This is a genomic window from Streptomyces venezuelae (assembly GCF_008642375.1).
In the GTDB taxonomy this organism is placed as follows: Bacteria; Actinomycetota; Actinomycetes; order Streptomycetales; family Streptomycetaceae; genus Streptomyces; species Streptomyces venezuelae_G.
This window is the reverse complement of record NZ_CP029194.1, coordinates 5,047,336-5,160,326: the sequence shown is the minus strand read 5'-3', so window position 1 is coordinate 5,160,326 and position 112,991 is coordinate 5,047,336. Positions and strand designations below refer to the sequence as shown.

The following is a 112,991-nucleotide window of genomic DNA, read 5'->3' as shown; positions in this document are numbered from 1 at the left end:
GGTGAAGCAGACGACCTCGCAGCGGCCGACGCCGCCGGAGAGGGAGGGGAAGCGGTTCTCGAAGACCACCACCTCGTAGTCCGCGGCGGGGATCTCGCTCTCGTGGCCGTCCCGGCCGGGGCAGAGCGGGCAGGCGTCGGCCGGCGGCTGGTAGGTGCGGGCCTGCCGGTGCGAGGCGACGGCGACGGGGTCGCCGGTGAGCTCGTCGTACCGGATCTCGGAGCGGGAGACGACGGGGGTGAGGGGGCGCGGGTCGACGGCGTCGCGGACGGCGTCGTCGCGGGAGTCGTAGTAGATGAGCTCGCGCCCGTCGGCGAGCGTGGTGACGGTCTTCTTCACGGGGGTGCCCTCCGGGCGGGATCAAACAGAACCACCCACAAAGAACCACATCCAAACATCGCCGTCAATGCCGAAGCCCGCCCGCACACCCGGACGACCGCCCGTCGGACGCTCGCCCGTCCGTGCGCACGGACAAGTGATCGAAGGATTACGGGAGAGTGCCCCGCTGGATCGGCACCGCCCGGTCGAGCAGCCCCGTCCGGGCCGCGAGCGCCGCCGCCTCCAGACGCGAACCGACGCCCAGCTTCATCAGGACCCGCTGCACATGCGTCCGCGCCGTGCTCGGTGCGATCCGCATCCCCGCCGCGATCAGCCGGGTGTCCTCCCCCTCGGCGACCCGGACGAGGACCTCCACCTCCCGCTGCGTCAGCAGCCGCAGCAGCCGCTGCCCCTCGTCGTCCTGCCGCACCGACGGGTTGAGCAGCTCCGCGAACGCCGACTGGAGCAGCTGCGGCGCCACCGCCGACTCCCCCGCCCGGGCCTTCACCAGCGCGCGCTCGACGCCCTCGATGCGCTCGTCGTGCCGGACGTACCCCGAGGCCCCGGCCGCGAAGGCCGCCGCGATCCCCCGCGGCGACGGCACCGGCCCCAGCACCACCACGGCCATCTGCGGCCGCTCCCGCTTGATGCGGGCGACCACGTCGAAGGTGCCGGGCTCGGCCGGGGCCGCCGTGCCCAGCAGGCACACCTCAGGCGCCCGGGCCACCACGAGCTCCGCCGCCCCCGCCACCGGCGCCGCCGCCGCGAGCACCCGGTGCCCGCGCAGCTTCAGCGCCGAGGCCAGGGCCTCGGCGAGCAGTCGGTGGTCGTCGACCACCACGAGGCGTACGCCCATCCCGGTCATCCCCCATCCTCCGGGCCCGCCGACACCCGGCACGGCCCGCTCGACCTCGAATTCCTCACCAGCCCGCGTACCACGCAAACGGCCCGGCGCATCGGTGTGAACCGATGCGCCGGGCCGCGCGGCGAGTCCTCGGAGGTGTCAGCGGGTGCTGTACGACACCGCCAGAGGCTCCTTGTCTGCCGGCGATGCCGACGCCCGCGGCTTGGAGAGAATCATGGCGGACATGAACACCCTTCCGTCGCGGTACAGGATCTCCGAGTAGTCCGGCGAGAAGGAGTTCTCGATGTCGTTGACCGTGGCGTCCGCCGGGTTCTCGAGGAGCAGCGTCTCCTTCATGGTGACGCCGTCGATCGAGACGATCCGCCCGCCCTTGTCGTAGGGCGGGGCCTTGTAGGCGATGAGGCTGCCGCCGTCCATGCGGAGCGGGACCAGCGTGTACTTGTCCCCCGCGTCCGCCTTCTCCGGCGCCGTCCGCCCCGTGGCCAGGTCGAAGGCGATGACCTCGTTGGTCTCGTCGCCGTACTCGCCGCTGGCGCCCTCGTGCTCCTCGGTCGGCACGTACAGGCGGTTGTTGCCGACGAGGACCTTCGTGCAGGACTCGACCTTCGTCGAGCGGCAGCGGCCCGCGTACTGCTCGGCGTCCGCCGTGATCTTCGCCTTCAGCTTGCCGGTCTTCTCGTCCAGGGAGAAGAAGTCCGAGATGCCGCTGCCGTCACCGGCGCTGTCGCCGACGTCGGCCGCGACGACCAGCGGCTTGGTGGAGATGATCGACGCGTACTTCACGCCCGTCGGCATCTTGTACTGCGAGAGCGGCGCGCCCGTCATCGGGTTGAGGTTCTGGATCAGCACGTACTGGGTGTCGTACGGACCGCACTTGCGGACCGCGACGAGACCAGCGCCGCCGCCGTAGCCCAGGTCGAAGCAGTCCTGGTCGTTGGCCTGCGGCTTCCAGCGGGGGTTGCCGTTGGCGATGTCGAAGGCCGCGCCCCCGTCGTTGCCGCCGGCCGCGACCGTCGTCCCGCTGACCGTGACCTCGCTGAACCGGGCCTTCTGGTCACCGGCGGAACCACCGGTGACCGAGGTGGACCAGATCAGCTTGCCGGTGTCGAGGTCGACCACGCCGACCTCGGTGCACTGCTGGTAGTAGCGCGGCGGGACCCGCTTGGCGGCCTCGAAGAGGATCGGCAGCTTGTTGTCGGCGGTCACGTGACGCGAGGTGCCGCAGATCTGGCCGGTCAGCGGCAGCGTCCAGACGGGCGTGCCCTTGGTGAGGTCGTGGGCGACGAGCGAGTTCACGCCCGTCTTCACGTACGCCTTGTCGGTGACCCACGAGCCGGAGACGTCGGTGACGTCCGGGACCCCGGGCTTGGGCAGCTGGAAGGTCAGCTTCGCCTGGGTCTGGGCCGGCGGCTTCTCGCTGCCGCCCCCGCCGGTCCCCTGGGACCCGCCGCCGGAACCGCCCTGCGAGCCGCCCTGCGAGGCGCCCGCCGAGCTCAGCGGCTGTTCGTTCTTGCCGTCGCCGCTCTCCGAGTTGGCGTACCAGATGCCGGTGCCGACGATCAGGACGACGGCGACGGCCGCCGCGATCACGATCTGGAGCTGCACCGACAGCTTCTTGCCACCGCCCGCCACGGCCGGGACCGGAGCGGTCTGGTAGCCGCCGTAGGGCTGTCCCCCTGGGCCCTGCGGCCCGGGAGGTGCCCCCAGCGGCTGCGCGGGGTAGCCGTACGGCGGCTGGACCGGCTGCTGGTACTGCTGCTGCGGAGCCGTCGGGTAGCCGTACGGGGGCTGCTGCGGAGCCGTAGGCGGCTGCTGGGGGTAGCCGTAACCCGCGTCAGGCTGCGGCGGCTGTCCCCCCGGGCCCTGCGGCCCGGGAGGTGCCCCCAGCGGGTAGCCGTAACCCGGCTCGGGCTGTGACTGCGGCGGCTGCTGGGGATAGCCGTAACCCGGCTGCTGTCCCCCTGGGCCCTGCGGCCCGGGAGGTGCCCCCAGCGGGGGCGTGGGCGCGCCGAAGCCGCCCTGGGGATCCGGGGGCTGGTTCGGCGGGGGCGGGGGTGGCTGCGTCATCGGTCCGAATCCCTCACTTGCTGAACGCCATCATCGTCTTGACCTGCTTCTCTTCCTTGTCGTTCGACGCGGAGACGCGTCCGCTCGTCACGACGAAGGTGCCGCTGCCGTAGGCGTATCCCGGGTCGTAGAAGTTGTTCTCGATCTCGGAGGTCGAGGCCGGGTGCTGAAGCACGATCTTCGGTGCTCCGCCGGTCGGCGCGATGGTCGCGACGGCGCCGCCCTTGTCGTACGACGGGTCGACGTAGACCAGGACCTGACCGCCGTCCATGCGCAGCGGGATCATCTGCTGCTCACCCGGCGCCTTGGAACGCCACTTGGGCTTGCCGGTCTTCAGGTCGAAGGCGACGACCTCGTTGGGCTTGCCGTACGAGGTCTCGGTGGCCATGTAGAAGGTGTTCGCGTCGGCGGCGACTCCGGTGCAGCCCTGGAGGTTCTTGCCGAAGATGACGAAGCTGCCGCCGCAGGACGGGGCGAACTTGTCCTTGCCGCCCTGGATCTGCGAGCGGAGCTTGCCCTTGGCGTCGAGCGCGAAGATGGTCCACTTCTTCTGCTCGCGCTGGGTGGCGGAGACGACCAGCGGGTCGACCGAGTAGACCTTGTCGACCTCCCAGTTCGCCTCCAGCTGGAAGGTGTACTTGGGCTTGCCGGTGGCCGGGTTGACCTCGCCGACCGCGTGGATCTTCTTCGTGGTGCTGCCCGAGGGGCAGTCCATCGCGGCGATCAGCTTGCTGCCGCCCGCGTAGGCGAAGGGCTTGCAGCCGGAGGCGGGGCTCTTGAAGAGCTGCTTGCCGTCGGTGAGGGAGAAGCCGTAGGCGGTGCTGGAACCGGCCGCGGTGACCGTGTTGCCGCTGATGGCCAGGGTGTTGTCGGAGAAGGCGAAGAGACCGGTCGGCTTGGGGACGGACTTCTTCCAGCCCACCTTGCCGGTCTTCAGGTTCACCTGCTGGAGCCCGAGGCACTTGGCGCCGTCCTTGGCGCTGTCGTTGTGCCCGAAGACCATGACACCGCCGGTGGAGGGGGCCGGCGGGGCCGCGCAGAGCTCGAACGGCACGTCGACGTGCCACTTCAGGGAGCCGTCCTTCAGGCTGTAGCCGTCGATGCTCTTGTACATCGCCTTGACGACGACGTCGCCGACGATCCACGGGCCGAGGACGTCGGCGCCGTTGCGGGGCAGGTCGACGTTGTTCTTCAGCAGCCAGTCGACCTTCGCCTCGCCGGGCTTGCGGCCGGCGTTGAGGTCGTCGTCGCCACCGCGGCCGTCGCCCGAACCGTCGCCCTCGTCCACCGACTCGGTCGGCTTGGGGGCGGCGGACTCCGACGTGGACGCCGAGGCGGTCGCCGTCGGCTGGGCGATCGGGTCCTTCTCGTCGTCCCCGGCGCCGACGACCGCCCAGGTCGTGACGGCGGCGACCAGGACGGCCACCGCGGCCACGCCCGCGACGACACCGGTGCGGCCCTTGAGGCCGCCGCCGGAGGCGGGCGGGGTGGGGGCGCCCTGGTACATGGGCTGCGACGGGTAACCGCCGCCGTACGGGCCGGGCTGCGGCTGCCCGTACGGACCGGGCTGCTGCGGCTGCTGGCCGTACGGACCGGGCGCCTGCTGCGGGTAGCCGTAGGGGCCGGGCTGCGGCTGGCCGTACGGACCGGGCTGGGAGGGCTGGCCGGGCTGGCCCGGCTGCTGCGGATATCCGTAACCGGGCTGCTGCTGCTGCGGCTGCGGCTGGCCGTACGGACCGGGCACGCCGGCTTGCGGGGCCTGCGGCGGCACCGGCGGAGCCTGCGGCGGGACGGGCGGGACGGGCGGCATGCCCTGGCCGGGGACCTGGTTCGGATCCTGAGGGGCTCCGAAGCCCCCCGGCGGCTGGTTGCTGGGCGGCTGGGTCATCAGCGGTTCCCCCTTGACGTGAGCGACTTTTCTTTCTACCACTCACGCGACGGCGCAAAAGCGACCGGTCCGCCCCTTGTACCCAAGGGAGGACCGGCCCGTGATGCCCTTGTTATGCGTCCTGTCGTGCTTCCGGTTATGCGTCCTCGGCCAGTTCGAGCCAGCGCATCTCCAACTCCTCGCGCTCCCCGGACAGTTCCCGGAGCTCCGCGTCGAGCTTCGCCACCAGCTCGAAATCGGTCGCGTTGTCGGCGATCTTCGCGTGCAGCTTCGCCTCCTTCTCGGAGACCTTGTCGAGCTGTCGCTCGACCTTCTGGAGCTCCTTCTTCGCGGCGCGCGCGTCGGCGGCGGAGACGCCCGGCTTCTGCGGCGCGGCCGCGGCGGCGGGCGTCGGGACGGCCGCCTCGATCATCTTCCGGCGGCGCTCCAGGTACTCGTCGATGCCGCGCGGCAGCATCCGCAGGGTCTTGTCGCCGAGCAGCGCGAGCGTCTTGTCGGTGGTGCGCTCGATGAAGAACCGGTCGTGGGAGATGACGACCATGGAGCCCGGCCAGCCGTCGAGGAGGTCCTCCAGCTGCGTCAGCGTCTCGATGTCGAGGTCGTTGGTGGGCTCGTCGAGGAAGAGGACGTTCGGCTCGTCCATCAGCAGGCGCAGCAGCTGGAGGCGGCGGCGCTCACCGCCGGAGAGGTCGCCGACCGGCGTCCACTGCTTCTCCTTGGAGAAGCCGAACTGCTCGCAGAGCTGGCCGGCCGTCATCTCGCGGCCCTTGCCGAGGTCGACGCGGTCGCGGATCTGCTGCACGGCCTCCAGGACGCGCAGGGTGCCCGGGAGTTCGGTGACGTCCTGGGAGAGGTAGGCGAGCCGGACGGTCTTGCCGACGACGATCTTCCCCGCGGCGGGCTGGGTCTCGCCCTGGGTGACGGCCGCGTCGGCGAGCGCGCGCAGGAGTGAGGTCTTGCCCGCGCCGTTGACGCCGACGAGACCGATGCGGTCGCCGGGGCCCAGCTGCCAGGTGAGGTGCTTGAGCAGCTCCTTGGGACCGGCGGTGACGCTCACGTCCTCCAGGTCGAAGACCGTCTTGCCGAGGCGGGCGTTGGCGAACTTCATCAGCTCGCTGGTGTCGCGCGGCGGCGGCACGTCGGCGATCAGCTCGTTGGCGGCCTCGATGCGGTAGCGCGGCTTGGAGGTACGGGCGGGGGCACCGCGCCGCAGCCAGGCCAGCTCCTTGCGCATCAGGTTCTGCCGCTTCGTCTCCTCCGTGGCCGCGATGCGCTCGCGCTCGGCGCGGGCGAAGACGTAGTCGGAGTAACCGCCCTCGTACTCGTGCACGTCACCGCGCTGCACGTCCCACATGCGGGTGCAGACCTGGTCGAGGAACCAGCGGTCGTGGGTGACGCAGACGAGCGCCGAGCGGCGCTCCTGGAGGTGCTTGGCGAGCCACGAGATGCCCTCGACGTCGAGGTGGTTGGTGGGCTCGTCGAGGACGATCAGGTCCTGGTCGTCGATGAGGAGCTTGGCGAGCGCGATCCGTCGCCGCTCACCGCCGGAGAGCGGGCCGATGACGGTGTCGAGGCCCTGCTCGAAGCCGGGCAGGTCGAGCCCGCCGAAGAGCCCGGTGAGCACGTCCCGGATCTTGGCGCTGCCGGCCCACTCGTGGTCGGCCATGACGCCGATGACCTCGTGCCGGATGGTGGCCTTCGGGTCGAGCGAGTCGTGCTGCGTGAGCACCCCGAGCCGCAGCCCGCCGCTGTGCGTGACACGCCCGGTGTCGGCCTCCTCCAGCTTCGCGAGCATCCGGATGAGCGTGGTCTTCCCGTCGCCGTTGCGCCCGACCACCCCGATCCGGTCCCCTTCGGAGACACCGAGCGAGACCCCGTCGAGCAGGGCACGGGTGCCGTACACCTTGCTGACAGCCTCGACATTGACCAGGTTGACGGCCACGTTGACTCCTGTACGGGGGATAGATCGACGTCCCAGAGTACGTTGCCGCGTACGCCCCGGCCGACGGGTGGCATCAGCAGTAGCATAAGGGGCATGAGCGAGCCCACTCAGAAGTACTCGATCAGCATGCCGCGGGACATCGCCGAGGCCGCCCGCGCCCGCAGCGGACCCTCGGGACTCTCGGCCTATGTCGCGGCGGCGGTCGCCCGGCAGATGGAGCGGGACGATCTCAACGAACTCATCGCGGTGGCCGAGGCCGAACACGGACCCGTCTCGGACGAGGAGGTCCAGGCACGGCGCGAGCAGCTGCGCCGCGCTCGCGAGGAGCAGGCAGGCACGGAGCCGACCGGGGCGAGTGCTGCGTGACGCGCCCCGAGGCCACCCCCGGCGGCACACTGGTCCTCGACAGCGAGGGACTGGCCAAGGCCGTGCTGCGTGACCGCGAGGTCACCGCTTGGCTCGCACTGGCCCGCGCGGACGACCTGCGCGTCGTGACGAGCGCCGCCACCCTGGTGGAGGTGATGCACCCGCGCATCAACCGCGCGGCCCTGGAATGGACCCTGTCCCGCCTGACCGTCGAGCCCGTGACGGAGACCGTCGGCCGCCGGGCGTCCGCCCTGCTGGCCGAGAACGGGCTGCACGGCCACAAGTGCGCCATCGACGCGATGGTCGCCGCGACAGCGCTCGCGGCACCCGGCCCCGCCACGGTGCTCACCTCGGACCCGGAGGACCTCAGGGTCCTCTGCGGACGCCGGGCCACCGTCATCGCGATCTGATCCGCCCCGCCGAGCCGGCCATTGTCCGACACCCCAGCCACGGCGTCTCACGTTTCGCCGCCGAGGTGTCACTTTCCGCGTTCGCCGTGCAAATTCGGGCTCCTGCCCGTCACCGCAACCGGAACGGGGAACGAAATGACCGCACGAATCATGAGGGCGGCTGTCCACCTCCGACTCAGCCGCGACCGCGAAGGCAGCACGTCCATCGCTTCGCAGCGCGAGGACTGCCGCTCCTTGTGCCGATCGCACGGCTGGCCCGTCGTGGCCGAGGAGGTAGACCTGGACACGTCCGGCTCACGCCCCGTCGGCGGGCGCCCGGGGCTGAGGAAACTCCTGGACGATCCGCACCGGTTCGATGTGCTCGTCATCGCGCAGGCCGACCGGCTCTCACGCTCGGTCGTCGTCGCTCTCGACCTGCGAGGTCTCTCTCGGCATCCGGCCCGATGCATGCGTCGGGCAGCTCCGGTCGGAGATCGAGGAGCTGGCCGGTCGGCTCGCAGGGATGCGTGGACCGGCGGCGGACGCGGTACAGAGAGAGCTCGAATCCCGATCGTCTCTCCTCGAACAAATCCGATCGGCCCCCGACGAGCGGCGGACATGGGCCCCGACCGGCACGTCCGTCCTCGAGGAATGGGATTCCCGGGACACCGACGGAAGGCGACGGATTCTCCTCGGTCTCGGCGTACGTGTCGCCGTGCGCCCGGCACACAACCAGCGGCGCTGGAATCCTGGCAGGCTACTCATCTCATCCGGCGGCTGAGTACTCCGACTCCCGGCGCCACTTCCGCCAGGCACGCACGGCACCTCGGCAGGCACCGAGGAGCATGAGGACGTAGGCCGCGAAGGCCGCCCACCTCCAGAAGCCGCCCCAGGGCGGAGTCAGAACCATCAGAACGCCGAGGCCGGCGAAGAGCACGACCTGGCCGCACTCGTCCAGCATCTTCAGCAACGGCCGATGTCTCGCCGTCGTCGACTTCCACCACCGCAACGCCTTCACGCCATGCTTCCGGGCTCGTCCGAACAGGACGGGCCCAAGGTGACAGGCGGAGGTGACCGGAAGGTGTCGGGCCGACGGTCAGACAGACGGGAGGACGACCGCGCCCGGTGCCGGGGACGTCGCCGCGCGGGCCGTGCGGCAGGTGCCCGAGGCGGTCAGGGCCGCGGCCACGGATTCCGCCGTCTCCGCGTCCTTCACCAGGAACGCCGTCGTCGGGCCGGAGCCGGAGACCAGGGCCGCCAGCGCGCCCGCGTCCGTGCCGGCCGTCAGGGTCGCCGCGAGCGACGGGCGCAGGGAGAGGGCCGGCGCCTGGAGGTCGTTGGCGAGGGCACCCGCGAGGGCGGTGGTGTCGCCGGTGCGCAGGGCGTCCAGGAGGACCGGGGAGGCCGTCGGCTCCGGGACGTCGATGCCCTCGGTGAGACGGTCGAACTCGCCGTACACCGCCGGGGTCGACAGCCCGCCGTCGGCGACGGCGAACACCCAGTGGAAGGCCCCGCCGACCGGGAGTTCCGTGAGCTGCTCGCCCCGGCCGGTGCCGAGCGCCGCCCCGCCGACCAGGCTGAAGGGCACGTCGGAGCCCAGTTCGGCGCAGATGTCGAGGAGCGTCTCGCGCGGGGTGTTCAGGCCCCAGAGCGCGTCGCAGGCGAGGAGCGCGCCCGCGCCGTCCGCGCTGCCGCCGGCCATGCCGCCGGCGACCGGGATGTCCTTGGCGATGTGCAGGTGCACGTCCGGGGAGATGCCGTGCCGGGCGGCGAGCAGCTCGGCGGCGCGCGCGGCGAGGTTCGTGCGGTCCAGCGGCACCTTGTCGGCGTCGGGGCCCTCGCAGGTGACCGTCAGCCCGGCGGCCGGGGTGGCGGTCACCTCGTCGTACAGGGAGACGGCGAGGAAGACGTTGGCCAGGTCGTGGAAGCCGTCGGGGCGGGCCGCGCCGACGGCCAGCTGGACGTTGACCTTGGCGGGGACCCGTACGGTCACGGCAGCGCTCATGCCTTCGCCTCCGCGATCCTCGCGAACTCCTCGACCGTCAGGGCCTCGCCGCGCGCCTGCGGCGAGATCCCGGCCTTGACCAGGGCCTCCTCGGCCGCCGCGGGGGATCCCGCCCAGGTCGCGAGGGCCGCGCGGAGCGTCTTGCGGCGCTGGGCGAAGGCCGCGTCGACGACCGCGAAGACCTCCTGGCGGGAGGCGGTGGTCGCGAGCGGCTCGGCGCGGCGGACCAGGGAGACGAGACCGGAGTCGACGTTCGGCGCGGGCCAGAAGACGTTGCGGCCGATGGAGCCGGCGCGCTTGACCTCCGCGTACCAGTTCGCCTTGACCGACGGGACGCCGTAGACCTTGTTGCCGGGCTTGGCGGCGAGCCGGTCGGCGACCTCGGCCTGGACCATGACGAGGGTCCGCTCGATGGTCGGGAACCGCTCCAGCATGTGGAGCAGGACCGGCACGGCGACGTTGTACGGGAGGTTGGCGACGAGCGCGGTCGGCGCCGGGCCCGGCAGCTCCTGGACGTGCATCGCGTCGGAGTGGACGAGCGCGAAGCGGTCGGCGCGGGCCGGCATGCGGGCCTGGATCGTGGCGGGCAGCGCGGCGGCGAGCACGTCGTCGATCTCGACGGCCGTCACCCGGTCCGCGGCCTCCAGGAGGGCCAGGGTGAGGGAGCCGAGTCCGGGCCCCACCTCCACGACGACGTCGTCGGGCCGCACCTCGGCCGTGCGGACGATCCGCCGGACGGTGTTGGCGTCGATGACGAAGTTCTGGCCCTTCTGCTTCGTGGGGCGCACGCCGAGGGCGGCGGCCAGCTCACGGATGTCGGCGGGGCCGAGGAGGGCGTCGGGGCTTTCGGGGCCGGTGGTGGTGCTCACCGGTACAGCCTACGGGGCCCCGGTGGGGCAGCCCTACGACTCACCCCGTCTCACCCGTGGGGCCGGTCCGAGGCTCACCCCTGGGGCCCCGGAACGGGCCGGCCGCACGCTCACCCGTGCAGCCGCCTGCCGCAGTGGGGCCACGGACTGGCTCCGCGCTGCACGTACAGCTTCTTCGCGCGGAAGGTCTGCTCGGCGGCGGGCGCGTTCTGGGCGACTCCGCTGCCGCCGAGGGAGCGCCAGGTGCCGGGGTCGAACTGGTAGAGCCCGCCGTATGTCCCGGAGGGGTCGACGGCGTTCGGGCGGCCGCCGGACTCGCAGGCGGCGAGGGCGGCCCAGTCGAGGCCGTCGGCCCCGGCGACGGAGGCGGGGAGGGCCTTGGTGCCGATCCGCACCTTGCGGCTGACGGGTTCGCGGACGATCTCCTCGCCGGTCCTGCGGGGCTTCTGCCGGACGCCGTTGACCGTGCGCAGGCTGTACGTGACCCGGCGGACGCCGGTGACGCCCTGCCGTTCGACGACCTCGTTGCCGGCGAAGAGCTCGGGGTCGCGGATCTTCTCGACGGCGTACGGGATGGTCTCCTCGCGGACCTGCCGGGAGCCGGTGATGCGCAGCACGGTGACGGTCTGGCCGTCGCGGGGGAAGGAGTCGGCCGCGACGGAGGTGGTGTCCTCGCCGGAGAGGGTGATCCCGGCCTCGGCGAGGGCCTCGCGGATGGTGGCGGCGTTCGTCCGGACGACGCGCTCGCGGCCGTCGGCGAGGAAGGTGACCGCCCGCTCGGTGCGGACGTCGAGGGCGAGGCCCTGACGGGTGATGGGGGCCGCGCGGGAGACCGAGAGGTACGCGCCCTCCGCGCGGACGCCGAGCTGGCGCAGGGCCCCCTCGACGGTCCTGGCGGTGGTCCAGATCGTGTGGCGCCGCCCGTCGAGGGTGAGGGCGACCGGCCGCCCGTACCGGACGACGACCTCGTCGCCGTTGGCCAGGGCCTCGCCGGGGGCGGGGGCGACGATGTCGTGGGAGCCGACGGTCAGGCCCTCGTGGGCGAGGAGCTCGTCGACGTCGTCGGCGAAGGTGTGGAGGGTGCGCGGGACGCCGTCGACGGAGAGCCGGACGGCCTTGTCGTTGGCGACGAAGGCGCTGGTGCCGCCGGCGAGGAAGGCGACGACGAGGGCCTGCGGGACGAGCCGGCGCAGACCGTCGCGGGGGGAGCCGGAGGCCTTGCGGCGGCGGGTGGCGCGCCGGGCTCCGGTGCGGGAGCCCCCTTGGCCGGGGACGCCGCCGGGACCGGTTCCGGTGCCGGTCCCGGTGCCGGTTCCGGTGCCGGGGATGACGAGCGGCGCCGCTTGGGTGGGCTGCTCGTGGACGGGCAGGGTCGCCGCTCGCCGTCCGGCTCGGTGACTGCCCTGGGAAGTACTCACGAGGCCGGGACATTAGCCCCGGCCCCGGTCACTCTCCCGAACTATCCGGCTACGACACGTAACCGTTATGGATCGGTGATCTCAATAGTCGAAGGCGCGGGCCGTGTTGACGGCGATCGCCTCGGCGAGGTCGTTCTCCCCGATCCCGCGCACGGCCGCCATCGCCCGGACGGTGACGGGGATGAGGTACGGGGCGTTGGGGCGGCCCCGGTAGGGCGCGGGGGTGAGGTAGGGGGCGTCGGTCTCGACGAGGACGAGCTCCAGCGGGGCGACGGCGAGCGCGTCCCGCAGGGGCTGGGCGTTCTTGAAGGTGACGTTGCCGGCGAAGGACATGTAGTAGCCCTTGGCGGCGCAGATCTCGGCCATGGCGGCGTCGCCGGAGTAGCAGTGGAAGACGGTCCGCTCGGGGGCGCCCTCCTCGTCGAGGACGCGCAGGACGTCGGCGTGGGCCTCGCGGTCGTGGATGACGAGCGCCTTGCCGTGCCGCTTGGCGATCTCGATGTGGGCGCGGAAGGAACGCTCCTGCGCGGCCATGCCCTCGGGGCCCGTACGGAAGAAGTCGAGGCCGGTCTCGCCGACGCCGAGGACGTGCGGCAGGGCGGCGAGGCGGTCGATCTCGGCGAGCGCGTCGTCGAGGGCGGCGTCCCCGCCGCCCTCGCGGGCACCCTGCCGGGACCAGCCGTCGGGGTCGCCGAGGACGATCCTGGGCGCCTCGTTCGGGTGCAGGGCGACGGCCGCGTGCACGTTCGCGTGGGCGGCGGCGGTCTCGGCGGCCCACTGGGAACCCTTCACGTCGCAGCCGACCTGGACGACGGTGGTCACGCCGACGGCGGCGGCCTTGACCAGTGCCTCCTCGACGGTCCCGGACTGCATGTCCAGGTGGGTGTGCGAGTCCGCGACCTCCACGAGGAGCGGCTCGGGCAGCGGGGGCGGGGCGTCCTTGGCACTCATGGCCCCGATCGTACGAGGGCCACGAGTGCCGGCGCGCAGGGAGCCTTCGGTGCTGTTCGGGACTACTCGTGCTTACGGAAGGGATGCAGGAGGTCGGAGAGGTGCCGGTGGTGCGGCACCGGCGGGGTCTCCGGTCCCTCGGTGTCCTCGGTCAGTTCCTGTCCGATCGGCCCGGCCATCGAGACGGGCTTGGTCGCCTTCGCTCCGTGCTGGTGCTTCTCCGTCGCGGCGATCAGGTCGAGCACCGACGACACCTGCCCCGCGCGCATGATCCGGACGACGTGACCGCCGCAGTTCATGCAGGTGGGGTTGGACAGCGGGGAAGGGACCCGCTCCCCGTCGGCCTTGTAGACGACGAATTCCTGGCCGGCGGCGTCGACGTGGTGCTCGATGTCGTACGCCTGCTCCCAGCCGTATCCACAGCGCATGCAGGCGAAGGCGTACGCCTCATGGGCGACGGATATGCCGGTGCCGGTGATCTCGCTCATGCCAGCTCCTCTCCACTGATCAGTGGACGCCTTTTCGGGCCGGAGCGCATCAGCAGGAGACGAACCATGGAAGGCTTTTGGCTCTCCCCTTGCCTAGCGCCCTGCGAAGAGTCCCGGCACCGGGTTCGGCTTTGCCTTTCAGGTTAGTCCTTTACGTTTACGAGGACCCTTCCAGTCAGCCCTTTGCCGCGTTCTTTGCCGCCACGACCGCATCGAACACCTCGCGCTTGGGCAGCCCCGCCTCGGCCGCGACCGCGGCGATCGCCTCCTTGCGGCGCTCCCCCGCCTCCTCGCGCACCTGCACCCTGCGCACCAGCTCCTCGGCGTCGAGTTCGGCGGGGCCGGTCTCGGGGGCTCCCTCGACGACGACGGTGATCTCGCCGCGTACGCCCTCGGCGGCCCAGGCCGCCAGCTCGGCGAGCGGGCCGCGCTTGACCTCCTCGTACGTCTTGGTCAGCTCGCGGCAGACGGCGGCTCGGCGCTCGGCGCCGAAGACCTCGGCCATCGCGGCGAGCGTGTCGTCGAGCCGGTGCGGGGCCTCGAAGTAGACGAGGGTGCGGCGCTCGTCCGCGACCTCGCGGAGCCGGCCCAGGCGCTCCCCCGCCTTCCTGGGGAGGAAGCCCTCGAAGCAGAAGCGGTCCACGGGCAGCCCGGAGAGGGCGAGCGCGGTGAGCACGGCGGACGGGCCCGGGACGGCCGTGACCTTGATGTCCTGCTCGACGGCGGCGGCGACGAGCCGGTAGCCGGGGTCCGAGACGGACGGCATGCCCGCGTCCGTCACGAGCAGCACACGGGCACCGCCCACGAGCGCCTCGACGAGCTCGGGCGTGCGGGCGGACTCGTTGCCCTCGAAGTACGAGACGACCCGTCCCGAGGTGTGGATGCCGAGGGCCCGGGTCAGGCCGCGCAGCCTCCGGGTGTCCTCGGCGGCCACGATGTCCGCGTTCTCCAGTTCGGTGGCGAGTCGGGGCGGAGCGTCCGCGATGTCACCGATGGGGGTCCCTGCGAGTACCAGCATTCCTGTCACACGGGACATCCTCCCAGCCCGGACAGGCGACGCGCACAGGCGCGTTCCCTACGATGGCGCGGTGACCAGTACCGCACCCGAGGCCCTGGAGGGCCAGCACCCCATGGCGGCGCCCGTGGCAGAGCCCTCTTCGTGGCAGCAGAGGCTGCGGCGCTTCGGCTACGCGCCCCGCGCCGAAAATGCCGCTCCCATCGGGCTGCGGGAGCGGCTCGACCCCCCGTACGCCCGTCCGTCGGCGCGCGTGTGGTCGCTCTTCGGCATCGGGCCCGGCCCGGCCGAACGGCTGTGGCGGCTGATGGCCTGGGGCGGTCCGCTCCTGGTCACGGCGGTCGCGGGCGTGCTGAGGTTCTGGAACCTGGGCAAGCCGCACGCGGTGATATTCGACGAGACGTACTACGCCAAGGACTCCTGGGCCCTGATCAACCAGGGGTACGAGGGTGCCTGGCCGAAGGACATCGACAAGACGATCCTGACGGACCCGGGCGCGGTGCTCGTGCCGACGGACCCCGGCTATGTCGTCCACCCCCCGATGGGCAAATGGGTCATCGGCGTCGGCGAGAAGCTCTTCGGCTTCGAGCCCTTCGGCTGGCGCTTCATGGTGGCGCTGCTGGGCACGCTGTCGGTCCTGATGCTGTGCCGGATCGGCCGCCGTCTCTTCCGCTCCACCTTCCTGGGCTGTCTGGCGGGCCTGCTGCTCGCCGTCGACGGCCTGCACTTCGTGATGAGCCGCACCGCGCTCCTCGACCAGGTGCTGATGTTCTTCGTGCTCGCCTCCTTCGGCTGCCTGGTCGTCGACCGCGACCGCAACCGGAAACGGCTCGCGGCGGCGCTCCCCGAGGACGCGGAGGGGGTGCTGCGGCCCGACGCGGAGGTCGCGGAGACGCTGCGCATGGGGTGGCGGCCGTGGCGGATCGCGGCCGGTGTGATGCTGGGCCTCGCGGCGGCGACCAAGTGGAACGGCCTGTACGTCATGGTGGCGTTCGGCCTCATGACGGTCCTGTGGGACGTGGCCGGCCGACGCACGGGCGGCGCCGTCCGCCCGTACCTCTCGGTGATCAAGAAGGACCTGCTCCCGGCGTTCGTGTCGGTGGTACCGGTGGCGATCGCCACGTACCTGGTGACCTGGACGGGCTGGATCGTCTCCGACAAGGGCTACTTCCGCGGCTGGGCGGCCCAGCAGGACAAGCTCGACGGCGGCGGGGCCTGGGGGTGGATGCCGCAGTGGTGGCGCAGCCTCTGGCACTACGAGTCCGAGGTGTACAACTTCCACGTCGGCCTGACCTCGCCGCACACGTACGAGTCGAACCCCTGGTCCTGGATCGTCCTCGGCCGCCCCGTCTCGTACTTCTACGAGTCCCCGGCCCCCGGCACCAACGGCTGCCCGGCCACCGCCAAGGAGAAGTGCGCCCAGGAGGTCCTGGCCCTCGGCACCCCGCTCCTGTGGTGGGCGGCCTGCTTCGCCATCCTGTACGTGCTGTGGCGCTGGGCCTTCCGCCGCGACTGGCGCGCGGGCGCGATCGCCTGCGCGGTCGCGGCGGGCTGGGTCCCCTGGTTCCTCTACCAGGAACGCACGATCTTCCTCTTCTACGCGGTCGTCTTCGTGCCTTTCCTGTGTCTGGCGGTGGCCATGATGCTGGGCGCGATCGTCGGCCCACGCGGATCGTCGGAAAGGCGCCGGACGTTCGGCGCGGTGGCGGCGGGCTGTCTGGTGCTGCTGATCCTCTGGAACTTCATCTATTTCTGGCCCATCTACACCGGCACTCCCATTCCGATAGACGAATGGCGGGGCCGGATGTGGCTCGACACGTGGATCTAGCAGGGGAATGACAGAGAGGGCGCGACCACTGGTCGCGCCCTCTTGGTTGTTCTCGGTGACTGTCGGTGGGCCCCTGCGACTCCTGGACGGCCCACAGACGGCCGCAGCCGTCGCAGGCGGCCGGCAAACCGGTCTACTTGACCTTCTTCGGCTTCTTCGGCTTGTCCACATGGTCCTTGAGGACCACTTGTCCGGTGTCGCTCACGGCCGAGGCCGCCTCGATGGCTGCTGGTGCGGCAAGGGCTCCGCAGAGGGCGAAGGCCCCTGCTGCGGTGGCCGCGCGCCGACGCATCACGGCTTGCATAGGAATCACCGATCCGGCTGGAGGACCTCGTTCCCATCATCCGCCGACTGCGAGAGGCGGTCAAAGGGAACCCTCGTCCGGTCCCCCCTCCCGGCATTCCGGCGCCCTCCGCGCTGCCCGTTCGGCCCCTCGACTCTGCCCCCGCCTCTGCCCCGCGCGCCCCGGAGCGGGGGCCCGCCCCCCGGGTATCCAGGAAGCCCAGGCCGCGACCAGGAGTGAGGTAGCCGTGCGGAGCCCGAGCGACGGTAGGACGAGCAACGACGGAGAGCGGGACCGGGCGCCGGACGGCAAGGCGGTCGCGCGGCGGGTGCCGGAGCCCTCCGCGGCGGGGCCGGACCGCCGGCTTCCGCCGCCCGGCGCGGGCAACGCGGCGACCGTCCAGATGCTCCGGCAGGCCGGCCACCCCTGGGCCCAGGAGCAGCACCGGCACGGCGCCGGCTGCGGCCACGGGCAGCAGGCGGAGCCGGTGCAGCGCTCCGCCGTCCACGACGTCCTGCGCACCCCGGGGCGTTCGCTGGACGAGGCCACCCGCACCGACATGGAGGCCCGGCTCGGCGCGGACTTCTCCGACGTCCGCGTCCACGACGACTCCGCCGCCCGGGCCTCCGCCGCCGAGGTCGGCGCCCGCGCCTACACCTCCGGCAGCCATGTCGTCATCGGCGCCGGCGGAGCCGACAAGCACACCCTCGCGCACGAGCTGACCCACGTCATCCAGCAGCGCCAAGGGCCCGTCGCGGGCGCCGACAACGGGTCCGGGCTCCGCGTGAGCGACCCGTCCGACCGCTTCGAGCGGGAGGCCGAGGCCACCGCGAACCGGGTGATGGCGGCCGCCCGCCCCGAGGCGGCGCACGCCGTACAGCGTCGCGGGGCGACTGCTGCTCCCGTGGCGTCGGAGACGTCGACGGGCCTGCCGTCCGTACAGCGGATCGCGTACCCCGCCGATCCCGACGAGATGCTCACCCAGCGCTATTGGGAGGAGCAGGCGGGAGGGAAGAAGCAGCTGCAGAACGCCAAGAAGAACATGAAGAACGTCGGGAAGCCTTCGCCGCGGTCCCTCGATGCCATCGTCGGGGGAATCGCCAGCGCCCTGCTCCTGCAGCTGGACGCCAAGCCCGCGACATCCGGGTCCATGAAGCTCTACCGGGGCATGAGCAGCGGAGAGGCGGACAGGGTGCTGGCATGGGCCCAGGGGGCGGAGGGCGTCCAGAGCAAGAAGGACGAGGCCGAGGCCTGGATCAGGGCGAACCCCGCGGCGAAGGCCGGCGACTGGCACGATTCGCAGAACCAGTACATTCCCGTCGGCACTCACCTGGGCGACCAGAAGCAGGCTCACCACTACATGGAAGCCGGCAGCAGGATGCTCGAGTTCACGCTCAAGCCGGGAGCCCACGAGCTGCTCTTCAACCCGCTGTACACCGCGCTGGCGCCCCAGGGGGACGCGCCGATGTACATCAACCACGCGTATCCCCCGGGGAGCGACGACCCCAAGCGCGTGGCGGCGACCGGAAACGAGGGCACCCTCGGCGGCTACATCGGGATCAAGGCCGAGCAGCACGGCTACTTCAGCGTCAATCCCGGCAAGTCCTCGCAGCGGAAGGGCGAGTGGCAGCAGACCCCCGGTCACCTCCTTTTCCAGCTGTTCCTCCAGGAGGTACGGGAGGTGCCCAGCGGATACGACGCGGCGGCTCTGCCGAGTACACGACAGCCCAAGTGACGGATGTGCCGATAGTTGCTCGACACACCGAAGGGACGCTGCTTGACTGGACGGTCACCTGGGGAGGGGAGGCGCAGTCATGCGCAGTGGAGCCAAGACCGCGATAGTCGGGGGCGTGTTCCTCGTCGTGGCGGGCGGGGTCGGATACGGGGGCCTCAACCTCTACAACGGGATCACGGGCGGCAACACGTCCCCCGAGACCCGCGCCGGCGCCGCGCCGAGGACCGGGCCCGTCACCGGTGACGAAGTGACTTCCACCGCACGGGAGTTCCTCGCGGCCTGGGCCGCCGGGGAGCCGGAGAAGGCCGGGCAGCTGACGAACGACCCGGTCACGGCGGAGCCGGCCGTGGCGGCCTACCGTGACGGCGCGAGCATCTCGGAGGCCGAGATCACGCCGGGGACGCCGGTCGGGACGACGGTGCCGTTCACGGTGAAGGCGACGATCACGTACAAGGACGTGTCGAAGCCCTGGTCGTACGCCTCCGAACTGACCGTCGTCCGGGGCCAGACGACGGGCCGGCCGCTGGTGAAGTGGGCGCCGTCCGTGCTCCACCCGAAGCTGCTCGGCGCCGACGCCACGATCCGTACGGGCGTCGCGAAGGCCGCGTCCGTGAAGGCCGTCGACCGCAACGGCGTCGAGCTGACGGCGGAGAAGTACCCCTCGCTCGCGCCGGTCCTGGCCGAACTGCGCAAGCGGTACGGGGCGAAGGCGGGCGGCTCGTCCGGCATCGAGACGTGGATCGACTCGGGCAGCGAGTCCGGGACCGACATCCCCCTCCTCGTCCTGTCGAAGGGCAAGGCGGGGACGCTGAAGACCACCATCGACGCGGGCGTGCAGGCGGCGGCCGAGAAGGCGGTCAAGGCGTACGGCAAGGCCTCGGTGGCGGCGATCGAGCCGTCCACGGGCGCGATACGGGCGGTGGCCAACAACCCGGCCACCGAGTTCAACACGGCCCTCGAGGGGCAGCAGGCGCCCGGCTCGACGATGAAGATCGTCTCGGCGGCGATGATGCTGCAGAACGGCGTGGTGGCCGGGCCCGACAGCAAGGTCGAGTGTCCTCCGGACGTGCTGTCGCGCGGCCAGACCTTCGAGAACCTCGACCGGTTCAGCATCCCGAACGCCACCCTCGCCAAGGCGTTCCGCCGCTCCTGCAACACCGCCTTCATCAAGGCGATCAGCGTCCTCAGCGACAAGAAGATCGCGGACACCGCCCTCGGCGACACCGCCCGCGACTCCTTCGGCATCGGCCAGGTCTGGGAGGTGGGCGTCCGGGCGGCGGACGGCAGCGTCCCCGAGTCCGCGGGGAACGAGACCTCGGCCTCGTACATCGGCCAGGGCAGGATCCAGATGAGCGCACTGAACGTCGCCTCGCTCTCCGCGACCGTGAAGAACGGCGGCTTCCTCCAGCCGTACCTGGTGGCGCAGGAGCTCGACAGCCGGGAGTTCGCCAAGGCCGAGCCGCTCTCGCGCGGGGTCGCCGCGGCGCTGCGGCGGATGATGAACGAGACGGCGACGGCCTCGGACGGCACCGCTGTCGACTCGATGTCGGGGGTCGCCTCCCCCAAGGGTGCGAAGACCGGCTCCGCCGAGGTCGACGGCCAGGGCAAGTCCAACAGCTGGTTCACCGGCTACTCCGGCGACCTCGCGGCGGCGGCGGTCGTCCAGAGCGGCGGCCACGGCAGTGACGCGGCCGGGCCGGTGGTCGCGAGGGTCCTGAAGGCCGGCTGACCGCCGGCGCCCGGAACCCGGTCGCATGGCCCGTACAGCTACCGCTAGCGTGCGGGCCATGACCACTGACGTACACCCTCAGTTCGCCGCCGCTCTCCAGGAGTTGGGCCTCGACGTCGAGGTCCGCCGCTTCCCGGACGAGACCCGCACCGCGCAGCAGGCCGCCGAGGCCATCGGCTGCCGGGTCGCCGAGATCGTGAAGTCGCTGATCTTCGCCGCCGACGGGGTGCCGGTCCTCGTCCTGATGGACGGCGCCTCGCGGGTGGACGTCGAGCGGGTACGGGAGGAGCTGGGCGCCGGGAAGGTGACGCGGGCCGACGCGAAGGTGGTCAGGGAGACGACGGGGTACGCGATCGGGGGCGTCCCGCCCTTCGGGCACCGCACCCGGACCCGGGTCCTCGCGGACCGGGGCGTCCTCGGCCACGAGGTGGTGTGGGCGGCGGCGGGCACCCCGCACACGGTCTTCGCCCTCGACCCGAAGACCCTGGTCGCCCAGGCCGGCGCCACCCTCGTGGACGTACGCGAGGCCTCGGCGTGACGCCTCTCGTCACCCTCGCGGTCCTCGTGGCGGCCGTCACGCACGCGAGCTGGAACGCGATCGCCCACCACATCAAGGAGCAGTTGCTCTCCTTCACGCTGATATCCGGCGGCGGGGCGCTGCTCGGCCTGGTCACGGCCGTCTTCGTGCCGCTCCCTGCGGCCGGCGCCTGGCCGTACCTGATCGCCTCGGCGGTCCTCCACATCGGCTACTACGCCTTGCTCATGCGCTCGTTCACGCTGGGCGACTTCGGGCAGATGTACCCGATCGCCCGCGGTACGGCCCCGCTCGTCGTGACCGTCCTCGCGGCGGTCTTCCTCCACGAGGTGCCGGGCGGCTGGCAGTTGCTCGGGGTGGCGGTGGCCTGCGCGGGCCTGACGGGACTCGCCCTGTGGGGCATCCGGGGCAAGGGCGCCGCCCGCCCGCAGTGGCCGGCGCTGGCCGCCGCGGGCGCGACGGGCCTGTCGATCGCGCTCTACACGGTGGTCGACGGCGTCGGCGTCCGGGCCTCCGGCACCCCGCTCGGCTACATCGCGTGGCTGATGATCCTCCAGGGCCTCGTGATCCCCGCGTACGCCCTGTGGCGGCGCCGGTCGGCCCTCCTCCCCCAGCTCCGGCCGCACGCGGCCCGGGGTCTGCTGGGCGCGGCGCTCTCGGTGTCGGCGTACGCCCTCGTCCTGTGGGCCCAGACGAAGGCCCCACTGGCCCCGATCGCCGCGCTCCGCGAGTCCTCGATCATCGTGGGCGCCGCGATCGGCGCGCTCTTCTTCAAGGAACGCTTCGGCGGCCCGAGGATCGCGGCGGCGGGCCTGATGGTCCTCGGCATCGGCCTGATGCTCCAGGCGGGCTGAGGGAGTCGCGACGAGACGGGCAGGCCCCCTCGGCTCAGGCCCCCTTCGGCTCAGGCCCCCCTCGGCTCAGGCGCCGTCGGCTCAGGCGCCGTCGCAGGAGGCTCGGAAGAAGTCCGTTCTGATGCGGCGGAAGCCGGTGTGGCCGGTCTCCTCGGCGTGGGCCAGGCACCAGACGGCGGGCCCGCGCCCGTCGTCCGCCGGGCCCGAACCGTCGTGGCAGGTGGTGCACTCGGCCTCGGTGATCAGGCCGCTCCCGGACCGGTCGGACCGTAACGCCCAGAGTTTCGGCCGCCGAGCCCCCCGGTGGTACGGCCCGGCCACCCGACCGGCCGCGATTCCCTCACGACGCATCCGACTCCCCCTCCACGGCAAGCTCCGCCCACACCAGCTTTCCCGGTCCGAGGCGGTCGCAGACACGCCAGTTGCCGGAGCGGGCGGCGACGGGTGGACCTCGCTGTGCAGTGTGCCGTGGGGCGCTCGAGCGCCGCGGCGCTTCCCGTCAGTCCGCCGGGGCCGGGGGGACCACCCGGGGCGTCTCCGCGGCCGGCCGGGGCGTCGGGGGCTGGTCGGGGGCCGGGCGGTCGGTGCCGGTGGCCGGGGGGCGGGCGGGCTGCACCGGGGCGGGGTCCAGGCGGATCTCGGGGCGCAGGGCCAGGAGGCACACCGCCGCCACGGCCGCGGCCACGGCGAGCGCGGCGAGGCCCCGGCCGTACAGACCGCGGACGGACCGGGCACGGCCGCGCGGTGGCGGCTCCCGGCGCAGGTCGTGGTGGGTGACCTGGGCCGCGCGGGCCGTCAGGGCCGCTCTGAGGCGGGCCTCGGTGGTGGCGTGGCGGTCTTCGGTGGGCGGGGTGGCCATCAGGACGCCTCCAGTCTCTTCTCCAGGGCGTCCAGGGCGCGGCTCGCCGTGGACTTCACCGTGCCGCGCGACAGGCCGAGCGTCCGCGCGATCTGCTCCTCGGTCAGCTCCGACCAGTAGCGCAGGACCAGTACCTCACGCTGGCGGACGGTGAGTCGGGCCAGTGCGTCGAGAACGGCGCGGTGTTCCTCCGCGAGGAGGAGGCCCTCGTCCACCGGCGGGCCCGCCGGCTGGTGGGGCGGGGTGTAGCCGCGGGCCGTGCGGCGGCGGCGGAGGACCGAGCGGGCCGCGTTGACCACGGCGGTGTGCAGGTACGCCCCCGGGTCCCGGAGGCCGTCCAGCGAGGTGCCGTACGCGCGGCACACGGCCGCGAACGCGTCCTGGACGACGTCCTCGGCGGTGTGCAGGTCGTCGACCAGGAAGAGCGCGAGCCGCACCATGTCGAGCCGTCGCGCCCGGTACAGCTCGGTCAGGCCGGGCGGCCGCTCGTCGGCGTAGGGCGACGTCCGGGGGCGGGGGCGGAGTTCCCGTACCACCGCGAGGTGCTCGGTACCGGACACACGGGCGAGCAGGCGGGACCACCAGGGTGGCGCCGCGTGTATCGCGTATTGCATGGGCCTCGCTCGATCCGTTGCGGGAGGGGAAGGAGGCGGGCCGGCCCTGTGGAGGGCCGGCCCGCCCTGACTCCGGGCTCCGTGTTACTTCCCGGCGCCCGCCGGGCCCGGGGCGATCACGCGGGGCGCGTTCTCGGCCGAGGCGGGAGCGGGGGCGGGCGTCTGCTCGGCCGCCGGTGCGGGCTTCGCGGCGGCCGGAGCCGGAACCGGCGCCGGCGTCGGCTTCACGGCAGGGGCCGTGGCCGGGGCGGGGGCGGGCCGGGCCGTGCCCGGCTTGACCGCCGGGGCCGGACGCGCCGTGCCCGTGCCCGGCTTCACCACGGCGGGCTTCGGCGCCGGCTGCGGGGCCGCCTCTTCGGCCGGGACGGCCTTGGGCGCCGCGGGCTTCGGCTGCTCGCCCGAGTCGGCGACGGCCTGGGCGGTGAAGGCGCCGCCCAGGAGCAGCGCGGCGCCGGTGACGGCGCCCAGGATCCGGCGACGGCGAGTGGTGCGGTTCATGGGGCTCTCCAGGTGAGGAGGTGGGACAGGACGTGAAGGGCGCCTTCAACCCACCAGACGTGTGGCACCTCCCGGGGTTGCGTCTCCGGTCCGGAAAGTTCCGCCGCCGCCCTCCTCAGTCCGCCAGGACCTCCGCGAAGTGCGTGTTCACCGCCAGCAGGCCGCCGTCGACCCGCAGGACCGTGCCCGTGATCCAGGACGCGTCCCGCGAGGCGAGGAACGCGACGGCGGCGGCCACGTCCTCCGGCGTGCCGACGCGGCCCAGCGGGTAGACCCGGTCCGCCAGGAGGGCGAGGTCGGCCTCCCGGCCCACCCAGCCCGTCGTCGCGATCGTCCCCGGGTTGATCTGGTTGACGCGGACACCGCGCGGCGCCGCGTCGCCCGCCAGCGTCCGGGTCAGCGAGGTGAGGCCCGCCTTGGCCGCGCTGTAGGCGTGGCTGCCGAAGTCCGCCTCGGCGTTGACCGAGCCGATCATGACGATCGCCCCGCGCCCGTCGGCCGCCGCGAGGTGCGGCAGCGCCGCCCGGGAGCAGCGGACCGCGCCCATCAGCGTCACGTCGAGCTGGCCCGCCCAGCCCCCGTCCGGCTCGTCCTCGAAGCGGTCGCGGTCGGGGGCGACGGGGGCGAGGGCGTTGTTGACGAGGACGTCGAGGCCGCCGAAGGTCTCCACCGCGTACGCGACGGCCGCCTCCACCGAGTCCCGGTCGCCGACGTCGCAGCGCAGGGCCACCGCCCCGGGCAGCTCGGCGGCGGTCCGCGCGGCCTCGTCCTCGTCGATGTCCGTGACCAGCACCCGCGCGCCCTCGGCCGCGAGCCGTCGCGCGGTGGCCGCGCCGATGCCGCGCGCCGCGCCCGTGATCAGTACCGCGTATTCGTCGAAACGTGCCGGGAGTTCACCGCGTCGAAGTTCCATGGGGCGGTTCCTACCCCTCAGGTCATACGGCCGCAACATTCCCTTCACGAAAAGCGGACTCCTGACAATTCGGCCACGACCGAAAGGCTTTGACATGCCCCCGTCGCAAATACCACGATCGGTTCCGACCGATGATCACTTGGACTCAGGGGGAACAATGTCTTCGTCGTACGCGTCCGGAGTAGAGGAAATATGCGAGTCCCTTTCCTCCCGGAGCTTTGACCTCCGCTCCGGCGAGAAGGTCAAGGAGCTTCTCCTCCAGCGGTCCGAGACCGCGCTCGACGACCTGGAGGCCTTCCGCGAGAGCTGGGGCCGGATGCCGCTCGACGGCTACATGGCGGACGGCGGGCGCTACCGCCGCCGCCGGCACGCCACGCTCAGCGCGCCCCGCGCCGGCAACGACTACCGCGTCGAGGCCCACCAGCCGCACTACCAGGGGCTCGACTACAACACCCTCAACGGCGGCGTCGCCCGCCACTACGAGCCCTTCGAGGACGCGTCGCTGCACGGCGCCACGATGAACAGCCTGGTCACCCTGGGCTGCGACATCTTCGGCCGGCTCGCCCCGTACTCCGCGTGGCACATCGAGGCCCACCAGTTCCGCATCGAGGTCGACGGCGAGGAGGTCGGTCTGCCGACGCCCGAGGGCGTCCACCGCGACGGCGTCACCTTCGTCCTGATGGCGATGATCGGCCGCTCCAACGCCACCGGCGGCGAGAGCACCGTCTTCAACCTGGACAAGCAGCCGGTGGAGAAGTTCGAGCTCACCGACCCCCTCGACCTGGCGCTCGTCAACGACGAGCGGGTCTACCACGGCGTCTCGCCGATCGAGCGGATCGATTCCTCGGTCCCGGCCTCGCGCGACGTGCTGGTCGTGACCTACCGTCACAAGCCCTGATGTACGGCGGGGGTGAGGGGGCGCCGGCCGCGGCGAGTCCGCCACGGCCGGCCCCCCGCACCCCCACCGCCGCGTGAACGAGTGAGAAGAAGACGGGAAAACGGGTCAGCAAATGGGTCAGCTCATCGCCGTGGCGGTCATCACAGTTCTGGCTGTCATCAGCCCCGGAGCGGACTTCGCGATGACCGTCCGCAACAGTTACCTGTACGGGCGCACCGCGGGCGTTCTCGCCGCCGTCGGAATTGCCCTCGGTGTTCTCGTCCACGTCACCTACACGATGCTGGGCGTGGGACTTCTGGTTTCCCGGAGTCCGATGCTTTTCACCGCGATGAAACTGATCGGCGCCGCGTATCTCGTGTACATCGGGTACAAGACGTTCGTCACCAAGACCCAGGTGGACATCGATCTGTCGGGCGACGGCGGCCTTTCGAAGGCGGGCGCGCTGCGCACCGGATTCCTGACGAACGCGCTCAACCCGAAGACGATGCTGTTCGTGCTGAGCACGTACACCCAGGTCGTCAGCGCCGACACCCCCGTCTTCCAGCAGGTCGGCTACGGCCTCTTCATGTCGTTCGCCCACCTGGTCTGGTTCGCCCTGGCCGCGCTCCTCTTCTCCAACCAGAGCCTGCGGGCCCGCCTGCTGCAGCGTCAGAGCGTGCTCAACAAGGTCATCGGCACCGTGCTCGTCGGTCTGGGGATGGTGCTCGCGCTGACGCCCACCATGGCGTGACGCGCGGGCGTCAGTCGGTCGAGACGCGCTCCAGGCGCGGCTCCGCGATCGAGCAGTAGTCCGCGCTGGAGAGGGCGATCGAGCGGTCGAGCCGGGCGGCGTTGAAGTAGAACTCCTCGTGCGTCAGGAGGTCCGGGTCGACGAAGAGCTCCAGGCGCTCGTCGAAGGAGAACGGCAGGATCGTGCCGCTCTCCGAGCCCGCGAGCTCCTCCGCGATCTCGGGGGACGCGAAGGACACGTAGGTGCCGCCGTACAGCGCCTTCACGGCCGCGAGGTCGATCCGCCGGTCACCGGGGACGACGACCAGCGCGAACCGCTTCTCCTTCTTGCCGATCTTGACCATCGCGATGATGCACTTGGCCGCCTGGGCGAGTTCGTGCCCCCGCAGGGCGCTGACCGCCTCGGTGGCACCCTCGGGCGCGTGCTCGATCACCCGGTAGGCGGCACCGCGCTCGTCGAGCAGGGCGACCAGCTTCTCGTACGTTTCCTGGGACATGCGTTCTCTCCTGTTGCAACCTGTGTACGTGTACGGCGAGTTGACCCTACTGCCCGGTCACCGGACCGCCGGCGCCCCGCGCGTGTGGTCCAGATGCCTCAGCAGCACCGCGCCCGGGCGGTCCAGTTCGTAGAGCACGCGCACGCCCGCCCTGTGCCGGCGCACCACGCCCGCGGCCACCAGCGCCGTGAGGTGCTGGGAGACGGTGCTCGGGGCGAGGCCGAGGGCCGTCGCGAGGTCCGAGGTGGTCGTGGGCGTCACGAGGGCCCGGACGACACCGGCCCGGCTGCGGCCGAGGAGGATCTCCAGCCGGTCGCCGCGCACGGGCGCGTCGGCGCGCCGCTCGGCCGGCGCTTCCCCGACGAGGGCGGCGGACCCTTCGACCGGGTAGGACAGGGCGGCCTCGGAGCCGTCCGGGGCCGAGGTGAAGAAGGGTGCGCCCCGGCCGAACAGCAGGGGTACGAGGACGAGTCGGGAGACGCCCGACACGGCCATCACGCCGGGCACCGCGACCCCGCCGGGCACCGCGATCCCGCCCACCGCGTCCAGCACCGCCTCCGGCCCCTCGGTGGCGAGCGTGCGGGCGCGGCGCAGGACGTCCTCCTCCGTCGCCGCCCGCAGGGCCGCCGCGTACGGGGCCAGCGCGGTCTGCCAGTACCGCGGCAGGAAGGCGCGGAGCTCGGCGACGCGCGCCGCGGGGTCCGCGTACAGCGGGCGGACCTCGGCGGGCACGCCCTGCGGGAAGCGCTGTTCGAGCTCGGCGCGGACCCGGGACGGGCAGACCGTCGCCAGGGTCGCGAGCTCCTCGCTCAGGTCCGGTCCGTCCTCGGCCGGGACGGCGAGGAGGAACGGCGGAAGGCTCCCGCCGCCGGTCCGGAAGAGGTGGACGAGCCAGCCCGGGATGGTCACCTCGGAGCGGCTCAGCGAACGGCGTGCGGCCTTGGCCCAGTGCGCGTACGGCCAGGGCACGAGGCCCCGGTGCGCGGCGAGCAGCCCGATGCTGCCGTAGATCTCCCAGAGGCGGCTGCTCGCGATCCGCAGCGCCACGCGGTCGGTCGGCGCCGCGGCCCGCACCGGGTGTTGCGCCGTTCTCGGTGTTCGTGTCGTTCCGAAGGTTCTCGCCGGTCGCGACGGTCGCGACGGAATCCCGCTCACCCCTGCCCCCCGTGCCCGCCCATTGGTCAGTGGGCTCGCACACGGTACTGGCCTGGCGCCCCCGGACCCGCCGGTCAACGGCGCAGAATGTCAGGTCAGTTCAAGAAGGGGCAGAGCCAGGTCAAGAAGGTTCAAAGTGGGGGTCAGGTCAGGTCCACGACCGACCGCACGGCCCGGACCAGCGCCTGGGCCCGCGGGTCGGCCGTGACCGTCTTCCGCATGCCGTTGGTGACGTACCCGAAGGCGATCCCGGACTCCGGGTCGGCGAAGCCGAGGGAGCCGCCGCGGCCGGGGTGGCCGAAGGAGGACGGGCCGAGGAGCGGGGAGGCCGGTCCGTGCAGCATGTGGCCGAGCCCGAAGCGGGTGCCGACGAGCAGCACCCGGTCCGCTCCCGCCGACTCCTCCGTACGGGCCAGGGTGAGCGTCGCCGGGGCGAAGAGGCGGTCGGCGCCGTCCACGGGGCCGAGGGTCGCGGCGTAGAAGCGGGCGAGCGCGCGGGCGGTGGCGACACCCGCCGAGCCGGGCAGTTCCGCGGCCCGGTAGACGGGGTCGTTCTCGTCGGGCTGGGGCTCGATGACCCCGAAGGCGCGCCGGGTGAGGGAGTCCGGGTCCTTGTAGGCCTCGCTGACGGAGCGCTTGGGGCGGAGCTTGAGCGCGCCGCCGCCGGGCGGGTCGATCTCCTCGACGGGGCCGAGGCGGCCGACCCGGTGGGCCTCCGCGTCCGGCAGCCCGATCCACAGGTCGAGGCCGAGGGGGCCGGTGATCTCCTCGGCGACCCAGCGGCCGATGGTGCGCCCGGTGACGCGGTGGACGAGGCCGGAGAGCAGCCAGCTGAAGGTGTGGGCGTGGTAGCCGTGGGCGGTGCCGGGCTCCCAGACGGGGGCCTGCGCGGCTATCGCGCCAGTGGCCGTCGGGAGGTCGATCGCCTCGGCGAGGGTGAGGGGGCGGTCCAGGACGGGGACCCCGGCCCGGTGCGCGAGGAGCTGCCGTACGGTCACGCGGTCCTTGCCGGCCGCCTTGAACTCCGGCCAGTACGTGGCGACGGGGGCGTCCAGGTCGAGCAGGCCGCGCTGGTGCAGGAGCAGGGGGACGGCGGCGGCGACACCCTTCGTGGCCGAGCGGACCACCTGCGCCGTCGACCCGGTCCACGGGGCCGTGCCGTCCACGTCTCGGGCACCCGCCCACAGGTCGACGACCTTGACCCCGTCGCGGTGGACGGCGACGGCCGCCCCGCGCTCGCCGCGCTGCTCGAAATTGCGCAGGAACGCGTCCCTGACCGGCTCCCAGCCCGCCGCCACCGTGCCCTGGACGTCCACCCGACCCACTCTCCCTTTCGTACGACCGGCTCCCATGGTGCAACGCCTGCCGGGAAAGGTGGATTCCGGGGGTGGGCCCGGGGGTCAGGCCACCGAGCTCGGTACAAAGCCGAACGGCAGCTCCAGGCGGTGCCGGGCCATCAGCTCCGTGTCCGCGAGGATCTCGCCGGTCCGCCCGTCGGCGGCGATGACGCCCTCGCTGAGGATCACCGCGCGCGGGCAGAGTTCCAGGGCGTACGGCAGGTCGTGGGTGACCATGAGGACGGTGACGTCCAGGGAGCGGAGGATGTCGGCGAGCTCGCGGCGCGAGGCCGGGTCCAGGTTGGAGGACGGCTCGTCGAGGACGAGGATCTCCGGCTCCATGGCGAGGACGGTGGCCACGGCGACCCGGCGGCGCTGCCCGAAGGAGAGGTGGTGCGGCGGCCGGTCCGCGTACTCGGCCATGCCGACCCGGTCGAGGGCCTTCCGCACGACGGCCTCCAGCTCGGCGCCCCGGACGCCCGCCGCCGCCGGTCCGAAGGCCACGTCCTCGCGGACGGTCGGCATGAAGAGCTGGTCGTCGGGGTCCTGGAAGACGATGCCGACCTTGCGCCGGATCTCGGCGAGGTGCTTCTTCCCGACCGGGAGCCCGGCGACGGTGACCGTGCCCGCGCCGCCGGTGAGGATGCCGTTGAGGTGGAGGACGAGGGTGGTCTTCCCGGCGCCGTTGGGGCCGAGGAGGGCGACCCGCTCGCCGCGCCCGACGGTCAGGTCCACGCCGAAGAGGGCCTGGTGGCCGTCGGGGTACGCGTACGCGAGACCGGACACCTCAAGGGAGGGGGGAAAGGTCATGAGGTCGTCCATCCGAGGAGGCAGATCAGGAGTGCGGTGAGGGGCAGGGCGGCGGCGTACGTCCACTGGGCGCGGGTGGCGGTCACGTCGTCGAGGACCGGCATGGTGCCCGTGTAGCCGCGGCTGACCATGGCGAGGTGGACCCGCTCCCCGCGCTCGTACGAGCGGATGAAGAGCGCGCCCGCGGACTTCGCGAGGATGCCCCAGTGGCGGACGCCCCGCGCCTCGAAGCCGCGCGAGCGGCGGGCGACGGACATGCGGCGCATCTCGTCGGAGATGACGTCGCCGTACCGGATCATGAACGAGGCGATCTGGACGAGCATCGGGGGGAGCTTCAGCCGCTGGAGGCCGAGGAGCAGGGCGCGGAGCTCCGTGGTGGAGGCGAGGAGCACGGAGGCGGCGACGCCGAGGGTGCCCTTGGCGAGGACGTTCCAGGCGCCCCACAGGCCGGGGACGCTCAACGACACCCCGAGGACGGTGGTCTGCTCGCCGGGCACGACGAAGGGCATGAGGAACGCGAACGCGACGAACGGCACCTCGATGAGCAGTCGCTTCAGCAGAAAGCCGGCCGGGACGCGGGCCTTCGCCGCCACGACCGCGAGGAGCAGGGCGTAGCCGGCGAAGGCCCAGACGGCTTCGCGGGGCGTCGAGACGACGACCACGACGAAGCCGAGGACGGCGGCGAGCTTGGTGTGCGGGGGCAGCTCGTGCACCGGCGAGTGCGCGTGCCGGTAGAGCTTGTGGGCTCCCCCGTGGCCTCCGGCACGGGAGGTACCCCCACCGGTTCCCATGTCAGACCGCACCCACGTCAGGCCGCCGCGGCTTCCTGGCTCGTGCGGCGGCGGCGGACCACCCAGAAGGCGCCCGTGCCGACGGCGAGGGTCACGCCGACGCCGATGACGCCGGCCAGGCCGCCGGAGAGGCGGGCGTTGTCGACGTCCTTGATGCCGTAGTCGGCGAGCGGCGAGTCCGCGGCGGCGTGCTCCTCGGCCTTGGCGTCGAAGCCCTTGTCGGCGGCGACCTTCTCCAGGCCGTCGGGGCTGGCGGAGGCGTAGAAGGAGACGAAGCCGGCGAGGACGAGCGCGGTGACGACGCCGCCGATCCACAGCTTCTTCGGGGAGCCCGCGGGGGCGGCCGCGGGAGTGGCCGCCGGGGTGGCCGCGTCGACCAGCTCGCCGCCGACCCGGAGCTTGAGCGGGGCGGTCAGGCCCCGGGCGCCGAAGATCAGGTCGGGGCGGACGGCGATGACCGCGCCGACGGTCAGCATGGTGATGACCCCCTCGCCGATGCCGATGAGGAAGTGCACGCCGACCATGGCCGTCATGACCTTGGAGATCGGTACGTCGGTGGTGCCGCCGATCGCGTAGAGCAGGGTGAAGGCGGCGGCCGACGCCGGTACGGAGACGAGCGCGGCGACGAAGGAGGCCGCGGTCACCGAGCGGCGGGTGCGCGGCAGGACGAGGACGAGGCCGCGGAAGAGCGCGTACGCGACGACGACCGTGACGACGCCCATGACGGTGATGTTCACGCCGAGGGCGGTGAGGCCTCCGTCGGCGAAGAGGATGCCCTGCATCAGCAGGACGACGGCGACGCACAGGACACCGGTCCAGGGGCCGACGAGTATCGCGGCGAGCGCGCCGCCGAGCAGGTGTCCGCTGGTCCCGGTGGCGACCGGGAAGTTCAGCATCTGCACGGCGAAGATGAAGGCCGCGACGAGACCCGCGAGCGGCGCGGTGCGTTCGTCGAGCTCGCGGCGGGCCCCGCGCAGGCTCACGGCGACGGCGCCGGCGGCGGCGACGCCGGCCACGGCCGACACGGGGGCATTGATGAATCCGTCAGGTACATGCACGCCCCGAATGATGAGCTTCCTGCGAACCAGTTGCAAGAGCGCATGGGTCACAGATCACAGCGTGGACGGCGCATGCCCCGCGCGCACGCGGGGAAGAAGTGACACATTGGCTTATAGAAGGACAAAACGTGAGGAGCGCGTGATGGCCGCGGTAGACGAGCACACAGACGATCACGCAGTCGACGACCACGCCAGGGGACGGATCATCAGCGACGCCCCGCTCTCCCGGCCCGTGCCCGTGACCCTCCGCTACGACGCCGACTTCTCCCCCGCGACCGTCCGCTTCGGCTTCCCCGGCGACGTCGAATGGTCCTTCCCGCGCACGCTCCTGGAGACCGGACTGCGCACGCCCACCCGCCGCGGCGACATCGAGGTGTGGCCCTGCGGCCGGGTGCAGACGGTGGTCGAGTTCCACCGGGACGACGGGGTCCAGGTCGTCCAGTTCGACACGGCCGCCCTGCTCCGCTTCCTCCGGCACACGTACGCCGCCAGTACGTCGATGACGACACACTGACGGCGTACGTACGAATCGGGCCCGGGGATCAGGCCTTGACGAGGTCCGGCTTCGCGGGCGTGCCCTCACTCGTCGACGCGGCGAGACCCTCGCCCTCCACGTCCACGCTCGGCAGGACCCGGTCCAGCCACTTCGGCAGCCACCAGGCCTTGTGGCCGAGGAGCGCGAGCACGGCCGGGACGATCGCCATGCGGACCACGAAGGCGTCGAAGAGGACCGCGACGGCCAGGCCGAAGCCGATCATCTTGATCATCTGGTCGTCCATGCCGATGAAGCCGGCGAAGACCGCGATCATGATGACCGCCGCGGCGACGACCACCCGGGCGCTGTGCCGGAAGCCGGTCACGATCGCCTCGCCGGGCCGCTCGCCGTGCACGTACGCCTCCCGCATCCGGGTCACGAGGAAGACCTCGTAGTCCATCGCGAGACCGAAGACGACACCCACCATGAAGATCGGCATCATCGACATGATCGGGCCGGTCTGCTCGACCCCGAAGAGGCCGCCGAGCCAGCCCCACTGGAAGACCGCGACGACCGCGCCGAGGGCCGCGACGACCGAGAGCAGGAAGCCGAGGGCCGCCTTGAGCGGCACCAGGACCGACCGGAAGACCACCGTCAGGAGCAGGAAGGCGAGGCCGACGACGAGTGCCAGGTAGGGCACGAGCGCGTCGTTCATCTTCTGCGAGAAGTCGATGTTCATCGCGGTGGCGCCGGTGACGAGGACCTCGTCACCGGTGGACTCCCGGATGTCGTGGACCAGGTCCTCGGTGGCGACCGAGGACGGGCGGTCCTTCGGGACCACCGTGATCATCGCGGCGTCGCCGGCCTTGTTCGGGGTCGCCGGGGTGACGGCGGCCCAGCCTTCGAGGCCCTTGATCGTGGAGACCGCCTTCTCGGCGGTGGCCTTGTCGCCGTCGACGACGACGAGCAGCGGGCCGTTGAAACCGGGGCCGAAGCCGTCCGACAGCGCGTCGTACGCCCGGCGCTCGGTGGTGGAGGTGGGCTTGGCGCCGTCGTCCGGCAGGCCCATCTCCAGGGAGGCGGCGGGCACGGCGATCGCGCCGAGGCCGATGACGCCGACGAGCAGCACCATCAGGGGGCGGCGGATGACGAACCGGGCCCAGCGGGTACCGCCGTTGGGCTTGTCGCTCTCCTTCGCGGTGCCCGTGCGCTGCTTGCGGCCGACGACCTTGTCGCCGGCGAAGCCGAGCATCGCGGGGATGAGGGTGAGGCCGACGAGGACGGCGATGACGACCGTGCCGGCGGCGGCGAAGCCCATCTTCGTCAGCATCGGGATGTTGACGACGGCCAGGCCGACCAGGGCGATGACGACGGTGAGTCCGGCGAAGACGACCGCCGAGCCCGCCGTGCCGACCGCGTGGCCCGCCGCGTCCTCCTTCTCGCGCCCGTCGGCGAGCTCCGCGCGGTAGCGGGAGACGATGAAGAGGGCGTAGTCGATGCCGACCGCGAGGCCGATCATCATCGCGAGGGTCGAGGTGGTGGAGCCCAGGTCGAGGACGTTGGCGAGGGCGGCTATCGAGGAGACGCCGATGCCGACGCCGACGAGGGCGGTGAGCAGCGGGAGTCCGGCGGCGACCAGCGAGCCGAAGGTGATGACGAGCACGATGCCGGCGATGACGATGCCGATGGCCTCGCTGACGCCCTGCTCGGGCATGCTCTGGAGGGCGTCACCGCCGACCTCGACGGTCAGGCCCTTGCCCTGCGCGCTGTGGCCGGCCTGGGTGAGGGCCTTCTTGCTCTCGTCGGTCAGCTCCATCCCGCTGACCTTGTAGGAGACGGAGACGTAGGCGGTGGAGCCGTCCTGCGAGACGGCCTTCACCGCGTACGGGTCGGTGACCGAGACGATCTGGTCCGAGCCGGCCTTCAGCGCGGCGACGGTCTCCCCGACGACGGCCTTGTGGGCCGGGTCGGTCATCTTCTGGCCCTCGGGGGCCTTGAAGACGACGCGGGCCGTGGCCCCGTCGGCGTTGGCGCCCGGGAAGCGCTCTTCGAGCAGGTCGAAGGCGCGCTGGGCCTCGGTGCCGGGGATCGAGAAGGAACTGGACGTGGGGGCGGGCGCGGTGGCGGCGCCGATACCGGCGACCGCCAGGAGCGCCACCCAGAGGAGGGCGACGAGCCGTCGGCGCCGGAAGGCGGAACGGCCCAGCTTGTAGAGGAACGTGGCCACGGGGGCGTACTCCCATTGTGGGGCGGGACAGGACATGGGGAGCCGGCCCGACGGCGTGAGCGGTTCGACGTCAGGTGGAGAAAGGGTCCAGCGGTACTGCGGGGAGGATCAGACGCCGAGTGAGGGGAGCACGACGGCGTCGAAGTACGCGCTGAGGAAGGCGCGGTCGACCGGTTGGTCCTCGATCATCGGGCGGGCGATGAACGCGCCGATCAGCATGTGCGGGACGAGCTTGAGCGCCGGGTTGCCGGCGTCGACCTCGCCCCTGCGGACCGCTCGCCGGAGCACCTCGTCGAGGCTGTTCATCTCGGGTTCGATGAGCAGCTCGCGCAGGGCCCGGTGCAGTTCGGGGTTGGCGTGGGCGGCATGGGCGAGACCCCGCATCAGCGCGGCGTCCTTGTCCATCTGGCAGTCGTCGGTCTGGGCGAGCATCGCCTCGATGTCGCCGCGCAGCGAGCCGGTGTCGATCCCGGTGACGTCGACCGGCTTGTTCCCGCGCAGCGCCCGGGCGACCAGCTCCGGCTTGCTCCCCCACTGGCGGTAGAGGGTGGCCTTGCTGGAGTGGGTGCGGGCGGCCACGGCGTCCATGGTGAGGGCGTCGTAGCCGACCTCACGGAGGAGGTCGAGCACGGCCGCGTACAACTCGGACTCCCGCTCGGGAGTGAGCCTGCTGCGTGCCATGGTCCGGCCTCCGGGTTCCGCCGATGCGAACGAAACGGTTTCGTACACCACAGAGACTACTCCCCCGCCTCAGCGAAACGAAACCGTTTCGTACGTGTCCCGGGCCACAGTGCGCCCCGCAGTCCGGATGTACGTACGAGTTGCCGCACCCCCTCCGCGCGGAAAGCATGTACAGGTGAGTGACGACGTCGCGTATCTCCGGTTTCCGCACCTCCACGACGACCTGCTGTGCTTCGCGGCCGAGGACGATCTCTGGATCGCGCCCCTCGTCCCCGAGGGCCATCGCCCCGGCCGGGCCTGGCGGCTGACCGTCGACCGCACCCGGGTGGGCCACCCGCGCTTCTCGCCGGACGGCCGCCACATCGCGTACACGAACTGGCGCAGCCTCGACCCGGAGATCCATCTCGTCCCGATCGACGGCGGCTCGGCCCGGCGCCTCACCTACTGGGGCTCCACCGACACCCGGGTCTGCGGCTGGACCCCGCCGGACCCCGACCGGGACGGCCGCTCCGACATCCTCGCCGTCTCCTCGCACGGGCAGCCCTTCTCGTACTACTCCTGGGCCTACACCGTCCCCACCGACGGCTCCCCCGGCCTCCGCATGCCGTGGGGCCCGGTCTCCGACATCGCCGTCACCGACGACCCCGTCGTCTGCGGGCACCCCACCGGCAACGGCGGCGACCGCCGCACCCTCCTCCTCACCGGAAAGCCGCCGCACGAGCCGGCTTCCTGGAAGCGGTACCTCGGCGGCGCCACCGGACGCCTCTGGCTGCACGGCGAGCGGCTGCTGCCCGACATCGGCGGCCACCTGGACTGCGCGATGGCCGTCGACGGCCGGATCGCCTTCCTCTCCGACCACGAGGGCATCGGCAACCTCTACTCCTGCCTGCCCGACGGCACCGACCTGCGCCGCCACACCGACCACGACGCCTTCTACGCCCGGCACGCCTCCACCGACGGCCGCCGGGTCGTCTACCAGTGCGCGGGCGAGCTGTGGATCGTCGAGACGCTCACCGCCGACTCCCGCCCCCGGAAGCTGGAGGTCCGGCTCGGCGGGCAGCGCGTCGGCCGCCGCCACTACCAGGTGCCCGCCGCCCACCACGTCGACTCGGTCTCCGTCGACGAGACCGGCCGGGCCAGCGCCGTCTCCGTCCGCGGCAGCCTGTACTGGCTCACGCACCGCGACGGCCCGGCCCGCACGATCATCGACACCCCCGGCGTCCGCGTCCGGCTCCCCGAGATGCTCGGCAGCGGCGGCCAGGTCGCCTACGTCACCGACGCCGAGGGCGAGGACGCCGTCGAGATCGCCTACCTCCCGCGCGCCAGCGGCGACCGGCCGCCGCGCCGGCTCGCCTCGGGCCGGCTCGGCCGGGTCGAGGAGCTCATCTCCGACCCGGACGGCGAGCGGCTCGCGATCGCCTCCCACGACGGACGGCTCCTCCTCATCACCGTGTCCGAGGAAGCGGCCGCCGCCGCGGGCACCGAGGGCTCCGGGGACGGGTCCGGGGAGGACTCCACGGAAAGCTCCGCCGGGGGCTCCGCGGAAGGCTCCGGCTCCGGGGAGGCCGAGGTCACCGAGCTGATCCGGTCCGTCAACGGGCCCGTCCGCGACCTCGCCTTCTCCCCCGACGGCACCTGGCTCACCTGGTCCCACCCCGGCATCGGCCGCTCCCTGCGCTCCATCAAGATGGCCCGCATCTCCGGACCCGGCGCCCGGACCGTCGTCGACGTCACCAACGGCCGCTTCGAGGACGAGAACCCCGTCTTCACCCGGGACGGCCGCTACCTCGCCTTCCTCTCCTGGCGGGGCTTCGACCCGGTGTACGACGTCCACACCGGCGACCTCTCCTTCCCGCTCGGCTGCCGCCCCTACCTCGTACCGCTCTCCTCCGCGACGCCCTCCCCCTTCGCGCTGCTGCCCGACGGGCGCCCGGCGGCCGGCGGCCTCGACCCCGCCGACGACGAGACGGACACCGGCGACGGCACGGTCACCGTCGAGATCGAGGGGCTCCCCGACCGGGTCACCCCCATCCCGGTCGCCGCCTCCAAGTACTCCGCGCTGCACCCCGTCAGCGGCGGCGGCCTGGTCTGGCTGCGCTGGCCCATCTCGGGCGCGCTCGGCGAGACCTTCGCCAACCCGGCCGACACCTCCGGCCGCCCCTCGCTCGAGCACTTCACCATCACCAAGGCCCGCAAGACCGAACTCGCCAAGGACCTCGACTGGTTCGCGGTCAGCGGCGACGGCACCCGGCTCGTGGTCGCCGACGAGGGCGAGCTGCGGGCCGTGCCCGCCACCGAGTCCGGGGACGGCGACTCCACCGTCTACCTGGACCTGCGGCGCATCCTCCACGAGGTCGACCCGGGCGCCGAGTGGCGCCAGGCCTTCGACGAGGCCGGCCGGATCGTCCGCGCCTACTTCTGGGAGCCCGGCATGGGCGGCGTCGACTGGCCGGCCGTCCTCGACCAGTACCGGCCTCTCGTCGAACGGGTCTCCTCCCCCGACGAGTTCGCCGACCTGCTCCGCGAGGTCGTCGGCGAACTGGGCACCTCGCACGCCTACGTCACCCCCGCCCGCCGCAACGAGGGCCCGCCGCACTACCAGCGGCCCATGGGCCTGCTCGGCGCCAACCTCGTGCCCCGGGAGGCCGGCTGGACGGTGAAGCGGATCCTGCCCGGCGAGTCCTCCGACTCCAAGGCCCGCTCCCCGCTCGCCGGCACCGGCATCCGCGAGGGTGCCGTCCTCACCCACGTCGACGGCCGACCCGTCGACCCGGTCGCCGGCCCGTACCCGCTGTTCTCCGGCACCGGCGGCACCACCGTCGAGCTGACCTTCACCCCCGCCGAGGGCGAGGGCCGCTCCCGCCGCGTCGCCGTCGTCCCGCTCGTCGACGAACGGCCGCTGCGCTACCAGGACTGGGTCGCCAAACGCCGGGCCGTGGTCCGGGAGCTCAGCGGCGGCCGCTGCGGCTACCTCCACATCCCCGACATGGGCGGCTCCGGCTGGGCGCAGTTCAACCGCGACCTGCGCATGGAGGTCTCGCGACCCGCGCTCATCGTCGACGTCCGCGGCAACGCCGGCGGCAACATCAGTGAGCTGGTCATAGAGAAGCTCACCCGCAGGATCCTCGGCTGGGACCTCACCCGGAACGCCCAGCCCGTCTCGTACGCCTCGAACGCCCCGCGCGGCCCCGTCGTCGCCCTCGCCGACGAGGCCACCTCCTCCGACGGCGACATGATCACCGCCGCCTTCAAGCTGCTCGGCCTCGGGCCCGTCGTCGGCCAGCGCACCTGGGGCGGGGTCGTCGGCATGACGGGCCGCCACCGGCTCGGCGACGGCACCCAGATCACGGTCCCGATGAACGCGGCCTGGTTCCCCGAGTACGGCTGGTCCCTGGAGAACCACGGCGTCGAACCCGACCTCGCGGTCCTGCGCACCCCCCTCGACTGGGCCGAGGGCCGGCACGCCCAGCTCGACGACGCCGTGCACGTCGCCCTCTCGCTCCTCGACGAGACCCCGGCGGCCAGCCCTCCGGGCTACGAGGCGGTCCCCGACCGCTCCCGCCCGAAACTGCCGCCGCGGCCGGAGGCATAGGGAAGGGGCCTGGGGAAGGGCCCGGGGAAGGGGCCTACGCGCGGGCCGCGCCGAGGTCCAGTTCGTACGAGGTGCCCGGCTCGCCGTCCAGCGTCACGCTCCCGACCGCGCCGAAACCGACCCGCCCGAGCACGGTCCTCGACCCGGCGTTGTCGAGGGTCGTGGCGGCGGTCAGCCGCGTCAGCCCGTACGCCTCCCGTGCCAGCCGGCACAGCTCGCGCACCCCGGCCGTCGCCACACCCCGCCCGGCCGCCTTCTCGGCGACCCGGTAGCCGAGCTCGGCCGCCCCGTCCGCGGCGTCCACGAGGTTGAAGCGGCCGAGCACCTCCCCGTCCTCCGCCACCAGGACGTGGAAGTGGATCGCACCGGTCTCCTGCTCGTCGAGGAGCGCCCGGTGCCGGTCCTCGAACTCCTCGAAGAACGCGTCCCCGCGGTCGGGCACGGAGGCGGCGAAGTAGGCACGGTTGTCCCGCTCGAACGCGAGCAGGGCGGGCGCGTGGTCGGGGCGCAGTCGCTGCAGTTCAGGCATGGGGGCACGGTATGCGCTCGCCTGGGATAGGGCGCCCTAATATCCTGCGGCCCGGGGCCGGTCACGGCGGAAACCCGCCGGGCGGAGCACGCCGTCCAGGATGCAGAAGATGCAGAACAGGAACCCGCATGCCCGATCGATCACCGACCGGCCAGACCCTCATCCAGTCCGTCCAGCGCGCCGTCCACCTCCTGCGCGCCCTCAACCACCGGGGCGGCGGCGCCAGCGCCAAACAGCTCGCGCGCGACACCGACCTGCCGCTTCCCACCGCGTACCACCTGCTGCGCACCCTCTGCCACGAGGGCCTGGTGACCAAGGACCGCCACGGGTACGCGCTCGCGGACCCGGACGGCCTCGCCGTCCCACAGTCCTCCGCGCCCGAGAGCCTGCCCACCCAGGAGTGGGCCGACCGACTCAGTCTGGAACTCGACGCCGCCGTCTACTTCGTCGTCTACCGCGAGGGCGAGATCCGGGTCACGACCGCCTCCCGCAACCCCGACTGCCCGCCCGTCACCGAGTGGGCCGACTTCCGCCTCACCGGCCACGCGCACGCCGCCGGCCAGGTGCTGCTCGCCCAGCTCGGCGACGAGGAGCGCGCCGACCACCTCGACCGGCACCCCGCGACCCCGCTCACCCGGCACACCGTGGCCGGCCGCACCGCCATCGAGCGGCGCCTCGCCTCCCAGCGGCGCGGAACGCCCTTCCTGGAGTACGAGGAGTACGCCCTCGGCTCCGTCTGCGCCGCCGTCCCCATCACGGTCGGCTCCTCGGCCGCCGCCCTGGCACTGTCGCTCCCGTCCGCCCGGACGGCCGACCTCAAGCCGCTCGCGCGCCGCCTCCAGGACCGCGCCGAGAGCGTCCTCCTCGACCGGACCTTCTCGATCACCCCGAGCGTGCCCAGCCCGCCCCGCACCTCCCCGGGAACGCGTGAAGGCGCACCCGGCGTCCCGGGTGCGCCTTCGCGGAGCGGGCGTCAGGCGTCGTAGTCCTGGTCGAACCGGTCCTGGGCCTCCTGCTGGGCCCGGCGCGTCTCGGCCTCGGAGCGGTCACGGCCCTGGGAGGCGCGCTCGGACGCCTCGTCCCTCGCCTTGCCCATGGCCTGCTTGGCCTGCCTGGCCTGCTCCTGGAGCTGCTCCGGCTTGTCGCTGAACTGGTCTCGCTTACCCATGAAGGTTCACTCCTAGAAGGGTGTGAGGGAGACCCCGGGGCGTCGCGCCCCTGGGGTCGCGACCAGCCTTGCACGGGCGAACATTCCACGCATTTCGATCAGATACGCCCTGTCACCGACGGGCTGTGCCTCCCGCGCGCGCCTGCTCGTCGGCCGCGCCGCCCGCACCCACGAGCCCCTTGGAGACGGAGCCGAGACGGGGCTCGAAGCGCCGCATCTCCCGCTGCCCGACTGTCGCGATCATCCCGGGGAGATAGCCCCGGACCGACTGCATCCCGCGCAGCCACCACTGCGCGTACACGTGGGAGGAGCGCCGCTCGATGCCCGCGACGATCCGGTCGACGGCCGGGCCGAGGGGGTACGTGCGGTTCGCGGGCCACGGCAGCCGGGAGCGGAGCTCGCGCATCACGTCGTCCTGGTCGGCGCCCCGCACCATGTCGGTGTCGGTCCAGGACAGATAGCCGACGCCGACCCGCACGCCCTTGTAGGCGACCTCGGCGCGCAGGCTGTGCGCGAAGGCCTCGACGCCCGACTTGGAGGCGCAGTACGCCGTCATCATCGGGGCCGGGGTGAGCGCCGCGAGCGAGGCGATCTGGAGGAAGTACCCACGGGACTCCATGAGGACGGGCAGGAACGCCCGGCCCGTCACGGCGCCGCCGATCAGGTTGACCTCGATGACCCGCCGCCAGGCGTCGGGGTCGGACTCGACGAAGGGACCGCCCGCCGCGACACCGGCGTTGGCGACGACGATGTCGACCTTGCCGAACCGCTCCTTGACCTCGGCCGCGACCTTCGCCATGGCCTCGTGGTCGGTGACGTCGGCGTGCCACCAGTCGGCCTCGGTGTGCAGCCGTCCCGCGACCTCCTTGAGCTGCTCGGGCTCCAGGCCGACGAGCGCGATCTTCGCGCCGCGCGCGGAGAGCTTGCGGGCGAGGAGTTCACCGACGCCCCGTGCCCCTCCGGTGACGACCGCGACCTGTCCTTCCAGGCTCACCCTGCTCATGCCTGCTCCTTCTGCTTCTCCTGGTCCCCGGACTTCACGCCCAGGTACGTGAGGGTCAGTTCGCGGATCTGCGCGGTGACGGCCTCGGGGGCCTCCACCGGCGTCATGTGGCCCATGCCGGCCAGCTGGACGAGGCCCGTGCAGTGCGGCAGCGCGTCCGCCATCGCGCGGGAGTGGACGGCCGGGGTGAGCCGGTCGGCGGTGCCGACGAGGACGGCCACCGGCAGCCGCAGCTCCCGCAGTCCGGCTTCGAGGTCGAGGCCGGCGAGGACCTGCGACCAGCCGTAGCGGGCCCCGCGCGGGCAGGCGTGCACGATCCGGGCGCAGGCCTCGACGCGGTCGGGCGCCGAGCCCGGTCCCATCGTCGCGTACTTGAGGACCTTCTTCGAGACGGCGTTGACCGGGCCGAGCGGCGCCTTCGCGCCGAGGACGGCCCTGGTCAGCCGGCTGCGCAGACCGCCGGGCCTGAGCGGTACGACGGTGGCCTCGGCGGTCAGCCGGGAGGGCCCGGTGGAGCAGAGGAGGACGGCGGCGGCGTGCTGCCGGAAGCCGGGGCGTCCGGCGGCGGCCATGAGCGTCATGCCGCCCATGGAGTGGCCGGCGAGGACGGCCCGCTCGCCGGGGCCGAGGGTGGCCGCGAGCACCGCCTCCAGGTCGTCGGCGAGCGCCGTCGTGGAGTAGCCGCCGGGAGCGGGCACGGGGGACCTTCCGTGGCCGCGCTGGTCGTAGGCGATGACCCGGTGGTCGGCGGCGAGCGCCCGGATCTGCTCGGCCCAGAAGGCGGTCGAGCAGGTCCAGCCGTGGGCGAGGACGACCGCGGGCGCGCCCTCGGGGCCGTACACCTCGACGTGGATGGCGGAGCCGTCGGCGGAGAGGGCGGTGACCTCGCGGGGCGTGGGCAGCGACATGAGGTGTGAGCTCACTGGGCGGTCTCCTTCTTGCGGGAGGCGGCGCGGCTCTTCGCCGCCGGGGCGGGCTCCGCCGCGCGGACCACCTCGTACTCGGAGAGGTCGACCTGCCGGGTCTCCTTGCGGAACTCGCCCGTCGTGCCCGGCCACAGCGTGGTGTTGCGGCCGTTGGCGTCGAGGTACCAGCTCTCGCAGCCGCCCGCCTTCCAGACGGTCCGCTCCATCCGGGCCTGGACCTTGCGGTTCCAGACGCCGACGGCGGAGGGGCGGACGGCGAGGGCGGCGCGCCCGCCGCGCCCGGAGGAGGTGAGGAGGGTGAGCTGGCGCAGGTAGTCGGCCATGTAGTTCAGCTGGGACTCGATCATCAGGATCATCGAGGAGTTCCCGAGGCCGGTGTTGGGGCCGATGACGGTCATGAAGTTGGGGAAGCCGGCGGCGGTGGCGCCGCGCAGCGCCTCCATGCCGCCCTTCCAGGTCTCGGCGAGGGTCTTCCCCTCGGCGCCGACGACCCGCTCGGCGATGGGCATGTCGGTGACGTGGAAGCCGGTGCCGAAGACGATCGCGTCGACCTCGGTCTCGGTGCCGTCGGCGGCGACGACGGTCGAGCCGCGGACCTCGCGCAGTCCGGAGGCGACGACGTCGACGTTGGGCTGGGCGACCGCCGGGTAGTACGTGCTGGAGAGCAGGATGCGCTTGCAGCCGATGCGGTACGAGGGCGTCAGCTTGGCCCGCAGCGCCGGGTCCTTGACGGCCTTGGCGATGTTGGCCTTGGCGAGCTTCTCGATGAGTCCGAGTTCGTTCGGGTGCTTGGTGAAGGCGCCGACCTGGAGTTCGCGGATGCCCCAGAGCAGGCCGCGGCGGAGGGTGCCGGTGACGGGCACGGCGCGGTGCAGCCACCGCTCGGGGCCGCTGATCGCCCGGTCCATGCGGCGCATGACCCACGGGGGCGTGCGCTGGAAGAGCGTCAGCTTCCCGACCAGGGGCTGGATCGCGGGCACGATCTGGATGGCGGAGGCGCCGGTGCCGATCATGGCGACGCGCTTGCCGGTGAGGTCGTAGTCGTGGTCCCAGCGGGCGGAGTGGAAGACCTTGCCGGGAAAGTCGGCGAGCCCGGGGATGTCGGGGATCTTGGGGTCGGAGAGCGGCCCGGTGGCGGAGACGACGACGTCGGCACTGAAGCGGCCACGGCCGGTCTCGATCTCCCAGCGCAGCGCCTCGGCGTCCCACTCCATCCGCAGCACCTCGTGGCCGAGGCGCAGGTGGGGGCGGATCCCGAAGGTGTCCGTGACATGCTCCAGATAGGCGCGGATGTGGCGCTGTCCGGAGAAGGTCCGCGGCCAGTCGGGATTGGGCGCGAAGGAGAAGGAGTAGAGGTGCGAGGGCACGTCGCAGGCACAGCCGGGGTAGCTGTTGTCGCGCCATGTGCCGCCCACGGAGTCGGCCCGCTCCAGGACGACGAAGTCGGTGATTCCCTCGCGACGCAGCCGGACGGCGGCGCCGAGGCCACCGAATCCCGATCCGATCACCGCCACCCGTACGTGCTCGTGCTTCGCCATGCCGCCTCCCGCGCGCCCAGCAGATCACGCCAGCAATCACTGGCACAGTCGGGACTGTAGAGCAGCTCCAAACCGAGCGGTAGGGGTACGGCGAGGGAAAGTTACCGGCGGTACAACATAGGCTGGCGTGCGTGGAAGAAGGATCAGTCGAAGGACCGGGCCCCGGCGGCGTACGCGAGTACCGCATGGAGGAGCTGGCGACGGCCGCCGGCATCACCGTGCGCACCCTCCGCTTCTACCGCGAGCGCGGACTGATCCCGCCGCCCCGCCGCGAGGGCCGGATCGCCTGGTACGACGAGCACCACCTCGCCCGGCTGCGCACCATCGCCGCCCTCCTGGAGCGCGGCCACACCCTCAACGGCATCGCCGACCTGACCAGCGCCTTCGAGAGCGGCCGGAACGTCCGCGAGATGCTCGCGCTCGGCTCCCCCACCGAGGAGGAGCCCGTCCGCCTCACCCCCGAGGAGCTCGCCGACCACTTCGCCGGCGAGGTCACCCCCGAGAACCTCGCGGCCGCCCTCGACCTCGGCTACCTCGTCACGGACGGCGAGGAGATCATCCACATCAGCCGCCGCCTGCTCGACGTCTCCGCCGCCCTCGTCCGGGAGGGCGTCCCGCTCGCCGAGGTCCTCGAGGCCGGCGCCCGCGTCCGCGAACACGCCGACGCCCTCGCGGAGCTCTTCACCGACCTGCTGCGCGCCCACGCCGCCGAGGACGACGTCCGGCGCCTGCGCCCGCTCGCGAAGAGCGTCGTCGAGGCGGAGCTGTCGATGGCGCTCGACAGGCGCCTGCGCGACACCCCCTGACGTTTCCCGCACGGCATCCCGAGCGGGAAAGTCGGAGGGGGAAGCCCCTAGAGCTCGTAGACCGCGGTCACGGGGGCGTGGTCGCTCCACCGCTCGGCGTGGGTGGCGGCGCGCTCGACGTAGGCCTTGACGGCCTTGGCGGCGAGGCCGGGGGTGGCGACCTGGTAGTCGATGCGCCAGCCGCTGTCGTTGTCGAAGGCGCGGCCGCGGTAGGACCACCAGGAGTAGGGCCCCTCCTGCTCGGGATGGAGGGCCCGCACGACGTCCACGTACCCGCCGTCGCCGTCCTCGAAGACGCGCCCGAGCCACTCCCGCTCCTCGGGCAGGAAGCCGGCGTTCTTCTTGTTGGCCTTCCAGTTCTTGAGGTCGGCCTCGCGGTGGGCGATGTTCCAGTCGCCACAGACGACGACTTCGCGCCCGTCGGCGGCGGCCCGGGTCCTGAGCTCCTTCAGATAGGGCAGGAACTCGCCCATGAACCGGTACTTCTCGTCCTGGCGCTCGGTGCCGACCTCGCCGGAGGGCAGGTAGAGGCTGGCGACGGTCACGCCGGGCAGGTCGGCCTCGATGTACCGCCCGCTGACGTCGAACTCGCTCGACCCGAAGCCGACACGCACGGCGTCGGGCTCGCGGCGGGTGTAGAGGGAGACTCCGGCGCGGCCCTTGGCGGCGGCGGGCGCGTGGGCGGTGAACCAGCCCTCGGGGCTGCGCACCTCCTCCGGCAGCTGCGCCTCCTCGGCACGCACCTCCTGCAGGCAGACGGCGTCGGCGGAGGTGCCGGCCAGCCACTCGACGAAGCCCTTCTTGGCGGCGGCGCGGAGACCATTGACATTGACGGACGTGACAGTGAGCATCCCGGGAGAATACCGACACCTCAGCTCTGCATACATGTACGATATTTCGCATGAACATCCAGCCCACGCCCTTCGACCACCCCGACGCCGTCAAACTCAACGACGCGGTGCAGCTCGAATACGCCGCCCGCTACGGCGACGAGGGCGACGTCACACCGCTGGACGCCGCGATGTTCGTCCCCCCGCTCGGCCTGTACCTCCTCGCCTACGACGAGCAGGGCCGCCCGGTCGCCACGGGCGGCTGGCGCACCCAGGACCGGAACGACGAGGGCTACGCGGACGGCGACGCCGAACTGAAGCGCATGTACGTGGTCCCCGAGGCCCGCGGCCTGGGCCTGGCCCGCCGCGTCCTCGCCACCCTCGAATCCGACGCCCGCGCGGCCGGCCGCATCCGCATGGTCCTGGAGACGGGCACGGCCCAGCCGGAGGCCATAGCCCTCTACACCTCCAGCGGCTACGAACCCTGCACGAAGTTCGGCCACTACCGCGACTACCCCAACAGCCGCTGCTTCGCGAAGCCGCTGGCCTGACGCGCCGTCGCGCGCGCCCGTTCAGAGCCGGAGCCGGTCCTCCAGGGGCCGCCCTCGCCCCGGATTCAAGCCGACCACTCTCACCGGCCGACCGCGGACACCGGCCGACCGCCATCGTCCGCGGAGTGTGCCGCCAGGGCGCGGGAGATCGAGACCAGGAGGTCACGGTCCTCCCGCTCCGCCGAGCACACGGCGACCATCGCGGGCACGCATCGCTCCGCCGAGGGCGACGACTCACGGGCGCGGGCTTCGGCCGCCGCCACGTACATGGCCGCGAGCCCGATGGCTACGGCTTCGCGTTCCGGCGCCCCGGCCCCCTTCGCCCGCCGGTAGGACTGCTCGCGGATCTCGTCCGTGCAGTAGGCACACAGGTCGAGCATCCAGTCGTGGATGGCGGTCATCCGGTAGAGCAGGACCTGTTCGGGTCCGGCGTACCAGGGCGGGGAGGGGAACGCCCCGTTCCCGGCGGTGGGCCGCGAGCGGCGGGTCAGTCGCCACAGGGGCCGCAGGGCGCTGACGGCGAGCAGAGGACGCCACACGCGGTCGACCACCCCGGGGCCGTACACCGGCACCAGGAGCCCGAGGCCGACCACCATCCCGCACACCGTCATGAAGGGGGACAGGCTCTCGTTCAGGGCGTCCCAGTCCCGGCCCGCCCAACGGGCGGCGATGGCGGTCAGCTTGAACGAGCCGAAGACGATGTTGCCCACCGCCCCGGTCACCAGGACGAGCAGCCCGATCCACAGGAACCGGTCGACCGTCGTCCTCGCCCCGCGCCCTGCCCTTCCGCCGATCTCCAGCATCCAGTCCCCGCACACGAGGGCCATGGCCACGCCGGCCACGACGTACGCGACCAGGTAGAGCACGAGCATCCCGCTGATGTACGGGGTCGTGGCGTAGTACGTGTCGAAGTTCCGCGGCTGCTCCACCGGGACGTCGCCCAGAGCGAAGAGGACCACCAGCGCCGCGACCACGGCGCAGCAGCCGGTCCACCAGGCCCGCACCTGCCGACGCGTACGGGCCTCGTCCTCCGGTTTCGCCTTCCAGTAGCTCAGCAGCACCAGGGTCACGCACGCGTAGGCGGTCATGACGCAGTGGACGAGGAGGGCCGACAGATTGCTGATGCCGGTGAACCGGTTGACGGCGGTGACGGTGGGCGGGGCGGACAGGATGAAACCCACACAGGGCAGGAACAACAGGGCGTTCACCGTCAGGACCGTCGGGCTGGGCCGGCCGCGCATGAGCCCGGGCAGCCTCGCCAGCAGGGCGGCACCCAACGCGGCGGCGGGAACGTAGTAGTCGACTCCGTCCGGCGCCATCAGCCCGCCAGGGAGGCCCAGATGCGGCCCGCCGCGTCGCCCTGGGACGTGCCGCCGCGCGCGCCGATCAGGAAAGGCCGGAACTTCGCCGCCAGCAGACGGCCGAACTCCTCCGCACGCCGCTCCTCGGCGACGCTGTGGTCGGTGCGCGCCGCGACGTGCGCGCACGCCTCGGCGAGGGTCCACCCGTCCCCGAGCATGCGGGCGGCCGCGGCCCCGCCGGCCGGGCTGCCGGACTTCCCGCAACGGCCCTCCTTGCGATGCCACAACTCGTGCCCGAGGATCACCATCTGATGGAACGGCAGAGTGTTCTTCTCCACCGCGATCACCTCGTGGTCGCCCAGGTCGAGCCAGAGCCCACTGACCGTGTCGGGCGGGAACGGCTCCAGCATCAGCCGGACCTCACGCCCGCCGCTCTCGGTCACGTAGGCGCAGATCGCCCGCAGCAACTCGTGCGGTTCCTGCCCGGCCGGGCGCGCCGTCCCGGCGAACAGATCGTCGCGATGACGCTTCATCTTCCGGGATACGCCTATCGCGCCCCATATGTCTCCCCCCACCCGGACACGCCCCCCAAGCCGGTGCACCGCTCAACGAACTCTTGAACGCGCGTGCGGCACCTGGTCAGTGACTGCCGCTCGGCGTCCGAGACGGACCGCCCCTGAGGACCGGCCCTCGCCCGTCCGCGACAGTATCCACTCACGTGCGCGCTAGCAACTGTGCCGGACCCCCATCGTGCCTGGCCAGAGGCCGTTTTACCGGCGCGGGTGCAGGGCGCGCGGCGGACGACCGCGGGGCGGGGGCGCGGACTGCACGGGGCCGGAACGCCCGGCTGGTGGGCGTCTCAGGCGCCGCCCTCCCTGGCGCGCTCCTCGCGCGAACGGCGGGCGATGGACTCGATGAGCGCGATGATGGGCTGCGCGGTGTCGTCCGGCACATCGGCGAGTGCACGCGCGGCGTAGCCGACGACGCCGAGATCGGCACCGGGGGAACCGGAGGGGCCGGAGTCCCTGAGGCGCTGGATGTCCTCGTCCTGGCGGGCGACGGTGCGCTCCAGCAGGTCCTTGTGGATCAGCTGGAGCACCCGGTCGAGCGCCTCGGCGGGGGGAGCGACCAGGAATTCGATGCTCTCGCCGAAGAAGCGCGCGATGCCGGCCGCGTGATCGAGGTTGGGCGCCTTCCCCGTCTTGATCATCTTGTCGAGCCACTGGGCACTCGTCCCCGCGCCCGCCGCGATCTCCGCCAGCGAGTGGGTGCGCCGCTGGCCGTCGGGGGCGGTCCGGAGCCGGGTGCGGCGCAGGAAGACGATCCGGGCGACCACCCGGCTGTGCCGCTCCTCGACCGGGTCCGCGCCGCCGTCGTCGCTCTGCGGCAACTCGCCGCGCAGCAGCCCCCGCACCTCCTCCTCGGCCAGCCCGGAGGCGTAGGCGAGCCCGCCCTCGCCCTCCACGCGGAGCACGTCCTCGGGCTCGAGCCCGGCCCGCTCGAGCAGGGAGGTGATGCGGCGAGCCGTCCCGGCGGGGTCCGCGGTGAACCTGTCACTCATCCCTGCTCCCCGACTCACTGTACCGGCTCCTCGGCCAAGGCGTACTTGAACGTCAAACTTTAACGACTGCAGCTTGACGTCATCAACCACGGATGAGGGAAATCGGCCCGCTGCACGGCCGGGTACAACGCGACGGGCCCCGTCCCTCATCAGGACGGGACCTGATGAGGGGCGGGGCCGGCGGTACGGGGTGCTACCTGGTCGTGACGGCGGCGAGGTCGGCGGGGCCGGTGAGGGCGCCCGGGACCTCGCGCCAGGAGGCCCAGCCGCCCGTCACGGCTTCGAGGGTGACATTCCGGACCGCGCCGTCGGTTCCGGTGGCGTAGACGTGGACGTTGCCGGCGGCGGAGACGCTGGTGACGCGGGTCAGACCGCTGCCGCCGATCCGGGTCCAGGACGGCTTCCACATCCCGGCGAGGTAGTCGGCGCTCTGGTTGTACAGGGCTCCGTCGGAGCCGACGGCCTGGACCTGGACGGTCTCCCCGACGCGCGCGGCCGCGATGTCCTTGGCGTCGGCGAGGGAGCCGGGGATCTCGCCCCAGACGGTCCAGGTGCCGTTGCGGGTGTCGAGGTCGCGCCCGTAGGCCTTGCCGCCCGCGATCCCGTAGAGGCGGACGAACCGGCCCGCCTTCACACTGGTGAGCCGGGTCAGGCCGGTGACACCGCTCACCGGGGTCCAGGTGTCGTTCCAGCGCCCGGTGTTGTAGTTGCCGACCTGGGTGTGGAGGTCGCCGCCGGAGCCGATGATCTGCACGTACAGGACGTTGTCGATCATGCTGGCGGACACGTCCTTGACGCCGCCCGCGCCGCCGGGGATCTCGTACCAGTCGGCCCAGGTGCCGGTCCGCGGGTCGTACTCACGGTCGTAGACCTTGCCGCCCGCGACACCGACGTAGCGGACGATGGCGCCGTGGGCGACGCCGGTGAGCGAGGTGATCGGCGCGCCGCCGATGTCGTTCCACCGGGCGCCGAAGGCTCCGGTGGCCAGGTTGCCGCTCTGGGCGAACATCGTGCTGCCCGCGGCCGCGCCCAGCGTCACCGCGGATGGCGCGACGGAGACGGCGGCGCTCACGTCCGCGGCGCCGGAGAGGCTGCCCTGGATCTCCTCGAACGCGCTCCAGTCGTCGGTGGCCGCGTTCAGCGCCGCGTTGGTGATCCTTCCACCGGCGCCGACGGCGTAGAGCTCGACGGATTCCCCGGACGGGACGCTGGTGATGCGCGTGAGGTCGGAGCCGCCCACCTTGCGCCACGTCTCGTTCCAGCGGCCGGCGTCGTAGTCGCCGAACTGGGTCCAGATCGCGCCGTCGGAGCCGATGATCTGCACGTGGACGTTGTTGCCGATGGTGCTGGAAGCGATGTCCACGGCGCCGCCGGCGCCGCCCGGGACGGCGCCCCACGCGGTCCACTTGCCGGTCCGGGTGTCGAAGTCGCGGCCGTAGACCTCGCCGCCCCCGATGCCCTGGACCCGAACCGTCGTGCCGGAGACGGCGCTGGTGATGTGGGAGAGCCCGGTGGCCCCGACGGCGGACCAGGTGTCGTTCCAGCGTCCGGCCCGGTAGTCGGCGGCCTGGGCGTACAGGTTGCCCTCCGAGCCGACGATCAGTACGTGGACGGTGTCGCCGACGAGCGCGGCGGTGACGTCCTTGGCGCCCGCGGCGCCGCCCGGGACCTCGCCCCAGCCCGACCACCTGCCGGTACCGGTCTCGAAGTCCTGGCCGTAGACCCGGCCGCCTGCGATGGCGTACGCGCGGATCACGTCGCCGTGGCGGACCGTGCTCACCCGGGAGACGTCAAGCCCGTCCACCTTCCCCCAGGACGACCCGAACTCGCCGTAGCCGAGGTCCCCGGACTGCGACCACATCGTCCCGCCGCCCCCGGCGAGCAGGGTGACCTGACCTCCGTTGCGCGGGGCGACGACCTGGTCGATCCACTGGCCGACGTTGTCGGTGCGGGCGGAGACCGCTCCCGTACGGGTCTCCGTCTCGCCCAGGCAGCCGCCCTGCCAGGAGCGGGAGTTGATGGCGACGAGTTCGCCGGCGGCGTTGAGGAGCGGTCCGCCGGTGTCGCCCTTGCACAGGACGTCGGTGCCCTTGCCGGTGACGGCCAGGGTGGTGGAGGTGCTGGAATCGGTGGTGAAGGTGCCGGTGTGCAGCTTCTCCGGGACCCACTCCGTCTTCGTCCGCCCAAACCCCGCCGCCGTCAGCTCGGCCCCGATCGCCGGAGCGCCGGTGGCCCGCTTGACGGGGGCGATGTCGGTGACGGGGGAGGCCAGGCGGGCCAGGACCAGATCGCGGTCGGCGGCGCTCGCGGAGACCTCCACGATCCGGCGGGTCTGGCCCCCGGCGAAGGTGGCGGTGGTCCGCGCGGCGGGCTCCCCGGCCTTGACGGCCTCACCGGGCGTGGCGGCCAGGCAGGACGCGGCGGTCAGGACCCAGCGCGCGCTCACCAGCGTGGCGGTGCAGGCACGGCTGCCGGGCTCGTCGCCGACGCTCAGCATCGCGGCGTAGGCGTGCGTGCCGGCACCGGATTCGGGGCCCACGAGGGCCTGGGCGGAGCCGGCCGAGACCAGGCTCGCGGCGACGGCGGTGGCGGTGACGAGCAGGCAGGTCATGCGCACCGCTCGGGGGCGGATCTCAGACATGGGGTTTTCCTTCGCGAAGTACGCTCTGCGGTGGCGCGCCGGTGTCCGCCGAGCCGGAGGGCTCCACGGACACCGGGCAACGCGCGTGCCGGGGGATGCCACCCGGAGGTGAGGCGTGGCGGGCGGTCAAGCCGCCCGCCCTGCCGTCACGGGGTCCAGGTGGCGGTGATGGCGAGGCTGCCCGGGGCGGCCGGCAGACCCTGGAGGGGGACCGTGACGGGGGTGTCCCAGGTGCGGTCGGCGTGACGGATGGTGTGCAGCGCCTTGTCGTCGGCCGTGGTGACGGCCAGCTGGAACTCGCCGTTGACGGAGGCCGCGGCCACGGACTTGGCGGTGACGGTGCCGAGGATGGGCTTCAGGTCACCGAGGGGCGACCAGGAGCCGTCGGCATAGCGGATGGCGTGGTACTGGCGGGTGCCGTTGTCGGTGGCGAGGACGATCTGCGCGTCGCCGCCGGTGCCGGCCATGGTGACCCCGGTGACGGGGCCGGTGGAGCCGAGGACGCCGGCGACGTCGCCCCATCCGACCCAGTGGCCGGTGGTGTTGCGGACGGTGTGGTAGGCCTTGCCGCCGCTGACGGCGGTGACCTGGATCTGTCCGCCCGCGCTGGTCACGGCCGCGGTCGTGACCTTGCCGATCGGTCCGGCGACGCCCGCCACGTCACCGAAGCGGGTCCAGTGTCCGGAGGCATTGCGGACGGTGTGGAAGACCTTGCCGTCGGCGACGGCGACGACGTGGAGGTCGTAGCCGATGTTGACGGCGGTCACCTGGGTGAGGTTGGCCAGGGCGCCGGTCTCGCCGAAGACGTAGCCGAACGAGCCCCACGTACCGTCCTCCTTGCGGATGGTGTGGAACAGATCGCCGCTGCCGCTGATGGCCAGGACGTGGGTGTCGCCGTTCATGCCGACGACGGCGGAGGAGCGGATGCCGCCGAGGTTCCCCGCCTTGGACTGGACGTCGGTGAAGCCGGTCCAGGAACCGTCGGGCAGCCGGATGCCCTGGTAGACGCTGTTTCCGGACTGTACGGCGGTGGCCGTCTTCCAGCCGGAGGTCCGCGAACGGTGCTCGTCGATCCACTCGCCCAGGTCGTCGGTGCGGGCGGAGACGGCGCCCGTACGGGTCTCCGTGGCGGGGACTTCGAGGCAGCCGCCCTGCCAGGAGCGGGAGTTGACGCCGACGAGTTCGCCGGCGGCGTTGAGGAGCGGTCCGCCGGTGTCGCCCTTGCACAGGACGTCGGTGCCCTTGCCGGTGACGGCCAGGGTGGTGGAGGTGCTGGAATCGGTGGTGAAGGTGCCGGTGTGCAGCTTCTCCGGGGCCCACTCCGTCTTGGTCCGCCCGAATCCGGCCGCCGTCAGCTCGGCCCCGGTCGCGGGGGCGGTGGTGGCGCGCTTGACGCCCGCGATGCCGGTCGCGGGGGTGGCCAGGCGGGCAAGCACAACGTCGCGGTCGGCGCGCGGGGCGAGCTCGCTGACCTCGACGGTCCTCGCGTCGCCGAGGGTGACGACCGTCTTGAGGGCCGGCTTCCCGGCCGGGACCTCGGCGCCCGGCGTGGCGCCGAAGCAGCTCGCGGCGGTCAGGACCCAGGAGGCGTCGACGAGCGTGCCCGTGCAGCCACGGCTGTTCGTCTCGTCGCCGATGTTCAGCTTCACGGTGTACGCGTGCTGACCGGCCGGGGCCTCGGGACCGTGGAGGGCCACGGCGGGTCCGGCCGACACCAGCCCCGCGGCGAGCGCGGTGGCCGTGGCGAGCAGGCAGGTCATCTGCGCGGTGCGCGGACGGAGGGCATGCATGAGGAACTTCCTTGCGAGTCAGGGGTCGGTGCGCGGGCACGTCGGAGGACGGTGGCACGGGTGGTCGAGCGCAGCCGGAATCCGGCGCGGGCCTCGAAGGTGCGCGAGGCCGTCCCGTCCGGTGTCGACGGCTGTCCTGTCGACGGTCGTCCAGTGGTTCGGGGGTGTGCCGGGGTTACCGGGCTGCGACGATCTGCAGCAGGGTGAAGTCACGGCCCTGGGGGTCGGCGGTCTCGCCGATGTTGTTCCAGGAGTTCTTCTTGAGGTCGTAGGACTGCTCTTCCTCGCCGGTGGCCATGTGGACCTTGACGGCGTAGTCGTTGGCCTTGGCGCCGATGACAGCGGGGATTTCGAGGTCGAGGCGTCCGGTCTTCCCGGTGACCTTGAAGCAGAAGAGGCCGCGTCCGACGGGGTCGGCCTCGTCCATGCCGCGGGCGCGGATCTCGATGAGGCCGGGAGTGCCGCAGGTGGCGAGCGTGATGTGTCCGTCGCCGCTCTTGAGCTTGATGCCGCGTTCCTGGAAGATCCGGGCGGCATCGGGGTACTCGAAGGTCTCCACCGCCAGCGGGGGCAGCGGGGGATCGATGGATACGGCGGGGGCGGGGGTGGCGTTGGCCACGGAGACCCCGCTCTGGACCGCCACACCGAGGGTGATGGCCGTGACGCCCGCGGCGAAGACCGCGGTCGTCCGTGAGAAAAGCTTCATGTCTCTGTTTCCTCGTCATCTATAGGACGTCCGGCGGCGCGTGAGGGCACACGCATGCCCTGCGAACGGAGGTGGTGAGGCAGGCGCGGACCGCACCGCGGGCGGCGCGACGCAGCGTCGAACCGCCTGCGGAACAGGTCACTCGACGGGAGCCGACACACTCCGGCCCCCAAGCCGGATGTGTCCCCCGGGAACCCGTGGCGGCGATCTTCCGAGGGAGACGTTAGCGATCGAACCCCGAGTTATCAATCCTGGATGAGCGACCATCAACGGAGGTTGATTTACGCGGGCTTCGGGCATACGGTCGTGCCAGCCCGGGACGAGGCCGCGCACTGACGCCTCGTCACCGGACCTGTTCCGGGGCACCGCCGGCCCCGACCCACCTCGGTGGACGACCGGCCGCCGACCCGTCGGGCTCGACCCCGACGGCACCCACCTCCGCACAAGGGCCCGCATCACCAGGGGCGTTCACGAACCCACGACCACCCACCCGCACCGACGGGTGCTCGGACGCGCCCGAACCCCAGGGTCACGGCGCGGGTTCGGCCTGCCTCACCACTGACGAGGAAACAGAGACATGAAGCTTTTCTCACGGACGACCGCGGTCTTCGCCGCGGGCGTCACGGCCATCACCCTCGGTGTGGCGGTCCAGAGCGGGGTCTCCGTGGCCAACGCCACCCCCGCCCCCGCCGTATCCATCGATCCCCCGCTGCCCCCGCTGGCGGTGGAGACCTTCGAGTACCCCGATGCCGCCCGGATCTTCCAGGAACGCGGCATCAAGCTCAAGAGCGGCGACGGACACATCACGCTCGCCACCTGCGGCACTCCCGGCCTCATCGAGATCCGCGCCCGCGGCATGGACGAGGCCGACCCCGTCGGACGCGGCCTCTTCTGCTTCAAGGTCACCGGGAAGACCGGACGCCTCGACCTCGAAATCCCCGCTGTCATCGGCGCCAAGGCCAACGACTACGCCGTCAAGGTCCACATGGCCACCGGCGAGGAAGAGCAGTCCTACGACCTCAAGAAGAACTCCTGGAACAACATCGGCGAGACCGCCGACCCCCAGGGCCGTGACTTCACCCTGCTGCAGATCGTCGCAGCCCGGTAACCCCGGCACACCCCCGAACCACTCATTCACGGCACCCAATTGAGACCACGTGGAGTTGTTCCGCATGACTGACAGAAGTCGCTCGAGACGGCGACGCGGTACCGGCATATCAGGGCTCGCCCTGGGCCTGACGCTGAGCCTGCTCGGCTCGACATGGGCCGAATCCGCCGCCGCGGCCGAAGTGGGCCTGCCCACGGACGCGCGCGCACAGGTCCTCGACGCCTGGCACCTCGGCGGCCGCGCGGTACGCGCGGAAGCGGAGGCCGCGCTCGTCGGCGGCGACGAGAACCTCAAGGCCTTCCTCGACACGGGCCTGGTCCGCGCCCGCACCGAGGACGAACGCGTCGCCGTCCTGGCGATGCTCAACTACGCCGGCCCGGGCGTACGGGCGGCGGTCCAGCGCGCGCTCTCCGGTTCGGACGTCGAACTGCACGTCTTCGTGACGGAGGGCTACAAGAACCCCCTGAACGACGACCGCAGGGCCGCGGTGCTCAACATCCTGGGGACCGGTGGGAAGGCGATCACCCGCGAGGCCAACAAGGCGCTCGACGACGGCTCCCCCACGGTCCTCGAAGCCTTCCTCAAGACGGGCCAGCACAAGGCCCGCGAGGAGGACGAGCGCGCCGCGGCCTTCACCATGCTCAACGACGCCGGGCCGAACCTGACCCAGGCCGTCAACCGGGCCCTCGACGGAACCGCGGCCGACATCAGCCGGCTGCTGGAGAAAGACCAGTACCTGGCCCGGGCGCGCGACCAGGAATCGCTGACGATCGGCCAGCTGGTGGAGCAGGCCGAGAGCGCGGGGCGCCGGGCCCGTGAGGCCACGCAGGCGGCCAAGGACGCCTCCGAGCGAGCCGAGGCGGCATCCGCCGAGGCCAAGAAGGCAGCCCTGAAGGCGGCCGCGGAGAGCGCCCAGGCACAGTCCGACTCCGTCAAGGCGTCACGCGCCGCCGGACGCGCGGCCGACGCGGCGCAGGGCGCCGCCGACGCGGCCCGGACGGCGATCTCGGCCTCGCGGACGGCGATCTCCGCCGCCAAGACGGCGGCCTCCGCCGCCCAGGCCGCGGCCGGCGCGGCGGCTGCCGCGTCGAAGGCCTCGGTCCGCGCCCGCGACGCCGCCTCCGCGGCGTCCCAGGACGCCTCCCAGGCCGGCGCCGCCAGCGAGGCCGCCAAGACGGCCCGTGACACGGCGAAGATGGCCCGCAGGGCGGCGGACGCCGCCAAGGCGGCCGCCGACGCGGGTGTCTCGGCCCAGCAGTCGAGCGAGGCCGCGGCGCGCGCCGGGCAGAACGCGGCCGCCTCCGCCGAGGCCGCGGCCGACGCCGCCGCGGCCTCCGGCGTCTCCCAGGCGCAGGCCGATCGCGCCAGGCAGGCCGCGAACCTCGCCCGGTCCGCCGCCAACACCGCGACGCTCGCGGCCGACCGGGCGGGGAAGCTCGCCGCCCGCGCCGCGACCGAGGCACGGGCGGCGGGAGCCGCCGCCAGCAGTGCCGCCGTGCATGCCGACGCCGCCGCGGCGGCCGCCGAGGAGGCGGCCGCCCACGCCGGACAGGCGGTGGACTGGGCCAACAAGGCCACGGCGAACGCCAACGCGGCCATCGCGGCCGCCGAGGACGCCGGCCGAGCGGTGGAGCAGGCCAAGGGGATCGCCCAGCTCGCCCGCGACACCGAGGCCGCCGAGCTCGCCGAGGAGCGCGCGCTGGCCATCGAGGTGGCCAAGGAGTTCAAGGCCGAGGAGAGCCGGTACCTGGCCCTGACCCAGAAGAACCAGGCCCAGGAGCAGTCGACCACCCTGGAGACCAAGGACCTGCTGAACCGGGCGAGCACCGAGCCCGACGAGGCCAAGGCCGCCTCCCTCGGCCGCAAGGCCGCGCTCAACCTGATGGACTCCTCGGGAGTCTGGACGCGCCAGGCGGCGCAGGAGGCACTGACCACCGACGACGAAGGCGTGGTCGGCTGGGCGAAGGAGGGGTACACCGACGCGGCGCAGCTCGACGACCGGGAGAAGGTCCTCACGCTGGCCAAGCTCAACAGGGTCGTCCTCTCGGAGGCCGCGCAGCGGACCCTGGAGAGCGACGACCCGCAAGCCGTGACCAACTTCCTGGTCAACGGCGCCAGGGACGTGCAGGCGGACGACTACCGCGCGGCCGTGCTGAAGTCCCTGAACGGCGCCGGCAAGGCGGTGACCGCGGCCGCCAACGCCGCGCTGGACAACGGCAGCATCCAGGCTCTGCACAAGTTCCTGCTCGTCGACCACTCCATCGCGAAGACCGAGGACGACCGCGCGGCGACGCTGGCCGCGCTGAAGGATGCCGGGCCCAATGTGGAGGCCGCGGCCCAGGCTGCCCTCGAGGGCCCGCAGTGGATGGTGCAGCAGTTCGTCGACTACGCCTACTACAAGGCTCAGGAGGCGGACCGGGACACCGCGACCCACGTGGAGTCCGTCAGCGCGCAGATCAGCGCGGCGGCGCGGATCGCCGCGACCGCCTACCAGGACGCCGCGGAGGCTTCCGAGGCGGCCGCCCTGGCCCGCAAGGCGGGCGAGGAAGCCGTGATGTGGGCGACGAAGGCGTCCAAGTCGGCGCAGGACGCGCGCTCGTTCGCGGACGAGGCGGCCGCCTCGTCCAGGGCCGCCGACAAGTCCGCCGCGGAGGCGCAGGTATCGGCGAACACCGCGGCGTCGGCGGCGGCGTCCGCGCGTACCGCGAGCCGTCAGGCCAACTACTCGGCCAACCAGGCAGCCCAGTCGGCCCGGGACGCGGTGGCCTCGGCCGCCAGTGCCCAGGCCTCCGCCGATCTCGCGCACGCCGCCCAGCTCGCCGCCGGAAAGAGCGCCGACGAGGCCAGGGCCGCGCGGGACGAGGCCCAGCAGGTCGCCGAGCAGAAGCGCAGGGACGAGATCACCGTCGAGGCCGCGAAGGCGGCCGAGTCGGCTCGTCAGAACGAGGCGAACAACGTCGACCCGGCCGACACGCCGGCCAACGACAGCATCGTCATGGGCCCGACCGAGGCGGAGGAGAAGGCCTCCGCCGCCAGGACGGCCACGCAGATGGCGACGATCAGCGCGGGCCTCGGCGGGGCCGCGATCGCCGTGGCCTTCGTTCCGGGCCTGCAGCCGCTCGCGGCGGGTCTGGCCGGGGCGTCGCTGGTGTTCGCCGGCATCAGCACGCTCTACAACGGCAAGGCCTATGGCTGGAAGAGCAAGCAGTTCGTCACCGGTGTCGGCGGCATGGCCCTGAGCATCGGTCTCGGTGGTGTGGGAAGTCTCGCGGCTTCCATGGCGGTCACCAACACCGGTAAGGCAGCGGTCAGCGGCATCAACAACGCGGCGTCGACCCTCGTAGGCTGGTTCACGAGGTAGGACGATCGACCGGACGGGCGGCGGGGGAGTCCCTCGCCGCCCGTCCGGGACGGCACGCCTCATCCGCCCCTCAGACGGAAAGAGCATCGGTGATGGACAGAGCCTCCCCGCTGTGGTGGGTCTTCGCAGCAGGCACCGCGGCGCTCCAGCTCGCGGTGATGTTCCCGGGCATGGTCACCCGAGGGCAGAAGATCTTCGTTTCCTGTGGTCCGGTGGCGACATTCCTCGCGTTGATGGCCTTCAGCGCGGTCAACGGATGGCCCCTCACCCGGATGCTTCCCTGTTACTGCGCGATCAACCTGGGCATCATCACGGGCATGTTGGGCCACAGGAAGGCGCTTCGCTCCTACATGGCCGACCGGGCGGAGAACCCGAGCCTGCCCGAGGACGGAACGGCGACCCCGTGGGCCCTCCAGATGGCGCTCACCCTCCCCGTCTTCCTCGGCCTGGCCTTCTGGTACATGCGCGGCTGAGCCCGCGTCGTTTCCGCCCCCATGAGGGAGAGGGGAAACGACGAAGATCCCGCCCGATCTTCTGATCGGACGGGATCTCGTCACCGTTCCCGAGAGCTACTCGCGAACTGTCGTTTGTGGACCTGTGGGGATTTGAACCCCAGACCCCCTCGATGCGAACGAGGTGCGCTACCAGACTGCGCCACAGGCCCTTGCGACGTGTGAAACATTAGCATCCCTTCCGGCTCACGCAAAAATCCGTTCCGCCGCAGGTCACCGGGGGCCGTCGCGGGCCCCCGGCGGGGTCACTCGTTGGCCGCCCGGGGGCGGTCGTCCTCCGCGTACTGGTCGAAGAGGGGGGTGCGGCCGTCGTCGCGGCCGCGGCGGGGCGGGGTGGCGCGGCGGCGGGGTGCCGGGGACGGGGCCGGGGTCGGGTCGGCGGCCGTGGAGGAGCGGGCCGCGCTCCAGGTCTCCGGGTCCGTGATGTCGACGCCGCTCGACGCGCGCGGGGCGACCGGCGCCGTCACGTACGTGGGGAGCGGGACCGGGACCGGCTCCCAGCTGTCGCCGCGGGCCGGGCCGCGCTCGCGCTGCTGGTCCACCCACTCCGCGTGGTCCGTCTGCTCGACCAGGGCGCGGCGGCCCGCCTCCTGCGGGGACACGGGCGGCGTCGAGACCGGGGCCTGGTCGGCCTCCGGCTCGGGCGTCGGGGCGGGGCGCCGGCTCTCGCGCAGCCGGGCCGCCGCCGCTTCCGCGCGGCGCCGGTCCATCACGTACACGAAGCGGCGGCGCTCCTGGACCCGCAGGTGCACGATGTACGCGCTCAGGAGCAGCGCCGGGACCGCGGGCACCCAGAGGAAGGCGACACCGCCGACGGCCGCGACGACCGCGCCGAGGGTGAACCCGGCGAAGAGGAGCGTCGTGGTGCGCCGGCGCCGGGCGAGGACCTTGCCCCGGCGGGCCCGCTCGGCCGCCGCGCCGCTCGTGGCGGGGCGCGCCGGCGCGGGGGCCGGCTCCGGTGCGGGTTCCGGCTCGGGCTCCGGGAGTTCGAGGCGCGCCTCGGTCCTGGCCGCGGGCGCGGAAAAGGCCCGGACGTCGACCGAGCTCAGTTGCTCGGTCGCCGCGTCCGGGTCCACGTCGGGCGTCGGTCCCTCCGCCGTACGGTCCCGCTCCTTGAGCTCCTTGGCGTACCGGCGCTCCATTCCCGCCCGTCCGGACAGCAGCCGGATGGCGGTGCTGAAGCGTTCCGTCGGACGGGCTTCGTTCAGCTCGTCCTGCCTGCGGAGCCACATCGGCACCAAGTAGGCGGCCCAGGCCCCGACGATGACTGCGTAGATGAGGCCGCTGCTGCTCACGCCTCACACGGTAGAGGGGTTCACGGGAGGGCATCGGCCAATTGGCCCGGTGTGTCGCACGATCTGGCTGATATCACTGAACTTTTTTGTGATTGTTCAGATCGTTTGCGTTCCAACTACCGATAAAATTCGAACACTTATTTTATTCTTGCCTGCCGCCAGCGCCGCAGCAATCCCTCCGGCACCTCCTCCACCGTCAGCGCGAAGACCAGATGGTCCCGCCACGCGCCGTCGATGTGGAGATAGCGGGGCCGCATCCCCTCCTCGCGGAAGCCGAGCTTCTCGACGACCCGGCGCGAAGGGCCGTTCTCCGGGCGGATGCACACCTCCATCCGGTGCAGCCCGACGGTGCGGAAGCAGTGGTCGACGGCGAGCGCGACCGCCGTCGGCATCACCCCGCGCCCGGCCACCTCGCTGTCCACCCAGTAGCCCACGTGCCCCGAGCACATCGAGCCCCAGGTGATCCCGGCCACCGTCAACTGCCCGACGAGACGCCCCTGGTACTCGATGACGAACGGCAGCATCCGGCCCGCCTTCGCCTCCGACCGCAGATGGCGGACCATCTGACGGTACGTCGGCCGCTGCGCGACCGGGCCGCTCGGCGCCGGAGGCGGCACCGTCGCCTCCCAGGGCCGCAGCCACTCGCGGTTGCGCCGGTTCACCTCGCGCCAGGCCCGCTGGTCGCTCATCTTTATCGGGCGGAGGACGACGTCCCCGTCCACGAGGACCGCGGGCCAGGACGGGATCATGACGTTCTCGGGTGGTCGCCGCCGCGGATCTGGTCGACGGCGTGCCGCAGCAGCGGCTCCAGGACGGCCAGGCCGTCCTTCACCCCGCCGGGGGACCCCGGCAGGTTCACGATCAGCGTGCCGTCCGCGACACCGGCGAGACCGCGCGAGAGCGCCGCCGTCGGCACCTTCTCCCGGCCGTACGCGCGGATCGCCTCCGGGATGCCCGGGATCTCGCGGTCCAGGACCCGGCGGGTCGCCTCGGGGGTCTCGTCGGTGGGCGAGATGCCCGTACCGCCGGTCGTGACGATCACGTCGTATCCGGCGGAGACGCCCGCCCGCAGCGCGGCCTCGACCGGCGCCCCGTCCGGGACGATCTGCGGGCCGTCCACCGTGAAGCCCATGGCGGTCAGGCCCTCGGCGATCAGCGGGCCGCCCTTGTCCTCGTAGACCCCCGCCGACGCCCGGTTCGAGGCGGTGACGACCAGCGCCCGGTACGGGGAGGGCGGGGCGTCGTGCTCGTGCACGCCGGCCACCCGGCCGCCGCGCGTCACGAGCCGCTCCGCGTCCAGTGACCCGACTTGCCGCCCGTCTTCTCCTCCACCCGTACGTCGGAGATGACCGCGCCCTTGTCGACCGCCTTGATCATGTCGACGACCGTCAGGGCCGCCACCGAGACCGCCGTCAGGGCCTCCATCTCGACGCCCGTGCGGTCCGTGGTCTTCACCGTCGCCAGGATCTCGACCGCCTCGTCCGTGACGGCCAGGTCGAGGGTGACGCCCGAGACGGCGAGCGGGTGGCAGAGCGGGATCAGGTCGGGGGTCTTCTTCGCCCCCATGATCCCGGCGATCCGGGCCGTCGCGAGCGCGTCGCCCTTCGGGACCCCCTCGCCGCGCAGCAGCTCGATCACGCGCGGCGAGACGAGGACCCGCCCGCTGGCCCGCGCGGTGCGGGCCGTGACGTCCTTCGCGGAGACGTCGACCATGCGGGCCGCCCCCGCCTCGTCGATGTGGGTGAGACCTTGCTGCGTGCTCATGGCCGTGACACTCCCGGTCGCTGTATGGGGACGACACCGTACCCCCACCCTCGCCCCCTCAGCCGAGGAGGACCACTTCCAGCTCGCTGCCCGGCTCGACGCCGTCGGCCTCCTCCGGGACCACGAGCAGGCAGTCCGCGTGCGCGAGGGCCGCGACGAGATGCGAGCCGGCACCGCCCACGGGAGTGACGGTGCCCGCCTCCGGGTCGTACGTGCCACGGAGGAACTGGCGGCGGCCGGACGGGGACGACAGCGCCTTGTCGGCGGCGAGGACCGCCCGGACCGTCGGCCTGTGCAGGTCCTTCACCCCCATCAGGGCCCGGATCGCGGGCCGCACGAACAGCTCGAAGGAGACGTACGAGGACACCGGATTGCCCGGCAGCGCGAGCAGGGGGATCTGCTCCTCGCCGATCGCGCCGAAGCCCTGAGGCTTGCCCGGCTGCATCGCCAGCTTCCGGAAGTCGACCTGCCCGTCCGCGGTCAGCGCCTCCTTCACCACGTCGTACGCCCCGACGCTCACCCCGCCCGTCGTCACGATCAGGTCCGCCCGGATGAGCTGGTCCTCGATCGTGGCCCGCAGCGTCTCGGCGTCGTCGGTGACCGCGCCCACCCGGTAGGCGAGGGCGCCGGCGTCCCGCGCGGCGGCGGCCAGCGCGAAGCTGTTGGAGTCGTGGATCTGGCCCTCGCCCAGCGGCTCGCCGGGCTGGACCAGCTCGCTGCCGGTGGAGATCACGACCACCCGGGGGCGGGGACGCACCCGGACCGTGCCCCGGCCGATCGCCGCGAGCAGCCCGATCTGCGGCGGCCCCAGGACCGTGCCCGCGGCGAGCGCCAGCTCCCCGGCCCGTACGTCGCTGCCGCGCGCGCGGACGTGCGCGCGGGCCTCGGCCTCGCGGTGCACCCGCACCTCGCCGCCAGCGCCCTCGGGGGCGGCGCTCGCGGCGCGCATGCCGGTGGCCGCGCCCTCGCCCGTACCGCCGTCGGTCCACTCGACGGGGACGACTGCCTCGGCGCCGGGCGGCAGCGGGGCTCCCGTCATGATCCGGGCGGCCTGCCCGGGGCCGACGGTGGGCAGCCCGCCGTCACCGGCGGCGACGTCCCCGATGACCGTGAGGACGGCGGGGAACTCCTCGGTGGCACCGGCGACATCGGCGACCCGCACCGCGTACCCGTCCATGGAGCTGTTGTCGAAGGGCGGCAGCGCGACCGGCACCGTCACGTCCTCGACCAGGACACAGCCCTGCGCGTCGAGCAGCTGGAGCTCGATGGGTTCGAGCGGGCCGACCGTCGCGAGGATGTCGGCGAGGTGCTCGTCCACCGACCACAGACCGCGGGCCGGGCCCTCGCAGGGGTCCGCCGGGCCGGGCACGGCGCCGTGCCCGGCGCCGTGCGCGTGCTCGTGGCCGTGCTCGTGGCCCTGTTCGTCGGACGGGTGCTCGTCGGACGGCGACGGTGCCGCGCTGCTGCTCAAGGTCCTACATCTCCTCGCTGACATACCTCCGGAGCCAGTCCCGGAAGTCCGGTCCCAGATCTTCACGTTCGCACGCGAGTCTGACAATGGCACGCAGATAGTCCCCGCGGTCACCGGTGTCATAGCGGCGGCCCTTGAACACGACACCGTGCACCGGCCCGCCGATCTTCTCGTCGGCGGCGAGCTTCTGCAGGGCGTCGGTCAGCTGGATCTCCCCGCCGCGGCCCGGCTCGGTCTCCCGGAGCATCCCGAAGACGGCCGGGTCCAGTACGTAGCGGCCGATGATCGCGTAGTTGCTCGGAGCCTCCGCCGGCTCCGGCTTCTCGACCAGGTCCGTCACCCGCACCACGTCCGAGTCGGCGGTCGCCTCGACGGCCGCGCAGCCGTACAGGTGGATCTGCGAGGGCTCGACCTCCATCAGTGCGATCACACTGCCGCCCTCGCGCTCCTGGACCTCCACCATCCGCGCGAGCAGCGGGTCGCGGGGGTCGATCAGGTCGTCGCCGAGGAGCACCGCGAAGGGCTGGTCGCCGACGTGCGGGGCCGCGCACAGCACCGCGTGGCCGAGGCCGCGCGGGGCGCCCTGGCGCACGTAGTGCATGGTGGCGAGGTCGCTGGACTCCTGGACCTTGGAGAGGCGCTCGTCGTCGCCCTTCCGGATCAGAGCTTCCTCCAGCTCGTAGTTCCGGTCGAAGTGGTCCTCAAGGGGACGCTTGTTGCGGCCGGTGATCATCAGAACGTCCGAGAGGCCGGCCGCGACGGCCTCCTCGACGACGTACTGGATCGCCGGTTTGTCGACGACCGGCAGCATCTCCTTCGGCGTCGCCTTGGTGGCCGGGAGGAAGCGGGTGCCGAGGCCCGCGGCCGGGATGACAGCCTTGCTGATCCGGCCGAGCCTGGGGAGCGACTGATTCATGGGTGCACCTTAGTCGTTCGGAATGAGAGAAAGATGTGGCTTCGATTAACTTCATGCACATAAAGACAGTTACGAGACTTTCGTGAATTCCGATGAGGTACCCATGGCATCCGAGACATCCGAGTCGTCCGAAAAGACCCTGCTGCGCAGTCGACTTCTGGCCGCCCGCGCCGCCCTGAGCGCCGAGTCCCGTGCGGAGGCGGCCGAGTCGCTCGCCCGCCACGGGCTGGAACTGGCCGAGCTCGCCGGGGCGTCCACCGTCGCCGCCTACGTCTCCGTGGGCCGCGAGCCGGGCACGCGCGCACTGCTCGACGCCCTGCACGCGCGCGGGGTGCGGGTCCTGCTTCCCGTACTCCTGCCCGACAACGACCTGGACTGGGCCTCGTACGAAGGTCCGGAGCATCCGGAGCGGCTCGCGAAGGCCGGCCGCGGACTCCTCGAACCGGTCGGCCCCCGCCTCGGGCCCGAGGCCGTCTGCGCCGCCGACGCCGTCCTGCTGCCGGGCCTCGCGGTCGACGGGCGCGGGATGCGGCTCGGGCGGGGCGGCGGCTCGTACGACCGGGTCCTCGCCCGGCTCGCGCGGGCGGGCAAGGACCCCGCCCTCGTCGTGCTCCTGTACGCGGACGAGGTGGTCGCCCGGGTCCCGGAGGAACCGCACGACCACCCCGTGCACGCCGTGGTGACCCCGGCCGGGGTCACCCGCTTCCGTACCGCCTGATCAGGGATCAGGGCTTGAGGACCAGCGTGTCCTTCGCCGCCGCGTCGACCGCCGCCTTGCCGTAGGCCCAGTCGTACAGCTCGCCCTTCGCCCAGGTGTCCGTCTGGTCGGTGTAGTTCGAGTGGAAGGCGTGGCCGGAGGCGCCGGTCAGGTTGACCCACCGGGACTTGTCCCAGTCGCCGACGTTGACCACCATCCGCATCGACGGCACCCAGATGACCTCGTAGCCGCCGGCCGCGTTCCAGCCGGTCGCGTCGACCGCCGCCTCGCCGCCGCCCAGGTTCCACGGGCCGCGGTTGAGGAGCTGCTGCACGGCGCCGGGTCCGGCGGTGCCGAGGGTCTGGTTCTTCAGGGTCAGCTGGTGCAGCCGGCCCCAGCTCCAGGTGGTGATGTCCTTGCCGAGCTTGGCGGTCAGCTCCCAGCGGGCGTCCTTCATGGCCCGGGCGAGCAGCTGGTCACGGGTCTCGGTGGCCGCGTCCGTGCGGTTGCCCGGGGTCGTCCACCACTCGCTCTTCTCCTGCTTGAGGAGCGGGCGGACCACCTCGTACCAGCGGTCGCCGCCGTCCGGCTGCGCGGAGTCGGGGTCGCGCTCGCCGCACTCGCGGACGAGCTTGTTCTGCTCGTCGACCGGTCCGGTGGCCTCGGCCGGGAGCACGTTGATGCAGTCGCCCTCGGCGCGCAGCTCCTTGGGCAGCTTGTCGCCGAAGGCGAGCTTGAGGACGTTACGCCAGACCGCGTTGAAGTAGGCGGCTGCGGCCGAGTCGGGCTCCTGGGTGTAGTCCCAGCCCTCCAGCAGCTTCTGCGCCTCGCGGACGTACGGGTCGGAGATGTCGACCTTCAGCAGGAGCGGGTTGAGCAGCGTCGCGATCTCGCTGCGGTTGTCCGTCTGCATGGTCCGCATGTCGTCCGGCGAGATCTTTCCGCCGTCCTTGGTCTTCGACTCGATGAGGTCGTTGATCCGCTGGCTGCGCGAGCCGTAGCCCCAGTCCTTGGTGAGCAGGTCGGGGTAGGTCTTCTGGTCGATCACGGCCTGGTTGGCGGTGACGATGTAGCCGCGGTCCGGGTTGAACTCGTACGGCAGCCTGTCGAAGGGGATGTAGCCCTTCCACCGGTACGTGGAGTCCCAGCCCGGCGCCGGGAGCGTGCCGTCGCCCTTGGTCCGCTGCGGGATCTTGCCCGGGGACTGGTAGCCGATGTTGCCCTCGGTGTCGGCGTAGATCAGGTTCTGGGACGGGACCTCGAAGTTCTTGGCCGCGGCCCGGAAGGTGGTGAAGTCCTTGGCGCGGTCGAGCGCGAAGATCGCGTCCATCGACTTGCCGGGCTGGAGCGCCGTCCACTGGAGGGAGACGCCGTAGCCCGTCCCGCGGTCGGGGGCGGCGTTGCCGACGGGGGCCTTCTGGCCGACCGTCTCCAGCTCGGAGGAGCGGTCGGAGACGAGCGGGCCGCGCTCGGTGGATCGGACCGTGATCTTCCGGTCCTCACCGCCGGCGACCTTGATGACCTCGTCGCGGGTGATGAACGGCTTGACCTTGCCGTCGACGAGGTAGCCGTCGGGGCCGATCTTCTCCAGATAGAGGTCGGTGACGTCGGCGCCCAGGTTGGTGAGACCCCAGGCGATCTTGTCGTTGTGGCCGATGATCACGCCGGGCATGCCGGAGAAGGTGTAGCCGGCGACGTCGTAGCGGCAGGTCGCCGAGACCGAGCGGCAGTGCAGACCCATCTGGTACCAGAGGGACGGCAGCTGCGGCGAGAGGTGCGGGTCGTTGGCCAGGAGCGGCTTGCCCGAGGTCGTCTTCTCGCCGGCGACGACCCAGGAGTTCGAGCCGATGCCGTTGCCGTTGGGGCCGAGGAGTGCCGGGATGCCGTCGAGGACCTCGGAGAGCGCGCCGAGCTGGGCGTCCGCCCCGCTGCCGCCGGAGGAACCGGAGCCGGAGGAACCGGAACCGCCGGGGCCGGTGCCAGGGGTCTCACCGGTCGTGGCCCCGTCGCCCTCGGTCGCCTCGGCCGCCGGGTCGAACTTCCCGGTGGTGTCGTCGACGGCACCCTTGTCGAGGATCGGCTGGTGGAGCTTGTATGGGTACTCCGGGTAGAGCTGCTTGATCTGGCTCGCGCTCATCCGGCTCGTCATCAGCGAGCGGTCGATCTCGTCCTGCATGTTGCCGCGCAGGTCCCAGGCCATGGCCTTGAGCCAGGCCACCGAGTCGACCGGGGTCCACGGCTCGATCGTGTAGTCGTTGGTGAAGGACAGGGCCGCGTACTCGACGGAGATGTCCTTCGGGGCCCGGTCCTTGAGGTAGGCGTTGACGCCCTCCGCGTAGGCCTTGAGGTACTTCTTCGTCTCGGCCGACAGGACCGTGTCGTACTCCTGCTGCGCGACCCGGCGCCAGCCGAGCGTGCGCAGGAAGGAGTCCGTCTCGATCTGGCTCTCGCCGAACATCTCGGAGAGGCGGCCCGCGGTCACGTGCCGGCGGACGTCCATCTCGTAGAAGCGGTCCTGCGCCTGGACGTAGCCCTGGGCGCGGAAGAGGTCCGTCTCGTTGTCCGCGTAGATCTGCGGGACGCCGTTCGCGTCGCGCTTCACCTCGACGTCGGCGGAGAGGCTGTCGAGCCGGATCGCGCCCGTGGTCTGCGGGAACGAGGCCCGGACAGTACTGACACCCCAGTACCCGCCGAATCCGATGCCCGCGACCAGTGCGAGGACCAGGACGAGGAGGAGCAGACGGGCGCGCCGCCCTTTCTTCTTGGCGGTCTTCTTGCCGGGGGGCGCGGTCGTGTTGGAGGGCATCGCTGTCCTTCGAGGGGCAGGGTGGTCCTGGAGTACGGGTGCAACCTTAGGCGCAGCGTCCTGAGGGCCCGGACTCGGTGTCAGGAAGAGAACCGTACTGATGAGCGGGCGGGCGCAAAGAGGGCGTCAAGAAAACGTTAAAGATTAGGTAAGGTAACGAAGTGTCGGCCGCTGGAGGAACGATCCAGCTGCATGCGAGGGGAAGGAACGGCCACTGACTGTCCACGAGCTCAACGAACTACTGCTCATCTGCTCGCTGGTGTTGCTGATCGCCGTCGCGGCCGTGCGGATCTCGTCGCGGAGCGGGCTCCCCAGCCTGCTGCTCTACCTCGGGATCGGCGTCGCGATAGGACAGGACGGCATCGGCAACGTCGCCTTCGACAACGCGGAGCTGACCCAGGTCATCGGCTACGCGGCCCTCGTCGTGATCCTCGCCGAGGGTGGCCTCGGCACGAAGTGGAAGGAGATCAGGCCGGCCCTGCCGGCCGCCGTCGTCCTCTCCACCGTCGGCGTCGCCGTCAGCGTCGGCATCACGGCCGCGGCCGCCCACTACCTCGTCGGCCTGGAGTGGCGGCAGGCGCTGATCATCGGCGCCGTCGTCTCCTCCACCGACGCCGCCGCGGTCTTCTCCGTGCTGCGCAAGGTGCCGCTGCCGTCCCGGGTCACCGGCGTCCTGGAGGCCGAGTCCGGCTTCAACGACGCCCCCGTCGTCATCCTCGTCGTCGCCTTCTCCACCGCCGGCCCCGTCGACTCCTGGTACGTCCTCGTCGGGACGATCGCCCTGGAGCTCGCCATCGGCGTCGCCGTCGGCCTCGCCGTCGGCTTCCTCGGCGCGTACGGCCTCCGGCACGTCGCCCTGCCCGCCTCCGGCCTCTACCCGATCGCCGTCATGGCCATCGCGGTCGTGGCGTACGCGGCCGGCGCGCTGGCCCACGGCTCCGGCTTCCTCGCCGTCTACCTGGCCGCGATGATCCTCGGCAACGCCAAGCTGCCGCACGCGCCCGCCAACCGCGGCTTCGCCGAGGGGCTCGGCTGGATCGCCCAGATCGGCATGTTCGTCCTGCTCGGCCTGCTCGTCACCCCGCACGAGCTCGTCCACGACTTCTGGCCCGCCGTCGTCATCGGCCTCGTCCTGACGATGGTCGCGCGGCCGATGGAGGTCCTGGTCAGCCTGGCGCCCTTCCGGATCCCGTGGCAGGAGCAGGCCCTCATGTCCTGGGCCGGCCTGCGCGGAGCCGTCCCCATCATCCTCGCCACCATCCCGATGGTGTCGCAGATCGAGGGCAGCGAGCGGATCTTCAACATCGTCTTCGTCCTCGTCGTCGTCTACACCCTGGTCCAGGGGCCGACGCTGCCCTGGCTGGCCAGGGCGCTGAAGCTGGGCGACTCGTCCGAGGCCGCCGACCTCGGCGTCGAGTCCGCGCCGCTGGAGCGGCTGCGCGGGCACCTGCTCTCCGTCGCCATCCCCAAGAACTCGCGGATGCACGGCGTCGAGGTCGCGGAGCTGCGGCTCCCGGCCGGAGCCGCGGTCACCCTCGTCGTACGCGAGGACAAGAGCTTCGTACCGGGTCCCGCGACCGTCCTGCGCCGCGGCGACGAGCTGCTCGTCGTCGCGACCGACCCCGTGCGGGACGCCACGGAGCGGCGCCTGCGGGCCGTCGGCCAGGGCGGCAAGCTCGCCGGCTGGCTCGGCACGGGCGGCGGCAAGGAGCTGTCCACGACCACCGGCGGGACGGCGATGCGGTTCCACACGCCGGGCGGACGGATCGGCGGACGGACCGGCGGACGGACCGGCGGACAGACCGGCGGACAGACCGGCGGACGGAAGAAAACGTCCGGTTAATCGCAGGCATTATTTCGGGTGCGGGAGCGTTTTCCCAGGCGGGAAGACGCTCTTCCCTGTAGCATGAAGGCACACCTGATCGAACCAACTCTGCCTGACGCAGAGCTGGCGCGACCGTATGGCGGCCGTGGCGCCCCTCCGCAGTGGGGCCGGCCCGGTATCTACCGCAGTAACGCGCATGAGGACAGCTCTCGGCGACACCCGCACCACCGTGCCGGGGCGCGCTACCAGGCGGCAGAAAGGCCAGGACCGTGGCGTCCACGGTCATCTCGGACAAGCGGCCCGGCTACGGGCAGCTGCTGCGCACCCCTGGTGCGCTGTCCTTCCTGCTCCCCGGCTTCGCCGCCCGGCAGCCCTTCGCGATGCTGACCATCGGCATCGTCCTGCTCGTCCAGCACACCACCGGCTCCTTCGGCAGCGCCGGCGCGGTCGCCGCCGTCACCGGCGTCTCCATGGCGCTCTTCGCGCCGCAGAGCGGCAAGCTCGCCGACCGCTTCGGCCAGCGCGCCGTCCTGATCCCCGGCGTCCTCGTCCACACCGCGTCCGTCTCCCTGCTGGTCGTGCTCGCCCTGAGCGGCGCCCCGCTGTGGGCGCTGTTCCTGGCCGCCGTGCCCGCCGGCGCGTCCGTGCCCCAGGTCGGACCGATGGTCCGGGCCCGGTGGGCGGCGAAGCTCGACGGCACCCCGCTGATGCCGACCGCCGCGGCCTTCGAGTCCGTGACCGACGAGTTCACCTTCGTCGTCGGACCCGTCCTCGCGACCGCCCTGTGCACCGGCATCCACCCGGCCGCGGGCCTGATCGCCGAGGCCGCCCTCACCCTCGTCGGCGGCCTGTTCTTCGCCGCGCAGCGCGCCACCCAGCCCGCGTTCGGGATCTCCGCGGCCGCCGCCGAACCCCACCGCTCGGCCCTCTCCATCCCCGGTGTCCGCGTCCTGATCGTCGCCTTCCTCGGCATCGGCTCCGTCTTCGGCGGCATGCAGGTCTCCCTGACCGCCTTCACCGAGGAGATCGGCAACCCCGGCGCCAACGGCCTGCTGTACGGGATCTTCGCCGCCGGCAACATGCTCGCGGGCATCGCGATGGGCGCCGTCGCCTGGAAGGCAGGCCCCCGCCGCCGGATGATCCTCGGCTACGCCGGCCTCACGGTCGCGGCCTCCCTGCTGTGGACCGCGCACTCGGTGCTCCTCCTCGGCGCCCTGGGCCTGGTCGTGGGTCTGTGCATCGCCCCCGCCCTGATCACCGGCTACACCATCGTCGAGACCCTGATCCCGGCGTCGGCCCGTACCGAGGCCTTCACCTGGCTCACCGGCGCCGTCGCGCTCGGCCAGGCCGCGGCCGTCACGATCGCCGGCCGCCTCGCCGACTCCCAGGGATCCAGCGCCGGATTCCTGGTCCCGATGGCCGGCACCGTCCTCGCCCTGGGCACGCTCCTCGCCCTCCGGTCGCGGCTGAAGCCGCGCGAGACCAGCCGGGTCGCGGCACGTGGTATCGGTCACCGCGTGCCGGTGGCGGTGGACTGATCCCACGGAATACGTCAGTATGGATCGTCGTTAGCACTCGATGAGTGTGAGTGCCAGGAGGAAGTCAAGTGCCGACCTACCAGTACCAGTGCACCGAGTGCGGCGAAGGCCTCGAGGCGGTGCAGAAGTTCACCGATGACGCGCTGACCGAATGCCCCAGCTGCAAGGGACGCCTGAAGAAGGTGTTCTCGGCCGTCGGCATCGTCTTCAAGGGCTCCGGCTTCTACCGGAACGACAGCCGCGGCTCGTCGTCCAGCAGCTCGCCGGCCGCGTCGAAGTCCTCGACCCCGTCGTCTTCGTCCTCGTCGTCCTCGACGTCGGACGCGAAGCCGGCCGCGTCGAGCTCGACCGCCACCGCGTCGTCCTCGGCTTCGTCTTCGTCGTCGAGCGCCGGGAGCTCCAGCTCGGCCGCCTGATCCGGTTCCTCGCCGAGGGCCCCGTCGCCATAGGGCGACGGGGCCCTCGGCGTTTCCCCGCACCGCCCGTAGGGTGATCGCCATGGCGACCCATGATGCGTACGCGGACATCGGTGTGATCGGCGGCTCCGGCTTCTACTCCTTCCTTGAGGACGTCACGGAGGTGTCCGTGGACACCCCGTACGGCAGCCCCAGCGACTCCCTCTTCCTCGGCGAGATCGCCGGCCGACGGGTCGCCTTCCTCCCTCGTCACGGCCGCGGCCACACCGTCCCTCCGCACCGGATCAACTACCGCGCCAACCTCTGGGCCCTGCGATCCGTGGGCGTCCGGCAGGTCCTCGGGCCCTGCGCCGTCGGCGGGCTCCGGGAGGAGTACGGGCCGGGCACCCTCGTCGTGCCGGACCAGCTCGTCGACCGGACGAAGACCCGGGCGCAGACGTACTTCGACGGGGAACCGCGGGCCGATGGAGCCGTGCCGAACGTCGTCCACGTGACCTTCGCCGACCCGTACTGCCCCGACGGGCGGCGGGTCGCGGTCAAGGCCGCACGGGGGCGGGGCTGGGAGCCGGTGGACGGCGGCACGATGGTCGTGGTCGAGGGCCCCCGCTTCTCCACCCGGGCCGAGTCGCGGTGGCACGCCGCCGCCGGCTGGTCGGTCGTCGGGATGACGGGGCACCCCGAGGCGGTCCTCGCCCGCGAGCTGGGCCTCTGCTACACCTCGCTCGCGCTGGTCACTGACCTGGACGCGGGCGCCGAGACCGGCGAGGGCGTCTCCCACACCGAGGTGATGCGGGTGTTCGGCGAGAACGTCGGGCGTCTGCGGGACGTGCTGTTCGACGCGGTGGGCACGCTCCCGGCGACGGTCGACCGGGACTGCCTGTGCACGCACGCGCACGACGGCTGGAAGCTGGGGATCGAGCTGCCGTAGCCGCCGCGAACCACCCTCAGGGGTGAGGGAGTTGTCCACAGGCGGCGGGTGATCCCCAGGCCGGAGCGGGGAGGTGGCGGGGCCGGGAGAGTGGGGCGTGGCTCTTCTCCCGATCTCCCGACCAGGGCAGGTCTCCCGATCTCCCGACCAGGACAGGCGGTACCCGCGATGACTGCGACCACGACCACCACCACGCCCCTCCTCCCTCCGCTTCCCTCCGTCCCGGCGCCGTGCGTGGTGCCGCCCTTCGAGCCGGTACGGGGCCGGGGCGGGCGGCGCGGACCGTTCAGGGTCCTGCGCCGAGGGCGGCGCACCCCGGTCGCGCTGCTCGCCCTGACGGTCGCCGCCCTGGCCGTGGCGACCAGCGGCTCAGGGGCCTCACCGCCAGGGGCCGGCGCCACCGCCACCCCTCGCGCGCGGCCGCCCGTCGCACCCGCCGCGGTCCGGCTCGTGTCCGCGCCGGTGCGTATCGCCGACGCCGAGACCGTGCGGCTGCTGCGCGCCGGCGACCGGGTCGACGTGATCGCCGCCCCCAACTCCCCGATGGGCGGCGGCGGTGAGGCCCGTGTGGTGGCGAAGGGCGCCCGAGTGGCCGGAGTCCCGCGCTCGGGCGAGACTCGTTCGGACGGAGGGGCGCTCATCGTCCTGTCCGTGCCGCGGTCGACGGCCGCGGCGCTGGCAGGTGCCGGTGTCACGTCCCAACTGGCGGTGACGCTGTGCTGATTCGTACTGACTCACTGTCAAGTCACCGGTCCGTGTGTACGGATTGGACGCCTCTGCGCCGTTCACGGCGTAATGGCTCCGCACACAGCACACATGACGAGAACGAAAGGCACCTTGGTGACCGAGAAGAAGGAAAGCTTGCTCGGAGGCTTCAAGGCCTTCCTGATGCGTGGCAACGTGATCGACCTGGCGGTCGCGGTCGTGATCGGCGCCGCGTTCACCAACATCGTGAACTCGGTCGTCAAGGGCATCATCAACCCGGTCGTCGGCGCCTTCGGCACGAAGGACCTGGAGAGCTACTCGTCCTGCATCAAGGGCACCTGCGCGGTGGTCAACGGCGAGGTGCAGGGTGTCCAGCTCCAGTGGGGCCTGGTCCTCAGCGCGATGCTGAGCTTCCTGATCACCGCGGGCGTCGTCTACTTCCTGATGGTCCTGCCGATGGCCAGGATCCTCGCCAAGCGCGCGGCGCACGACAAGGCGAAGGAAGGCGTCGCGGAGACCATGGAGATCAGCGAGCTGGAGGTGCTCAAGGAGATCCGCGACCACCTCGTCGCCCAGCGCGGCCCGCTCGTGGGTGCGGGCACGGGCGCCACACCGAGCTCCAACGGGTCGGGCTCAAGCGGGGCCCCGGGGACGCACTCCACCTCCTGACCGGCACTGCGCGCCGGGATCAGAGGTGGTGCGGCGGCTTCTCGTCGAGGAAGCGCGCGAGGTCGGCGGCGCTGTCGCCGCCGGCCGGAGGCCGCTCTCCCCACCCGCGGTCCGTGTCGTCCGCGGACTGCTGGTCCAGCGGATCGTCGAAGACGAGTACCGGCTTCGGTGCGTTCTCGGAGCTGGGTCGAGAGCCGGGGCGCTTCGCGTCTCGCGGTCCGTGGGCGGGGGCGGTACTCATACCTTCAGGGTACGCCGCTCCCGCCGCCCCGTACCCCTCTGATCAGCGAATCTCTGCCGCCGGCTCAGCGGTCCTCCGGGTCGACGAGCCAGATGCCGAGCACGACCAGGAACGACAGGGCGAGGAAGCCGGCGCCCCACCACGCGGTGCCGGTGTCGCCCGCCATCCACTCGTCCACCACGGTCGTCAGCCCCCAGAGCTGGCCGATGACGACCGTGAGCGCCAGCGCGAGACGGGCGGACAGCTTCGAGGAGCGCTCCGGCTCCTGCTCCGTACCGGCTCCCGGGCCCGGCCCGGTGTGCCGGATCCGGGGGTCCCCGTAGCCGCTGGTGGGCCGGATCTGCGGGTAGCGCTCGTGCACCGGCCGGTTCAGGCGCGGCTGGGCACTGCCGGGGGTGTACGCGGGAAGCCTGGGTGGCTCGGGCGTCGGCTCCGGGGCTCCGGGGTCCCTCGGGAAGGGGGTCTCGCTCATGTCCGCTCACTCCTCTCGGCCGTCTTCCCCGCCGGGACGGCCGGGCCTCCCGCGCCGAAGCCGGGGCAGCCCGGACGGTCGTCGCCGTTCTGGCGGCAGAAGCCCTCGACGAGGCTCTCGCCCGAGCGGGCCGTGCCGATGGCCCAGACGCTGCCGTCGACCTGCTCGACGAGGATCACCTTCGGCAGTCCCCGCGGCGGCGGGCCGGCGGTGACCTCTCCCGTACGGGCGTCGAAGATCCCCTCGTGGCAGGGGCAGTACAGCTCTCCCTCGCTCCCCCGCTCCTTGCGCCACAGCACGGCGCAGGCGAGGTGGGTGCAGACGGCGGAGTAGCCGGCGAGGGTGCCGTCGTCCATGCGGACGGCGATGGCCCGGTCCTCGTCGCCCGGGTAGCGGAAGGCGAGCGACTCCCCCGGTTCGATCCGGTCGGCGACCTTCTTGGGCTCGGGGGCGCCGTCGCCGTCGCCGTGGCGGTGCAGGATGCCGGAGGCGACGGCGACGCCGCCGACGGCCAGGCCGCCGGAGACGGTGGCGACGATCCGCAGGTAGTCGCGGCGGGTGGTGAGGGAGTCGGCGGCGATCCGGTCGCGGAGCGCCTCCTGGGCCGCGTCGGCGCGGGGGTCCGGCGCGGGCGGCTGGGGGTCGGTGACGCTCAACGGACATCCCTTCCATTGATCTCGACGACGGGCAGGCCGCCCGGGACCGGCCACTGGACCTTGTCTGCGGGGACGACCATGGCGACACCGGTGGTGACGGTGGTCGTGCCGAAGGTGAAGGAGTCGGCGACCTGGACGCCGGGGCGTTCGGCCTGGAGCTCTTCGAGGGTTCCGTAGAAGAGGGCGCCGGTGGGGCAGACGGTGGCGCACATGGGGGCGAGGCCGTAGGCGGTGCGGTCGTAGCAGAGGTTGCACTTCATCTGGAGCTTCGCCTGGAGGTCGATCTTGGGGACGCCGAAGGGACAGGCGTTGACGCAGTTGGCGCAGCCGATGCAGCGGGTGGTGTCGGCCTGCTGCACGACACCGTCGGCGGTGACGAGGATCGCGTCGGCGGGGCAGACCTCGGCGCAGGGGGCGACGGGGTCCTCGCAGTGCATGCAGACGGTGGGGAGGGAGGCGACGGAGTGGCCCTCGTCGGGGTAGTCGAGGTGGATCATCGACTTGCCGCGGTGGGAGTCGCATTCGCGGCAGGCGGAGACGCAGGCCTGGCAGCCGATGCAGCGGCCCGGGTCGATGAAGATCGTGCGGCCCATCATGTGCGGGTCAGCTCCTCTCCGCGGTGCCGCGGCCCTGGGGGGAGGTCGGGGGCAGCGGGTCGAGCCGGGAGACCTGGGTCTCCGGGTAGGCCTGCTGGCCGGGGGCGGTGGGCGGCGCGGGGACCTCGTCGACACGTTCGGCGGCCTCGATGCGGGCGGCGCAGACCTTGTACTCCGGGATCTTGGAGCGGGGGTCGAGGGCGTCGATGGTGAGGGCGTTGGCCGCGGTGGGGACGGGCCAGTGGTACGGGACGAAGACGGTGTCGGGGCGGATGGCCTCGGTGACGAGGGCGGGGAAGACCTCGCTGCCGCGGCGGGTGACGACCCGGACGGGGTCGCCGTTGCGGAAGCCGTGCGAGGGGTGGACCTCGACCCAGGGGCGGGGGGTCTGTTCGACGAGGGCGCCGAGCCGGCGGGTCTGGTTGCCGGAGAGGAAGTGGGCGACGGTCCGGCCGGTGGTGAGCGAGAGGGGGTACTCCTCGCTGTACGGGTCCATGGGCGGGTGCCACTCGACGACCTGCATGTGGATCATGCCGTCGGGGTGGTAGGTGCGGCCGTCCTCGAAGAGGCGGGGGGTGCCGGGGTGCTCGGTGCCGGGGCAGGGCCAGGCGATGCCGCCGGTCTCCTCCAGGCGTTCGTAGGTGATGCCGTAGTAGTCGTTGACCGTGCCGGCGGAGGCGATGCGGAGCTCCTCGAAGACGGAGCGGGAGTCCGGGAAGTCGAACTTGTCGCCCGCGCCGAGCCGTTTGGCGAGTTCGCACATGACCCAGGTGTCGGTGCGGACCCCGGCGGGGGGTTCCTGGGCCTTGTTGTGTTTGACGACGCGGGCCTCGGCGTTGGCCATGACGCCTTCGTCCTCGGCCCAGACGGTGACGGGGAAGACGACATGGGCGTTGGCGGCGGTCTCGGAGAGGAAGAAGTCGAACTGGGCGTGGAATTCGAGGGTGTCGTAGCCGTCCTTGACGGTGGCGTAGTTCGGGAGGGAGACGAAGGGGTTGTTGCAGATGCCGACGAGGCCGCGGATCTCCTGGCGTTGCATCTGCCAGACCATCTCCATCATGGAGGTGCCGGCGAGCGGGAGTTCGGCCTCGTCGATGCCCCAGATCTCGCAGATCTGACGGCGGTGCTCGGGGTTGGTGATGGAGCGGCCGCCGGGCAGCAGGTCGGACTTCTGGCCGTGTTCGCGGCCGCCCTGGCCGTTGCCCTGGCCGGTGATGGTGCCGTAGCCGGCGCCGGGCTTGCCGATGTTCCCGGTGGCGACGCAGAGGTTGATGATCGAGAGGCAGTTCTCGACGCCCTGGGAGTGGTGTTCGACGCCGCGGGCGTGCCAGGCCATGGCCTTGCCGGCGCCGGTGAACATGCGGGCGACCTGGACGATCTGCTCCTCGGGTACGCCGCAGATCGTGGCGGCGCGGGAGGGCGGGTAGTCGGCGACGGTCGTCTTGACCTCGGCCCAGCCGGTGGTGTGGGCGGCGAGGTAGGCCTCGTCGGTGAGGCCCTCGGCGACGACGACGTGGAGGACGGCGTTGAAGAAGGCGGAGTCCGTGCCGGGCTTGAGCGCGACGTGGACGTCGGCGGTGCGGGCGATGGCCGTCTCGCGGGGGTCGACGACGATGAGGGTGGCGCCTCGGTCGCGGGCTCCCCAGAGGTACTGGGTCATGACCGGGAAGCATTCGCCGACGTTGGAGCCGGCGATGAGGAGGCAGTCGGTGAGGAGGATGTCGGAGAAGGGGTTGCCGGCGCGGTCGATGCCGAAGGCGAGTTTGTTGGCTCCGGCGGCGGAGACCATGCAGAGGCGGCCGTTGTAGTCGACGTGCCGGGTCTTGAGGGCGACGCGGGCGAGCTTGCCGACGAGGTAGGTCTTCTCGGAGAAGAGGCTGGCGCCGCCGAGGAGACCGAAGGCGTCGTTGCCGTACTCGCCCTGGATGCGGCGGATCTCGGCGACGGTGTGGTCGAGGGCCTCGTCCCAGCTGACCTCGCGGAACTCCTCGTCGCGGTTCCGTCGCATGAGGGGTGCGGTGAGCCGGTCGGGGTGGTTGACCTGCTGGTAGGCGTTGATGCCCTTGGGGCAGAGCCGCATGCGGTTGATGTCGTGGTTGCGGGGCTCGACGCCGAAGACCTTGCCGCCGCGGTCGACGCGGAGGTACATGCCGCACTGGACGCCGCAGAAGCAGCAGTGGGTGGGGACGAGGGTCTCGCCGTTCTGGTCGGCGTGCCAGCGGTCGGCCGGGATGCCGCCGGCGTCACGGAAGGCGCGGGTGCCGGGCGGGGCGAGGGAGGGGTCGAGCGGCAGCGGCCGTCCGGAGGTGGTCGCGGGGTCGGTCGCGGTCACTTGAAGCCCTTCTTCACGTGGTCGAGGTAGGCGTTGCCGCGGAGGACGCGTTTGCAGCGGGGGCAGTACTCGGCCCACTCGTCGAAGCCCAGGTCGAGGTCGCGCATGGTGCCCTGGAGGTTCTCGACGTACGGGGCGGTGTCGATGGGCTCGTGGCAGCGGCGGCAGGCGAGGACGGACTCGTCCTCGCGGCGGGAGGTGTATTTGAAGAGCTGCATGCCGACGGCCGCGGGCCGCTGGACGATGTGGAAGAACTTCCCGAAGGGGATGTAGATGAGCGTGAAGACCACGGACACCATGTGGAGGACGGCGAGGAACTCGTAGCCGCCGCCGTGCAGGAAGATCGACGAGAAGGTCAGCAGGAGCCCCGTCACCGAGATGACGACCAGGCAGATGAGGGGCATCAGGTCGTAGGCGAAGCGCTGGCCGGTGATGGCGCCGCGGTCCTTCATGCGGCGCCAGAGGAAGTAGGAGGCGCCGGCGATGACGAGGACGGCCGCGATGTCGAGGCCGTGGAACATGAGCCAGCCGAGGACGCTGAGCGCGTCGAAGCCGATGACCTTCAAGCCCCAGATCCGCATCTCGTAGCCGGGTCCCGAGCCGGTGGACGAGGTGAAGGTGAACCAGCCCCAGGTGAGGGGGAAGGTGATCGCGGCGGCCAGCAGGCAGCCCCAGAAGACCAGCTGGTGGGCGGCCCAGCGGGCGTGGGAGCGGGCGCCGAGGAACTTCTGGAAGCCGAGGTAGGTGGCGATCATCCTCGGCAGCGCGGTGGGCGCCTTGCGGAAGTTCGCGGCGGAGAAGAAGGAGCCCCAGCCCTTCCGGAAAAGGCGGCGGGCGCCGGGGGCGGAGACCCAGACGGTGTACCGGTAGGCGACGCCGAAGGCGAGGAAGACCGTGGCGACGGCGTACGGAAGGAGGGCCGAGTCGAAGTCGCGGAGCAGCCGGCTGCCGAGCACGATCGCGAGGATCAGGAGCACGGACACGACGGCGCCCGCGAGGGACGCGCGGCGGCGCACGGCTGCGGGGGTCTGCGGCGGAGCCCCGGCGGCCGGTGGCTCTCCCGGGACGGGGCCGCCCGCTGCAAGGGCGCTGGCGGCCGGATCGTCCGGCCCGGGCGTCGGCTCGGCTGTCTGTGGTGGCTCGGTCACGCCGCCACGGTAAGACCATACGGTCCCTTTTACCTGTTTTGCGTGGTTACGGGGTGAGGGCGTCGCTCAGACGGCGTGCAGGCCGTGGGAGAGGAAGACCTCGCGGGCCGCGGCGACCTGCTCGGGCGTCGGGGACGGGGTGCCGTGGAGGGTGAACGGCTTGGCGAGTGCTTGCCACTTCGCTTCGCCGAGCTTGTGGAAGGGGAGGATGTCCACGCGGGAGACGTTGCCGAGACCGGCGGCGAAGGCGGCGACTCCCTCGACGTTGGCGGGGTCGTCGGTGAGCCCCGGGACGAGCACGAAGCGGACGTGGACCTCCTGGCCGAGGTCGGCGAGGCGCCGGGCGAAGTCCAGGGTCGGCCGCAGCGGGCGGCCGGTGACCTTCTTGTAGGTGTCCGGGTCCCAGGACTTGATGTCGAGCAGGACCAGGTCGGTGTCGCGGAGCAGGGCGTCGGTGGCGCGGACGCCGAGGAAGCCCGAGGTGTCGAGGGCCGTGTCGAGGCCGAGCTCGTGCTTCATCCGGTGCAGCAGCTCGCCGGTGAAGACGGGCTGGAGGAGCGGTTCGCCGCCGGAGACGGTGGCGCCGCCGCCTGAGGCGGAGATGAAGCGGACGTACTTGGACGCCTCGGCGATCAGGTCGTCGGCGGAGGTGCGCTTGCCGCTGCGCATCCTCCAGGTGTCGGGGTTGTGGCAGTAGAGACAGGTGAGGGGGCAGCCGGAGAGGAAGGTGACGAAGCGGGTGCCGGGTCCGTCGACCCCGATGGACAGGTCCCAGGAGTGGACCGAGCCCTCGGAGGGCCGCTGGGTCGCGGCGGCGGCCGGGGTGACCGGGGTGGCGGAGCCGAGGGCGAGGGTGGTCATGGCAGGGCCTCCTTCGGAGGTGTCGGGCGCTGCCCGGGGCCGGCGGTGAGGGCCACCGGCCCCGGGTCCGGGAGGGCTACAGCGAGCCGTGGAAGGTGCGGTTCAGGACGTCGAGCTGCTGCTCGCGGGTGAGCCGGACGAAGTTGACCGCGTATCCGGAGACCCTGATGGTCAGCTGCGGGTGGTTCTCGGGGTGCTCGATGGCGTCCTTCAGGACGTCGCGGTTGAGGACGTTGACGTTCATGTGGAAGCCGTCGCCGGCCATGTAGCCGTCGAGGACGCCCGCGAGGTTTCTGATCCGCTCCTCGGGGGTGCGGCCCAGGCCGTCGGGGGTGACGGTGTTGGTGAGCGAGATGCCGTCCTCGGCGTCCTCGTACGGGAGCTTGGCGACCGACAGGGCCGAGGCCACGTAGCCGTGGGTGTCGCGGCCGTTCATCGGGTTGGCGCCCGGCGAGAAGGGCTCGCCGGCGCGGCGCCCGTCGGGGGTGTTGCCGGTCTTCTTGCCGTAGACGACGTTGGAGGTGATGGTCAGGACGGACTGGGTGTGTTCGGCGTTCCGGTAGGTGGGGTGCTTGCGGACCTTCCGCATGAACTCCTCGACCAGCCCTACCGCGATCTCGTCGACGCGTTCGTCGTTGTTGCCGTACGCGGGGTACTCGCCGTCGATCACGTAGTCGGTCGCGAGACCGGTCTCGTCCCGGACCGGGGTGACCTTGGCGTACTTGACGGCGGCGAGGGAGTCGGCGGCGACGGAGAGGCCGGCGATGCCGCAGGCCATGGTGCGGCGGACGTCACGGTCGTGGAGCGCCATCTCGATGCGCTCGTAGGCGTACCGGTCGTGCATGTAGTGGATGACGTTCAGGGCGTGGACGTAGACGCTCGCGAGCCACTCCATCTGCTCGTCGAACCTGGCCATGACCTCGTCGTAGTCGAGGACGTCCGAGGTGAGGGCGTCGGTGGCCGGTCCGACCTGGGCGCCGGACTTCTCGTCGCGGCCGCCGTTGATCGCGTAGAGGAGGGTCTTGGCGAGGTTCACGCGGGCGCCGAAGAACTGCATCTGCTTGCCGACGGGCATCGCGGAGACGCAGCAGGCGATGGCGGTGTCGTCGCCGAAGCGCGGGCGCATCAGCTCGTCCGACTCGTACTGGACGGAGGAGGTGTCGATGGAGACCTCCGCGCAGAACTCCTTGAAGCCCTGCGGGAGCCGGGGCGACCAGAGGACCGTCATGTTCGGCTCGGGGGCCGGGCCGAGGTTGTAGAGGGTCTGGAGGTAGCGGAAGGAGGTCCTGGTGACCAGCGGACGGCCGTCCTCGCCCATGCCGGCGATGGACTCGGTGACCCAGGTGGGGTCGCCGGAGAACAGCTCGTCGTACTCGGGGGTGCGCAGGAAGCGGACGATGCGGAGCTTGATGATGAAGTCGTCGACGAGCTCCTGGGCCTGCTCCTCGGTGAGGAGACCGCCCTCGATGTCGCGCTGGAGGTAGACGTCGAGGAAGGTGGACGTCCGGCCGAGGGACATCGCGGCGCCGTTCTGCTCCTTCACGGCGGCGAGGTAGGCGAAGTACAGCCACTGGATCGCCTCGCGTCCCGTGGTGGCGGGGCCGGAGACGTCGTGCCCGTACGAGGCGGCCATCGCCTTGAGTTCGCCGAGGGCGCGGATCTGCTCGGCGAGCTCCTCGCGGAGACGGATGGTCTCCTCCAGCGAACGGTGACCGGCGGGGAGGGAGTCGAGCCCCTCCTTCTCCTCCTTCTTCACCGCGACGAGGCGGTCGACGCCGTAGAGCGCGACGCGGCGGTAGTCGCCGATGATGCGGCCGCGGCCGTAGGCGTCGGGGAGGCCGGTGACGATGCCGGCCTTGCGGGCGGCGCGGATCTCGGGGGTGTACGCGTCGAAGACACCGGCGTTGTGGGTCTTGCGGTACTCGGTGAAGACCTTCTCCAGGTCTTCGGAGACCGGGTAGCCGTAGGTCTCCAGGGCGCCGGCGACCATGCGCCAGCCGCCGTTCGGCATGATCGCGCGCTTCAGCGGGGCGTCGGTCTGGAGGCCGACGATCAGGTCCTTGTCGCGGTCGATGTAGCCGGGAGCGTGGGCGGTGATGGTGGAGGGGACGTCGTACGAGACGTCGTGAACGCCCTTGGCGCGCTCCTCGGGGAACTCGTCCGTGATGGCCTTCCACACGGCGGTGGTCCGCTCGGTGGGGCCGGCGAGGAAGGAGTCGTCGCCCTCGTACGGGGTGTAGTTCTGCTGGATGAAGTCGCGGACGTCGATGGCGTCGCGCCAGAGTCCGCCCTTGAAGCCCTTCCAGGCCCGCTCGGTCACCGTTGCCTCAGCAGGGGTAGCAGTCACGTCCCGCACCGCCTTCTTCGAATCATTCGATCGCGTCGTTGCTTACCTCCATCTCACTCCTTTTGATCGATCATTTCGGTCGGCATTGGTCACCGCTCGACGGGCTTTGGTCCTGTCCCCGGAATGCCGGAAGGCCCCGCCGTGGCGGGACCTTCCGAGAGGGGTGGGATACGGGGCTCAGCTGGGCGCCTCGGCGCTCTTGCGGGCGTAGAACCACCAGGTCACGACCATGCAGCTGACGTAGAAGGCGACGAATCCCCACATCGCGCTGGTCACGGCCACCGAGGCGAAGAGGGCCGGGATGAAGAAGAACCCGTAGGCGGCGACGGCCGAGGTGAATCCGGTGACGGCACCCGATTCCATTTCCGCCTGCTTCAGCGCCTTCGTGTATTCCGGGGTGCCTTCCGTGAGGCCCTTGAGGTGGGTGCTGCGGAAGATGACCGGGATCTGCCGGAAGGTCGAGCCGTTGCCGATTCCGGAGAAGAAGAACGCGGCGAGGAAGCAGAAGAAGAAGCCGTAGAAGGAGCCGCCGTCGCTGCCCGAGGGCAGGAAGTCGATCACTCCGATGATCGAGACGGCCATGCCCACGAAGGACAGGATCGTGACGCGCGCGCCGCCCCACTTGTCGGCGATCCAGCCGCCGCCCCAGCGGGCGAGGGCGCCGACGGCCGGGCCCATCCAGGCGTAGGTGGCGACGGAGTAGTCCGGGAACGTGGTCTTGATGAGCATCGGCAGGGCGGCGGCGAAGCCGATGAAGGAGCCGAAGGTGCCGACGTACAGCCAGGTCATCAGCCAGTTGTGCTTGCGCTTGAAGATGATCTTCTGCTGACTGAACGGGGTCGAGGCCACCTGGAGGTCGTTCTGCCCGAACCAGGCGACGGCCGCCAGGACCAGGAGCACCGGGACCCAGAGGAAGGCGGCGTTCTGCAGGTGGACGGGGGTGCCGTCGGCCTTGTGCTGGGCCGAGCCGATCGCGATGGTCGACCAGGTGATGACGATCGGGGTCAGGAGCTGGACGACGGAGACGCCGAGGTTGCCGAGACCGCCGTTGATGCCGGTCGCGCTGCCCTTCTTCGCCTTGGGGAAGAAGAAGCCGATGTTGGCGAGGGAGGAGGCGAAGTTCGCGCCGCCGATGCCGCAGAGGGCGGCGATGGCGACCATCACTCCGTACGGGGTCGTCGGGTCCTGGATGGCGATGCCGAGCCAGATCAGCGGCACGATCAGGACGACCGTCGACAGCGCGGTGAAACGGCGCTGGCCGACCATCGGGCCGAGGAAGGTGTAGAGGATCCGGGCCGTGCCGCCGGTCAGACCGGGGATGGCCGTCAGCCAGAACAGCTGCGAGGTGGAGAAGCCGAAGCCGACGTCCTTGAGGTTGGTCGCGGTGACCGACCAGACCTGCCAGACGACGAAGGCCACGAGCAGCGCGGGGACCGCGATCCACAGGTTGCGGGTGGCGACCTTCTTGCCGATCGACTTCCAGAAGAGCTCGTTCTCGGGCTCCCAGTCGGTGATCGGCTTCCCCGGGCGGTACTGCTCCGGGTCGTACGAGACGGGTGACCGGCCGACCGCTCTGCTGTCCTGGGCTACGGAACTCATGGCGCTTCCCTGACGTTTCGGGGCTTCCCTTGCTCTTCCAGGCTGCGTCCGCGCATGAGGGGTGCGTGAGTGCCGATGGTCGGCGGACGGACAGGCCTAGGTCCCGTCAGCGGAGGGCCGGAGGAACCGGAGAAGCCGGAGAAGCCGGAGAAGAACGGGCCGCCGGGGGCCCGGCCGACGCCGTCGTCGTCGCCGGGGCGGGCTCCTTCCGGCCCGGCGGCAACGACGGCACGCTCACGGCCGTCCGGCAGCTGCGCATGCTCCTGCCCGTGCCGGTCACCGCCGCGTACCGCTCGGCGAGCGCCCCGGACCGGCCGAGGCCGTCGCCCGCCTGCACGACCACGGCTTCGGCCGGGTCGCGCTCGCCGCCCCTCTGCCGGCCCCCGGTCGCTTCACCCGCGCCCCCGCGTCGGTCCCCGACGTCTGGGCGGTCGGGGAGCCGCTCGCCGGCCATCCGCGCCTGGCCGGTCTCGTGGCGGCGCGGTACGCCGGGGCGGCGCCGGCCGGCCGCGGCGCGCACGCCGCCTGACGGAGCGCCACACCCGTACGGCGGTGACGGAGCCGCCGTCCCGTCACCCACGACCGGGGCGGACGGCAGGGCTCCGCGAGCGCCTCGCCGCGCTGTGCTGTTCTGGAGCGCATGACACAACCGTTTCTCCCCCTCACCGCCCGCTCCCGCGAGGAGTCCCACCGGGCCGCCACCCCCCTGGAACTCTTCTTCGACCTGTGCTTCGTCGTCGCCGTCGCGCAGGCGGGCGCGGAGCTCGTGCACGCGGTCGCCGAGAACCACACCGGCGAGGGGGTCCTCGACTACGCGATGGTGTTCTTCGCCATCTGGTGGGCGTGGATGAACTTCACCTGGTTCGCCTCGGCCTACGACAACGACGACGTCCTCTACCGCGTCGTCACACTCGTCCAGATCGCCGGCGTCCTCGTCCTCGCCGCCGGCGTCTCGCGCGCCTTCCAGGACCACGACTTCCTCGTCGTCTACATCGGCTACGTCGTCATGCGGCTCGCGCTCGCATTCCAGTGGCTGCGCGCCGCCCACCACGCCACCGACCGCGCCGAGCGGACGATGTGCCGGCGGTACGCGGGCGGGGTCGTCGCCGTCCAGATCGGCTGGCTCGCGCTCGTCCTCGCTCCCGAGCCCGCCCGGGGCTGGGTCTTCCTCGTCATGGTGCTGGCGGAGCTCGCCGTGCCCGTGTACGCGGAGAAGGACGCGCCCAGCACCTGGCACCCGCACCACATCGCGGAGCGGTACGGCCTGTTCACCATCATCGTCCTCGGCGAGACCGTCGCCGCGGCGACCGTCGCGGTGAAGTCCGGTGTCGCGGAGAACGACGCCCTCGGCGAGCTCCTGCCGATCGCCGTCGGCGGCCTGCTGCTCGTCTTCGCCGCATGGTGGATCTACTTCGTCGTGCCCGCCCACGACCGGCTGACCTCCAGCCGCCAGGGCTTCCTGTGGGGCTACGGCCATTACGTCATCTTCTCCTCGGCCGCCGCGGTGGGCGCGGGCCTGGAGATCGCCGTCGAACAGGCCGTGGGCGAGGCCCACATCTCCACCTCCGCAGCGTCCGCCGCCGTGACGATCCCGTCGGCGGTCTTCCTGTTCTCCGTCTGGCTGCTGCACGCCCGTTACTTCAAGATCGGCATCGCCCAGCAGCTCGTCCTGCCCGTGGCCTCGCTCGCGATCCTGCTGTGTACGTTCGCGGGCCGCTGGGCGGTCCTCGCCGCGGGCCTCGTCGCGGCGGCCACGGTCGCGACCGGAGTGACCCTGACCGCCCGCAACCCTGCGTCGCGGGCCTCGGCAGCCTGAGGCGGAGGCCTGGAGGCACCGCCCTCCTCCGCGCGACAATCCGGTCCATGATCTTCCGCCTTCTCGGGCCTCTCGTGGTGTCCGACCCCGCCGGCGTCACCGAACCCGCCGCCGGCGGGCCCAAGGTCCGCGCCCTGCTGGCCCGGCTCCTCCTCGACGCGGGCCGGACCGTGCCCGTGGACCGGCTCGTCGACGGGCTGTACGGGGACGAGCCGCCGGCCGGTGCGCAGGGCGCGCTCCAGGCGCAGGTCTCCCGGCTGCGCCGGGTCCTGCCGCCGGGGGTGGCGGTGGAGCACTCGCCCGCCGGGTACCGGCTGGCGCTGGGGGCCCCGGCGGAGGGCGTGGACGCACTGCGGTTCGAGGCGCTGACCGGCGCGGGTGTCCGGGCCGGGGCGGCCGGCGACCCCGTGCACGCCGCCGGCCTGCTGCGGGAGGCGCTCGGACTGTGGCGCGGACCGGCGCTCTCCGACGTACGGGACGCGCCCTTCGCCGCGGGGCAGGCGGCCCGGCTCGAAGGGCTGCGGCTCGACGCACTGGAGGCCTGGGCGGCGGCGGAACTGGCCTCGGGTACCTCGGGTACCTCAAGCGAGGACCTCTCTTCGCTGGTACGGGAGTTGGCGGCGGCGGTCCGCGAGCACCCCCTGCGCGAGCGGCTGCGCGGGCTCCAGATGCGGGCGCTGGGCGCGGCGGGGCGGCAGGCCGAGGCGCTCGCCGTGTACGAGGAGGTACGGGCGGCTCTCGCGGAGGAACTGGGCGCCGACCCGTCACCGGAACTGTCCGCCATCCACCTGGGACTGCTGCGGGGCGGGGAGGCGGGCCCTGGACGGACGGGCCCGGAGCGGGTGGCCGTTCCGGCCTTGCCCGCGGCGCTGACGGACTTCGTGGGGCGGGAGCAGGAGCGGGACCGACTGACCTCGCTGGTGACGGTCGCCCGCCTGGTGACCCTGGTGGGGCCCGGCGGGGCGGGCAAGACCCGGCTGGCCCTGGAGGTGGGCACGGCCCTGCCGGGCGAGGTGCGCTTCGTGGACCTGGGGGCGGTGGCGGGCGGCGGGCGGAGCGGTTCCGGGGAGGTCGCCGAGGCCTTCGCGGCGGCGCTCGGAGTGCGGGGCGGCGGCGCGGAGCGACTCGAAACGGCGCTGGCCGGGCGGCCAGTGCTGCTGATCGTGGACAACTGCGAGCACGTCGTCGACGAGACCGCCGTCCTCGTACGCCGCCTGCTCGCCACCTGCCCTCTGCTGCGGGTCCTGACGACGAGCCGGGAGGCGCTCGGGATCACCGGCGAGTCGCTGCTGCCGCTCGGGGCGCTGACGCCCGAGGCCGCCGAGGAGCTGTTCGTACGGCGGGCCGCGGCCGTGCGGCCCGGATTCACGGGCCACGCGCGCGTGGCGGAGCTCTGCGCGGGGCTGGACGGGCTGCCGCTCGCCGTCGAGCTCGCGGCGGCCCGGCTGCGCTCGCTCTCCGTCGACGAGCTCGCCGACGGCCTCGGCGAGCGGCTCGAACGCTTCGAGCTGCTGTCGCGCGGGGACCGCACGGCGCCGGAGCGCCACCGGACCCTGCGGGCGGTGGTCGAGTGGAGCTGGTCCCTCCTCGAACCCGGCGAGCGGGAACTGGCCGCCCGTTTCTCGGTGTTCCGGGGCGGCGCTACGGCGGAGGCGGTGACCCGGGTGTGCGGCGCGGGGGCCGGCGCGCTGGCCTCGCTGGTGGAGAAGTCGCTGCTGGAGGCGCGGGACGGCCGCTACCGGATGCTGGAGACGATCCGCGCCTACGCCGCCGGACAGCTGCCCGACGAGGACCCGGCGACCGGAGCCCACCACGCGTACTACCGCGAGCTCGCGGAGGCCGCGGACCCCGAACTGCGCGGAGCCGCGCAGCTGGAGTGGCTGGCCCGGCTGGACGCCGAGGACGCGAACCTGCGGGCGGCGCTGCGGCGGGGCGCGCCGGAGGACGGGCTGCGGCTGGTGGCCGCGCTCACCCCGTACTGGTGGCTGCGCGGACTCCGGGGCCGGGTCGCGGCGCCGGTCGCGGAGCTCCTGGAGCGGGTGGAGCCGACGGCGGAGCTGGGCGAGGAGTACGCGCTGTGCGTGCTGGCGGCGGGGCTGAGCGAGGGGGAACACGTCGAGCGTGCCCGGGAGTTCCTGGCCGCGCGGACGGTTCCGCTCCGGCAGCCGTACACGGCGTTCCTGTGGTCGACGTCGGTGGGCCCGGGCGAGGGTCTGCCGATGGGCGACGACCCCTGGTCCCGCTCGCTGGTCCTCGTGGGGCGCGCCTTCCTGGCGACCGCGACGGCGGCAGGGGCCGCTGACAGGAACGGCGCGGATCGGGCTGCCGAGGCGCTCCTGACGGAGGCCCTGGCCGGCTTCCGGGCGCTCGGCGACCGGTGGGGGACGGCCACGGCCCTGGAGGGCCTGGCGTCCCTCTCCCCCGAACCGCTGCCCCTCCTCGCGGAGGCCCTGGCCCTGTTCGCCTCCCTGGGTGTCGCCGAGGACGTCGTGGACCTGCTCCACCGCCGCGCCGCCGTCCATGAGGCAGCGGGCGACCCGGACGCCGCCGCGGCCGACCGCGCCCGCGCGGCGGACACGGCCCGCAGGGCCGGCCTGAAGGGGACGACGGAGACGAAGGGCATCGCGGCGACGGCGGGGGCCACGCGATGACCGGCTGTGCGTTCGTGGTCGTCCCCGGCCTCCCGGCCGGAGACAATCCCGAGCGGTCCACCGGCTGGGCCCGCTCGGGCTCGGTGGGCCGGCCGTGGCGGTCGGCACCGGCCGTCCGGTCGACGGCGCCGCGCTCACCGGGGAGGCCGGCGCGCTCCTCGGCGGGTGAGCCGCACCCCCGTCAGCGGCGGTCAGGCGCTGTCAGCGCTCGGTCAGCGGCTCGTCAGCGCCCGGCGCGAGTCTTCCTTCCGTGCCCCGGGGAGACGCCCCGGGCTGCACCGGAAACACGCCCGAGGAGACCGTCATGCAGCAGCCCACCACCCGTACCGCCCTCGTCACCGGTTCGTCGCGCGGCATCGGGCGGGCCGTCGCCCGGCGGCTCGCGGCCGACGGGATGGTCGTCGCCGTCCATTACGGGCGGGACGCGGCCGCCGCGCGGGAGACCGTGGACCTGATCGTGCGGGACGGCGGCCGGGCCTTCTCCGTGGGCGCCGACCTGGCCACGCACGACGGAGTCCTCGCGCTCGTCGAGGGGGTCCGGTCCGGGCTCGCCGCGCACGCCGGGGAGGCCGTGCTCGACGTCCTCGTCAACAACGCCGCCGAGAGCCGCTCGGGCGGGCACCTCCGGGACGAGACGCCGGAGCTCTTCGACCGGCTCTTCGCGGTCAACGTCCGGGCGCCGTACTTCCTCGTGCAGGGGCTGCTGCCGGTGCTGCGCGACGGCGGCCGGATCATCAACATCGGCTCGGCCGTCACCCGGATCGCCCTCGCCGACGAGCTGGCGTACGCGATGACGAAGGGGGCGATGGAGACCTTCACCCGCACCCTCGCCCATGTGGTCGGGGAGCGCCGCATCACCGTCAACACGGTCGCCCCGGGCCCGACCCAGACCGCCGGACTCACGGCCGCCATGGCGGCGATGCCCGAGCTGGAGGGGATGCTGATCGGCGGCCAGGCGCTGCCGTGGGTCGGGCAGCCGGAGGACATCGCCGACCCGGTCGCCTTCCTCGCGTCCGAGGACGGCCGCTGGATCACCGGGACCGTGATCGACGCCTCGGGCGGCACCTACCTCGGCCCCAAGCGCTGAGCCAAGCCGCGTGGTAGGCAGGGGACATGACACACCCCCAGGAAGTGAGAGCCGGGGACGCCCACGAGGCCCGGGACGCCATTACCGACGTGAGCGGGGTGCGCGTGGGGCACGCGCGCGTGGCGGGGGCCGGGGCGTTGAGCGGGACCACGGTCGTGCTCGCGCCGGAGGGCGGGGTCGTCGCCGGCGTGGATGTGCGGGGCGGCGGGCCTGGTACGCGGGAGACGGACGCGCTCGACCCGCGGAACGTGGTCCAGCGGATCGACGCGGTCGTCCTGACCGGCGGCAGCGCCTACGGGCTGGACTCGGCCGCCGGGGTCATGGCCTGGCTGGAGGAGCGGCACAGGGGCGTGCGGGTGGGGCCCGATCCGGCCCATGTGGTGCCGGTCGTGCCCGCCGCGTGCGTCTTCGACCTGGGGCGCGGCGGCGACTTCTCGGCCCGGCCGGACGCGGCGACGGGGCGGGCGGCGGTGGAGGCGGCCGACGCGAGCGGGGACCACGCGCGCGTGGAGACGGGCGCGGTCGGCGCGGGCACCGGGGCCGTCGTCGGCGGGCTGCGGGGCGGGGTGGGGACGGCGAGCGCGGTCCTGGAGTCGGGGATCACGGTCGGCGCGCTGGTCGTGGTGAACGCGGTCGGTTCGGCCGTCGACCCGGCGACGGGCGTCCCGTACGGGAGCTGGTTCGAGGGCGGCGGGGCCGGGGCCGTCGTCCCGGCGGCGGCGGTGCACGAGGCGGCGCTGCGGCGGCTCGCGGAGGCCCGGGCGGCGAGCGCCCCTCCCCCGCTCAACACGACGCTCGCCGTCGTCGCCACGGACGCGGTGCTCACGCGCGCGCAGGCGCAGAAGGTCGCGGGCACGGCGCACGACGGCATCGCGCGCGCCATCCGTCCTGTGCACCTGATGAACGACGGGGACACCGTCTTCGCGCTCGCCACCGGGCGGCGGGAGCTTCCGGAGGAGCCGGGGCCGCTCGCCCTGAACGAGATCCTGGCGGCCGGCGCCGACCTGGTGACCCGGGCGATCGTCCGGGCCCTGCTCGCGGCTCCCGGCGGGCAGCGCGGCCCGGGCGGCGACTTCCCCTCGTACGGCGAGCTCTACGAGGGAGACGCGAACAGGTGAATCGGGGCCGATGACCGCCCTCCACCAACGTACTCCCGGTAACCGCAAGGGAGTTGACGAAGAACCCGCTGGGAACTTCCGGTGGGCGCCCTTCGTTTTGCAGAACCCAGGACACGATGTCAGACCCAGGGACTACGTTTAGCAAGCACCAAGTGACATGCGGCGACGGCCTGGAGACCCTCTTGAACGATCCGCAGGATCCTCACGATCCCTACGAGACGACCGAGACGCACCTTGAGCGGCTCCTCGGCAGGGCGCTCAACTCCTTCGACCTGCCCGACTCCACCGTCGAGCGCCTCGGCACGGCGCTCGCCCACTCCAGCGCGCTGCACTCCTCGCACCACAGCGCGTCGCTGCACCGGACCACCTACCGCCACACGTATCTGCTCGCCGACGGCAGCGCGCTCACTCTGTGGGAGCTCACGCACAACACCGGACGCGACGGCTCCGACCAGCACGAGCTGTACGCGGAGGAGTCGGAGGCCCGGCTGGCCGCCTCCCGTCTGCCGGCCGGTCCGCTGCCGGGCTGGACCGCGGAGCGCTCCGACGGCACCGTCCTCGACAGCGACGACGACGATGACATGGCGCTCCTGAGCGCCCTGCTCGCCCGCCCCATACCCGCCCAGCCCCGGATGTACGTACCGGACAACTCCGCCGACCACGCGCGCCGTGTCCTGCGGCGCGCGGAGAACGTGGACCGGCCCGGCGAGCGGACCGCCCGGCGGCTCCGCCTGGCGTTCGCCCACCACATCACCCAGGCCTTCGGACGGCAGTGCGCGGTAGAGGGAGGCCGGGACGCCGGGTTCACCCTCTACGAGCACCAGTTCCTGCTGCTCGACGGCAGCGAGGTCAGCCTCTGGGAGATCGAGCACACGGCGACCCCGGACGGCCGGCACATGTGCGAGGTGTACGAGGACGAGCGCTCGGCCCGCGAGGCGATGGAGACCCGCGCCCGGGTCCGCTGACCCTCACGGTCGACCGCCGTCCCCGCGCCCGTCCCCGCCTTCAGGCGAGCGCGGGGGCGGGGACGTCCGCCCCGGTTTCCGCCAGCTTCCCCAGGGCGAATCCCCTGTTGGCGCGGGTCTGTTCGCGGTACGACGCGGGCAGGTCCGGCAGGGCGAGCAGCCGGTCGCAGGCGGCGATCGAGGCGGCGTAGTCGCGCGTCCAGTACGAGGTGATCGAGTACTCGAAGAGCAGCCCCCAGCGGTACACCCACGGCTGCATGAACAGCAGGTCGTCCGGCTGCGCCCCGTCAAGGACGGCGGTGACGATGGCGTGGGCCGCGCGGTAGCGGCGCTTCGTCCGCAGCCGCGCCACCAGCTCGTAGCAGGCTTCGAGCCGCTCCGGCCGCGACTCCCAGGCCCGCGTGAGGGCGTCCATCGCGGACGGCCAGTCACCGGCCTCGCCCCTGAGGACGCCGGACTGGAGGAGCGAGTAGTAGACCTCCTCGCCCCAGCCGCCCATCGCCGCGCGCCGCTCGTAGAGGGTGACGGCCTCGTCGGTGCGGCCCATGTCCCGCATCGTCTGGGCGAGGTAGAAGACGGTGCGCGGATTGGCCGGGTCGCGCTCCAGCTCGGCCCCGAGGAGCCGGGCGTCCCGCTCGAACTTGTCGTGGCGTGACCCGCCGTCGGCGTGGTCCTCGATGACCAGGGCGTCCAGGTTCCGCTGCTCGTGGTCCCGGTCGGCGGTCAGATACTCGTGGGTGACCCCCTCGTACCGCCAGGGCAGAGCGCCTCTGACCAGGCGTTTGATGCGGTACTCCAAGGCTCCCGCGTGGCGGATCATGTACGCGTCCGAGGTCAGCTCCGGCAGCGGGCCGTCCTGCCGCAGGACGTGGTCGGCGTCGAGGAGCAGGAGGTAGTCGGCCCGGCCGCGGGCGTACGCGATGTTGCGGCTGCGGTTGTGGCCGAAGTTCACCCACGGCTCCTCCCGCAGCTCGCCCGGGATGCCGGCGAGGGCGGTACGGATCAGCTCCTGGGTCCCGTCGGTGGAACCGGTGTCGGAGATGACCCACGTGTCCACGAGACCTCGGACGGAGGCGAGGCACCTCTCGATGACCTTGGCCTCGTTCTTGACGATCATGCACAGGCAGATGGACGGCTGCACGGCAACACCACTTCCGGCGGGGACGGGGGAGCTGTCAGGGGGTGCGCGACCCTACGGGCGCCCCGGGAGGACGTTCTGTCGGCGCGCCGACGGGCGGTTCGAAATTCGCCTTCGTGTACGCATCCATCCGGCTAGGAGCGATACGCCATGGCGTTGGGAGTGCCGCGAGACTGTCAAGCCTTCGCAAGCGCGATCCGATGATCCGACAAGGAAGCGCGTAAGGGCTTCCCGCACATCAATCGGACCGGCCGCCGTGTGCGGCCGGTGGAGGAAGGAGCATGCATGCGTCCTGATGCCAGGACCAGGTCCCCGCTGGGTCCCCTGCCCCGACGACGCCCCTGGCTCGTCGGCGGGGCCATGGCCTCCGTCGCACTCGTCCTCACGGGCTTCGCCTCACCGGCGGCGGCCACCGCCTGGGACACCCCCGGGAGGACGACGGCGGGCCCGTCGACGGGCGACCACTGCGAGGAGCGGCCCCCGCAGCACCCGGACGGCCCGCCGCCGCACCACGAGGACGGCCCGCCACCGTGGGAGCAGCACGGGCAGGACGGTCCGCCGCCCTGGGAGCAGGACGGCCCGCCACCGTGGGAGCAGCACCAGGACGGTCCTCCGCCTTGGGAACAGCAGGGCGGCCCCCGCCACCTCGACGAGAGCGGCGCACCGCAGTTCGGCGGCTTCCAGGAGTTCCTGGACCACAAGATCCAGAACCTGGTCGAGGGCCCGCAGACCCGCACTCTGCAGGCCGCCCCGACCGGCGGCGGCGACGGCGACTGCAAGGTCGGCCCGACGGGCCCGACGGGCCCGACGGGTGCGACGGGTGCGACGGGCGCGACGGGCGCGACGGGCGCGACCGGGGCCACAGGCGCGACGGGAGCCACGGGCGCGACCGGGGCCACAGGCGCGACGGGAGCCACGGGCGCGACCGGGGCCACAGGCGCGACGGGAGCCACTGGTGAGACCGGCGCCACCGGGGCAACTGGGGCGACCGGAGCCACTGGCGAGACCGGCGCCACCGGGGCAACCGGGGCAACCGGGGCAACCGGGGCAACCGGGGCAACCGGGGCAACCGGAGCCACAGGGGCAACTGGAGCCACTGGCGAGACCGGAGCAACCGGAGCCACAGGAGCCACAGGCGAGACCGGAGCAACCGGAGCCACAGGGGCCACAGGGGCCACAGGCGAGACCGGAGCAACCGGAGCCACCGGAGCAACTGGCGAGACCGGAGCAACCGGAGCCACAGGGGCCACAGGGGCCACAGGCGAAACTGGAGCCACCGGAGCCACAGGTGAAACCGGAGCCACCGGAGAGACCGGCGCCACGGGCGCGACCGGTGAAACCGGCGCCACAGGCGAAACCGGAGCCACCGGAGCCACGGGCGAAACCGGAGCCACCGGGCCGACCGGACCCACCGGACCCACCGGACCCACCGGACCCACCGGACCCACCGGACCCACCGGACCCACCGGGCCGTGCAACGACGTCGATGCCTATGTGCCCAACAACAGCAACGAGGTCAAGGCCGCCATCTACGACGGCATCGCCTACGCGGGCATCAGGCAGATCCGCCCCAGCCTGGGCGAGTTCATCTGGTACGACCTGAGCGACGGCGACCCCGACGACAGCTACCCGACGGATGCCTGCTCCATCTCGATCGGGGACCAGGCCACCGACACCTCGATCCAGGTGCTGACGAAGACCGGGCTGGTCTACGAGACGCTCTGCGAAGTGGACGCCGACTCGGACACGCTCGAGTGCAACGAGGTGTGGACACTCCTCGAAAGCCCCTCGCCCGGCGACCTGAAGCGGTTCGGACTGAGCGGTTCCGATCCGAACTACCGGCCGAAGGAACTGAAGCCCAAGCGTTCCTGACCGTCTCCTGACAGACGAAGGGCCCCGGCCCCGGGATGCTTCCCGGGGCCGGGGCCCTTCTCCGCAGCGGCGGCTCAGTGCGTCAGCACCGGCTCCTTCTCGACGCTCCCCGGAGCCTCGTCGTCGCCCTCGTCACCGGCGTCGCCGCCCTCCAGGTGCTGCTTCGGCTTCGCCGGGAGCGCGAACATCACCAGGAAGATCGCGGCGAGCACGCCCGCCGCCCAGCCGAGCGAGTTCTGGAAGGCGTCCGTGAAGGCCGCCCCCACCTCGGTCGGGGCCTGCTCCAGGTTCCGGCCGTCGATGACGCCGAAGAAGACGACCGACACGAGGCCGAGGCCGAGCGCGTTGCCCATCTGGCCCGTCGTGTTGATCAGGCCCGAGGCCGAGCCCGCGTGCTCCCTCGGCACCTCCGACAGGACCGCGTCCGTCAGCGGCGCCACGATCAGGCCCATGCCCAGACCCATGACCACCAGCGGCGCGATCATCTGCCAGGGCTCGATCCCGTTCCCGTAGCGGCCCGCCACGAGGGAGTAGAGGAGGATGCCCGCGATCATCGTGAGCGCGCCCGCCTGGAGCACCTTGCGCCCGAAGCGCGGCACCAGCTTCTGCACCGAGAGGCCGGCGGCCAGGGAGACCGCGATCGAGAACGGCACGCCGGTGACGCCCGCCTTCAGCGGGGTCCAGCCGAGCCCGACCTGCATGTACATCGTCCAGACCAGGAAGAAGATGCCGAGCACGATGCCGAAGGTCAGCTGGACGGCGATACCGGCGGCGAAGCTCTTCACCTTGAACAGCGGCAGCTCGACGAGCGGCGATCCGTCCTTCCGTGTCTTGTACTTCTCGTAGAAGACGAAGGCCGCGAAGACGAACAGGCTGGCGACCATCATCACGTGGCCCCACAGCGGCCAGTCGAGCTCACGGCCGCGCGTCAGCGGGTAGATCAGCATCAGCAGCGCCGCCGTCGCCAGGAGCATGCCGACGATGTCGAGCCGGAGCGCCTTCGGCGCCTTCGACTCGGAGATGAACTTCCGGCCCAGGATCAGGCCCGCGATGCCGACCGGCAGGTTGATCAGGAAGATCGGGCGCCACTCGAGACCGGCGATGTTCCACTGCGTGAGCAGCGCGCCGAGCAGCGGGCCCGAGACGGCGCCGAGGCCGATGATCGCGCCGAACATCCCGAAGACCTTGCCTCGCTCGTGCGCCGGGAAGGTGACGTGGATGATCGAGAGGACCTGCGGGACCATCATCGCCGCCGCCGCGCCCTGGAGGAGGCGGGAGGCGACCAGCATCTCCGAGTTTGCGGCGAAGCCGCAGAGCGCCGAGGCGACCGTGAAGCCGGCGGTCCCGAGGAGGAAGAGCCGCTTGCGGCCGTAGATGTCACCGAGCCGGCCGCCGGTGATCAGCCCGGCCGCGAAGGCGAGCGCGTAACCGGCGGTGATCCACTGGATGGCCCCGAAGGAGGCGCCGAGGTCCCGCTCGATGCTGGGGATCGCGATGTTGACGATCGTGGCGTCGACCAGATCCATGAAGGCGGCCGTCATCACGATGGCGAGGGCGATCCACCGCCTCTTGTCACTCGTGTCCGTGGGGGCCGCATCCGTGACGGCTTCGTGTGAACTCATATGAAGAAGATAGAAGTCATCTAGGTCAAATGATGTCCTAGATGGGCCTCATTCTGGGAGACATGACAGATACCCCGGTTCGACTCCTGAATCTGCTGTCGCTCCTCCAGACCCCGCGCGAGTGGCCCGGCAGTGAGCTCGCCGAACGGCTCTCGGTCTCTGCGCGCACCATCCGCAGGGACATCGACAGGCTCCGTGACCTCGGCTATCCGGTCGAGGCGACCCTCGGCGCGGTCGGCGGCTACCGCCTCGTCGCCGGTACGGCGATGCCGCCGCTCCTCCTCGACGACGAGGAGGCCGTCGCGATCGCCGTCGGCCTGCGCGCCGGCGCCGGGCACGCCATCGAGGGCATCGAGGAGGCCTCCGTACGGGCCCTGGCGAAGCTGGAGCAGGTCCTGCCCGCACGGCTCCGCCACCGGGTCTCGACCCTCCAGAACGCGACGCTGCCGCTGACCAGGGGCGACGGCGCCACGGTCGCGCCCGCCACCCTGACGGCCCTCGCGGGCACGGTCACGGGGCGCGAGAAGCTGCGCTTCGGCTACCGGGCGGGCGACGGCGTCGAGTCGAAGCGGCTGGTCGAGCCGTACCGGCTGGTCTCGACCGGGCGCCGCTGGTACCTCGTCGCGTACGACCTGGGGCGCGAGGACTGGCGGACCTTCCGGGTCGACCGGGTGAGCGACCCGCTCGCGACGGGCGCCCGCTTCACCCCGCGCGAGCTGCCGGCCGGCGACGCGGCCGAGCTCCTGGTCCGCACCATGTCCCGGGCCAAGACCGAGCTGGAGCTCGACGTCAGCTTCGAGGCCCCGGCGGACTTCGTGACGGCGCGGCTCCCGTCCCACCTGGTCCCGACGGCGACGGGCCCGACGGCCTGCCGCCTCCGCGCCCGCTCCACCGACTCCGTCGAGTGGCTGGCGCTCCGCCTGGCCCTGGTGGACGCCCCCTTCACGATCCACGGCCCGCCGGCCCTCCACGGCTACGTGGACGAGCTGGCGACCCGCCTGGCGGCGTCGACGCGATCGTAGAGGTACCAAGAGGGTGCGGGGCGGGGCGGCCACTTCCGTGGTCGCCCCGCCCCGCACCAGGTCACGCCCATGACCTCTTACGGCTTACGCCACCGCGTCGAAGCCCGTGTCGTGGGCCATCTTCTTCAGTTCCAGAAGGGCGTGCTTCTCGATCTGGCGGATCCGCTCACGCGTCAGACCGTGCTGCTTGCCCACCTCCGTCAGCGTCCGCTCGCGCCCGTCCTCGATCCCGTACCGCATACGGATGATCGACGCCGTGCGGTGGTCGAGCTTGGCGATCAGGTCGTCGAGCTCCTCGCTGCGCAGCAGCGTGAGCACCGACTGCTCGGGCGAGATCGCCGAGGTGTCCTCCAGGAGGTCGCCGAACTGGGTCTCGCCCTCGTCGTCCACCGACATGTTCAGCGAGACCGGGTCGCGCGCCCAGTCCAGGACGTCCGTGACCCGCTCGGGCGTCGAGCCGAGCTCCGTGGCGATCTCGGCGGGCTCGGGCTCCCGGCCGTTCTCCCGGTTGAACTCGCGCTGCACGCGCCGGATGCGGCCCAGCTCCTCCACCAGGTGGACGGGGAGCCGGATCGTCCGGGACTGGTCGGCGATCGACCGGGTGATGGCCTGCCGGATCCACCACGTCGCGTACGTGGAGAACTTGAAGCCCTTCGCGTAGTCGAACTTCTCGACCGCGCGCACCAGGCCCGCGTTCCCCTCCTGGATCAGGTCGAGCAGCGGCAGCCCGCTGCGGGGGTAGCGCCGCGCGACGGCGACCACGAGCCGGAGGTTGGACTTGATGAAGAGGTCCTTGGCCCGCTCGCCCTCGGCGACCAGCGCTTCGAGCTCCTCGCGGGCCGCGCCGCCCGCCTCGCTGTCTATGTCTCCGTCCAGGATCTGCTGGGCGTACACGCCCGCCTCGATCGTCTGGGAGAGCTCGACCTCCTTGGCGGCGTCGAGCAGGGGTGTACGCGCGATCTCGTCGAGGTACATGCCGACCAGGTCGCGGTCGGCGATGTCCCCGCCCACGGCGCGAACGCTGCTGGCCCGGCTCGCCCCGCTCTTGGCGGAGGTCTGACGACGGGCGACGGCACGGGTTGCCATGCGTGCTCCCTTGCTGAGTAGGTCGCGACACCCTCTCGGGTGCCCTGCATCCGACGGAAACAACGACTGGAATCAGGACAGAATTCCCACCCGGCACATGGATTTTCGCGATCATGCAGTATCCTGCGCGACCTTCGCCCCTTCGGGCATGCCGCCGGAACCCACGGAGGCGCAGGTCAGACCGGGCACGGAGGGTGATGCGGCGCCGCTCACGAGGGCTCCGACCACGCTGTCGGTGAGATCGCGATCACATGCGGCGTCATCTCTTCAGACGTCATCGGAGCCGCCGGGGTTGCGCGCACCGCCGACCCGGACCCCGGCCTCCCGGATCCCGGCCCCCGCGGCCCAACCGGATCCCGACCCCCGGCCTACCCGGATCCCGGTCCCGAGGCCTAGGTCCGGAGCCCGTTACGCCCGCCCCCGTCCCGCCCTAGCGTCGCCTGCATGAGCGACAAGAGCGCCGACACGACCGGCACCCTCGACGAGGCTCTCGAACGCCTCCACGCCACCGGCCCCGAACGGGGCGGCTGGCTCTCCAACCACGCCCCGATGGCCGTCGAGGCACTCGTCCGCAACGGCCAGGCCCGGACCGTGCACCGCTGGCTCGACGGATACGCGCCCAAGCTGGAGGAGCTGCCGCCCGCGAACCGCCCGGTCACGGCGGACGACTGGCACGAGGCGCTCGGCGACCCGTCCCGGATCACCGACTGGACGCGCTTCTTCGCGCGGCAGCTCGACGGTCCCGACGCCCGCCCGTGGCGCGAGGTCCTCGCCGAGTGGTGGCTGCGGCTGCTCCCCGGGATCGCGGCCGGGGCGACGCACCCGGCGATCCGCACCGGTCACGCCGTACGGACGCTGCTCACCTCCCCGGAGACGGCGCCCCGCCGCGCCGAGCTGGCGCACGCCCTCGGCTACTGGGCGGCCCGCCACCGGCCGCTGCCGCCGCTGGCCCCGCTGACCGTGGCACCGAGCGCGGCGGCCGCCCTGGACGCCGTGCCGCCCGTCCCTGAGCAGGAGGGCGGGATCCTGTCCCGGCTCGACCAGCTGACGGCGTTCCCGCAGTGGGGCACGGCCCCGGACCCGGAGACGGCGAAGGCGCTGCTCACGGAGCTGGTGGCGGCGGCGACGCACCGGTACGCGACGCACGGCCACGGCGAGCCGATCATGCTGGTCCACGCGGCGACGGCACCGAACGCGGTCCTCCGCGTGCTGCCCGCGCTCCCCCGGGAGCTGTGGGTGCCGAGCCTGACGGCGGCCTGGACGGCGGCGGCCGCGGTGACGGCGGCCTACACCCCGCGGGAGGCCGCCCCGTGCGCGAGGACGACCCTCACCGCCGAGGAGGTCTTCGAGCGGGCGGCGGCGCACGGCGACGACCACACGATCAAGTTCACCGACACCGCGCTCGACGTCGGCGACCCGCTCGCGCTGGCCGCCGCCGTCCGCTCGATCGAGCTGAACCCGCCGTTGCTCCGGTGAGCCCCGCCGGCTAGCCGAACTGCACGGACCGCTTGGCGAGCCCCATCCAGAACCCGTCGATGACGGACCGCTCGGCGTCGAGGTCGCCGGCCGCGTCCGCCGCGCCCATGGTGACGAAGAGGGGGGCGAAGTGCTCCGTACGCGGGTGGGCGAGGCGGCCGGCCGGGGACTTGTGCGCGAAGTCGAGGAGGGCGTCGACGTCCCGCGCCTCCAGGGCGCGGTGCCCCCAGTCGTCGAACTCGGCGGACCAGCCCGGCACGCCGCCGCCGGTGTGGCGGAGGGCGGCGAGGTTGTGGGTGAAGAAGCCGCTGCCGACGATCAGGACGCCCTCGTCGCGCAGCGGGGCGAGCTTGCGCCCGATGTCCATGAGGCGGCGCGGGTCGAGGGTGGGCATGGAGATCTGGAGTACGGGGACGTCGGCGCCCGGGAACATCTCGACGAGCGGCACGTAGGCGCCGTGGTCGAGCCCCCGGTCGGGGATGTCCTGGACGGGCGTGCCGGGCCCCCGGAGCAGCTTGCGGACGGCATCGGCGAGCTCGGGGGCGCCGGGGGCGGCGTACCGGACGCGGTAGTAGTGCTCCGGGAAGCCCCAGAAGTCGTAGACGAGCGGGACCGTCTCGGTGGCGCCGAGGGCGAGCGGCGCCTCCTCCCAGTGGGCGGAGACCATGAGAATGGCCTTGGGGCGCGGGAGGTCCGCGGACCAGGCGGCGAGCTCGCCGGGCCAGACCGGGTCGTCGGCGAGCGGCGGGGCGCCGTGGGAGAGGTAGAGGGCAGGCATCCGTTCGAGCGTGGCGTCCATGACGACGACCTCCGGCATCCGTAGTCCTTGAAACTTCAAGCTCAATGCTTGCAGCGTAAATCTATGTAGTTCAACTTTCAAGAACGAGTCGTACGATGGGACCCATGGGAGACATGACCGAACCGCGCTGGCTCACCGACGAGGAACAGCGCACCTGGCGCGCCTACCTGCACGCCACCACGCTCCTGGAGGATCACCTCGATCGCCAGTTGCAGCGCGACGCCGGGATGCCGCACGTCTACTACGGACTGCTCGTCCAGCTCTCCCAGGCGCCCCGCCGGCGGCTGCGGATGACCGAGCTGGCCAGGAGCGCCAAGATCACCCGCTCCCGGCTCTCGCACGCGATCGCCCGGCTGGAGAAGAGCGACTGGGTGCGCCGCGAGAACTGCCCCTCCGACAAGCGCGGCCAGTTCGCCCGGCTGACGGACGAGGGCATGGAGGTGCTGCGCCGCACCGCGCCCGGCCACGTGGCGGCCGTGCGTCAGGCGATGTTCGACCGGCTCTCCGCCGAACAGATGACGCAGCTCGGCGAGATCATGCGCGTGATGGCCGAGGGCCTCGAACCCTCGGACCCGGACGCGGACCTGCCCTGGCTCCGCTGAGCACGGGGCTCACGGAACCAGGGCAGGTGGCGCCAGGGGTGTACGGGGCTCAGTGGGCGATGACCGGCACCTTCACCTCGTCGTCCGCGCCCGCACCGGAACCGGCGACGACGCCCATGTCCGGCTTCCCCGTGGTGATCAGGGTGAAGGCGATCGCGGCCGAGGCGACCAGGATGCCGACGGCCCACCAGATGGCCGCGGTGTAGCCCTCGACCATGCCCTGGAGCTGGAGCAGCTTCTGGGCGGCCGGGGTGGTCGCGCCCGCCGCGTGGTCGGTCAGGTAGGCGGTGGTCGCCGAGGCGGCGATCGTGTTCAGCAGGGCCGTACCGATGGCGCCGCCGACCTGCTGCGAGGTGTTGACCATCGCGGAGGCCACACCGGCGTCCCGCGGGTCCACGCCGAGCGTCGCGAGCGACATGGCCGGCATGAAGGCCGTACCCATGCCCAGACCGAGCAGCAGCTGCGCGGGCAGGATCAGACCGGCGTACGAGGTGCCGACCTCCAGCTGCGTGAGCAGCAGCATGCCGAGACCGGCGGTCAGGAAGCCCGGGGCCATGAGCATGCGCGGCGGGACGCGGGTCATCAGCCGCGTACCGATCTGCGTGGAGCCGATGATCATGCCCGCGATCATCGGGAGGAACGCGAAGCCCGTCATGACCGGCGAGTAGCCCTTCACGACCTGGAGGTAGTAGGTCAGGAAGAGGAAGAGGCCGAACATCGCGATGACGGCGAGACCCAGCGAGAGGTAGACACCGCCGCGGTTGCGGTCGGTCAGGACGCGCAGGGGCAGCAGCGGGGACTTCACCTTCGCCTCGGTGAGGACGAAGGCGAGGAGCAGCACGGCGGAGCCGACGAACATGCCGATGGTGCCGGCGTCGCTCCAGCCCTCGGACTCGGCGCGGGTGAAGCCGTACACGAGCGCGACCAGACCCAGGGTGGACAGGATCACGCCGGGGATGTCGAGCGTGGAGCGGTTGCGGCCGCCCGCGGGCTCACGGATGACCAGGTACGCGCCGACGGCGGCGACGATCGCGAACGGGATGTTGACGAAGAACGTCCAGCGCCAGTTCAGGTACTCGGTGAGGACGCCGCCGAGGATCAGGCCCACGGCGCCGCCGCCACCGGCGATCGCGCCGTAGATGCCGAAGGCCTTGGCGCGCTCCTTGGCGTCGGTGAAGGTCACGGCGAGCAGCGAGAGCGCGGCGGGTGCGAGGAGCGCGCCGAAGGCGCCCTGGAGCGCGCGGGCACCGAGCATCATCGCCTCGCCGGTCGCGGCACCGCCGAGGGCGGAGGCGGCGGCGAAGCCGATCAGTCCGACGACGAAGGTCCGCTTGCGGCCCCACAGGTCGGCGATGCGGCCGCCGAAGAGGAGGAGACCGCCGAAGGCGAGGGCGTAGGCGGTGATGACCCACTGCCGGTTGCCGTCCGAGATCCCGAGGTCCTGCTGCGCGGAGGGCAGCGCGATGTTCACGATCGTCGCGTCGAGCACGACCATCAGCTGGGCGAGGGCGATGAAGACGAGCGCTTTCCAGCGGCCGGGGTCGGCCTGGCTCTCGGGGCTCACGGGGATTTGGGACATGGGGGTAGCCACCTCTTGGCGCGTACAGGTGAAAAAAGGACGTAAGGACGTACGGGACGAGGTACGTGAGGACGTACCCGACGACGTACGGAAAGGGAACCGCCGGGGGCGGGGGGCGCTAGGCGGCGGTCATCACGACCGCCGGCAGGAGTCGCGTCTCAGGTCCTCCAGCGTCGCGGCCGTTCCCGGCAGCTCGGAGCGCGCGGGCGCCTCCAGGCCGTCGAGGAACAACTGCAGGTGACGGTGGACGAACTGATCGAAGTTCACACAGGCCGTGCCGGGCAGCGGACGGGTCAGCTGCGAGACCGCCACCATCAGGTCCCCGACGCCGATGTCGGCGCGGAGCCGGCCGGCGCGCTGCGCCCGCTCGACGAGACCCTGGACGGCCTCCTCCAGGCGCTCGCGCTCGACGGTCAGGTCGGGGTGGTCCTTGTCGAAGGCCCCGTCGAGCATCGGGCACAGGGCGCCGATGCGTTCGTCGGCGGCGGCGTGGGTGAAGCGGCGGAGGGCGTCGAAGGTGTCGGCCTCCTCCTCGGCGGCGCGCTCGGCCAGTTCGGTGACGCGGGCCATGAGGGAGAGGACGACCTCGCGGACGAGGTCGAGGCGCTCGGGGAAGTTGCGGTAGAGCGTGGCGTTCCCGACGCCGGCGCGACGCGCCACCTCGTCGTACGGCACCTGGGGGCCGAACTCGACGAACATCTCGCGGGCCGCCGTCACGATCCGCTCGCGGTTGCGCAGGGCATCGGCGCGCGGGCGGGGTACGCGGCGGACGGGCGCGGTGTCCGGGGTGCTGGTCACGCCACAACCTCCTCAAGCGATCCGGGGACGGACTCCCCACTTCGTCGGAACACAGGTGCAAACGGGGAGAGAGCCCCCGCTTATTTCCCGCCCGTCATGTGACCTAGGTCACAACCGACACGCCGTGCGCAATACCGACCCGATCGGTCCACCCGGCGCGCGCCCCCGAGCCACTCGCCACAGGCTGATCGCACGGCACGGATCTCCGGTCTCCCCCGCGGGAGATCCGTGCCGCAGACCTGCCCCCACCGGAGAGGCGCCCGTATGCAGCACCCCCGCCGACGGATACGCAGACCGGCCGCCCTGGCAGCGACCACGGCCCTCTCCCTCGCGCTGCTCGCCTCCGCGAGCACGACGCTCCCCGACCCCGCCCCGGCCTCGGCCGGCCCGGTGGCCGCCGCGCCGAACGGCGCGCAGCTCGGGCCGTGCCGGATCGCGACCACGATGGGCGTGCAGATGTCGGAGGGGCTGCCGACCGCCCCCGGGTACGTGCGCTCCACGGGCCGCGTCAGGGCGCTCACCCTGATGGTCGACTTCCCGGACGCCGTCGGCGAGGGCACCGCGATGAGCCGTTTCCGCGAGTTCTTCCCGCAGACCTCCGACTGGTTCCGCACCAGCTCGTACGGGCGCCTGAAGTACGAGGCCGAGGTCCCCCTGACCGACTGGCTGCGGATGCCCCGGCCGTTCTCCGCGTACGGGATCGAGCGCGGCTCACCCTACGAGCCGGGGTACCGCTCCCTCGTCGAGGACATCGTGAAGGCCGCCGACGCGCAGGTGGACTTCAGCGCGTACGACCTGGTCAACGTCCTCGCCACGCCGAACGCCGGGCCGTCCGCCCTCGACACCGTCCTGTCCGTGACGTTCTCCGGGAACGACGACGCCCCGTACGCCGACGGCGTGCCGCTCGCCAACACGTCCTTCGTCTACAGCCGCCAGGACGACGGCTCCGGCAGCTTCGCCGAGACCGGCTACCGCGTGCTGCCCCACGAGAACGGCCACGTCTTCGGTCTGCCCGACCTCTACACCTCGGACGGCGGTGGCACCGTCGGGCACTGGGACATCATGTCCGAGGACTGGGGAGCCAACAACGACCTGCTCGGCTGGCACAAGTGGAAGCTGGGCTGGCTCGACAACGACCAGGTCAACTGCGCCTCGGGCCCCGGCTCCACCGACTACACCCTCACCCCGCTGGCCGTCACCGGCGGCCCCAAGCTCACCTTCGTCCCGCTCTCCGGCACGTCGGGGTACGCGGTCGAGGTGCGCAGCAAGGAGGGCAACGACGAGGCGGTCTGCGAGGAGGGCGTCCTCGTCTACCGGGTCGAGTCCGACGTGGACACGGGCCACGGCCCGGTGACCGTGTCCGACAGCGACCGCACCAGCGGTGGCTGCACACGCCGCCCGAACGTCCACGCCGAGCTGTCGGACGCCCCGTACCGCCCGGGCGAGACGTTCACCGACCGGGCGAACGGCGTCCGGATCAGCGTCCTCGCCGAGGAGACGGCGGGCGCGTACCGCATCCGCGTCACCCGCAGCTGAAGAGCCCCCGCAGCTCCCTCTTGAGGATCTTCCCGGTCGGGTTCCGCGGCAGCTCCCCCTCCTGTACGAGGACACGGGCGGGCACCTTGAAGGCGGCGAGACGCGCGCCGACGTGGGCGCGCAGCGCCTCCACATCGATGCCGGCCCCGGCCCCGGGCCTCAGTCGCACGACGGCCACGACCTCCTCGCCGAGCACCGGATGCGGAACGCCCAGAACAGCGGCGTCGGCGACGACGGGGTGCTCGTGCAGGACGCTCTCGACCTCGACGCAGTACACGTTCTCGCCGCCCCGGATCACCATGTCGGTGATCCGGTCGACGACGCTGACGCGCCCGTGTTCGTCGACCCGCGCGAGGTCCCCGGTCCGGAACCACCCGTCGTCGGTGAAGGCGGCGCGGGTCGCGGCCTCGTTGCCCCAGTACCCCCGGACGAGCGACTGCCCGCGCAGCCAGAGCTCCCCGACACCGTCCCCGTCGGGCTGCTCGATCCGCACCTCGGTGGTGGGCGAGGGCCGCCCGACGCTCCCCGGGTGCGCCCGGTACTCGGCCCCGACGTTGGACAGGACGCCGCCGCAGGTCTCGGTCAGCCCGTAGCCGTTGCGGGGCTCGACGCGCTCGCCGTACGCGGCGGTGATCCCGGCGACGATCCCGGGCGGCGCGGCGGCGCCCCCGGTGCTGAGGAGGACGAGGCTCTCCATCGGGTCGCCGGTGGTGCGGGCGGCCTCCAGGAGCTGGAGCGCGGTGGTGGGCACTCCCGCGTAGTGGGTGACGCCGTGCCGGCGGATCAGCCCGAGGGCGGCCCCGGCGTCCCACTTCCGCATCATCACCAGGGTCCCGCCGGCGGCCATGACGGCGTAGAAGGAGGTGAAGGCGGCCACATGGAAGAAGGGGAAGGTGGTGAGCGAGACGGGCGCGGGCGCGGTCCCGGGGACCTCCCCGCGGGCGAGGGCCGCGGCGGCGGCGAAGTACCGGGGGTTCATGGCGGCGCCGACCTGCGCGAGGTGGGTGGCGACGGCGCCCTTGGGCCGGCCGGTGGTGCCGGAGGTGTAGATGATGGTGGAGTCGTGCTCGGGAAGGACGTCGACGGCAGGCGGCCCGAGGAACGGATCGCTGTCGGGGACGTACGCGACGAACCCCTCCTCGGCCTCCCCCTGGAAGACGACCCCGGGCACCCCGTGCCGGACGGCCCAGCCGCGCACCCGGGCGACCCGCTCCCCGTCGACGAGCAGCACGCCGGGCGTGCAGTCGTCGAGGGCGTACGTGAACTCGTCCTCGGTCCACCAGGCGTTGAGCGGTACGGCGACGAGCCCGGCGAGCTGGGCGGCCCAGAAGGCGATGTGCCACTCGGGAAGGTTCCGCATGGCGACCACGGCCCGGTCCCCGGGGCGCAGCCCGTACTCCCCGACGAGCCGCCGGGCGAGCCCGCAGGCGGCGTCGAAGAACTCCCGGTAGGTCGTCTCCCCTGTCTCGGAGACGAGAAAGATCCGGTCCCCGTAGGCCCAGACGACCTCGACGAACTCCCGCAGGGTCCGCGGCCCGCCGGCGTACACGCCGTCCTGCACAGCGAAAGGAGCCCCGTCGGCGGTCAGCCGCTCCGCCCCACCCGGCACCACCACGAGACCTCCTGAACAGCTGCCCACCCGGCGCGGCGACGCTATGCGCCCCTGGTCCGGGGGTCAACCCGCGGCCCGGAGGGGTGCGACGGGCCGCGGGCCGACCCCGGGAGCACGCCGTCACCACACCATCCCCACAATTCGCGCAATGTGACGCCCGCCACATCGCGAGGCCTACGGTAGGCGCCGGTTTACTCGGGCATTACTCTCCAAGTCCATCATCCGGACGCGCAGTCACACCGCCTGACCAGCGGAGCGCGAGCGCCGGTGCACGGCAGAGCTCGGGGGGCTCGAGATGGCGGTAACAGGCATGCGCGTATTGGGACTCTCCGAACTGGAAGAGAGCATCTACCGGCACTTCCTGCGGAATCCCGACACGACCGACGGAGACATCCACCTCCTGCTACGGGCCGACCGCGAGGCCGTGGCCACCGCCCAGGAGCGACTGCGCGAGCTCGGCCTGCTGTACGGGACGGACCGGCGGACCGTCTGCCCGACCGATCCGGCGATCGTGGTCGACCGGCTCACCGAGCTCCGTCTGCGCGAACTGCACCAGGAACTGCAGGAGGTCACCCGCTCCCGGCATCTGGTCGCCGAGCTGCGGGACGAGCAGAGCCCGGCACTGGCCTCGCCGCAGTCCGTCGAGCGCATGGAGAACGTGGCGCAGATCCGCAACCGCATCGACGACCTCGCCTTCTTCGCCCGCGAGGAGATCCTTTCCGTCGAGCCGTACACGGTGCTGACGCCCGAGAACATCGCGCATTCGCGCCCGCTGGACCTGCGCTGTCTGAGCCGGGGCGTCCGGATCCGCAGCGTGGTGCTCCAGGAGGCCCTCGCCGATCCGCTGACCGTCGGCTACCTGCGGGAACTCACCGCGAAGGGAGCCCAGATCCGGGTGGCGGAGGACCTCTCGGAGCGCGTCCTCGTCTACGACCGGCGCACCGCCCTGGTCCCGATCGACCCCGAGGACACCTCCCGGGGCGCGCTCGTGGCCCAGGAGACCGGCCTCGTCTCCGGCATCCTCGCCCTCTTCGAGAAGATCTGGTGCCAGGCCACGGACCTGGCGGCGATCACCGAGGACGACGAGGAGTGCGCGGACGGTCTTGCCGAGACCGAGCGGGACGTCCTGAAGTCCATGTGCCACGTCGGCAAGGACGAGATCGGCGCCCGTGACCTGGGCATGTCGGTACGGACCTACCGGCGGCACGTGGCCGACCTCCTGCGCGTCCTGGGCGCGTCGAGCCGCCCGCACGCCGCCCTCCTGGCACGCGAACGCGGCTGGATCTGAGGGCCCGTGGCGCCGGCCGGGCGACGAGACCCGGCCCGCGCCCGTACGTGCGCACCGGGCCCCTCCGCGCCGCTACGAGACGGCCGCGCCCTGGAGGTCCTGGACGGCCCGGCGTACGGCGGCCGACACGGGGGCGGCGTCCTCGGACAGGGCCGTCAGCCGGTCCTTGAGCGCGCGGCGCCGGTCGGCTGACAGCGTCGTGCCCAACTGGCCGCCCGCATGGGCGAGTCCGGCCAGCAGCGCGGCCCGGCCGTCGGCCGCGCCGCCGTCGGCCGCCCGGGCCGTCGGGACCTCGGCCGCGGCGGCCACCGCGGCGCGCACCTCCCGGGCGGCCGCGAGGCCCGCCGGGGTGAGGCCGACGCGTTCCAGCGGGAAGAGGCCGAAGACCCGGCCGCTGCTCCGCTCGAGGAGTCCGTCCTTCTCCAGCCCCCGCAGCACCTCGTGGATCGACGCGCGGCCGTCCTTGCGGACCCAGTGCAGCCACTTCCTGCCGGGCTCCCCCGCGATCCGCTGCCACACCTCCCGGAGCGCGGCGTCCCGCGGAGCCTCACCCACGGCCCCGGCTGCCGTGCCCGCCTCGTCCGTCAGGGCGCCGCCGTCGAGCAGTTCGGCGAGCAGCGCACCCCGCACCGCCGGGGCCAGGGACTGCCGGACGGGAAGCCTGCCGCCCTCCGCGTCGAAGGCGAGCAGGATCATGTCGCCTGCCAGAGTCGTCACAGCCGTTCCTCTCATCCGGGCACCGCACCGGCGACAGCCGCCGGTTTCCTGGCGGTCTGCCCCGCCAGCATGCCGAGCGCCGCTTCCTCGCCGGGCGGGAAGCCCAGCCTGTTCATCACCATGTGCAGGTGATGGAGCACCTGATGGTCCCGTGAGCCGGGAGCCCGCAGGAGGAGTTCGGCCAACGCGTCGGCGTGCGCGTCGATCCGCTCCCGCACGCCGGGCGCGGGCACGCCCTGCTCCCTGACCCCCGCCGAGACACCGCCGAGCAGGGGCCGGAGCTGCTCCCCGCCGGCGGCCAGGCGCAGTTGCCAGCCCCAGCGGGTGCGGTGGCGGACCCAGAAGACGTCCCGCTCCTCCTCGGTCAGCACCCGTGCGGTGAGCGCCCGGGCGAAGTAGACGGCGTGCGCGGCCCGTTCGTACCGCCGGGGCAGGCCGGCGAGGTCGAGCCGGGAGCAGAAGGCGCTGTCCAGCCGGAAGATGCGCTCGGCGAGGGCCACTCCTTCCGGGCCGCCGTACTTGGCCGATTCCGGCGCGTACAGCGCGGGGGTGATGCCGCGCGTCGGCGAGCCGGCCGGCAGCGCGGCGGGCAGCAGGCCGACGGAGTCCTCGGGCCGCTCCTCCAGGGTGTCCAGCAGCCCGGTGAGCTCCTCGCGGGCGACGGCGTCCAGCGCGTCCACCGCGGCGGCCCCGGCGCGCAGCCGCAGCCGCAGGTGATGGCCGGTGGCGTCCCAGTACCTGATGAAGAACCAGTCCTCGCTGTCCAGCCTCCCGGCCTGCTCGGCCAGCCAGGGCACGAGGGTGCGGACCGCGGCGTCCATGAGCCGGGGGCCGCCCGGGTAGACCCGTACGTACCACCAGTCCCGCCGGGGAACGGTCGTGCTCATGCTTCCTCCTCCGGGCGCCGCCAACGCAGCAGCGCGATGTGCTCGGCGGCCCGTGTGCCGCCCGCCGCGTCCCGCAGCGGATGCGCGGACCTGGCCGGCAGCGCCTCGACCAGGCGCAGGTGACCGGTGGCCGGGCCGGCCCACTGGGCGAGTACGGACAGCGAGAGCGGCGAGGTCAGCGACACCCACAGGGGCTTGCGGTCCGTGCCCTGCTCGCCCGGCCCGAAGCCGGTCAGCCGGTGGCAGAAGACCTCCTCCGGCAGGCCGTGCGCACGTCGGAACTCCTCCGCGCGCAGGACGGTCTCCGCGTCGCTCTCGCCCGGCCTCGGCACGGGCAGTTCGGCGGCCGGGACGACCCACGAGGCGCGGGAGACCGTGACGCGTCCGAAGCCGGTGCGCGCCGACGGCACGACCCGGTCGGTGCGCCGCTCCTGGAGCCCGAACGGCAGGACGTAGTCCGAGTGCGGCGAGCCGTTGACCCACGGGTCCGCGAGCACGGCGAGGAGCCGGGCGAACGGCGGGAAGAGGTGCGGCGGGACGAGCCCGAGGTAGGCGAGCCCCACGGGGTCGCCGCCGCGGTCGCGCAGCGCGAGGGTCCCGTCGCCGGGGTCGTGCGTGAGGACGGTGTCGGCCAGGTCGAGGCCGTCGGCCGCCGGGGTCTCGCCGGGCAGCAGCAGGGGCGGCAGCAGGCCGGCCGACCGCGACTGGGCCGTGTTGATCTCTGTCCACAGGACGAGTTCCCGGCAGGTCCGGCCGGGCCAGCAGGCCCGGACGTGGGCGCGCAGCCGCTCGCGGAAGCCTTCGCCGAGGAGCCCCCCGAAGCGGGTCACGAGCCCGCCCGTGCCGGGGTTGAACTGGTTGACCACGAGCTGGTAGTCGCCGCCGCGCACGGCGTCCTGCCCGGTCGCGGCGAGCTGGAACAGCACCGCGGCGGCGGGCGGCGCGCTGCTCGGCCCGACCGGCAGCCAGGCCCGCTCCCCCGCGGTCTCCCGCTCGGCGCGGTCGGCGACGGAGGCCTTGTCGAGGTCGGGCTGGGAGTCGCCGTCGACGGCGACGCGCATGAGGAACCCGAGCACGTCGGTGCAGGTGCCGCCCGGCCCGTACTCGGCCGTGAAGCGGTCCACGAGCACGTCGTAGAGGTGCGAGCGGAAGACGAACGGGCGCATGCGGCGGCCCAGCTCGGTCAGGTCGGCGCGGACCTCCGGCACATCGAGGAGCGGGGGCAGGGCGAGGTCGCTCGCGACGTCCTCGTACAGCACCTCCCCGGACTCGAACCGGTCGAGACCGGCCCGCCGGGCCCAGCGCCGGGCGGTGCGGCGGGCCCGGGTGAGCGTCTCGGTGCGCTCGTCCTCACCGGCGGCGGCGAGCGCGGCGGCCGAATCCCTCAACTCCCGCACCTCGCCCGCGATCCCGTCCTCGGGGTGGTCCGCGAGCAGCTCCGCCACGGCCCCCACCGGGTCGTCGCCGCGCCGCCAGGGCGGTACGGGCGCGATCAGCCCGGTGTCGAGGAGCCGCCGGAAGCGGCGGAAGGGGTCGGGCCCGCCGAGGCCGGACAGCAGCCCGTCCAGGGAGTGCTCGGCACCGGGCGCGAAGCCGGAGAGCCAGGGCGCCGCGTGATCGGCCTCCACGACCCGGTCGAGCCGCCAGGCCAGACCACCGTCGGCGACGGGCTCGGGCAGCAGGACCAGCCCGCGCGGGGCGTCGGCCCCACCGGCCCGGACCGGCGCCAGCCGGTACCGAAGGAGCCCGGCGGTACCGGCCTCCCGGGCCAGGCAGCGCAGCGCGAGCTGGGCGAGAGCGGTGGCGGCGTAGCTGTGGGCGACAGGCGTCGGGCGAGGAGCGGCGGTGCCGGGCGGGGCGGCCTCTCCGACCGTGGTCAGGGTGGAGAACGGGCTGGTCTTCACGGCCGCCCGGGACACGTACGAGTAGAGCGTGCGCAGGTTGCGGGTCTCGGCGGGGCGGCGGCGCGGGCGGCCGTGGCGCAGCCAGTCGGGGGCGGCCAGCGCGGCGGCCCGGGCGAAGCCCGGATCGGCGAGGTGGCCGGCGAGCGCGGCCGGGGCCGCCGCGCGGTCCTCGGCGAGCAGGGCGTCGAGCCGACGGGCGGTCTCGTCGCGCAGCCGTACGGCCGCCTGCCAGCCACGGAACTCCGCGACCGCCTCAGGACCCGCCAACTCGGCTATGCGGGACGGCAGTTCGTCGCCCCACGGCAGTGCGCGCAGCCGGTGCGCGGCCCGCTTGGCGGCCAGCACCTGCCGCCGCAACGGCACTTCGTCGTCCAGGAGGGGCACCAGCGGGAAGCAGGCGTCCTCCACGGCGGTCCGTCGGCGCTCCAGTTCGGCATGCGCGTCGGCGGCCTCGGCGATCGCCCGCCGCGTCGCCGCTCCGGTGAGGTCCAGGGCCTCGGTGGGCAGACCGCCCACCCGGGTCAGCAGCGGTCCGGAGATCTCGGGGGCGGTCACGGCATCGACCGTCCGACCAGCTCGAACGACCAGATCAGCGACTGGACGACGAAGAAGCCGAGCGCCACGGTGTAGACGCAGCACACGATGCCGTACGTGACGTGCAGCCGGCGGCTGCGGGCCGGCATCCGCTCCAGGAAGCCCGGCAGCGGGCGGCCCAGCAGGCGGTGCTTGAGCAGGGTGAAGGCACGGCCCCGCGCGTCGACGAGGCCGAAGCCGGCCTCCAGCGCCGCGTAACCGTCGCTCGGGAGCATCGGGTTGATGTTGGTGACCAGGTTGAGCATCTGGAAGATCAGCAGCGCCCCGGCCACCTGCGCGACCGGCCCGTCCGCGGTGAGCACGAGCAGGGCGGCGGCGCCGGTGAACCAGCCGTCGCTGAGCGGTCCCGCGACGGCGAGCAGGACCCGCCCGCCCCGGGAGCGGACGCGGTAGGCGTCGGTGCGGTCCACGTAGGCGAGCGGCATGAAGTAGAAGAGCAGTGCCACTCCCAGGCCCCGCACGGGCACCTTGAGCACCTGGCAGACCATGGCGTGTGCGCTCTCGTGCACGAGGATCTGGAGGAACATCAG

General features: G+C 72.4%; 102 protein-coding genes and 1 tRNA gene (2 of these 103 only partly in view). 36 read left to right on the top strand and 67 right to left on the bottom strand.

Annotated elements, in window-relative coordinates; genetic code table 11:
- The 5 genes from galT to DEJ46_RS23800 all read right to left on the bottom strand — a co-directional run.
- Positions 1-339: the start of a galactose-1-phosphate uridylyltransferase gene (gene galT / locus DEJ46_RS23820; protein ID WP_150269470.1), read on the bottom strand. 705 nt of this gene lie to the left of the window's left edge; only the first 339 of its 1,044 coding nucleotides appear in the window; it begins with the start codon at positions 337-339; its stop codon lies off the left edge, out of view.
- Between the two features lie 148 nt (positions 340-487).
- Entirely contained in the window at positions 488-1,174 is a 687-nt protein-coding gene (locus DEJ46_RS23815) for a response regulator transcription factor (protein ID WP_150274713.1), read from the bottom strand.
- 147 nt (positions 1,175-1,321) lie between these two features.
- Positions 1,322-3,250, bottom strand: a complete 1,929-nt coding sequence (locus DEJ46_RS23810; protein ID WP_150269468.1) for a PQQ-binding-like beta-propeller repeat protein — start codon at positions 3,248-3,250, stop codon at positions 1,322-1,324.
- A gap of 13 nt (positions 3,251-3,263) precedes the next feature.
- Positions 3,264-5,138, bottom strand: coding sequence for a PQQ-binding-like beta-propeller repeat protein (locus DEJ46_RS23805; RefSeq protein ID WP_150269466.1), 1,875 nt, complete (start codon positions 5,136-5,138; stop codon positions 3,264-3,266).
- A 136-nt stretch (positions 5,139-5,274) separates the two neighbouring features.
- Positions 5,275-7,080 carry an ABC-F family ATP-binding cassette domain-containing protein gene (locus DEJ46_RS23800; protein ID WP_150269464.1) on the bottom strand — a complete coding sequence of 602 codons (1,806 nt, stop codon included), beginning with the start codon at positions 7,078-7,080 and terminating at the stop codon, positions 5,275-5,277.
- Between the two features lie 93 nt (positions 7,081-7,173).
- Here DEJ46_RS23800 and DEJ46_RS23795 point away from each other — a divergent pair, with 93 nt between their 5' ends.
- The 3 genes from DEJ46_RS23795 (at position 7,174) to DEJ46_RS40935 (ending at position 8,684) form a co-directional block, all read left to right on the top strand.
- Positions 7,174-7,446 carry a CopG family transcriptional regulator gene (locus DEJ46_RS23795; RefSeq protein WP_150269462.1) on the top strand — a complete coding sequence of 91 codons (273 nt, stop codon included), beginning with the start codon at positions 7,174-7,176 and terminating at the stop codon, positions 7,444-7,446.
- A complete protein-coding gene (locus DEJ46_RS23790) occupies positions 7,443-7,856 on the top strand; it encodes a PIN domain-containing protein (RefSeq protein WP_150269460.1) in 414 nt (137 codons plus the stop codon). The genes DEJ46_RS23795 and DEJ46_RS23790 overlap by 4 nt, the downstream gene beginning before the upstream one ends.
- Before the next feature lie 135 nt (positions 7,857-7,991).
- Positions 7,992-8,684, top strand: coding sequence for a recombinase family protein (locus DEJ46_RS40935; protein ID WP_150269459.1), 693 nt, complete (start codon positions 7,992-7,994; stop codon positions 8,682-8,684).
- Here the strand turns inward: DEJ46_RS40935 and DEJ46_RS39260 are convergent.
- From DEJ46_RS39260 to rsmI, 7 genes are all read right to left on the bottom strand, one after another.
- A complete protein-coding gene (locus tag DEJ46_RS39260; protein ID WP_190623353.1) occupies positions 8,602-8,805 on the bottom strand; it encodes a hypothetical protein in 204 nt (67 codons plus the stop codon). The two genes, DEJ46_RS40935 and DEJ46_RS39260, sit on opposite strands and share 83 nt — an antisense overlap.
- Before the next feature lie 126 nt (positions 8,806-8,931).
- A complete protein-coding gene (locus tag DEJ46_RS23780) occupies positions 8,932-9,840 on the bottom strand; it encodes a 4-(cytidine 5'-diphospho)-2-C-methyl-D-erythritol kinase (protein ID WP_150269458.1) in 909 nt (302 codons plus the stop codon).
- The gene (gene rsmA, locus DEJ46_RS23775; protein ID WP_150269456.1) at positions 9,837-10,709 is read right to left on the bottom strand and encodes a 16S rRNA (adenine(1518)-N(6)/adenine(1519)-N(6))-dimethyltransferase RsmA; all 873 of its coding nucleotides are present in this window, start codon (positions 10,707-10,709) and stop codon (positions 9,837-9,839) included. Before rsmA ends, DEJ46_RS23780 begins: the two co-directional genes overlap by 4 nt.
- A gap of 110 nt (positions 10,710-10,819) precedes the next feature.
- Positions 10,820-12,127, bottom strand: coding sequence for a resuscitation-promoting factor (locus tag DEJ46_RS23770; protein WP_150269454.1), 1,308 nt, complete (start codon positions 12,125-12,127; stop codon positions 10,820-10,822).
- An 81-nt stretch (positions 12,128-12,208) separates the two neighbouring features.
- Positions 12,209-13,078, bottom strand: a complete 870-nt coding sequence (locus tag DEJ46_RS23765; RefSeq protein WP_150269452.1) for a TatD family hydrolase — start codon at positions 13,076-13,078, stop codon at positions 12,209-12,211.
- A 62-nt stretch (positions 13,079-13,140) separates the two neighbouring features.
- A complete protein-coding gene (locus DEJ46_RS23760; protein WP_150269450.1) occupies positions 13,141-13,566 on the bottom strand; it encodes a hypothetical protein in 426 nt (141 codons plus the stop codon).
- Between the two features lie 175 nt (positions 13,567-13,741).
- A complete protein-coding gene (rsmI, locus tag DEJ46_RS23755) occupies positions 13,742-14,602 on the bottom strand; it encodes a 16S rRNA (cytidine(1402)-2'-O)-methyltransferase (protein ID WP_190622854.1) in 861 nt (286 codons plus the stop codon).
- A gap of 52 nt (positions 14,603-14,654) precedes the next feature.
- On the opposite strand from rsmI, the gene DEJ46_RS23750 reads away from it, so the two are divergent.
- The gene (locus DEJ46_RS23750; protein WP_150269446.1) at positions 14,655-16,409 is read left to right on the top strand and encodes a dolichyl-phosphate-mannose--protein mannosyltransferase; all 1,755 of its coding nucleotides are present in this window, start codon (positions 14,655-14,657) and stop codon (positions 16,407-16,409) included.
- Positions 16,410-16,542: 133 nt separating this feature from the next.
- Here the strand turns inward: DEJ46_RS23750 and DEJ46_RS39255 are convergent, their stop codons facing one another.
- Positions 16,543-16,701 carry a hypothetical protein gene (locus tag DEJ46_RS39255; protein WP_190622852.1) on the bottom strand — a complete coding sequence of 53 codons (159 nt, stop codon included), beginning with the start codon at positions 16,699-16,701 and terminating at the stop codon, positions 16,543-16,545.
- Between the two features lie 238 nt (positions 16,702-16,939).
- Between DEJ46_RS39255 and DEJ46_RS40070 the strand changes: the two genes are divergently transcribed.
- The 4 genes from DEJ46_RS40070 (at position 16,940) to DEJ46_RS23730 (ending at position 21,545) form a co-directional block, all read left to right on the top strand.
- A complete protein-coding gene (locus DEJ46_RS40070; protein WP_411757779.1) occupies positions 16,940-18,427 on the top strand; it encodes a DUF4157 domain-containing protein in 1,488 nt (495 codons plus the stop codon).
- Positions 18,428-18,506: 79 nt separating this feature from the next.
- Positions 18,507-20,156, top strand: a complete 1,650-nt coding sequence (locus tag DEJ46_RS23740) for a penicillin-binding transpeptidase domain-containing protein (RefSeq protein ID WP_150269444.1) — start codon at positions 18,507-18,509, stop codon at positions 20,154-20,156.
- Between the two features lie 58 nt (positions 20,157-20,214).
- A complete protein-coding gene (locus DEJ46_RS23735) occupies positions 20,215-20,694 on the top strand; it encodes a YbaK/EbsC family protein (protein WP_411757778.1) in 480 nt (159 codons plus the stop codon).
- Positions 20,691-21,545: a DMT family transporter gene (locus tag DEJ46_RS23730; protein WP_150269440.1), complete on the top strand. Its 855-nt coding sequence runs from the start codon at positions 20,691-20,693 to the stop codon at positions 21,543-21,545. The genes DEJ46_RS23735 and DEJ46_RS23730 overlap by 4 nt, the downstream gene beginning before the upstream one ends.
- Positions 21,546-21,626: 81 nt before the next feature.
- On the opposite strand, the gene DEJ46_RS23725 is transcribed toward DEJ46_RS23730, so the two are convergent.
- From DEJ46_RS23725 to DEJ46_RS23705, 5 genes are all read right to left on the bottom strand, one after another.
- Entirely contained in the window at positions 21,627-21,896 is a 270-nt protein-coding gene (locus tag DEJ46_RS23725; protein WP_150269438.1) for a hypothetical protein, read from the bottom strand.
- A 148-nt stretch (positions 21,897-22,044) separates the two neighbouring features.
- The gene (locus DEJ46_RS23720) at positions 22,045-22,404 is read right to left on the bottom strand and encodes a hypothetical protein (protein ID WP_150269436.1); all 360 of its coding nucleotides are present in this window, start codon (positions 22,402-22,404) and stop codon (positions 22,045-22,047) included.
- Complete coding sequence (locus tag DEJ46_RS23715) at positions 22,404-23,018, bottom strand: SigE family RNA polymerase sigma factor (protein ID WP_150269434.1); 615 nt, start codon at positions 23,016-23,018, stop codon at positions 22,404-22,406. The genes DEJ46_RS23720 and DEJ46_RS23715 overlap by 1 nt, the downstream gene beginning before the upstream one ends.
- Positions 23,019-23,102: 84 nt before the next feature.
- A complete protein-coding gene (locus tag DEJ46_RS40065) occupies positions 23,103-23,516 on the bottom strand; it encodes a hypothetical protein (RefSeq protein ID WP_223835029.1) in 414 nt (137 codons plus the stop codon).
- 115 nt (positions 23,517-23,631) lie between these two features.
- Entirely contained in the window at positions 23,632-24,429 is a 798-nt protein-coding gene (locus DEJ46_RS23705; protein WP_150269432.1) for an SDR family NAD(P)-dependent oxidoreductase, read from the bottom strand.
- Positions 24,430-24,586: 157 nt separating this feature from the next.
- Here DEJ46_RS23705 and DEJ46_RS23700 point away from each other — a divergent pair, with 157 nt between their 5' ends.
- Together DEJ46_RS23700 and DEJ46_RS23695 are read left to right on the top strand one after the other, a co-directional pair.
- Complete coding sequence (locus DEJ46_RS23700) at positions 24,587-25,327, top strand: 2OG-Fe dioxygenase family protein (protein ID WP_150269430.1); 741 nt, start codon at positions 24,587-24,589, stop codon at positions 25,325-25,327.
- A gap of 112 nt (positions 25,328-25,439) precedes the next feature.
- Complete coding sequence (locus DEJ46_RS23695) at positions 25,440-26,057, top strand: LysE family translocator (protein ID WP_150269429.1); 618 nt, start codon at positions 25,440-25,442, stop codon at positions 26,055-26,057.
- A 10-nt stretch (positions 26,058-26,067) separates the two neighbouring features.
- Here DEJ46_RS23695 and DEJ46_RS23690 read toward each other — a convergent pair whose 3' ends face one another.
- The 6 genes from DEJ46_RS23690 to DEJ46_RS23665 all read right to left on the bottom strand — a co-directional run bounded on the left by DEJ46_RS23690 (position 26,068) and on the right by DEJ46_RS23665 (position 31,704).
- Entirely contained in the window at positions 26,068-26,553 is a 486-nt protein-coding gene (locus DEJ46_RS23690) for a YbaK/EbsC family protein (protein WP_150269427.1), read from the bottom strand.
- A 57-nt stretch (positions 26,554-26,610) separates the two neighbouring features.
- The gene (locus DEJ46_RS23685; protein ID WP_150269425.1) at positions 26,611-27,627 is read right to left on the bottom strand and encodes an ArsR/SmtB family transcription factor; all 1,017 of its coding nucleotides are present in this window, start codon (positions 27,625-27,627) and stop codon (positions 26,611-26,613) included.
- A 224-nt stretch (positions 27,628-27,851) separates the two neighbouring features.
- The gene (locus tag DEJ46_RS23680; RefSeq protein ID WP_150269423.1) at positions 27,852-29,060 is read right to left on the bottom strand and encodes a serine hydrolase domain-containing protein; all 1,209 of its coding nucleotides are present in this window, start codon (positions 29,058-29,060) and stop codon (positions 27,852-27,854) included.
- A 48-nt stretch (positions 29,061-29,108) separates the two neighbouring features.
- Complete coding sequence (locus DEJ46_RS23675; protein ID WP_150269421.1) at positions 29,109-29,855, bottom strand: energy-coupling factor ABC transporter ATP-binding protein; 747 nt, start codon at positions 29,853-29,855, stop codon at positions 29,109-29,111.
- On the bottom strand, positions 29,852-30,646 hold the full coding sequence (cbiQ, locus tag DEJ46_RS23670) for a cobalt ECF transporter T component CbiQ (protein WP_150269419.1): 795 nt from the start codon (positions 30,644-30,646) through the stop codon (positions 29,852-29,854). The genes DEJ46_RS23675 and cbiQ overlap by 4 nt, the downstream gene beginning before the upstream one ends.
- A 17-nt stretch (positions 30,647-30,663) precedes the next feature.
- Positions 30,664-31,704 carry an energy-coupling factor ABC transporter permease gene (locus DEJ46_RS23665; protein ID WP_150269418.1) on the bottom strand — a complete coding sequence of 347 codons (1,041 nt, stop codon included), beginning with the start codon at positions 31,702-31,704 and terminating at the stop codon, positions 30,664-30,666.
- Between the two features lie 142 nt (positions 31,705-31,846).
- Here DEJ46_RS23665 and DEJ46_RS23660 point away from each other — a divergent pair, with 142 nt between their 5' ends.
- A complete protein-coding gene (locus DEJ46_RS23660; RefSeq protein WP_150269416.1) occupies positions 31,847-32,218 on the top strand; it encodes an SsgA family sporulation/cell division regulator in 372 nt (123 codons plus the stop codon).
- A 28-nt stretch (positions 32,219-32,246) separates the two neighbouring features.
- On the opposite strand, the gene DEJ46_RS23655 is transcribed toward DEJ46_RS23660, so the two are convergent.
- Entirely contained in the window at positions 32,247-34,406 is a 2,160-nt protein-coding gene (locus DEJ46_RS23655; protein WP_150269414.1) for an MMPL family transporter, read from the bottom strand.
- A 108-nt stretch (positions 34,407-34,514) separates the two neighbouring features.
- A complete protein-coding gene (locus DEJ46_RS23650) occupies positions 34,515-35,087 on the bottom strand; it encodes a TetR/AcrR family transcriptional regulator (protein WP_150269412.1) in 573 nt (190 codons plus the stop codon).
- 175 nt (positions 35,088-35,262) lie between these two features.
- On the opposite strand from DEJ46_RS23650, the gene DEJ46_RS23645 reads away from it, so the two are divergent.
- Positions 35,263-38,679 carry a S41 family peptidase gene (locus DEJ46_RS23645; protein ID WP_150269410.1) on the top strand — a complete coding sequence of 1,139 codons (3,417 nt, stop codon included), beginning with the start codon at positions 35,263-35,265 and terminating at the stop codon, positions 38,677-38,679.
- A 34-nt stretch (positions 38,680-38,713) separates the two neighbouring features.
- Here DEJ46_RS23645 and DEJ46_RS23640 read toward each other — a convergent pair whose 3' ends face one another.
- Positions 38,714-39,208 (bottom strand): GNAT family N-acetyltransferase, encoded by a 495-nt coding sequence (locus DEJ46_RS23640; RefSeq protein WP_150269409.1) that lies wholly within the window; start codon positions 39,206-39,208, stop codon positions 38,714-38,716.
- Positions 39,209-39,336: 128 nt separating this feature from the next.
- On the opposite strand from DEJ46_RS23640, the gene DEJ46_RS23635 reads away from it, so the two are divergent.
- The gene (locus tag DEJ46_RS23635; RefSeq protein ID WP_150269407.1) at positions 39,337-40,194 is read left to right on the top strand and encodes an IclR family transcriptional regulator; all 858 of its coding nucleotides are present in this window, start codon (positions 39,337-39,339) and stop codon (positions 40,192-40,194) included.
- Here the strand turns inward: DEJ46_RS23635 and DEJ46_RS23630 are convergent.
- From DEJ46_RS23630 to DEJ46_RS23615, 4 genes are all read right to left on the bottom strand, one after another.
- Positions 40,182-40,376, bottom strand: a complete 195-nt coding sequence (locus DEJ46_RS23630) for a hypothetical protein (RefSeq protein ID WP_150269405.1) — start codon at positions 40,374-40,376, stop codon at positions 40,182-40,184. The two genes, DEJ46_RS23635 and DEJ46_RS23630, sit on opposite strands and share 13 nt — an antisense overlap.
- A 112-nt stretch (positions 40,377-40,488) precedes the next feature.
- Entirely contained in the window at positions 40,489-41,379 is an 891-nt protein-coding gene (locus DEJ46_RS23625) for an SDR family oxidoreductase (protein ID WP_150269403.1), read from the bottom strand.
- Complete coding sequence (locus DEJ46_RS23620) at positions 41,376-42,287, bottom strand: alpha/beta fold hydrolase (RefSeq protein ID WP_150274711.1); 912 nt, start codon at positions 42,285-42,287, stop codon at positions 41,376-41,378. Before DEJ46_RS23620 ends, DEJ46_RS23625 begins: the two co-directional genes overlap by 4 nt.
- A gap of 11 nt (positions 42,288-42,298) precedes the next feature.
- Positions 42,299-43,843: a flavin-containing monooxygenase gene (locus tag DEJ46_RS23615; protein WP_150269401.1), complete on the bottom strand. Its 1,545-nt coding sequence runs from the start codon at positions 43,841-43,843 to the stop codon at positions 42,299-42,301.
- Positions 43,844-44,028: 185 nt separating this feature from the next.
- On the opposite strand from DEJ46_RS23615, the gene DEJ46_RS23610 reads away from it, so the two are divergent.
- A complete protein-coding gene (locus tag DEJ46_RS23610) occupies positions 44,029-44,649 on the top strand; it encodes a MerR family transcriptional regulator (protein ID WP_150274709.1) in 621 nt (206 codons plus the stop codon).
- A 47-nt stretch (positions 44,650-44,696) separates the two neighbouring features.
- Here DEJ46_RS23610 and DEJ46_RS23605 read toward each other — a convergent pair whose 3' ends face one another.
- Entirely contained in the window at positions 44,697-45,500 is an 804-nt protein-coding gene (locus DEJ46_RS23605) for an exodeoxyribonuclease III (protein ID WP_150269399.1), read from the bottom strand.
- A 50-nt stretch (positions 45,501-45,550) separates the two neighbouring features.
- Here DEJ46_RS23605 and DEJ46_RS23600 point away from each other — a divergent pair, with 50 nt between their 5' ends.
- Complete coding sequence (locus tag DEJ46_RS23600) at positions 45,551-46,030, top strand: GNAT family N-acetyltransferase (RefSeq protein WP_150269398.1); 480 nt, start codon at positions 45,551-45,553, stop codon at positions 46,028-46,030.
- Positions 46,031-46,110: 80 nt separating this feature from the next.
- Here the strand turns inward: DEJ46_RS23600 and DEJ46_RS23595 are convergent, their stop codons facing one another.
- The 6 genes from DEJ46_RS23595 to DEJ46_RS23570 form a co-directional block, all read right to left on the bottom strand.
- The gene (locus DEJ46_RS23595) at positions 46,111-47,349 is read right to left on the bottom strand and encodes a DUF6545 domain-containing protein (RefSeq protein ID WP_150269396.1); all 1,239 of its coding nucleotides are present in this window, start codon (positions 47,347-47,349) and stop codon (positions 46,111-46,113) included.
- Positions 47,349-47,864, bottom strand: coding sequence for a toxin-antitoxin system, toxin component (locus DEJ46_RS23590; RefSeq protein WP_150269394.1), 516 nt, complete (start codon positions 47,862-47,864; stop codon positions 47,349-47,351). Before DEJ46_RS23590 ends, DEJ46_RS23595 begins: the two co-directional genes overlap by 1 nt.
- A 326-nt stretch (positions 47,865-48,190) precedes the next feature.
- Complete coding sequence (locus DEJ46_RS23585) at positions 48,191-48,892, bottom strand: hypothetical protein (RefSeq protein WP_150269392.1); 702 nt, start codon at positions 48,890-48,892, stop codon at positions 48,191-48,193.
- 193 nt (positions 48,893-49,085) lie between these two features.
- Complete coding sequence (locus DEJ46_RS23580; RefSeq protein ID WP_150269390.1) at positions 49,086-51,533, bottom strand: trypsin-like serine protease; 2,448 nt, start codon at positions 51,531-51,533, stop codon at positions 49,086-49,088.
- A 146-nt stretch (positions 51,534-51,679) separates the two neighbouring features.
- A complete protein-coding gene (locus tag DEJ46_RS23575) occupies positions 51,680-53,323 on the bottom strand; it encodes a S1 family peptidase (RefSeq protein ID WP_150269388.1) in 1,644 nt (547 codons plus the stop codon).
- A 175-nt stretch (positions 53,324-53,498) separates the two neighbouring features.
- On the bottom strand, positions 53,499-54,029 hold the full coding sequence (locus tag DEJ46_RS23570; RefSeq protein WP_150269386.1) for a hypothetical protein: 531 nt from the start codon (positions 54,027-54,029) through the stop codon (positions 53,499-53,501).
- A gap of 577 nt (positions 54,030-54,606) precedes the next feature.
- On the opposite strand from DEJ46_RS23570, the gene DEJ46_RS23565 reads away from it, so the two are divergent.
- The 3 genes from DEJ46_RS23565 (at position 54,607) to DEJ46_RS23555 (ending at position 58,971) form a co-directional block, all read left to right on the top strand.
- A complete protein-coding gene (locus DEJ46_RS23565; RefSeq protein ID WP_150269386.1) occupies positions 54,607-55,137 on the top strand; it encodes a hypothetical protein in 531 nt (176 codons plus the stop codon).
- 64 nt (positions 55,138-55,201) lie between these two features.
- Positions 55,202-58,498: an ALF repeat-containing protein gene (locus tag DEJ46_RS23560; RefSeq protein ID WP_150269384.1), complete on the top strand. Its 3,297-nt coding sequence runs from the start codon at positions 55,202-55,204 to the stop codon at positions 58,496-58,498.
- Positions 58,499-58,590: 92 nt separating this feature from the next.
- Positions 58,591-58,971: a hypothetical protein gene (locus DEJ46_RS23555; RefSeq protein WP_150269381.1), complete on the top strand. Its 381-nt coding sequence runs from the start codon at positions 58,591-58,593 to the stop codon at positions 58,969-58,971.
- Positions 58,972-59,088: 117 nt separating this feature from the next.
- Here the strand turns inward: DEJ46_RS23555 and DEJ46_RS23550 are convergent.
- From DEJ46_RS23550 to galU, 7 genes are all read right to left on the bottom strand, one after another.
- A tRNA-Ala gene (locus tag DEJ46_RS23550) sits at positions 59,089-59,162 on the bottom strand.
- Between the two features lie 93 nt (positions 59,163-59,255).
- Positions 59,256-60,305 carry a gephyrin-like molybdotransferase receptor GlpR gene (glpR, locus tag DEJ46_RS23545; protein ID WP_150269379.1) on the bottom strand — a complete coding sequence of 350 codons (1,050 nt, stop codon included), beginning with the start codon at positions 60,303-60,305 and terminating at the stop codon, positions 59,256-59,258.
- A gap of 137 nt (positions 60,306-60,442) precedes the next feature.
- Complete coding sequence (locus DEJ46_RS23540) at positions 60,443-61,054, bottom strand: GNAT family N-acetyltransferase (protein WP_150269377.1); 612 nt, start codon at positions 61,052-61,054, stop codon at positions 60,443-60,445.
- On the bottom strand, positions 61,051-61,587 hold the full coding sequence (locus DEJ46_RS23535; protein ID WP_223835027.1) for a molybdenum cofactor biosynthesis protein B: 537 nt from the start codon (positions 61,585-61,587) through the stop codon (positions 61,051-61,053). The genes DEJ46_RS23540 and DEJ46_RS23535 overlap by 4 nt, the downstream gene beginning before the upstream one ends.
- Positions 61,584-62,069 carry a cyclic pyranopterin monophosphate synthase MoaC gene (gene moaC / locus DEJ46_RS23530; protein WP_055642986.1) on the bottom strand — a complete coding sequence of 162 codons (486 nt, stop codon included), beginning with the start codon at positions 62,067-62,069 and terminating at the stop codon, positions 61,584-61,586. The genes DEJ46_RS23535 and moaC overlap by 4 nt, the downstream gene beginning before the upstream one ends.
- 58 nt (positions 62,070-62,127) lie before the next feature.
- A complete protein-coding gene (glp, locus tag DEJ46_RS23525; RefSeq protein WP_223835025.1) occupies positions 62,128-63,540 on the bottom strand; it encodes a gephyrin-like molybdotransferase Glp in 1,413 nt (470 codons plus the stop codon).
- A gap of 4 nt (positions 63,541-63,544) precedes the next feature.
- Entirely contained in the window at positions 63,545-64,456 is a 912-nt protein-coding gene (gene galU, locus DEJ46_RS23520; protein ID WP_150269375.1) for a UTP--glucose-1-phosphate uridylyltransferase GalU, read from the bottom strand.
- Between the two features lie 103 nt (positions 64,457-64,559).
- Here galU and DEJ46_RS23515 point away from each other — a divergent pair, with 103 nt between their 5' ends.
- A complete protein-coding gene (locus tag DEJ46_RS23515) occupies positions 64,560-65,174 on the top strand; it encodes a 5-formyltetrahydrofolate cyclo-ligase (protein WP_150269372.1) in 615 nt (204 codons plus the stop codon).
- Between the two features lie 7 nt (positions 65,175-65,181).
- Here the strand turns inward: DEJ46_RS23515 and DEJ46_RS23510 are convergent, their stop codons facing one another.
- The gene (locus DEJ46_RS23510; protein ID WP_150269371.1) at positions 65,182-67,959 is read right to left on the bottom strand and encodes a penicillin acylase family protein; all 2,778 of its coding nucleotides are present in this window, start codon (positions 67,957-67,959) and stop codon (positions 65,182-65,184) included.
- A 259-nt stretch (positions 67,960-68,218) separates the two neighbouring features.
- On the opposite strand from DEJ46_RS23510, the gene DEJ46_RS23505 reads away from it, so the two are divergent.
- The 6 genes from DEJ46_RS23505 to mscL all read left to right on the top strand — a co-directional run bounded on the left by DEJ46_RS23505 (position 68,219) and on the right by mscL (position 74,040).
- Positions 68,219-69,802: a potassium/proton antiporter gene (locus DEJ46_RS23505; protein ID WP_263411755.1), complete on the top strand. Its 1,584-nt coding sequence runs from the start codon at positions 68,219-68,221 to the stop codon at positions 69,800-69,802.
- Positions 69,803-70,053: 251 nt separating this feature from the next.
- Entirely contained in the window at positions 70,054-71,322 is a 1,269-nt protein-coding gene (locus DEJ46_RS23495; RefSeq protein ID WP_150269367.1) for an MFS transporter, read from the top strand.
- A 68-nt stretch (positions 71,323-71,390) separates the two neighbouring features.
- Positions 71,391-71,738 (top strand): FmdB family zinc ribbon protein, encoded by a 348-nt coding sequence (locus DEJ46_RS23490; RefSeq protein ID WP_150269365.1) that lies wholly within the window; start codon positions 71,391-71,393, stop codon positions 71,736-71,738.
- Positions 71,739-71,820: 82 nt separating this feature from the next.
- Positions 71,821-72,666 carry an S-methyl-5'-thioadenosine phosphorylase gene (locus DEJ46_RS23485; RefSeq protein ID WP_150269363.1) on the top strand — a complete coding sequence of 282 codons (846 nt, stop codon included), beginning with the start codon at positions 71,821-71,823 and terminating at the stop codon, positions 72,664-72,666.
- Positions 72,667-72,834: 168 nt separating this feature from the next.
- Complete coding sequence (locus tag DEJ46_RS23480) at positions 72,835-73,389, top strand: hypothetical protein (RefSeq protein WP_150269361.1); 555 nt, start codon at positions 72,835-72,837, stop codon at positions 73,387-73,389.
- A 93-nt stretch (positions 73,390-73,482) separates the two neighbouring features.
- On the top strand, positions 73,483-74,040 hold the full coding sequence (gene mscL / locus DEJ46_RS23475; RefSeq protein ID WP_223835010.1) for a large conductance mechanosensitive channel protein MscL: 558 nt from the start codon (positions 73,483-73,485) through the stop codon (positions 74,038-74,040).
- Between the two features lie 19 nt (positions 74,041-74,059).
- Here the strand turns inward: mscL and DEJ46_RS23470 are convergent, their stop codons facing one another.
- The 10 genes from DEJ46_RS23470 to DEJ46_RS23425 all read right to left on the bottom strand — a co-directional run bounded on the left by DEJ46_RS23470 (position 74,060) and on the right by DEJ46_RS23425 (position 84,812).
- Positions 74,060-74,281 (bottom strand): hypothetical protein, encoded by a 222-nt coding sequence (locus DEJ46_RS23470; RefSeq protein WP_150269359.1) that lies wholly within the window; start codon positions 74,279-74,281, stop codon positions 74,060-74,062.
- Positions 74,282-74,345: 64 nt separating this feature from the next.
- The gene (locus tag DEJ46_RS23465) at positions 74,346-74,753 is read right to left on the bottom strand and encodes a DUF6755 family protein (RefSeq protein WP_150269357.1); all 408 of its coding nucleotides are present in this window, start codon (positions 74,751-74,753) and stop codon (positions 74,346-74,348) included.
- Positions 74,750-75,409 carry a ubiquinol-cytochrome c reductase iron-sulfur subunit gene (locus tag DEJ46_RS23460; protein ID WP_150269355.1) on the bottom strand — a complete coding sequence of 220 codons (660 nt, stop codon included), beginning with the start codon at positions 75,407-75,409 and terminating at the stop codon, positions 74,750-74,752. Before DEJ46_RS23460 ends, DEJ46_RS23465 begins: the two co-directional genes overlap by 4 nt.
- Positions 75,406-76,005, bottom strand: a complete 600-nt coding sequence (locus DEJ46_RS23455) for a 4Fe-4S dicluster domain-containing protein (protein WP_055642974.1) — start codon at positions 76,003-76,005, stop codon at positions 75,406-75,408. Before DEJ46_RS23455 ends, DEJ46_RS23460 begins: the two co-directional genes overlap by 4 nt.
- A 7-nt stretch (positions 76,006-76,012) precedes the next feature.
- Positions 76,013-78,337, bottom strand: a complete 2,325-nt coding sequence (locus DEJ46_RS23450) for a molybdopterin oxidoreductase family protein (RefSeq protein ID WP_150269353.1) — start codon at positions 78,335-78,337, stop codon at positions 76,013-76,015.
- Entirely contained in the window at positions 78,334-79,485 is a 1,152-nt protein-coding gene (locus DEJ46_RS23445) for an MFS transporter (protein ID WP_150269351.1), read from the bottom strand. The genes DEJ46_RS23450 and DEJ46_RS23445 overlap by 4 nt, the downstream gene beginning before the upstream one ends.
- A gap of 66 nt (positions 79,486-79,551) precedes the next feature.
- A complete protein-coding gene (gene pflA, locus DEJ46_RS23440; protein ID WP_150269349.1) occupies positions 79,552-80,346 on the bottom strand; it encodes a pyruvate formate-lyase-activating protein in 795 nt (264 codons plus the stop codon).
- Positions 80,347-80,422: 76 nt separating this feature from the next.
- Positions 80,423-82,693, bottom strand: a complete 2,271-nt coding sequence (gene pflB / locus DEJ46_RS23435; RefSeq protein ID WP_190622848.1) for a formate C-acetyltransferase — start codon at positions 82,691-82,693, stop codon at positions 80,423-80,425.
- A 177-nt stretch (positions 82,694-82,870) separates the two neighbouring features.
- Complete coding sequence (locus DEJ46_RS23430; protein ID WP_223835008.1) at positions 82,871-84,292, bottom strand: MFS transporter; 1,422 nt, start codon at positions 84,290-84,292, stop codon at positions 82,871-82,873.
- 106 nt (positions 84,293-84,398) lie between these two features.
- A complete protein-coding gene (locus DEJ46_RS23425; protein ID WP_150269345.1) occupies positions 84,399-84,812 on the bottom strand; it encodes a hypothetical protein in 414 nt (137 codons plus the stop codon).
- A gap of 120 nt (positions 84,813-84,932) precedes the next feature.
- Here DEJ46_RS23425 and DEJ46_RS23420 point away from each other — a divergent pair, with 120 nt between their 5' ends.
- The 5 genes from DEJ46_RS23420 (at position 84,933) to DEJ46_RS23400 (ending at position 91,929) form a co-directional block, all read left to right on the top strand.
- The gene (locus DEJ46_RS23420; RefSeq protein WP_150269343.1) at positions 84,933-86,108 is read left to right on the top strand and encodes a low temperature requirement protein A; all 1,176 of its coding nucleotides are present in this window, start codon (positions 84,933-84,935) and stop codon (positions 86,106-86,108) included.
- Positions 86,109-86,155: 47 nt separating this feature from the next.
- Positions 86,156-88,759 (top strand): ATP-binding protein, encoded by a 2,604-nt coding sequence (locus DEJ46_RS40535; protein ID WP_150269341.1) that lies wholly within the window; start codon positions 86,156-86,158, stop codon positions 88,757-88,759.
- 304 nt (positions 88,760-89,063) lie between these two features.
- The gene (locus tag DEJ46_RS23410) at positions 89,064-89,846 is read left to right on the top strand and encodes an SDR family oxidoreductase (protein ID WP_150269339.1); all 783 of its coding nucleotides are present in this window, start codon (positions 89,064-89,066) and stop codon (positions 89,844-89,846) included.
- A 26-nt stretch (positions 89,847-89,872) separates the two neighbouring features.
- Entirely contained in the window at positions 89,873-90,964 is a 1,092-nt protein-coding gene (locus DEJ46_RS23405) for a P1 family peptidase (protein ID WP_150269337.1), read from the top strand.
- Between the two features lie 116 nt (positions 90,965-91,080).
- Positions 91,081-91,929: a DUF6227 family protein gene (locus DEJ46_RS23400; protein WP_223835006.1), complete on the top strand. Its 849-nt coding sequence runs from the start codon at positions 91,081-91,083 to the stop codon at positions 91,927-91,929.
- A gap of 40 nt (positions 91,930-91,969) precedes the next feature.
- Here DEJ46_RS23400 and DEJ46_RS23395 read toward each other — a convergent pair whose 3' ends face one another.
- Complete coding sequence (locus DEJ46_RS23395) at positions 91,970-93,070, bottom strand: glycosyltransferase (RefSeq protein ID WP_223834997.1); 1,101 nt, start codon at positions 93,068-93,070, stop codon at positions 91,970-91,972.
- A 282-nt stretch (positions 93,071-93,352) separates the two neighbouring features.
- Between DEJ46_RS23395 and DEJ46_RS39250 the strand changes: the two genes are divergently transcribed.
- Positions 93,353-94,939, top strand: a complete 1,587-nt coding sequence (locus DEJ46_RS39250; protein WP_190622847.1) for a hypothetical protein — start codon at positions 93,353-93,355, stop codon at positions 94,937-94,939.
- A gap of 74 nt (positions 94,940-95,013) precedes the next feature.
- On the opposite strand, the gene DEJ46_RS23385 is transcribed toward DEJ46_RS39250, so the two are convergent.
- Complete coding sequence (locus tag DEJ46_RS23385; RefSeq protein WP_150269333.1) at positions 95,014-96,561, bottom strand: MFS transporter; 1,548 nt, start codon at positions 96,559-96,561, stop codon at positions 95,014-95,016.
- Positions 96,562-96,623: 62 nt separating this feature from the next.
- Here DEJ46_RS23385 and DEJ46_RS23380 point away from each other — a divergent pair, with 62 nt between their 5' ends.
- Complete coding sequence (locus DEJ46_RS23380) at positions 96,624-97,583, top strand: helix-turn-helix transcriptional regulator (protein ID WP_150269331.1); 960 nt, start codon at positions 96,624-96,626, stop codon at positions 97,581-97,583.
- Between the two features lie 84 nt (positions 97,584-97,667).
- On the opposite strand, the gene DEJ46_RS23375 is transcribed toward DEJ46_RS23380, so the two are convergent.
- Positions 97,668-98,669: an RNA polymerase sigma factor RpoD/SigA gene (locus tag DEJ46_RS23375; RefSeq protein ID WP_150269329.1), complete on the bottom strand. Its 1,002-nt coding sequence runs from the start codon at positions 98,667-98,669 to the stop codon at positions 97,668-97,670.
- 444 nt (positions 98,670-99,113) lie between these two features.
- Here DEJ46_RS23375 and DEJ46_RS23370 point away from each other — a divergent pair, with 444 nt between their 5' ends.
- Positions 99,114-100,145, top strand: a complete 1,032-nt coding sequence (locus DEJ46_RS23370) for a questin oxidase family protein (RefSeq protein WP_150269327.1) — start codon at positions 99,114-99,116, stop codon at positions 100,143-100,145.
- 10 nt (positions 100,146-100,155) lie between these two features.
- On the opposite strand, the gene DEJ46_RS23365 is transcribed toward DEJ46_RS23370, so the two are convergent.
- Entirely contained in the window at positions 100,156-100,944 is a 789-nt protein-coding gene (locus tag DEJ46_RS23365; protein ID WP_150274697.1) for a dioxygenase, read from the bottom strand.
- A 95-nt stretch (positions 100,945-101,039) separates the two neighbouring features.
- Between DEJ46_RS23365 and DEJ46_RS23360 the strand changes: the two genes are divergently transcribed.
- Entirely contained in the window at positions 101,040-101,546 is a 507-nt protein-coding gene (locus tag DEJ46_RS23360) for a MarR family winged helix-turn-helix transcriptional regulator (RefSeq protein ID WP_150269326.1), read from the top strand.
- A gap of 49 nt (positions 101,547-101,595) precedes the next feature.
- On the opposite strand, the gene DEJ46_RS23355 is transcribed toward DEJ46_RS23360, so the two are convergent.
- Positions 101,596-103,125: an MFS transporter gene (locus DEJ46_RS23355; protein WP_150269324.1), complete on the bottom strand. Its 1,530-nt coding sequence runs from the start codon at positions 103,123-103,125 to the stop codon at positions 101,596-101,598.
- A gap of 132 nt (positions 103,126-103,257) precedes the next feature.
- On the bottom strand, positions 103,258-103,923 hold the full coding sequence (locus DEJ46_RS23350) for a TetR/AcrR family transcriptional regulator (protein WP_150269323.1): 666 nt from the start codon (positions 103,921-103,923) through the stop codon (positions 103,258-103,260).
- Between the two features lie 264 nt (positions 103,924-104,187).
- Between DEJ46_RS23350 and DEJ46_RS23345 the strand changes: the two genes are divergently transcribed.
- On the top strand, positions 104,188-105,459 hold the full coding sequence (locus DEJ46_RS23345) for a M6 family metalloprotease domain-containing protein (RefSeq protein WP_150269321.1): 1,272 nt from the start codon (positions 104,188-104,190) through the stop codon (positions 105,457-105,459).
- Here the strand turns inward: DEJ46_RS23345 and DEJ46_RS23340 are convergent.
- Positions 105,446-107,074 carry a class I adenylate-forming enzyme family protein gene (locus DEJ46_RS23340; RefSeq protein WP_223834995.1) on the bottom strand — a complete coding sequence of 543 codons (1,629 nt, stop codon included), beginning with the start codon at positions 107,072-107,074 and terminating at the stop codon, positions 105,446-105,448. The genes DEJ46_RS23345 and DEJ46_RS23340 overlap by 14 nt on opposite strands.
- A gap of 292 nt (positions 107,075-107,366) precedes the next feature.
- Here DEJ46_RS23340 and DEJ46_RS23335 point away from each other — a divergent pair, with 292 nt between their 5' ends.
- Entirely contained in the window at positions 107,367-108,359 is a 993-nt protein-coding gene (locus DEJ46_RS23335) for a helix-turn-helix transcriptional regulator (RefSeq protein WP_411757777.1), read from the top strand.
- Between the two features lie 72 nt (positions 108,360-108,431).
- On the opposite strand, the gene DEJ46_RS23330 is transcribed toward DEJ46_RS23335, so the two are convergent.
- The 4 genes in view from DEJ46_RS23330 to DEJ46_RS23315 are tightly spaced (at most 11 nt apart) and all read right to left on the bottom strand, a layout consistent with a single transcriptional unit that may run on beyond the window.
- Positions 108,432-109,076 carry a GOLPH3/VPS74 family protein gene (locus DEJ46_RS23330; RefSeq protein ID WP_190622845.1) on the bottom strand — a complete coding sequence of 215 codons (645 nt, stop codon included), beginning with the start codon at positions 109,074-109,076 and terminating at the stop codon, positions 108,432-108,434.
- 11 nt (positions 109,077-109,087) lie between these two features.
- Positions 109,088-109,963, bottom strand: coding sequence for a lantibiotic dehydratase C-terminal domain-containing protein (locus DEJ46_RS23325; RefSeq protein WP_150269313.1), 876 nt, complete (start codon positions 109,961-109,963; stop codon positions 109,088-109,090).
- Positions 109,960-112,422, bottom strand: coding sequence for a lantibiotic dehydratase (locus DEJ46_RS23320; protein ID WP_150269311.1), 2,463 nt, complete (start codon positions 112,420-112,422; stop codon positions 109,960-109,962). Before DEJ46_RS23320 ends, DEJ46_RS23325 begins: the two co-directional genes overlap by 4 nt.
- Positions 112,419-112,991: the 3' portion of a PqqD family peptide modification chaperone gene (locus tag DEJ46_RS23315; protein ID WP_150269309.1), read on the bottom strand. It continues 480 nt past the right edge of the window; 573 of the gene's 1,053 nt are visible here — the last part of the coding sequence; the start codon falls outside the window, past its right edge; the stop codon is at positions 112,419-112,421. The genes DEJ46_RS23320 and DEJ46_RS23315 overlap by 4 nt, the downstream gene beginning before the upstream one ends.

Excerpts from the sequence above, each read along its gene's own strand:
- DEJ46_RS23815 (WP_150274713.1), bottom strand. The coding sequence starts at position 1,174 with ATGGGCGTACGCCTCGTGGTGGTCGACGACCACCGACTGCTCGCCGAG.
- DEJ46_RS23810 (WP_150269468.1), bottom strand. The coding sequence starts at position 3,250 with ATGACGCAGCCACCCCCGCCCCCGCCGAACCAGCCCCCGGATCCCCAG.
- DEJ46_RS23805 (WP_150269466.1), bottom strand. The coding sequence starts at position 5,138 with ATGACCCAGCCGCCCAGCAACCAGCCGCCGGGGGGCTTCGGAGCCCCT.
- DEJ46_RS23795 (WP_150269462.1), top strand. The coding sequence starts at position 7,174 with ATGAGCGAGCCCACTCAGAAGTACTCGATCAGCATGCCGCGGGACATC.
- DEJ46_RS40935 (WP_150269459.1), top strand. The coding sequence starts at position 7,992 with ATGACCGCACGAATCATGAGGGCGGCTGTCCACCTCCGACTCAGCCGC.
- DEJ46_RS23780 (WP_150269458.1), bottom strand. The coding sequence starts at position 9,840 with ATGAGCGCTGCCGTGACCGTACGGGTCCCCGCCAAGGTCAACGTCCAG.
- DEJ46_RS23765 (WP_150269452.1), bottom strand. The coding sequence starts at position 13,078 with ATGAGTGCCAAGGACGCCCCGCCCCCGCTGCCCGAGCCGCTCCTCGTG.
- DEJ46_RS23760 (WP_150269450.1), bottom strand. The coding sequence starts at position 13,566 with ATGAGCGAGATCACCGGCACCGGCATATCCGTCGCCCATGAGGCGTAC.
- rsmI (WP_190622854.1), bottom strand. The coding sequence starts at position 14,602 with ATGTCCCGTGTGACAGGAATGCTGGTACTCGCAGGGACCCCCATCGGT.
- DEJ46_RS39255 (WP_190622852.1), bottom strand. The coding sequence starts at position 16,701 with ATGCGTCGGCGCGCGGCCACCGCAGCAGGGGCCTTCGCCCTCTGCGGA.
- DEJ46_RS23740 (WP_150269444.1), top strand. The coding sequence starts at position 18,507 with ATGCGCAGTGGAGCCAAGACCGCGATAGTCGGGGGCGTGTTCCTCGTC.
- DEJ46_RS23735 (WP_411757778.1), top strand. The coding sequence starts at position 20,215 with ATGACCACTGACGTACACCCTCAGTTCGCCGCCGCTCTCCAGGAGTTG.
- DEJ46_RS23725 (WP_150269438.1), bottom strand. The coding sequence starts at position 21,896 with ATGCGTCGTGAGGGAATCGCGGCCGGTCGGGTGGCCGGGCCGTACCAC.
- DEJ46_RS23720 (WP_150269436.1), bottom strand. The coding sequence starts at position 22,404 with ATGGCCACCCCGCCCACCGAAGACCGCCACGCCACCACCGAGGCCCGC.
- DEJ46_RS23715 (WP_150269434.1), bottom strand. The coding sequence starts at position 23,018 with ATGCAATACGCGATACACGCGGCGCCACCCTGGTGGTCCCGCCTGCTC.
- DEJ46_RS40065 (WP_223835029.1), bottom strand. The coding sequence starts at position 23,516 with ATGAACCGCACCACTCGCCGTCGCCGGATCCTGGGCGCCGTCACCGGC.
- DEJ46_RS23705 (WP_150269432.1), bottom strand. The coding sequence starts at position 24,429 with ATGGAACTTCGACGCGGTGAACTCCCGGCACGTTTCGACGAATACGCG.
- DEJ46_RS23700 (WP_150269430.1), top strand. The coding sequence starts at position 24,587 with ATGTCTTCGTCGTACGCGTCCGGAGTAGAGGAAATATGCGAGTCCCTT.
- DEJ46_RS23695 (WP_150269429.1), top strand. The coding sequence starts at position 25,440 with ATGGGTCAGCTCATCGCCGTGGCGGTCATCACAGTTCTGGCTGTCATC.
- DEJ46_RS23690 (WP_150269427.1), bottom strand. The coding sequence starts at position 26,553 with ATGTCCCAGGAAACGTACGAGAAGCTGGTCGCCCTGCTCGACGAGCGC.
- DEJ46_RS23680 (WP_150269423.1), bottom strand. The coding sequence starts at position 29,060 with ATGGGAGCCGGTCGTACGAAAGGGAGAGTGGGTCGGGTGGACGTCCAG.
- DEJ46_RS23675 (WP_150269421.1), bottom strand. The coding sequence starts at position 29,855 with ATGACCTTTCCCCCCTCCCTTGAGGTGTCCGGTCTCGCGTACGCGTAC.
- cbiQ (WP_150269419.1), bottom strand. The coding sequence starts at position 30,646 with ATGGGAACCGGTGGGGGTACCTCCCGTGCCGGAGGCCACGGGGGAGCC.
- DEJ46_RS23660 (WP_150269416.1), top strand. The coding sequence starts at position 31,847 with ATGGCCGCGGTAGACGAGCACACAGACGATCACGCAGTCGACGACCAC.
- DEJ46_RS23650 (WP_150269412.1), bottom strand. The coding sequence starts at position 35,087 with ATGGCACGCAGCAGGCTCACTCCCGAGCGGGAGTCCGAGTTGTACGCG.
- DEJ46_RS23640 (WP_150269409.1), bottom strand. The coding sequence starts at position 39,208 with ATGCCTGAACTGCAGCGACTGCGCCCCGACCACGCGCCCGCCCTGCTC.
- DEJ46_RS23635 (WP_150269407.1), top strand. The coding sequence starts at position 39,337 with ATGCCCGATCGATCACCGACCGGCCAGACCCTCATCCAGTCCGTCCAG.
- DEJ46_RS23630 (WP_150269405.1), bottom strand. The coding sequence starts at position 40,376 with ATGGGTAAGCGAGACCAGTTCAGCGACAAGCCGGAGCAGCTCCAGGAG.
- DEJ46_RS23625 (WP_150269403.1), bottom strand. The coding sequence starts at position 41,379 with ATGAGCAGGGTGAGCCTGGAAGGACAGGTCGCGGTCGTCACCGGAGGG.
- DEJ46_RS23620 (WP_150274711.1), bottom strand. The coding sequence starts at position 42,287 with ATGTCGCTGCCCACGCCCCGCGAGGTCACCGCCCTCTCCGCCGACGGC.
- DEJ46_RS23615 (WP_150269401.1), bottom strand. The coding sequence starts at position 43,843 with ATGGCGAAGCACGAGCACGTACGGGTGGCGGTGATCGGATCGGGATTC.
- DEJ46_RS23610 (WP_150274709.1), top strand. The coding sequence starts at position 44,029 with ATGGAGGAGCTGGCGACGGCCGCCGGCATCACCGTGCGCACCCTCCGC.
- DEJ46_RS23605 (WP_150269399.1), bottom strand. The coding sequence starts at position 45,500 with ATGCTCACTGTCACGTCCGTCAATGTCAATGGTCTCCGCGCCGCCGCC.
- DEJ46_RS23600 (WP_150269398.1), top strand. The coding sequence starts at position 45,551 with ATGAACATCCAGCCCACGCCCTTCGACCACCCCGACGCCGTCAAACTC.
- DEJ46_RS23595 (WP_150269396.1), bottom strand. The coding sequence starts at position 47,349 with ATGGCGCCGGACGGAGTCGACTACTACGTTCCCGCCGCCGCGTTGGGT.
- DEJ46_RS23590 (WP_150269394.1), bottom strand. The coding sequence starts at position 47,864 with ATGAAGCGTCATCGCGACGATCTGTTCGCCGGGACGGCGCGCCCGGCC.
- DEJ46_RS23585 (WP_150269392.1), bottom strand. The coding sequence starts at position 48,892 with ATGAGTGACAGGTTCACCGCGGACCCCGCCGGGACGGCTCGCCGCATC.
- DEJ46_RS23580 (WP_150269390.1), bottom strand. The coding sequence starts at position 51,533 with ATGTCTGAGATCCGCCCCCGAGCGGTGCGCATGACCTGCCTGCTCGTC.
- DEJ46_RS23575 (WP_150269388.1), bottom strand. The coding sequence starts at position 53,323 with ATGCATGCCCTCCGTCCGCGCACCGCGCAGATGACCTGCCTGCTCGCC.
- DEJ46_RS23570 (WP_150269386.1), bottom strand. The coding sequence starts at position 54,029 with ATGAAGCTTTTCTCACGGACGACCGCGGTCTTCGCCGCGGGCGTCACG.
- DEJ46_RS23565 (WP_150269386.1), top strand. The coding sequence starts at position 54,607 with ATGAAGCTTTTCTCACGGACGACCGCGGTCTTCGCCGCGGGCGTCACG.
- DEJ46_RS23560 (WP_150269384.1), top strand. The coding sequence starts at position 55,202 with ATGACTGACAGAAGTCGCTCGAGACGGCGACGCGGTACCGGCATATCA.
- DEJ46_RS23555 (WP_150269381.1), top strand. The coding sequence starts at position 58,591 with ATGGACAGAGCCTCCCCGCTGTGGTGGGTCTTCGCAGCAGGCACCGCG.
- DEJ46_RS23540 (WP_150269377.1), bottom strand. The coding sequence starts at position 61,054 with ATGATCCCGTCCTGGCCCGCGGTCCTCGTGGACGGGGACGTCGTCCTC.
- moaC (WP_055642986.1), bottom strand. The coding sequence starts at position 62,069 with ATGAGCACGCAGCAAGGTCTCACCCACATCGACGAGGCGGGGGCGGCC.
- galU (WP_150269375.1), bottom strand. The coding sequence starts at position 64,456 with ATGAATCAGTCGCTCCCCAGGCTCGGCCGGATCAGCAAGGCTGTCATC.
- DEJ46_RS23515 (WP_150269372.1), top strand. The coding sequence starts at position 64,560 with ATGGCATCCGAGACATCCGAGTCGTCCGAAAAGACCCTGCTGCGCAGT.
- DEJ46_RS23510 (WP_150269371.1), bottom strand. The coding sequence starts at position 67,959 with ATGCCCTCCAACACGACCGCGCCCCCCGGCAAGAAGACCGCCAAGAAG.
- DEJ46_RS23485 (WP_150269363.1), top strand. The coding sequence starts at position 71,821 with ATGGCGACCCATGATGCGTACGCGGACATCGGTGTGATCGGCGGCTCC.
- DEJ46_RS23480 (WP_150269361.1), top strand. The coding sequence starts at position 72,835 with ATGACTGCGACCACGACCACCACCACGCCCCTCCTCCCTCCGCTTCCC.
- mscL (WP_223835010.1), top strand. The coding sequence starts at position 73,483 with ATGACGAGAACGAAAGGCACCTTGGTGACCGAGAAGAAGGAAAGCTTG.
- DEJ46_RS23470 (WP_150269359.1), bottom strand. The coding sequence starts at position 74,281 with ATGAGTACCGCCCCCGCCCACGGACCGCGAGACGCGAAGCGCCCCGGC.
- DEJ46_RS23465 (WP_150269357.1), bottom strand. The coding sequence starts at position 74,753 with ATGAGCGAGACCCCCTTCCCGAGGGACCCCGGAGCCCCGGAGCCGACG.
- DEJ46_RS23455 (WP_055642974.1), bottom strand. The coding sequence starts at position 76,005 with ATGATGGGCCGCACGATCTTCATCGACCCGGGCCGCTGCATCGGCTGC.
- pflA (WP_150269349.1), bottom strand. The coding sequence starts at position 80,346 with ATGACCACCCTCGCCCTCGGCTCCGCCACCCCGGTCACCCCGGCCGCC.
- DEJ46_RS23430 (WP_223835008.1), bottom strand. The coding sequence starts at position 84,292 with ATGAGTTCCGTAGCCCAGGACAGCAGAGCGGTCGGCCGGTCACCCGTC.
- DEJ46_RS23420 (WP_150269343.1), top strand. The coding sequence starts at position 84,933 with ATGACACAACCGTTTCTCCCCCTCACCGCCCGCTCCCGCGAGGAGTCC.
- DEJ46_RS40535 (WP_150269341.1), top strand. The coding sequence starts at position 86,156 with ATGATCTTCCGCCTTCTCGGGCCTCTCGTGGTGTCCGACCCCGCCGGC.
- DEJ46_RS23410 (WP_150269339.1), top strand. The coding sequence starts at position 89,064 with ATGCAGCAGCCCACCACCCGTACCGCCCTCGTCACCGGTTCGTCGCGC.
- DEJ46_RS23405 (WP_150269337.1), top strand. The coding sequence starts at position 89,873 with ATGACACACCCCCAGGAAGTGAGAGCCGGGGACGCCCACGAGGCCCGG.
- DEJ46_RS23400 (WP_223835006.1), top strand. The coding sequence starts at position 91,081 with ATGTCAGACCCAGGGACTACGTTTAGCAAGCACCAAGTGACATGCGGC.
- DEJ46_RS39250 (WP_190622847.1), top strand. The coding sequence starts at position 93,353 with ATGCGTCCTGATGCCAGGACCAGGTCCCCGCTGGGTCCCCTGCCCCGA.
- DEJ46_RS23385 (WP_150269333.1), bottom strand. The coding sequence starts at position 96,561 with ATGAGTTCACACGAAGCCGTCACGGATGCGGCCCCCACGGACACGAGT.
- DEJ46_RS23380 (WP_150269331.1), top strand. The coding sequence starts at position 96,624 with ATGACAGATACCCCGGTTCGACTCCTGAATCTGCTGTCGCTCCTCCAG.
- DEJ46_RS23375 (WP_150269329.1), bottom strand. The coding sequence starts at position 98,669 with ATGGCAACCCGTGCCGTCGCCCGTCGTCAGACCTCCGCCAAGAGCGGG.
- DEJ46_RS23370 (WP_150269327.1), top strand. The coding sequence starts at position 99,114 with ATGAGCGACAAGAGCGCCGACACGACCGGCACCCTCGACGAGGCTCTC.
- DEJ46_RS23365 (WP_150274697.1), bottom strand. The coding sequence starts at position 100,944 with ATGGACGCCACGCTCGAACGGATGCCTGCCCTCTACCTCTCCCACGGC.
- DEJ46_RS23360 (WP_150269326.1), top strand. The coding sequence starts at position 101,040 with ATGGGACCCATGGGAGACATGACCGAACCGCGCTGGCTCACCGACGAG.
- DEJ46_RS23355 (WP_150269324.1), bottom strand. The coding sequence starts at position 103,125 with ATGTCCCAAATCCCCGTGAGCCCCGAGAGCCAGGCCGACCCCGGCCGC.
- DEJ46_RS23345 (WP_150269321.1), top strand. The coding sequence starts at position 104,188 with ATGCAGCACCCCCGCCGACGGATACGCAGACCGGCCGCCCTGGCAGCG.
- DEJ46_RS23335 (WP_411757777.1), top strand. The coding sequence starts at position 107,367 with ATGGCGGTAACAGGCATGCGCGTATTGGGACTCTCCGAACTGGAAGAG.
- DEJ46_RS23325 (WP_150269313.1), bottom strand. The coding sequence starts at position 109,963 with ATGAGCACGACCGTTCCCCGGCGGGACTGGTGGTACGTACGGGTCTAC.